This is a genomic window from Actinomycetospora sp. C-140, from assembly GCF_054796175.1.
In genome coordinates this window covers 1-115,343 of record NZ_JBTWNF010000018.1, presented here as the reverse complement: position 1 = coordinate 115,343, position 115,343 = coordinate 1, and the positions used below count along the sequence as shown (strand labels likewise).

General features: G+C 75.3%; 91 protein-coding genes (1 of these 91 running past the window's edge). 34 read left to right on the top strand and 57 right to left on the bottom strand.

Annotated features, from left to right (window positions below):
- From ACR9E3_RS25715 to ACR9E3_RS25695, 5 genes are all read right to left on the bottom strand, one after another.
- Nucleotides 1–959, bottom strand: the 5' portion of a protein-coding gene (locus tag ACR9E3_RS25715) for a transglycosylase family protein (RefSeq protein ID WP_460383546.1). Its footprint begins 652 nt before the window's first position; 959 of the gene's 1,611 nt are visible here — the first part of the coding sequence; it begins with the start codon at nt 957–959; its stop codon lies beyond the left edge, outside the window.
- Between the two features lie 289 nt (nt 960–1,248).
- Nucleotides 1,249–2,136, bottom strand: a complete 888-nt coding sequence (locus ACR9E3_RS25710; protein ID WP_460383545.1) for a TatD family hydrolase — start codon at nt 2,134–2,136, stop codon at nt 1,249–1,251.
- A complete protein-coding gene (metG, locus tag ACR9E3_RS25705; RefSeq protein ID WP_460383544.1) occupies nt 2,129–3,928 on the bottom strand; it encodes a methionine--tRNA ligase in 1,800 nt (599 codons plus the stop codon). The genes ACR9E3_RS25710 and metG overlap by 8 nt, the downstream gene beginning before the upstream one ends.
- A 41-nt stretch (nt 3,929–3,969) precedes the next feature.
- A complete protein-coding gene (upp, locus tag ACR9E3_RS25700) occupies nt 3,970–4,599 on the bottom strand; it encodes a uracil phosphoribosyltransferase (RefSeq protein WP_460383543.1) in 630 nt (209 codons plus the stop codon).
- A 50-nt stretch (nt 4,600–4,649) separates the two neighbouring features.
- On the bottom strand, nt 4,650–5,564 hold the full coding sequence (locus ACR9E3_RS25695; RefSeq protein ID WP_460383542.1) for a haloalkane dehalogenase: 915 nt from the start codon (nt 5,562–5,564) through the stop codon (nt 4,650–4,652).
- A gap of 123 nt (nt 5,565–5,687) precedes the next feature.
- Between ACR9E3_RS25695 and ACR9E3_RS25690 the strand changes: the two genes are divergently transcribed.
- The 4 genes from ACR9E3_RS25690 to ACR9E3_RS25675 all read left to right on the top strand — a co-directional run bounded on the left by ACR9E3_RS25690 (nt 5,688) and on the right by ACR9E3_RS25675 (nt 11,168).
- Complete coding sequence (locus tag ACR9E3_RS25690; protein WP_460383541.1) at nt 5,688–7,055, top strand: primosomal protein; 1,368 nt, start codon at nt 5,688–5,690, stop codon at nt 7,053–7,055.
- Nucleotides 7,056–7,206: 151 nt separating this feature from the next.
- Nucleotides 7,207–8,259: a PA containing protein gene (locus ACR9E3_RS25685; RefSeq protein ID WP_460383540.1), complete on the top strand. Its 1,053-nt coding sequence runs from the start codon at nt 7,207–7,209 to the stop codon at nt 8,257–8,259.
- A 222-nt stretch (nt 8,260–8,481) separates the two neighbouring features.
- The gene (locus ACR9E3_RS25680) at nt 8,482–9,705 is read left to right on the top strand and encodes a D-alanyl-D-alanine carboxypeptidase family protein (RefSeq protein ID WP_460383539.1); all 1,224 of its coding nucleotides are present in this window, start codon (nt 8,482–8,484) and stop codon (nt 9,703–9,705) included.
- A gap of 26 nt (nt 9,706–9,731) precedes the next feature.
- Nucleotides 9,732–11,168 carry an AMP-binding protein gene (locus ACR9E3_RS25675; RefSeq protein ID WP_460383538.1) on the top strand — a complete coding sequence of 479 codons (1,437 nt, stop codon included), beginning with the start codon at nt 9,732–9,734 and terminating at the stop codon, nt 11,166–11,168.
- On the opposite strand, the gene ACR9E3_RS25670 is transcribed toward ACR9E3_RS25675, so the two are convergent.
- Both ACR9E3_RS25670 and ACR9E3_RS25665 read right to left on the bottom strand, forming a co-directional pair.
- Nucleotides 11,165–12,676 carry a flavin-containing monooxygenase gene (locus ACR9E3_RS25670; RefSeq protein WP_460383537.1) on the bottom strand — a complete coding sequence of 504 codons (1,512 nt, stop codon included), beginning with the start codon at nt 12,674–12,676 and terminating at the stop codon, nt 11,165–11,167. The genes ACR9E3_RS25675 and ACR9E3_RS25670 overlap by 4 nt on opposite strands.
- Before the next feature lie 13 nt (nt 12,677–12,689).
- Complete coding sequence (locus ACR9E3_RS25665; RefSeq protein ID WP_460383595.1) at nt 12,690–13,580, bottom strand: alpha/beta hydrolase; 891 nt, start codon at nt 13,578–13,580, stop codon at nt 12,690–12,692.
- Nucleotides 13,581–13,861: 281 nt separating this feature from the next.
- Here ACR9E3_RS25665 and ACR9E3_RS25660 point away from each other — a divergent pair, with 281 nt between their 5' ends.
- Nucleotides 13,862–15,124, top strand: coding sequence for a PucR family transcriptional regulator (locus tag ACR9E3_RS25660; RefSeq protein WP_460383535.1), 1,263 nt, complete (start codon nt 13,862–13,864; stop codon nt 15,122–15,124).
- A 17-nt stretch (nt 15,125–15,141) separates the two neighbouring features.
- Here the strand turns inward: ACR9E3_RS25660 and yhjD are convergent, their stop codons facing one another.
- From yhjD to cofG, 5 genes are all read right to left on the bottom strand, one after another.
- Nucleotides 15,142–16,206: an inner membrane protein YhjD gene (gene yhjD, locus ACR9E3_RS25655; protein WP_460383534.1), complete on the bottom strand. Its 1,065-nt coding sequence runs from the start codon at nt 16,204–16,206 to the stop codon at nt 15,142–15,144.
- A gap of 115 nt (nt 16,207–16,321) precedes the next feature.
- Nucleotides 16,322–17,776, bottom strand: coding sequence for a flavin-containing monooxygenase (locus ACR9E3_RS25650; RefSeq protein WP_460383533.1), 1,455 nt, complete (start codon nt 17,774–17,776; stop codon nt 16,322–16,324).
- A gap of 32 nt (nt 17,777–17,808) precedes the next feature.
- On the bottom strand, nt 17,809–18,009 hold the full coding sequence (locus ACR9E3_RS25645) for a hypothetical protein (protein WP_460383532.1): 201 nt from the start codon (nt 18,007–18,009) through the stop codon (nt 17,809–17,811).
- Between the two features lie 70 nt (nt 18,010–18,079).
- Nucleotides 18,080–19,204: an FO synthase gene (locus tag ACR9E3_RS25640; protein ID WP_460383531.1), complete on the bottom strand. Its 1,125-nt coding sequence runs from the start codon at nt 19,202–19,204 to the stop codon at nt 18,080–18,082.
- A complete protein-coding gene (gene cofG / locus ACR9E3_RS25635; protein WP_460383530.1) occupies nt 19,201–20,529 on the bottom strand; it encodes a 7,8-didemethyl-8-hydroxy-5-deazariboflavin synthase CofG in 1,329 nt (442 codons plus the stop codon). Before cofG ends, ACR9E3_RS25640 begins: the two co-directional genes overlap by 4 nt.
- A 165-nt stretch (nt 20,530–20,694) precedes the next feature.
- Between cofG and ACR9E3_RS25630 the strand changes: the two genes are divergently transcribed.
- Nucleotides 20,695–21,855, top strand: a complete 1,161-nt coding sequence (locus ACR9E3_RS25630) for an MFS transporter (RefSeq protein WP_460383529.1) — start codon at nt 20,695–20,697, stop codon at nt 21,853–21,855.
- On the opposite strand, the gene ACR9E3_RS25625 is transcribed toward ACR9E3_RS25630, so the two are convergent.
- From ACR9E3_RS25625 to ACR9E3_RS25610, 4 genes are all read right to left on the bottom strand, one after another.
- The gene (locus tag ACR9E3_RS25625; protein WP_460383528.1) at nt 21,848–22,309 is read right to left on the bottom strand and encodes a hypothetical protein; all 462 of its coding nucleotides are present in this window, start codon (nt 22,307–22,309) and stop codon (nt 21,848–21,850) included. The genes ACR9E3_RS25630 and ACR9E3_RS25625 overlap by 8 nt on opposite strands.
- Nucleotides 22,310–22,526: 217 nt before the next feature.
- On the bottom strand, nt 22,527–25,241 hold the full coding sequence (locus ACR9E3_RS25620; RefSeq protein ID WP_460383527.1) for a molybdopterin-dependent oxidoreductase: 2,715 nt from the start codon (nt 25,239–25,241) through the stop codon (nt 22,527–22,529).
- On the bottom strand, nt 25,238–26,065 hold the full coding sequence (locus ACR9E3_RS25615; RefSeq protein WP_460383526.1) for an FAD binding domain-containing protein: 828 nt from the start codon (nt 26,063–26,065) through the stop codon (nt 25,238–25,240). Before ACR9E3_RS25615 ends, ACR9E3_RS25620 begins: the two co-directional genes overlap by 4 nt.
- An 8-nt stretch (nt 26,066–26,073) precedes the next feature.
- A complete protein-coding gene (locus ACR9E3_RS25610; RefSeq protein ID WP_460383525.1) occupies nt 26,074–26,544 on the bottom strand; it encodes a nucleoside deaminase in 471 nt (156 codons plus the stop codon).
- A 234-nt stretch (nt 26,545–26,778) separates the two neighbouring features.
- On the opposite strand from ACR9E3_RS25610, the gene ACR9E3_RS25605 reads away from it, so the two are divergent.
- Nucleotides 26,779–28,287, top strand: a complete 1,509-nt coding sequence (locus ACR9E3_RS25605) for a nucleobase:cation symporter-2 family protein (RefSeq protein WP_460383524.1) — start codon at nt 26,779–26,781, stop codon at nt 28,285–28,287.
- Between the two features lie 73 nt (nt 28,288–28,360).
- On the opposite strand, the gene ACR9E3_RS25600 is transcribed toward ACR9E3_RS25605, so the two are convergent.
- Both ACR9E3_RS25600 and ACR9E3_RS25595 read right to left on the bottom strand, forming a co-directional pair.
- A complete protein-coding gene (locus tag ACR9E3_RS25600; RefSeq protein WP_460383523.1) occupies nt 28,361–29,728 on the bottom strand; it encodes an 8-oxoguanine deaminase in 1,368 nt (455 codons plus the stop codon).
- Between the two features lie 63 nt (nt 29,729–29,791).
- Nucleotides 29,792–30,334, bottom strand: a complete 543-nt coding sequence (locus ACR9E3_RS25595; RefSeq protein ID WP_460383522.1) for a TetR family transcriptional regulator — start codon at nt 30,332–30,334, stop codon at nt 29,792–29,794.
- A 98-nt stretch (nt 30,335–30,432) separates the two neighbouring features.
- Between ACR9E3_RS25595 and ACR9E3_RS25590 the strand changes: the two genes are divergently transcribed.
- Nucleotides 30,433–30,921 (top strand): GNAT family N-acetyltransferase, encoded by a 489-nt coding sequence (locus ACR9E3_RS25590; protein WP_460383521.1) that lies wholly within the window; start codon nt 30,433–30,435, stop codon nt 30,919–30,921.
- Between the two features lie 52 nt (nt 30,922–30,973).
- On the opposite strand, the gene ACR9E3_RS25585 is transcribed toward ACR9E3_RS25590, so the two are convergent.
- From ACR9E3_RS25585 to allB, 3 genes are read right to left on the bottom strand one after another with little or no spacing between them, the layout of a single operon-like run.
- Nucleotides 30,974–32,152: a DUF6986 family protein gene (locus ACR9E3_RS25585; protein ID WP_460383520.1), complete on the bottom strand. Its 1,179-nt coding sequence runs from the start codon at nt 32,150–32,152 to the stop codon at nt 30,974–30,976.
- Nucleotides 32,149–33,567 (bottom strand): allantoicase, encoded by a 1,419-nt coding sequence (gene alc, locus ACR9E3_RS25580; RefSeq protein ID WP_460383519.1) that lies wholly within the window; start codon nt 33,565–33,567, stop codon nt 32,149–32,151. The genes ACR9E3_RS25585 and alc overlap by 4 nt, the downstream gene beginning before the upstream one ends.
- Complete coding sequence (gene allB, locus ACR9E3_RS25575) at nt 33,564–34,904, bottom strand: allantoinase AllB (protein WP_460383518.1); 1,341 nt, start codon at nt 34,902–34,904, stop codon at nt 33,564–33,566. The genes alc and allB overlap by 4 nt, the downstream gene beginning before the upstream one ends.
- Before the next feature lie 127 nt (nt 34,905–35,031).
- On the opposite strand from allB, the gene ACR9E3_RS25570 reads away from it, so the two are divergent.
- A complete protein-coding gene (locus ACR9E3_RS25570) occupies nt 35,032–35,463 on the top strand; it encodes a DoxX family protein (protein WP_460383517.1) in 432 nt (143 codons plus the stop codon).
- Nucleotides 35,464–35,581: 118 nt separating this feature from the next.
- Here the strand turns inward: ACR9E3_RS25570 and pucL are convergent, their stop codons facing one another.
- The 9 genes from pucL to ACR9E3_RS25525 all read right to left on the bottom strand — a co-directional run bounded on the left by pucL (nt 35,582) and on the right by ACR9E3_RS25525 (nt 44,724).
- Complete coding sequence (pucL, locus tag ACR9E3_RS25565; protein ID WP_460383516.1) at nt 35,582–36,478, bottom strand: factor-independent urate hydroxylase; 897 nt, start codon at nt 36,476–36,478, stop codon at nt 35,582–35,584.
- A gap of 7 nt (nt 36,479–36,485) precedes the next feature.
- A complete protein-coding gene (locus tag ACR9E3_RS25560; RefSeq protein ID WP_460383514.1) occupies nt 36,486–36,815 on the bottom strand; it encodes a hydroxyisourate hydrolase in 330 nt (109 codons plus the stop codon).
- 86 nt (nt 36,816–36,901) lie between these two features.
- Nucleotides 36,902–38,158: an AI-2E family transporter gene (locus ACR9E3_RS25555; RefSeq protein ID WP_460383513.1), complete on the bottom strand. Its 1,257-nt coding sequence runs from the start codon at nt 38,156–38,158 to the stop codon at nt 36,902–36,904.
- Between the two features lie 149 nt (nt 38,159–38,307).
- The gene (locus tag ACR9E3_RS25550) at nt 38,308–39,525 is read right to left on the bottom strand and encodes an NADP-dependent isocitrate dehydrogenase (protein WP_460383511.1); all 1,218 of its coding nucleotides are present in this window, start codon (nt 39,523–39,525) and stop codon (nt 38,308–38,310) included.
- Nucleotides 39,526–39,648: 123 nt separating this feature from the next.
- Entirely contained in the window at nt 39,649–40,038 is a 390-nt protein-coding gene (locus ACR9E3_RS25545) for a DUF3017 domain-containing protein (RefSeq protein ID WP_460383509.1), read from the bottom strand.
- A 289-nt stretch (nt 40,039–40,327) separates the two neighbouring features.
- Nucleotides 40,328–41,179 carry a bifunctional methylenetetrahydrofolate dehydrogenase/methenyltetrahydrofolate cyclohydrolase gene (locus tag ACR9E3_RS25540; RefSeq protein ID WP_460383508.1) on the bottom strand — a complete coding sequence of 284 codons (852 nt, stop codon included), beginning with the start codon at nt 41,177–41,179 and terminating at the stop codon, nt 40,328–40,330.
- Nucleotides 41,180–41,183: 4 nt separating this feature from the next.
- Nucleotides 41,184–42,197, bottom strand: coding sequence for a DMT family transporter (locus ACR9E3_RS25535; RefSeq protein ID WP_460383507.1), 1,014 nt, complete (start codon nt 42,195–42,197; stop codon nt 41,184–41,186).
- Between the two features lie 173 nt (nt 42,198–42,370).
- On the bottom strand, nt 42,371–44,194 hold the full coding sequence (locus ACR9E3_RS25530; protein ID WP_460383506.1) for an NAD-binding protein: 1,824 nt from the start codon (nt 44,192–44,194) through the stop codon (nt 42,371–42,373).
- Nucleotides 44,191–44,724: a hypothetical protein gene (locus ACR9E3_RS25525; RefSeq protein WP_460383505.1), complete on the bottom strand. Its 534-nt coding sequence runs from the start codon at nt 44,722–44,724 to the stop codon at nt 44,191–44,193. Before ACR9E3_RS25525 ends, ACR9E3_RS25530 begins: the two co-directional genes overlap by 4 nt.
- Nucleotides 44,725–44,931: 207 nt before the next feature.
- Here ACR9E3_RS25525 and ACR9E3_RS25520 point away from each other — a divergent pair, with 207 nt between their 5' ends.
- Nucleotides 44,932–45,597 carry a GPR1/FUN34/YaaH family transporter gene (locus tag ACR9E3_RS25520; protein ID WP_460383503.1) on the top strand — a complete coding sequence of 222 codons (666 nt, stop codon included), beginning with the start codon at nt 44,932–44,934 and terminating at the stop codon, nt 45,595–45,597.
- Between the two features lie 69 nt (nt 45,598–45,666).
- Here the strand turns inward: ACR9E3_RS25520 and ACR9E3_RS25515 are convergent, their stop codons facing one another.
- The 4 genes from ACR9E3_RS25515 to ACR9E3_RS25500 all read right to left on the bottom strand — a co-directional run bounded on the left by ACR9E3_RS25515 (nt 45,667) and on the right by ACR9E3_RS25500 (nt 53,077).
- Nucleotides 45,667–49,239, bottom strand: coding sequence for an error-prone DNA polymerase (locus ACR9E3_RS25515; protein ID WP_460383502.1), 3,573 nt, complete (start codon nt 49,237–49,239; stop codon nt 45,667–45,669).
- Between the two features lie 573 nt (nt 49,240–49,812).
- Nucleotides 49,813–51,519: a DNA polymerase Y family protein gene (locus ACR9E3_RS25510; RefSeq protein WP_460383501.1), complete on the bottom strand. Its 1,707-nt coding sequence runs from the start codon at nt 51,517–51,519 to the stop codon at nt 49,813–49,815.
- A complete protein-coding gene (locus ACR9E3_RS25505) occupies nt 51,516–52,442 on the bottom strand; it encodes a hypothetical protein (RefSeq protein WP_460383499.1) in 927 nt (308 codons plus the stop codon). The genes ACR9E3_RS25510 and ACR9E3_RS25505 overlap by 4 nt, the downstream gene beginning before the upstream one ends.
- An 80-nt stretch (nt 52,443–52,522) precedes the next feature.
- Entirely contained in the window at nt 52,523–53,077 is a 555-nt protein-coding gene (locus ACR9E3_RS25500) for a hypothetical protein (protein ID WP_460383498.1), read from the bottom strand.
- A 115-nt stretch (nt 53,078–53,192) separates the two neighbouring features.
- Between ACR9E3_RS25500 and ACR9E3_RS25495 the strand changes: the two genes are divergently transcribed.
- On the top strand, nt 53,193–53,978 hold the full coding sequence (locus ACR9E3_RS25495) for an NAD-dependent epimerase/dehydratase family protein (RefSeq protein ID WP_460383497.1): 786 nt from the start codon (nt 53,193–53,195) through the stop codon (nt 53,976–53,978).
- 60 nt (nt 53,979–54,038) lie between these two features.
- The gene (locus tag ACR9E3_RS25490) at nt 54,039–55,964 is read left to right on the top strand and encodes an acyl-CoA thioester hydrolase/BAAT C-terminal domain-containing protein (RefSeq protein ID WP_460383496.1); all 1,926 of its coding nucleotides are present in this window, start codon (nt 54,039–54,041) and stop codon (nt 55,962–55,964) included.
- 6 nt (nt 55,965–55,970) lie between these two features.
- Here ACR9E3_RS25490 and purH read toward each other — a convergent pair whose 3' ends face one another.
- From purH to sucC, 6 genes are all read right to left on the bottom strand, one after another.
- Nucleotides 55,971–57,581: a bifunctional phosphoribosylaminoimidazolecarboxamide formyltransferase/IMP cyclohydrolase gene (purH, locus tag ACR9E3_RS25485; protein WP_460383495.1), complete on the bottom strand. Its 1,611-nt coding sequence runs from the start codon at nt 57,579–57,581 to the stop codon at nt 55,971–55,973.
- Nucleotides 57,578–58,189: a phosphoribosylglycinamide formyltransferase gene (purN, locus tag ACR9E3_RS25480; protein ID WP_460383594.1), complete on the bottom strand. Its 612-nt coding sequence runs from the start codon at nt 58,187–58,189 to the stop codon at nt 57,578–57,580. The genes purH and purN overlap by 4 nt, the downstream gene beginning before the upstream one ends.
- Nucleotides 58,190–58,250: 61 nt before the next feature.
- The gene (locus ACR9E3_RS25475) at nt 58,251–59,762 is read right to left on the bottom strand and encodes a cell division protein PerM (RefSeq protein WP_460383494.1); all 1,512 of its coding nucleotides are present in this window, start codon (nt 59,760–59,762) and stop codon (nt 58,251–58,253) included.
- Between the two features lie 244 nt (nt 59,763–60,006).
- Entirely contained in the window at nt 60,007–61,671 is a 1,665-nt protein-coding gene (locus ACR9E3_RS25470; RefSeq protein ID WP_460383493.1) for a DUF5336 domain-containing protein, read from the bottom strand.
- Between the two features lie 65 nt (nt 61,672–61,736).
- Nucleotides 61,737–62,621, bottom strand: a complete 885-nt coding sequence (gene sucD, locus ACR9E3_RS25465) for a succinate--CoA ligase subunit alpha (RefSeq protein WP_460383492.1) — start codon at nt 62,619–62,621, stop codon at nt 61,737–61,739.
- 1 nt (nt 62,622) lies between these two features.
- Complete coding sequence (sucC, locus tag ACR9E3_RS25460) at nt 62,623–63,825, bottom strand: ADP-forming succinate--CoA ligase subunit beta (RefSeq protein WP_460383491.1); 1,203 nt, start codon at nt 63,823–63,825, stop codon at nt 62,623–62,625.
- A gap of 303 nt (nt 63,826–64,128) precedes the next feature.
- Between sucC and ACR9E3_RS25455 the strand changes: the two genes are divergently transcribed.
- A complete protein-coding gene (locus ACR9E3_RS25455) occupies nt 64,129–65,079 on the top strand; it encodes an esterase/lipase family protein (protein WP_460383490.1) in 951 nt (316 codons plus the stop codon).
- Between the two features lie 303 nt (nt 65,080–65,382).
- Nucleotides 65,383–66,609, top strand: a complete 1,227-nt coding sequence (locus tag ACR9E3_RS25450) for a M23 family metallopeptidase (RefSeq protein WP_460383489.1) — start codon at nt 65,383–65,385, stop codon at nt 66,607–66,609.
- A 524-nt stretch (nt 66,610–67,133) separates the two neighbouring features.
- On the opposite strand, the gene pcrA is transcribed toward ACR9E3_RS25450, so the two are convergent.
- On the bottom strand, nt 67,134–69,647 hold the full coding sequence (gene pcrA, locus ACR9E3_RS25445; RefSeq protein WP_460383488.1) for a DNA helicase PcrA: 2,514 nt from the start codon (nt 69,645–69,647) through the stop codon (nt 67,134–67,136).
- 317 nt (nt 69,648–69,964) lie between these two features.
- Between pcrA and ACR9E3_RS25440 the strand changes: the two genes are divergently transcribed.
- From ACR9E3_RS25440 to ACR9E3_RS25425, 4 genes are all read left to right on the top strand, one after another.
- Nucleotides 69,965–70,321, top strand: a complete 357-nt coding sequence (locus ACR9E3_RS25440; protein ID WP_285648626.1) for a chorismate mutase — start codon at nt 69,965–69,967, stop codon at nt 70,319–70,321.
- Between the two features lie 94 nt (nt 70,322–70,415).
- On the top strand, nt 70,416–70,733 hold the full coding sequence (locus ACR9E3_RS25435; protein ID WP_460383487.1) for a hypothetical protein: 318 nt from the start codon (nt 70,416–70,418) through the stop codon (nt 70,731–70,733).
- A gap of 249 nt (nt 70,734–70,982) precedes the next feature.
- Nucleotides 70,983–73,151 (top strand): hypothetical protein, encoded by a 2,169-nt coding sequence (locus ACR9E3_RS25430; RefSeq protein ID WP_460383486.1) that lies wholly within the window; start codon nt 70,983–70,985, stop codon nt 73,149–73,151.
- A gap of 94 nt (nt 73,152–73,245) precedes the next feature.
- On the top strand, nt 73,246–74,976 hold the full coding sequence (locus tag ACR9E3_RS25425; protein WP_460383485.1) for a serine/threonine-protein kinase: 1,731 nt from the start codon (nt 73,246–73,248) through the stop codon (nt 74,974–74,976).
- Nucleotides 74,977–75,001: 25 nt separating this feature from the next.
- On the opposite strand, the gene ACR9E3_RS25420 is transcribed toward ACR9E3_RS25425, so the two are convergent.
- Both ACR9E3_RS25420 and ACR9E3_RS25415 read right to left on the bottom strand, forming a co-directional pair.
- The gene (locus ACR9E3_RS25420; protein ID WP_460383484.1) at nt 75,002–75,679 is read right to left on the bottom strand and encodes a response regulator; all 678 of its coding nucleotides are present in this window, start codon (nt 75,677–75,679) and stop codon (nt 75,002–75,004) included.
- A complete protein-coding gene (locus ACR9E3_RS25415; RefSeq protein WP_460383593.1) occupies nt 75,676–77,031 on the bottom strand; it encodes a PspC domain-containing protein in 1,356 nt (451 codons plus the stop codon). Before ACR9E3_RS25415 ends, ACR9E3_RS25420 begins: the two co-directional genes overlap by 4 nt.
- A gap of 174 nt (nt 77,032–77,205) precedes the next feature.
- Between ACR9E3_RS25415 and ACR9E3_RS25410 the strand changes: the two genes are divergently transcribed.
- Together ACR9E3_RS25410 and ACR9E3_RS25405 are read left to right on the top strand one after the other, a co-directional pair.
- Nucleotides 77,206–78,417, top strand: coding sequence for a PspC domain-containing protein (locus ACR9E3_RS25410; protein ID WP_460383483.1), 1,212 nt, complete (start codon nt 77,206–77,208; stop codon nt 78,415–78,417).
- Nucleotides 78,410–78,688 carry a hypothetical protein gene (locus tag ACR9E3_RS25405; protein WP_460383481.1) on the top strand — a complete coding sequence of 93 codons (279 nt, stop codon included), beginning with the start codon at nt 78,410–78,412 and terminating at the stop codon, nt 78,686–78,688. The genes ACR9E3_RS25410 and ACR9E3_RS25405 overlap by 8 nt, the downstream gene beginning before the upstream one ends.
- Nucleotides 78,689–78,746: 58 nt before the next feature.
- Here the strand turns inward: ACR9E3_RS25405 and ACR9E3_RS25400 are convergent, their stop codons facing one another.
- Nucleotides 78,747–80,693 (bottom strand): primary-amine oxidase, encoded by a 1,947-nt coding sequence (locus tag ACR9E3_RS25400; RefSeq protein ID WP_460383480.1) that lies wholly within the window; start codon nt 80,691–80,693, stop codon nt 78,747–78,749.
- A 46-nt stretch (nt 80,694–80,739) separates the two neighbouring features.
- Entirely contained in the window at nt 80,740–82,167 is a 1,428-nt protein-coding gene (locus tag ACR9E3_RS25395) for an APC family permease (RefSeq protein ID WP_460383479.1), read from the bottom strand.
- Nucleotides 82,168–82,448: 281 nt separating this feature from the next.
- On the opposite strand from ACR9E3_RS25395, the gene ACR9E3_RS25390 reads away from it, so the two are divergent.
- Together ACR9E3_RS25390 and ACR9E3_RS25385 are read left to right on the top strand one after the other, a co-directional pair.
- Complete coding sequence (locus ACR9E3_RS25390) at nt 82,449–83,867, top strand: APC family permease (protein WP_460383478.1); 1,419 nt, start codon at nt 82,449–82,451, stop codon at nt 83,865–83,867.
- Nucleotides 83,864–84,595, top strand: coding sequence for an IclR family transcriptional regulator (locus tag ACR9E3_RS25385; protein ID WP_460383477.1), 732 nt, complete (start codon nt 83,864–83,866; stop codon nt 84,593–84,595). Before ACR9E3_RS25390 ends, ACR9E3_RS25385 begins: the two co-directional genes overlap by 4 nt.
- A gap of 57 nt (nt 84,596–84,652) precedes the next feature.
- Here the strand turns inward: ACR9E3_RS25385 and ACR9E3_RS25380 are convergent, their stop codons facing one another.
- Together ACR9E3_RS25380 and ACR9E3_RS25375 are read right to left on the bottom strand one after the other, a co-directional pair.
- Entirely contained in the window at nt 84,653–85,882 is a 1,230-nt protein-coding gene (locus ACR9E3_RS25380) for an FAD-dependent monooxygenase (protein ID WP_460383476.1), read from the bottom strand.
- Entirely contained in the window at nt 85,879–87,051 is a 1,173-nt protein-coding gene (locus ACR9E3_RS25375) for a helix-turn-helix domain-containing protein (RefSeq protein WP_460383475.1), read from the bottom strand. The genes ACR9E3_RS25380 and ACR9E3_RS25375 overlap by 4 nt, the downstream gene beginning before the upstream one ends.
- Nucleotides 87,052–87,148: 97 nt before the next feature.
- Between ACR9E3_RS25375 and ureA the strand changes: the two genes are divergently transcribed.
- From ureA to ACR9E3_RS25355, 4 genes are read left to right on the top strand one after another with little or no spacing between them, the layout of a single operon-like run.
- On the top strand, nt 87,149–87,739 hold the full coding sequence (gene ureA, locus ACR9E3_RS25370) for an urease subunit gamma (protein WP_460383474.1): 591 nt from the start codon (nt 87,149–87,151) through the stop codon (nt 87,737–87,739).
- A 5-nt stretch (nt 87,740–87,744) separates the two neighbouring features.
- Nucleotides 87,745–89,424 (top strand): urease subunit alpha, encoded by a 1,680-nt coding sequence (locus tag ACR9E3_RS25365; RefSeq protein WP_460383592.1) that lies wholly within the window; start codon nt 87,745–87,747, stop codon nt 89,422–89,424.
- An 11-nt stretch (nt 89,425–89,435) separates the two neighbouring features.
- The gene (locus ACR9E3_RS25360; RefSeq protein WP_460383473.1) at nt 89,436–91,109 is read left to right on the top strand and encodes an amidohydrolase; all 1,674 of its coding nucleotides are present in this window, start codon (nt 89,436–89,438) and stop codon (nt 91,107–91,109) included.
- On the top strand, nt 91,106–92,422 hold the full coding sequence (locus tag ACR9E3_RS25355; protein WP_460383472.1) for an MFS transporter: 1,317 nt from the start codon (nt 91,106–91,108) through the stop codon (nt 92,420–92,422). Before ACR9E3_RS25360 ends, ACR9E3_RS25355 begins: the two co-directional genes overlap by 4 nt.
- Nucleotides 92,423–92,495: 73 nt before the next feature.
- On the opposite strand, the gene ACR9E3_RS25350 is transcribed toward ACR9E3_RS25355, so the two are convergent.
- Together ACR9E3_RS25350 and guaA are read right to left on the bottom strand one after the other, a co-directional pair.
- Nucleotides 92,496–93,617, bottom strand: a complete 1,122-nt coding sequence (locus ACR9E3_RS25350) for an aminotransferase class I/II-fold pyridoxal phosphate-dependent enzyme (protein ID WP_460383471.1) — start codon at nt 93,615–93,617, stop codon at nt 92,496–92,498.
- A gap of 76 nt (nt 93,618–93,693) precedes the next feature.
- Nucleotides 93,694–95,265 carry a glutamine-hydrolyzing GMP synthase gene (gene guaA, locus ACR9E3_RS25345; RefSeq protein ID WP_460383470.1) on the bottom strand — a complete coding sequence of 524 codons (1,572 nt, stop codon included), beginning with the start codon at nt 95,263–95,265 and terminating at the stop codon, nt 93,694–93,696.
- A 68-nt stretch (nt 95,266–95,333) separates the two neighbouring features.
- Here guaA and ACR9E3_RS25340 point away from each other — a divergent pair, with 68 nt between their 5' ends.
- The 3 genes from ACR9E3_RS25340 to ACR9E3_RS25330 all read left to right on the top strand — a co-directional run bounded on the left by ACR9E3_RS25340 (nt 95,334) and on the right by ACR9E3_RS25330 (nt 98,016).
- Nucleotides 95,334–95,948, top strand: coding sequence for a PadR family transcriptional regulator (locus ACR9E3_RS25340; RefSeq protein WP_460383469.1), 615 nt, complete (start codon nt 95,334–95,336; stop codon nt 95,946–95,948).
- Nucleotides 95,945–97,261 (top strand): FAD-dependent oxidoreductase, encoded by a 1,317-nt coding sequence (locus ACR9E3_RS25335; RefSeq protein WP_460383468.1) that lies wholly within the window; start codon nt 95,945–95,947, stop codon nt 97,259–97,261. Before ACR9E3_RS25340 ends, ACR9E3_RS25335 begins: the two co-directional genes overlap by 4 nt.
- A gap of 116 nt (nt 97,262–97,377) precedes the next feature.
- The gene (locus ACR9E3_RS25330) at nt 97,378–98,016 is read left to right on the top strand and encodes a maleylpyruvate isomerase family mycothiol-dependent enzyme (protein ID WP_460383466.1); all 639 of its coding nucleotides are present in this window, start codon (nt 97,378–97,380) and stop codon (nt 98,014–98,016) included.
- Here ACR9E3_RS25330 and ACR9E3_RS25325 read toward each other — a convergent pair.
- Together ACR9E3_RS25325 and ACR9E3_RS25320 are read right to left on the bottom strand one after the other, a co-directional pair.
- Nucleotides 98,013–99,068 carry a maleylacetate reductase gene (locus tag ACR9E3_RS25325; RefSeq protein WP_460383465.1) on the bottom strand — a complete coding sequence of 352 codons (1,056 nt, stop codon included), beginning with the start codon at nt 99,066–99,068 and terminating at the stop codon, nt 98,013–98,015. The two genes, ACR9E3_RS25330 and ACR9E3_RS25325, sit on opposite strands and share 4 nt — an antisense overlap.
- A 29-nt stretch (nt 99,069–99,097) precedes the next feature.
- Nucleotides 99,098–100,057, bottom strand: a complete 960-nt coding sequence (locus tag ACR9E3_RS25320; protein WP_460383463.1) for an amidohydrolase family protein — start codon at nt 100,055–100,057, stop codon at nt 99,098–99,100.
- Nucleotides 100,058–100,151: 94 nt separating this feature from the next.
- Between ACR9E3_RS25320 and ACR9E3_RS25315 the strand changes: the two genes are divergently transcribed.
- The 4 genes from ACR9E3_RS25315 (at nt 100,152) to ACR9E3_RS25300 (ending at nt 105,053) form a co-directional block, all read left to right on the top strand.
- A complete protein-coding gene (locus ACR9E3_RS25315; RefSeq protein ID WP_460383462.1) occupies nt 100,152–101,705 on the top strand; it encodes a bifunctional 3-(3-hydroxy-phenyl)propionate/3-hydroxycinnamic acid hydroxylase in 1,554 nt (517 codons plus the stop codon).
- A gap of 29 nt (nt 101,706–101,734) precedes the next feature.
- Nucleotides 101,735–102,967 (top strand): MFS transporter, encoded by a 1,233-nt coding sequence (locus ACR9E3_RS25310; protein WP_460383461.1) that lies wholly within the window; start codon nt 101,735–101,737, stop codon nt 102,965–102,967.
- A gap of 48 nt (nt 102,968–103,015) precedes the next feature.
- A complete protein-coding gene (locus tag ACR9E3_RS25305) occupies nt 103,016–103,801 on the top strand; it encodes an IclR family transcriptional regulator (protein WP_460383460.1) in 786 nt (261 codons plus the stop codon).
- A gap of 85 nt (nt 103,802–103,886) precedes the next feature.
- Nucleotides 103,887–105,053 (top strand): RtcB family protein, encoded by a 1,167-nt coding sequence (locus tag ACR9E3_RS25300; RefSeq protein WP_460383459.1) that lies wholly within the window; start codon nt 103,887–103,889, stop codon nt 105,051–105,053.
- 43 nt (nt 105,054–105,096) lie between these two features.
- Here ACR9E3_RS25300 and ACR9E3_RS25295 read toward each other — a convergent pair whose 3' ends face one another.
- The 6 genes from ACR9E3_RS25295 to guaB all read right to left on the bottom strand — a co-directional run bounded on the left by ACR9E3_RS25295 (nt 105,097) and on the right by guaB (nt 114,846).
- On the bottom strand, nt 105,097–108,348 hold the full coding sequence (locus ACR9E3_RS25295; protein ID WP_460383458.1) for a bifunctional cytochrome P450/NADPH--P450 reductase: 3,252 nt from the start codon (nt 108,346–108,348) through the stop codon (nt 105,097–105,099).
- Nucleotides 108,345–109,058 (bottom strand): hypothetical protein, encoded by a 714-nt coding sequence (locus tag ACR9E3_RS25290; protein WP_460383457.1) that lies wholly within the window; start codon nt 109,056–109,058, stop codon nt 108,345–108,347. The genes ACR9E3_RS25295 and ACR9E3_RS25290 overlap by 4 nt, the downstream gene beginning before the upstream one ends.
- Nucleotides 109,055–109,228 (bottom strand): hypothetical protein, encoded by a 174-nt coding sequence (locus ACR9E3_RS25285; RefSeq protein WP_285648655.1) that lies wholly within the window; start codon nt 109,226–109,228, stop codon nt 109,055–109,057. Before ACR9E3_RS25285 ends, ACR9E3_RS25290 begins: the two co-directional genes overlap by 4 nt.
- Nucleotides 109,229–109,366: 138 nt before the next feature.
- Entirely contained in the window at nt 109,367–112,114 is a 2,748-nt protein-coding gene (locus ACR9E3_RS25280; RefSeq protein ID WP_460383456.1) for an ATP-binding protein, read from the bottom strand.
- Between the two features lie 73 nt (nt 112,115–112,187).
- Nucleotides 112,188–113,324: a GuaB3 family IMP dehydrogenase-related protein gene (locus ACR9E3_RS25275; RefSeq protein ID WP_460383454.1), complete on the bottom strand. Its 1,137-nt coding sequence runs from the start codon at nt 113,322–113,324 to the stop codon at nt 112,188–112,190.
- A 16-nt stretch (nt 113,325–113,340) separates the two neighbouring features.
- Entirely contained in the window at nt 113,341–114,846 is a 1,506-nt protein-coding gene (gene guaB / locus ACR9E3_RS25270; RefSeq protein ID WP_460383453.1) for an IMP dehydrogenase, read from the bottom strand.
- 93 nt (nt 114,847–114,939) lie between these two features.
- Between guaB and ACR9E3_RS25265 the strand changes: the two genes are divergently transcribed.
- Nucleotides 114,940–115,320, top strand: coding sequence for a DUF5319 domain-containing protein (locus ACR9E3_RS25265; RefSeq protein ID WP_460383452.1), 381 nt, complete (start codon nt 114,940–114,942; stop codon nt 115,318–115,320).
- The last annotated feature ends 23 nt before the right edge of the window (nt 115,321–115,343 follow it).

The following is a 115,343-nucleotide window of genomic DNA, read 5'->3' as shown; positions in this document are numbered from 1 at the left end:
ACCGCCTTCGGCACGCGCACGTCGAGGTTCATCCCGTTCGCCGGGATGTTGGCGCTCATCGGCGCGGAGGTGACGAGGCCGTCGGTCGGCAGACCGAGCTGCGCCAGCGCGTCGGCGACGGTGCGGGCCGTCGTCGAGATCGTCTGCGGGCGCCCGTCGACCATCAGCGCGACGTTGCGCGTGTGGTTGACGACGAGGTGGTCGCCGTCGTGGACCTCGGCGTTCGGGCCGGGCGCGAGCTGGTCGCCCGGACCGAGCTCGATGTCGCCGCTGTCCAGCGCACCGGCGACGTCCGAGGAGTAGGTGTGCACGACCTGGTCGACGCCGTCGACCGTGACCGTGACCTCCTTGTCGAGCGCCACCGCCGTGCTGCCGCCCGCGGCGACGGCCAGCAGGGCCACCGCGACGCCGCCCTTGACGGCGTTCGAGCGGCGGCGGGTGTCGCCGCCGTAGCGCTGCGGGTCGTCGAGCGCGGTCAGGCCGGCCGGGGCGGCGCCGCGCAGGTCGCCGTGGGGCTCGGCCTCGGCTTCGAGGTCCTGCTCGCCGGTGAACGACTCGAGGTCGTTCCACTCGTCGAGGTCGGACAGGTCGAGCGGGCCGCTCGTGCCGGGGTCGACCGTCGTCGCCGCGTCGGTGGCGCGCGCGACCGGGAGCGGGCCGGTGATGTCGTCGAACCAGCCCGGCTGCTCGCCGCCGCGGGTGCCGTACGCCGTGTCGTAGCCGAACTCGTGCGCCGCGTCGTAGCCGTAGTCCGGCTCGTAGTCGCTGACGAAGTCCGTCGCGTACCCGTCCTGCGCGTACCAGGCGTCGCCGTAGGTCCCGTACGAGCCGTGCGGGCCCGACGAGCCGGTCGCCTCGGCGCCGAACCAGGTGCCGTCGGTGATCGGCAGGCCTGCGGTGTCGCTGTCGCCCTCGCCGACGAGGCCGGCGCGGCCGCGGGTCGTGGTGTCCGCGCTCATCGGGCGGCCACCACGGGGGTCGGGGAGCAGGTCAATGCGAACAGGGAGCGCACGAGCACAGGAGAGTCCACATCGTTTCGTCCATCCGGGCAGGAACCGGTCCTGGGGAGACCGTCACGACGTCGTGGCGTCCTCCCTGTGCTGGGGACCTGGGGAAGTCCCCGTCACGCGGGCCTCGGGGGTGGTTCCATCCCGGCGAGTCACAGCACGGTAACGAGTTGGGTATCGGCGACATCAAGCCGACACGACCGTGTTGCGCCGAACGGCACGTCGGCCACGACGAACGCAGCTACTTTGCGCTCTCTCGGGCGACGGAGCGTGAAGGTTGAGGGTGTTCGGCGAGTCGATAGGCCCGTCGGGCGTTGTCCGCGGTCGTTCGCGCCAGCCCGTCGGCAGGCTCGTCACGGAGCTCCGCCAGATCGCGCACCGTGTGGGGGACGACGTAGGGCTCGTTCGGCCGACCGCGGTACGGGTGCGGAGTCAGGAACGGGGCGTCGGTCTCGACGAGGACGAGCTCGGCGGGCATCCACCCCGCCGCTCGCCGCAGCTCGGCGGCGTTCGCGTTGCGGAAGGTGGCCGTGCCCGAGAACGACGCGAACCAGCCCTCGTCGGCACAGCGGCGCGCCAGCTCGGGCCCGCCGGAGAAGCAGTGGAAGACCGTGGTGGGCGGCGCACCCTCGGCGGCGAGCACGTCGAGGATCGCGTCGTGGGCGTCGCGGTCGTGGATCACCAACGGCAGCCCGCTGCGCTTGGCCAGGTCGATGTGCCAGGCGAAGGCCTCCTGCTGGACGTCGAGCGGCGCGCAGTCCTCGCGGCGCGTCGTCCAGTAGTCGTCGAGCCCGGACTCACCCACGGCGACGACGCGGGGCCGCGCGGTGAGCTCCTCGAGGTCCCGGCGCGCGTCCTCGGTGAGGTCGTCCGAACGCGTCGGGTGCAGGCCCACCGCGGCGAACACCCGCGGGTCGCCGTCGGCCGCCCAGGCCGCCCAGCGGGCGGAGTCGAGGTCGTCGGCCGTGGTGACCACCGCCTCGACCCCGGCGCTGGTGGCGCGGTCGAGTACCTGCGCGAGCACCTCGGGCTCCCGCGCGCCGCACGCGTCCAGGTGCGTGTGGGCGTCCACGACCCCGGGCCCGATGGGTTCGGGCACCGGGGGCGGGGCCCGGTCCTTGCTACTCACCGGTCGCGATCGGCGCCCACGACGGACCCGTCTCGCCCAGCGACGGGTCGAGCTTGGCGAACAGCGGCGTCGGCCGGGACAGCGGCCGGCCGACCGGGATCGGCGTCGACGCCCAGCGGGCCTGCTCGGACGCGTAGTCCCCGGTGAGCACCGAGTGGCTGGTGCCGAGCTCGCCGGAGGTGCCGGCGTCCTCGCGGTGCGGCTGCTCGGCCCAGACGCCGGAGCCGCCGAGGGCCTCGTGGACCTTCTGCGCGGCGTGCGGCAGGAACGGCGTGAGCAGCGTGTTGGCGTCCTGCACCACCTGCAGCGCGGTGTGCAGGATCGTGTCCCGGCGGGCCGGGTCGTCCTTGCGCTTCCACGGCTCCTGGTGGCTCAGGTAGGCGTTCGCCTCCCCGACCACCCGCATCGCCTCGGAGATCGCCTGCTTGAACCGCGAGCGGGCCAGGTGGGCGCCGACGGTGTCGAACGCCGCCCGGGACTGCGCCAGCAGCGCCTCGTCGGCCGGGTCCGGCGCCGTCGGCTCGGGCACGGCGCCGACGTTCTTCGCGGCCATCGACACCGAGCGGTTGACGAGGTTGCCCCACTCGTTGGCCAGCTCGAAGTTCGTGCGCCGCACGAACTCGTCCCACGTGAAGTCGGTGTCCTGGTTCTCCGGCCCGGCCACGGAGATGAAGTAGCGCAGCGCGTCCGGCCCGAACTCCCGCAGGAAGTCGCCGACGTAGATCACCGTGCCGCGGCTGGTGGAGAACTTCGAGCCGCTCATCGTGAGGAACTCGGAGCTGACCACCTCGGTGGGCAGGTTGAGGTGCCCGAAGCCGCCGACCTCGCCGCCGCGGTCGCCCTCGCCGTTGTGCCCGAGCAGGATCGCCGGCCACATCACCGAGTGGAAGGTGATGTTGTCCTTGCCCATGAAGTAGAAGGACTGGGCGTCCGGGTCGCACCACCACTGCTTCCAGGCGTCCGGGTCGCCGGTGCGCTGGGCCCACTCGACCGACGCCGACAGGTAGCCGATGACGGCGTCGAACCAGACGTAGAACCGCTTCATCGGGGCGTCGCGCCAGCCGTCGAGCGGGATCCGCACGCCCCAGTCGAGGTCGCGGCTGATCGCGCGGGGCTTGAGGTCCTCGGCCAGGCGGCGGCTGAAGTTCAGGACGTTGGGCCGCCAGTGGGTGCGGGTGTCGAGCCACGAGGCGAGGGACTTGGAGAACGCCGGCAGGTCGAACAGCAGGTGCTCGGTCTCGACGAACTGCGGGGTCTCGCCGTTGATCCGCGAGCGCGGGTTGATCAGGTCCGCGGGGTCGAGCTGGTTGCCGCAGTTGTCGCACTGGTCGCCGCGCGCGCTCGGGTAGCCGCAGATCGGGCAGGTGCCCTCGATGTAGCGGTCGGGCAGCGTGCGGCCCGTCGACGGGCTGACCGCGCCGAGCGTCGTCTCGGTCGCGACGTAGCCGTTGTGCCACAGCGCACTGAACAGGTCCTGCGTGACGCGGTGGTGGTTGTCGGTGCTCGTGCGCGTGAACAGGTCGTAGGACAGGCCGAGCCCGACGAGGTCGTCCTGGATCACCCGCGAGTAGCGGTCGACGAGCTCGCGCGGCGTCGTGCCCTCCGCGTCGGCCTGCACCTGGATCGGCGTGCCGTGCTCGTCGGTGCCCGAGACCATGAGCACCCGGTTGCCGACCATCCGCTGGTAGCGGGAGAAGACGTCGGAGGGCACACCGAAGCCGGAGACGTGGCCGATGTGCCGCGGGCCGTTGGCGTACGGCCACGCCACGGCGGTCAGCACGGGGATGCTCATGTCCTCATTCTCCGCACGCCCGCCACCGGCGACGGCAGTGGCTACGGCATGGCCCCGAACTGCCGGTCACCGGCGTCGCCCAGCCCCGGCACGATGTAGCCGTCCTCGTTCAGGCGCTCGTCGAGCGCGGCGGTCCAGACGGGGACGTCCGGGTGGGTCGCCGCCAGGTGCTCGACGCCCTCGGGCGCGGCGAGCAGGCAGATCGCGGTGACGTCGTCGGCGCCGCGGGCGGCGAGCAGGTCGATCGTGTAGGCCATCGACCCGCCCGTGGCGAGCATCGGGTCGAGGACGAACACCGGCCGTCCCGCGAGGCTGCCCGGCAGCGACGCCATGTACGGCGTGGGCTGCAGGGTCGCCTCGTCGCGGGCGACGCCGACGAAGCCCATGACGGCCCCGGGCACCTGGGCGTGCGCGGCCTCGGCCATCCCGAGCCCGGCGCGCAGCACCGGCACGAGCACCGGCGGCGCCGCGAGCTCGGCGCCCGTCGTCGCCGCCACCGGCGTGCGGATGTCCCGGGGCACCGTCGCCGCGTCCCGCATCGCCTCGTAGACGACCATCGCGGTCAGCTCCCGCACGGCGGCCCGGAACGACGGCCGGTCGGTGGTCTCGTCGCGCACGGTGGTCATGCGGACGTCGACGAGCGGGTGGCGCACGACGTGGGGACCGGGCATGGCCGCGGACGCTATCGGGCCGGGCGGCGGGTGCCGCGCAGGTCGGGTGATCAGCGCGGCAGCGACTCGGTGAACGCCACGACCGCGCGCCCGAGCTCGGCGCCCGCGTCCTCCTGGAGGAAGTGCCCGGCGTCGGCGATCGTCGGGTGCACCCGCCCGGCCGCGCCCGGCACGTGGTCGCGCAGCACCGGGCCCATGGTGCCGGTGATCGGGTCGGAGTCGGAGAACGCGGTGAGGAACGGGCGGTCGTAGCGCCCGAGCGCCTCCCAGGCGGCCCGGTTGGCGCCGTTCTCGGGATCGTCGGGCCGGGTCGGCACGAGCAGGGGCATCGCCCGCGGCCCGGCCTTGAACGTCTCGTCGGGGAACGGCGCGTCGTACGCCGCCCTGTCGGCGTCGGCGAGGCCGCGGGCGCAGCCGGAGGCGACGAGCCGGCCGACGTCGAGGACCTCGGCCTTCTCGACCGCGCGCCGGAACCCCCACCAGACCTCCGGCATGTCGACGTCGCCGGTCGGCAGGCCGGTGTTGGCGGCCACGACCCCGGCCCACCGCTCCGGCTCCGCGGCGACCAGCCGCAGGCCGATCAGCCCGCCCCAGTCCTGCCCGACGAGCACCGCGTCGCGCAGACCGAGCGCGTCCACCGCCTGGCGGGTCCAGGCGACGTGGCGCGCGTAGGAGTGGTCGGCGATCCGCGCCGGCTTGTCGGAGCGGCCGAAGCCGACCAGGTCGATCGCCACCGCCCGCAGGTCGGCCGCCACGAGGGCGTCGACGACGTGCCGGTAGAGGAACGACCACGACGGCTCGCCGTGGAGCAGGAGCACGGCCGGCCCGTCCTCGGGGCCCGCGCCGTAGGTCGCGACGCGGACCGCCGGGCCGCCGTCGGGGTCCTCGACCTCGACGTAGCGCGGCGCGGACACCGCGTCCGGCAGGTCGGCGAAACGGTCGTCCGGGGTCCGCAGCAGCTCCACCCGGGCAGGGTGGCAGTCGGAGGGGATCCGGTGGAACAGGGCCCGGCGGGGTACGGGCAGGTCACGGCGCCCGTCATAAGGTGCGCCGCGCACCCCACCCCCGGTTCGCGGAGGCCGCCCGGCATGGCGCAGGACATCATCCCGATCACGCTGGCGCTCACCGCCGGCGACCTGGTCACGCTGTGGGCCCCGCGGTGGCGCCAGGACGGCGACGAGTGGGAGGCGTTCCTCGGCGACGACGAAGCGCTCTTCGCCTTCGCCGACGCCGCCGACCTCGCCGCCTGGGTGGCGGGTGCCGAGGAGTCCGGCCAGGAGCACGACCTCACCGACCACCCCGCGTGGCCGGTCGTCGTGAAGCTCTCGGTCGACGAGCTGACCCCCGAGGACGTGCAGCGCTACGACGTCGTCGGCGTCCCCGAGCTCGCGGCGGGCGATCCCGACACCTGGACCCTCGACGACCTCGCCGAGGTCGCGGCCATGTGCCGCTCGCTGGCCGACGTCTGCGACCTCGCCGTCATCCACGAGGTGCTCGACGCGACCCCCGCCTTCGCCGCGCTCACCGCCGGGCCGACGGCGTTCGCCGGGCGGGACGGGCAGGCGCTGTGGGCCGAGCTCGCCGAGGTCGTCGACGAGCGGTGGGACGAGGTGGTCGACGCGCTCGACGGCATGGTCACCACCCCGGAGGTCGACGAGGAGCTCGCGGCGCGGCTGCGCGCCACGGCCACCCCGACCACCGAGGAGTCCGGCGACCTCGACCCCGACGAGGAGGGCGAGCCCGCGGCGCCGGCGGAGAACGCCGACGGCGACCCCGAGGACGCGCAGGACGTCGCCGACGACCCCCGTGACGCCGTCGACGACGCGCCCGACGAGCTCCGCGAGGACACCCGGGGCGAGTCGCTGCGCAGCGACCTCGTCGACGCCGCCGAGGAGCCCGAGGAGGGCTTCTGGGAGGAGGTCGGCATCGACCCGATCGGCATCACCACCGCCGACGGCGACGTCATCACGCTGCGCTGCTACCTCGACGACGCCCCGGTCTTCCTCGGCTCCGGGGGGCGCATCGAGACCTTCACCTCGGCCCGCGCGCTGCGCACCTGGATCGCGGGCGAGGGGTCCGACGGCCACGACCTCGCCGACGTCGCCACCTGGGAGGAGGTCGTGTCCGCCGCGACCGGCGGCGACCTGGAGATCGAGGTGGCCCCGGAGAACCGGTACGTGCTCGCGGGGCTCGCCGACGACATCGGCGAGGGGCCCGACGTCGTCGACGCCGAGCAGCTGGAGCTCGCGGTCGAGCTGATGATCGACGCCGCGGACTGGGCCGACGAGACCCGCACCCGCGAGGCGTTGGCGCCGTCGGAGAGCCTCGGCTGGCTCGTCTCGTTCGTCGTGCGCCCCGACCCGACGCGCCTCACGCCCTCGCCGCCGTTCGACCGCGAGGCCGCCGCGTGGCGGGCTCTCGAGGACCGTTTCCTGGGGCGGCTGCGCCAGCACTGAACGCCAGGCCACGCATGGTGCCCGTGTGGTGGACCCCCGGACGCCCGGGCATCACCCGGATGGGCTGGCCCCGTGGGGGGTGTTTACGCTTCGGCGCTGCCGAGACCGGCCGTCCCCGGGGCCGGAACCGTCGCAGAGAGATGGGCGCCGCGTGATCGACAACAGCCAGACCATGTCCTTCGACCGCATGCGCAGCATGCTGGTGCGGGCGGCGGAGGTCCGGGACAGCGAGCAGCAGCAGATCTTCGACTCGCTCGACGAGATCCATGGTCGCCTGGCGGCACTCGACGGCCTCGGCGCGATGCGCAAGCGGCTCTCCGAGGTGCCCGACCGCACCGAGATGAGCGTGCTGGCCGAGCGCCTCGACGAGACCGTCGCGAAGCTCGACAGCCAGGAGTCCTCGATCTCCTCGCTCGCGCGGCTCGTCGAGGGCCTCGTCGACCGCGTCGCCGAGCGCCTGGCCACCCCGTTCGCCCAGCTCGACGGTCGCCTCGACGGCGTGTCCGGGCGCTTCGAGGGCGTGGCGGGCCGGATGGACGGTCTCGAGGACCGCATCTCCGGGCTGCACAAGCGCCTCGACGACCTCGACAACAAGCTCGACCGCCACGAGATGCGCCTCGACGGGCTCCCCTCGGCGGTCACCGGCCCGATGCGTGAGCGCGTCGACGCCGTCGACTCCTCCCTGCGTGACCGCCTCGACGACCTCGCCCGCGGCGTCTCCGAGGAGATCACCGGCACCCGCGAGGCCGCCCGCAGCGACGCCACCACCACCCGCTCCGAGACCACGGAGCAGGTCGGCGAGCTGACCTCGCGCCTCGAGGCGCTCACCGGCCGCCTCGACCAGGTCGGCAGCCGCCTCGACGGGGTCGAGACGGGCCTGAACGACCGCGTCGGCGCCCTGTCCACCTCGGTGGAGAACGGCCTCGACCGCCTCGACGGCACCCTCGTCAGCCGGCCCGACCACGAGGCCGTCGTGGCGCTGGTCCGCCAGGCCAACGAGGAGTCCGAGCGCCGCAACGCCGGGCACCTCGACGAGGCGATGGCGACCTTCGCCGAGATCATCCTCGGCCCGGGCGGCGGCAACTCCGCCCCGATGCCCGCCCCGCGCCCCACCGCCCGCCGCGGCTCGCGCAAGCCCGTCGCCCGCGACAGCCAGGTCAACGGCGCGGAACTGCCGACGGAGAGCTCCGGCGCCGAGGGCTGAGCCGCTCGCGGGTTGTCAGCGAAGTGCCGTCACGGACACTCAGCGTCCGTATCGGTACTTCGATCACCCGCTGACCGGATGGCACGCCGCTCCGGGCGGAGCGAGGGACGCCCTGGCTGCGTGCCACGCAGCGAAGGACGCCTTCGCTCCCCGGCCGGTGCACCCGAGCGGGCGGCACGGCGGTCGGCAACGGCGCGGTGCCCGGCGTCTAGTGTCGCGCCGGTGCGTTCCCGACGTCGGCTCGCGACGGTGACGGCGCTGCTCGCCCTCGTCCTCTGCGCCCTGCCCGGCGCCACGGCGGTCGCCGCGCCCGCGCTGCCGGCGGGCGCCGAGTGCCCCAACGGGACCGCGCCCGGCCCGCCGGTCGACGAGTCCGAGGCCCTGCGGCCCGGGCAGACCGAGCCCCCGGCGCTCCCGGTGCCCGACCCGCCCGTCGGCGGGCCCGCGATGGGCACCTGCGGCGACGTCGTCGGCGAGGGCACCCCGGCGGCACCGGCGGTCGGGGTCGTCTCCTACGTGCTCGCCGACCTCGACACCGGCGCCGTCATCGCGGCCCGCAACCCGCACGCCCGCCTGCGCCCGGCGTCGCTGATGAAGACGCTGACGGGGCTGCTCGCGGCGCGTCGGCTCCCGATGGACGAGACGATCACCGGGACGCAGGAGGACGCCGACCAGGAGGGCACCCGGGTCGGCATCGGGCCGGGCGGGCAGTACACGATCCGCCAGGTGTTCGACTCCATGCTCATGGCGTCGGGCAACGACGCCGCGCACGCGCTGGCGGTCCGGCTCACGGGCAGCGTGCCCGCGACGGTCGACCTCATGAACAGCACGGCGCACGACCTCGGGGCGCTCGACACCCGCGCCGCGACGCCGTCGGGGCTCGACGGGCCGGGCATGTCCACGTCGGCCTACGACCTCGCGTCGATCTTCCGCGTCGCGATGCGGGAGCAGGCGTTCGCCCAGGCGACGTCGACCACGCGCATCCCCTTCCCCGGCTACGGCGCGAACCCGCCCTTCGAGGTCGTGAACGACAACAAGCTGCTGACCAGCGGCTACCAGGGCTACATCGGCGGCAAGACCGGCTTCACCGACGACGCGCGGCACACGTTCATCGGGGCCGCCCAGCGGAACGGGCACCGGCTGGTGGCCGTCCTCATGCGCGGCGAGCAGCGCCCGACGCCGATGTACGAGCAGGCCGCCGCGCTGCTCGACTACGGGTTCGCCCTCACCGACCCCCGGCCCGCCGGCACGCTCACCGACGCGCCGGCCGGCGGCGACGACGCCCAGGTGAGCGTCACCCCGGAGCCCGGCACCGGCGACAGCAGCGACGGCGGTCCGGCGTCGTCGTCCGGCGCGACGTCCTCGTCCTGGGGCACCCCGCTGCTGATCGTGGCCATCGTCGCGGCCGCCGGCGGCCTCGTCGCGCTGCGCGCCGGGCGGCGCTGAGCCCAGGAGCAGCGCAAGATCGGGGCATGCCCGAACCCCTCGGCGAGGCGTTCACCCGGATCGCGGCCGAGCACCCCGACCGGCCCGCGGTCACCGACGACGGTGCTCGGTGGACCTTCGCCGAGCTCGAGGCGCACGCCAACCGGTGGGCGCACGAGCTCGCCGCCCTCGGTACCGGGCCCGGCGACATGGTCTCGATCGCGTTCCCGAACGTCGCCGAGCACTACGCGCTGACGATCGCGGCGTGGAAGCTCGGCGCGGTGCCGCAGCCGGTGTCGCACCGGCTCGCGCCCGCCGAGCTCGCGGCCGTCCTCGACGTCGTGCGCCCGCCGGTGGTCGCGGGGCTGGCGCCCGGCACCGACCCGGACCTCGCGCCGTCGGGGACGACCGTCCTGCCGCTCGGGCACCGGCCCGCCGGTCCGGACACCCCGCCGCCGCCCGCCCCGCCGTCACCGGCGTGGAAGGCGCCGACGTCCGGCGGCTCGACCGGGCGCCCCAAGGTCATCGTCGCCGGGGAGCCGGGCACGCTCGAGACCGTCGTCGCCCGCGCGCCCGTCTACGACATCCGCCCGGACGGGACGTTCCTGTGCACGGCGCCGCTGTTCCACAACGCGCCGTACCTGTTCTCGCTGCTCGGGCTCATGACCGGCAACCACGTCGTGCTCATGGGCCGCTTCGACGCCGGCCGGGCCGTGGCGCTCGCCCGGGAGCACGCCGCGACCTGGATCTACGCCGTGCCGACGATGATGGGACGGATGGTGCGGCTGCCCGACCTGCCGGAGCTGCCCGCCCTGCACACCCTGTTCCACATCGGCGCGCCGTGCCCGCCCGCGGTGAAGCGCGCGGTCATCGACTGGCTCGGCCCGGACCGGGTGCTCGAGGGCTACGCCGCCACCGAGGCCCAGGCCCGCACGACGATCACCGGCCGGGAGTGGCTCGACCACCCCGGCTCCGTCGGCCGTGTGACCGGCGGGGAGATCGAGGCGCGGACGCCCGACGGGACCCGGCGCTGCGACGTCGGGGAGGTGGGCGAGCTCTGGCTGCGCCCCGCCCCGGGCGTCACCACCTACCGCTACCTCGGCGCCGACGCCCGCAGCCGCCCCGGCGGCTGGGAGTCCCTCGGCGACATGGGCAGCTTCGACGCCGAGGGCTACCTCTACCTCGCCGACCGCGCCACAGACATGATCGTCGTCGGCGGCCAGAACGTGTACCCGGCCGAGGTCGAGGCGGCGATCCTCGAGCACCCGGCGATCGTCTCGGCCGTCGTCGTCCCCGCTCCCGACGACGATCTCGGCTCGGTGCCCCACGCCGTGGTCCAGGTCGACGGCGACGTCACCGACGCGGACCTGGACGCCCACGTCGCCGCGCGGCTGTCCTCGGCCAAGCGGCCACGGGCGTGGCGGCGCTCGGCCGAGGCGCTGCGCGACGACGCGGGCAAGGTCCGGCGGTCGGCGTACCGCTAGCTGTACTTCAGGGTCCCGTCGTCCAGGTCGGCGGCGGGCAGGGTGTGCCGCTCCTCGGCGTACTCGTGCATGTGCGTCCACGGCACGCGGTCACCCTGCTTGAACATCTTGTGCTGGCTGCGCATGACGTAGCCGGAGTTGAAGTTCTCCGGGTCCGACCACGGCCGGATCTCCATGTCCGCGTCCTCGGCGCGCAGGGTCGGGGTGACCTGGTGCGCCCCGCGGGTCTCCATCGTCGTGAACAGGCGGCAGATCAGGTCGCTGACGAGGTCGGCCCGCAGCGTCCAGCTGTGCCGGAAGTAGCCGAAGACGTAGGCCATGTTCGGGATGCCCGAGATCATGATCCCGCGCCAGGTCACCTGCTGGGAGACGTCGACGGGCTCGCCGTCCACGGTGAACGGGATGTCGCCGAGGGCGCTGAGGTTGAACCCGGTGGCCGAGACGACGATGTCGGCCTCGAGCTCCTGGCCCGACGAGGTCCGGATGCCGGTCTCGGTGAAGGTGTCGATGGTGTCGGTGACCACCGACGCCCGACCCTCCTTGATGGCGGTGAAGATGTCGCCGTCGGGCACGACCGCGATGCGCTGCTGCCACGGGCGGTAGCCCGGGTTGAAGTCCTTCTCGACGTCGTAACCCTCGGGCAGGTACGGCCGCATCTCGTCGAGGAGCCAGGTCCGCGCCTCGTCCGGGGTCTCCTGGCACATCCGGGTCAGCTCGTTGAACTGCTCGATGTAGGCGCGGCGGAGGATCTCGTGGGTCCAGTCCTCGGGGATGTCGAGGGCGCGCAGCTGGACCGCGAGCTCGTGGGTCTTCGGCACCGCCGCCACGAACGTCGGCGTGCGCTGCAGCATCGTCACGTGCGCGGCGGTCTCGGCCATCGCCGGGACGACCGTCGCCGCCGTCGCCCCGCTGCCGATGACGACGACCCGCTTGCCCGTCCAGTCGAGGTCCTCGGGCCACGTCTGCGGGTGTGCGATCACGCCGCGGAAGTCCTCCGTCCCCGGCCACTCGGGGCGGTAGGGGTCCTGGTGGTTGTAGTAGCCCTGGCACATCCACAGGAAGCCGCAGGTCATCCGGACGTCCTCGCCGGTGTCGCCGCGGTGCACGTCGACGGTCCACTGCTGCTCGTCCGACGACCAGCTCGCGGCCGTCACCTCGTGCCGGTAGCGGATCGCCGCCTTGAGGTCGTCCTCCTCGATGACCTCGTCGAGGTAGTTCGTGATCTCCCCGGACGTGGCGATCGACGGGCCGCGCCAGGGCTTGTGGGCGTAGCCGTAGGTGAACAGGTCGGAGTCCGAGCGGGCGCCCGGGAAGCGGTGGGTCCACCACGTCCCGCCGCGGCCCTCCATCTTCTCGAGGATGGCGAAGCTCTTGTCGGGGAAGCGGTCGCGCAGGTGGTGACCGGCGTCGATGCCGGAGACGCCGGCGCCGATGACGAGGACGTCGACGTGCTCGACGTCGCCGCTCCCGCCGGCTCTCGTCGTGGGGCTGCTCTCGGTGATCGTCACGGTTCCTCCTCCGTCACGCGGACACGGTCGGGCTCAGGGCGGGGCGCATCGCCGCGACGGCGTCGTCGACGACCCGGGCGCCCGACGGCGTGGCGCCGAGCGTCCAGAGGAAGCCGTGGATCATGCCGTCGTAGCGCTCGGCGGTGACGCTGTTGCCCGCCTCGCGCAGGCGGCGGGCGTAGGCCTCGCCCTCGTCGCGCAGCGGGTCGAACTCGGCGGAGGCGACGAACGCCGGGGGCAGCCCGGAGAGGTCCGGGGCCCGCAGCGGGAAGGCGTACGGGTCGTCGGCCGGGTCGGTCGCGCCCAGGTAGTGCGCCCAGAACCACTGCATGGTGGCGCGCCCGAGCAGGTAGCCCTCGCCGTTCTCGGTGATCGACGGGCTGGTCCAGTCGAAGTCGACGACCGGGTAGATCAGCAGCTGGAACGCGATCGCCGGGCCCCCGCGGTCGCGGGCGGCGAGGCTGACGGCGGCGGCGAGGTGGCCCCCGGCCGAGTCGCCGCCGACCGCGAGGCGGGAGGCGTCGACCCCGAGCTCCTCGGCGTGCTCGGCGACCCAGACGGTGGCGGCGTAGCAGTCGTCGAAGGCCGCGGGCTGGACGTGCTCCGGCGCGAGGCGGTAGTCGACCGACACGACGGTGACGCCGGCCGCGTTCGCGATCTGGCGGCACGGCCGGTCCACGGTCTCGATGTCGCCGATGACCCAGCCGCCGCCGTGGAAGTAGAGCAGCACGCCGTGGGGCAGGTCGCCGGCGGGCGTGTAGATCCGCACCGGGATGTCGCCGGCCGGCCCCGGGATCGCGCGGTCCTTGACGTCCGCGACGTCCTCGACCGGGGGCTGCAGGTCGACGAACGCCGCGCACGCCTGGCGGGCCTGCGGCACGGTCATGCACTCGATCGGCGGCATGCCCGCCTCGACGAGCCCGTCGAGGAGGGTCTTGGCCTCGGGGTGGAGGGGCACGGTGGCTCCTGTCGGTCGGCGACATGTATCCATCGCAGCGTGACCCTGGCCACACCGGTCGCGCTTGTGCGACGGGGACGAACGACCCCCGCCGACTTGTGCGGGCCTCTGCCGTGTGGACCTCCGGGCGCCGCCGGTCGGTCGCGGACGCTGGTCGCGGTCCGTCCTGACGGTTACCGTCGGACAACGGCCGTCGAGGGCCGCGGGCGCTCGGGTGGTGGTCGAGGGTGGTGGTCGTCCAGCCCTCCCCCTTGCCGACCGGCCCCCCGGACGTCGTCGCCGAGGTCGCGGACGCGCTGACGCCGCGGCGCTCCGAGGTGAGCGCCTCGATCACCGACGTGCTCGCCACCCGCATCGACGAGCTCCGCGGCGACCCGGCGCTGCGCGACCTGCTCGCCGCGAGCGTCGAGGGCAACGTCGAGACGATCTTGCACGTCCTGCGCCACGGCCTCGCCCCGCGGGACGTGGAGCCGCCCCCGGCGGCGATCGAGTACGCCCGCCGCCTCGCGCAGCGCGACGTGCCCGTGAACGCCCTCGTGCGCGCCTACCGCGTCGGCCAGTCGCACCTCATGGAGTGGGCGTTCGCCGAGGCCACCCGCCGCCCGGGCGACGCGGCCGTCGCGGCGTCCCAGAAGATCGTCCTGGTCGTCATGGACTACGTCGACCACGTCACCCAGCACGTCATCGCCGCGTACGAGGACGAGCGCGACCGCTGGCGGCAGGGCCGCCACGCGCTGCGGCTGGCGCGGGTGCGCGACGTCCTCGCCGGGCGCACGCCCACCGACCCCGACGAGCGCCTGGCCGTCGAGTCCACGCTCGCCTACCGGTTCGCGCCGGTGCACCTGGCGCTGGTCGTGTGGGTCGACGACCCCACCGAGCCCGGGATCCCGGCGCTCGAGCGGGTGGCGCTGGACCTCGGCGCCGCCCTGGACGCCGTCGGCCGCCCCCTGGTCGTGCCCTGGGACGCAGGCAGCGCCTGGGTCTGGGTGACGCGGCGCGGCGACGACGACCCGTCCGGCGAGACGCTGACACGGGCCGTGACCCGCCACGGCGCGGGATGGCACGTCGCGGTCGGCTCGCCCGCCGGCGGACTCGACGGGTTCCGGACGAGCCACGACCAGGCCCGGCGGGCCCGGGAGGTCGCCCTCGCGTCGGGGGCCGGCGCACCGCCGGTGATCCTCTTCGACGAGGTGGGCGCGGTGGCGCTGCTCTGCGCCGACCGCGACGGCGCGCGGGCCTGGGTGCGCCGCGTGCTGGGGCCGCTCGCCGAGCAGGACCCCGCCGTGGCGCGCCTGCGCGAGACGCTGCGGGTGTTCCTCGCCACCGGCGGCAGCCTCGCCACCACGGCGCGGCGGCTGCAGGTGCACCGCAACACCGTGAAGTACCGGGTGGGGCGCGCCGACGAGGTGCGCGGGCGACCCGTCGGCGGCACCGACACCGACCGCCTCGACGTCGAGCTCGCCCTCCTGGCCTGCGCCTGGCTGGGCTGACCGGCCGATGTGAGCGGTCAGCTCTCCTTGCTGCGCCGCCGCCCCATCCCGAGGCCCAGCACGCCCAGGATCGCGCCCGCGCCGAGCAGCCCGGCGGCGGCGCGCGGACCGGGGGTACGCCCGACCGTCACCGCGGGCCGCACGATCACCGGCGCCGGCTCGGGGAGCTCCTCGCGCTCGTTCTCCTTCAGCGTCGCCGCCCAGGCGGTGACGAACAGGATGAAGCGCGAGACGAAGTTGGCGAACACCAGCAGACCGATGATCGGCCCGAACGCCGCCCCGGCGGGCGAGCTGGTGACGCTGCCGATGTAGACGGTCATGATCTGCTGGAGGATCACGAACCCGACCGCGGCGAGCAGTGCCGCCCGAGCCGCCGAGCGCAACGTCACCGGCTCCCGGGGCAGGCGGGCGATCACCCAGAGGAAGACCAGCCAGTTCGCGGCGATCGTGATGACGATGCCGGCGACGACGAACAGGACGTGCGCCCAGCCCGCGTCGCCGAGCCCGAGGAAGTCGAGGATGGTGTTCGACAGGCCGGTGGCGACGGCGGTGACGGCGAACGACAGGCCGAAGGCCAGTCCGAGCCCGACCATCGCGATGAGGTCGCTGCCGTACTTCCTGACGATCGACGGGGGCTCGCCGCGCTGGTCCCACTGCTCGGAGAGCGCCTCGCGCAGGTTGCCCATCCATCCGAGCCCGGAGAACAGGGCACCGAGCAGACCGATGATCCCGACCGCGTTGCGCTGCGCGATCGCCTGGTCGATGACGGAGTTGAGCAGGTCGCCCAGCCCGGGAGGGACGGCGGCCGTGATGCTGTTCTGGATCTCGGTGAGCAGCGCCTGGTTGTTCGCCAGCACGAACGCGGCCGCGGCGAACGCGACCATCATCAGCGGGACGAGCGCGAGGATCGAGAAGAAGGTGATCGCGGCGGCGTAGTGGTCGCCGTGCTTCTCGGTGTAGCGGGTCGCCGCCCGCACGACGTGGTCGAGCCACGGGTACTTGGCCCGGAGCTTCTCGAGCTGCGTCGGCTCGTCCTGCCCGGACGTGGTGTCCGTGCCGTTCGTGCTGGCGGCGCTGGTCATGCGGCGTCGTCCTCTCGCGGTCCCCGACGTCCCGCGGGTCGGTGCGACCCGCGCGTGGGACCTAGCTACCCCGCGTGGCCCGGCATCACGCGCCGTTCACGCGCGCTGTCAACCGTCAGGCGGCGCCGTAGGGACCCGGGTCGAACGTCCCGTTGCGCGCCCGGAACGAGCGCGCCGTGCCGGGCCACAGCAGCGTGAGCCGGCCGCTCGCCTCGTCGACGTACCAGCTGTCGCACCCGCCGCGCAGCCACACCGTGTCCGCGCTCATCGCGTCGATCTCGCGGGTGTAGGCGTCCTCGGCCTCGGCGGTGACCTCCAGCGGGGTCCCGGGCCGGTCGGCGAGGTGGTCGAGGGCGCCGAGGACGTGGTCGATCTGCGTCTCGATCATGTAGACGGCCGAGTTGTGCCCGAGGCTCGCGTTCGGGCCGTTGACCACGAACATGTTGGGGAAGCCGTGCACCGCGGTCGAGGCGTGCGCGGTCATCCCGTCGGCCCAGCGCTCGGCGAGCAGGCCCAGGCGGCCCTCGATGCGCTGGGCGAACGGCAACCGCGTGGTCCAGAAGCCGGTCGCGAGCACGAGCGCGTCGAGCGGGTGGTGGGCGCCGGACGCCGCGATCGCCGTCGACTTCTCGACGCGCGCCAGCGCGCTCGGCTCGAGGGTCACGTCGTCGCGCCCGAGCGCCGGATAGAGGTCGTCGGAGATGACGATGCGCTTGCAGCCGATCTCGTAGTCCGGGCGCAGTCGGGCACGCAGGTCGGCGTCGGGCACCTGGGCGGCGAGGTGGCCCAGCGCCCGCTCGCGCAGCCGGTCGATGTCGGGACGGACGCGCCGGCGCGCGGCGATCGCCTGCTCGGCCTCGTCGAACAGCTCCTCGCGCAGCGCCCGCTCGGCGGTGGGGTCGAGGGCGAAGGCGCGGCGCTCGTGGTCGGAGTACGCGCGGTCGCCGCGCGGCACCACCCACGGCGGGGTGCGCTGGAAGACGACGAGGTGGCTCGCGGTGCCGGCGAGGGCGGGCGCGATCTGCGCGGCCGAGGCCCCGGTGCCGACCACCCCCACGCGCCGTCCCGCGAGCTCGGCGGCGCCGTCCCAGCGCGCGGAGTGGAAGACCGGACCCTCGAAGTCGGACAGCCCCGGGATCTCGGGGATGCGGGGCTCGGACAGGCGCCCCGCGGCCACGACCAGGACCTTCGCCCGGTAGGTGCCCGCCGACGTCGCGACCCGCCACCGCGTGCCGTCCCACCGGGCGTGCTGCATCTCGGTGCCCAGGCGCAGGTGGGGGTCGAGGCCCTCGTCGCGGGCGCACTCGCGCAGGTACTCGTGGATCTCCGGTCCGGGTGCGAACACCCGCGACCAGTCGGGCTTGGGGCGGAACGAGTACGAGTAGAGGTGCGACGGGACGTCGCAGGCCACGCCGGGGTAGCGGTTGTCGCGCCACGTGCCGCCGACGCCGTGCGCGCGCTCGAGGAGCACGAACGACTCGCGGCGCCGCCGGGCCAGGCGCACGCCGAGACCGATCCCGGCGAACCCGGCGCCGACCACCGCGACGTCGACGTCGACGTGATCAGGCACGACCCGAACCTACGCCCGGGACGTCGGGGCTGTCAGAGCACGGCGATCACGCCGAGCGCGAGGATGACCGCCAGGAGCGCCAGCGCGAACCACAGCCGCGCCCGCCCGGCCTCGCCGTCGATCTGCGCCCCGACGTCCGAGCGTCGCCCGTCCTGGGGTGACCCGACACCGTGGTGCGTCCCGCTCGCGGCGTCGTAGTACGACTCGCCGCCTGCTCCGCTGCCCCCGACCATGCCCTCGACGGTACGGGTGGTGCGCTACGCGCACGTGAGCACTTTCGCGTGCTCTGGCACTCCGAAGTGCTCACATGCCGGAGGCACCGCGCAGGACCGCCATCCGGTCGGGGGGCGGATCGCCGTAGAGGGTCGTGCGCTGGCGGGGCGTGCGGCCGAGGTCGGCGGCGAGCGACTCGACCTCGCCGAGCGTGAGCTGACGGCCTGCCTCGGCGCCGGCGGCCGGGTCGATCGCCCCGTCGAGCAGCAGCCCGCCCGCGTCGTCGGCGCCCCCGCGCAGGACGGCGGTGGTCAGCGCGGGCCCGAGCTTGGGCCACGCCGCCTGGACGTGGTCGATGCGCCCGTGGAGCATCAGCCGCGCGACGGCGTGCAGCGCCCGCGTCTCCCGCGCGTCGGGCACCGTCCCGGTGCGAGCAATGCGGCTTTCCTGGCGTCCCGCGCCAGGATCGCCACATGCTCGGTCCGCGACACGCCGCAGCTCGGGCGGCAGCGCCTCGGGCATCAGCGGCATGGCGATGAACTCGGTGAACCCGCCGGTGCGGTCCTGGATCGCCGCGAGCGCGCGCAGGTGCGCGACCTGCTCGGCCGGCGTCTCGACGTGCCCGTAGACCATCGTCGCCGTCGAGCGCAGGCCCACCTCGTGGGCGGTGGCGACGAGCTCGGTCCAGCGGGCGGCGGGGATGTCGGTGCCGCCGCTGAGCAGGGCGCGGACGCCGTCGTCGAGGATGCGCGCAGCCGTGCCCGGCACCGATCCGAGCCCGGCGTCCCGGGCGGCGACGAGGAACGCGCGCGGGCTCATCCGCAGGCGCGCCGCGGCGTCGGCGACCTCGGCGGGACGGAACGCGTGCAGGTGTAGCGGCACGCGCCCGGTGATCAGCGCCACGAGGTCGAGCGGGGCACGGTCGTCGACGTCGGGCGGGAGCGGGCCCTGCACGCAGATCTCGGTGGCGCCGAGGGCCCAGGCCTCGTCGACGAGCTTCTCGGCGTGGTCGGGGTCGCGGACGACGGCGGTGTCGAGGTTGCGGTTGGCGACGAAGGTCAGCTGGTCGCCGACGACCTCGCGGCGCACCTCGTCGGCGAGCTCGGCGAGGGCCTCGAGCTCGTCGCCGTCGGCGGCGAGCAGCGCGACGTAGTCGTCGTCCGACAGTGCGGCGGGCTCCGCCTCGGCGCGGGCGAGCGGCGTGCGCGCGCTCACCGCGCCGCGGCCGGCTGCCGCGGGCGGGCCAGCCCGCGCTCGTCGGCCAGGGCGATGACCGGGTCGACGAGGTCGGGGTGCAGCCACCGGTTCGGGTCGCGGACGTAGCGCGGGTAGATCGTCAGCCGCGGGGTCAGCGCGAACCCGGCCGCCGCGGTGACGTCCCGCAGGGCGTCCAGCCCGGGCCACGGGCGCTCGGGGTTGACGTGGTCGGGGGTCACCGGCGAGACGCCGCCCCAGTCGTCGATCCCGGCGCGCAGCAGGAGGGCCTGGTCGTCGGCGGCGGACTGGCTGTCGTCGAGGTCGCCGGCGAGGTTCGGCGGCGCCTGGACGCTGACACCGCGTGGCATGATCAGCCGCGCGACGGCCACGGCGGCGACGAACGCGTCGAACTCGGCGTCGGGCTCGCCGCGCATCGCGGTGTCGGGCTTCGCGCGGAAGTTCTGGACGATGACCTCCTGCAGGTGCCCGCCATGCCGCGCCGACTCCGCGAGCACGAGCAGCGACTGCGCCCGCTCGGCCCGGTGCTCGCCGATGCCGACGAGGATCCCGGAGGTGAACGGCACCCGCGCGCTCCCGGCGTCGTCGACGACCCGGCGACGCAGGGCGGGCTCCTTGTCCGGCGACCCGAAGTGCGCGCCGCCCGGGCGCGACCACAGCCGCGTGGCCGTCGTCTCGAGCATCATGCCCATCGACGGCGAGACCGCCCGCAGGCGCTGGAGCTCGACGAGGTCCATGACGCCGGGGTTGAGGTGCGGGAGCAGGCCGGTCTCGTGGAGGACGGCCTCGGCCGAGTCGTGCACGTGGTCGAGCGTGGTGGCCAGGCCGCGCGCGCCGAGCCAGTCGCGGGCCGCGGACCAGCGCTCCTCGGGGCGGTCGCCGAGGGTGAAGAGCACCTCGGTGCACCCCTGCTCGGCGCCGGCCCGCGCGATGTCGAGGACCTCGTCGCGCTCGAGGTAGGCGGCCGGCAGGCGGCCCGGCACCGTCGCGAACGTGCAGTAGTGGCAGCGGTCGCGGCACAGGCGCGTGAGCGGGACGAAGACCTTGGGGCTGTAGGTGACGACACCGGTGCGCCCCTCGGCGGCGAGGTGCTCGTCGCGACGTTGCGCGGCCAGCGCGAGGAGCGCGTCGAGGTCGTCGCCGCGCGCGGCGAGCAGGGTCGTGGCGTCGGCGAGGACGTCGGGATCCCGCGGGTCCCCGGCCAGGTCGGACGCGCGAGCCAGGGCCGCGCGCACCTCCGCCCGCGTCGGCTCCACCGGCTCCGGGAGCTCGGCCGGCGCCGGCGGCGGGACCGCGGGATCGGGGAGATCGGCGGGAACGACCACGCGCCCGAACCTACGCGCCGCCCGGGCCCGCCGCCCGTGTCGTCGCCGGCAGCCCGTCCCGGGGTCGGCCGGGGTGTCAGCCGTGCGTCCACGCTGACACTCACCGTCAGGAAAGCACCCACGATCACGGAGCGGGCCGGACGCACCTGGTCCAGGGTGAGCGGCGTGGAGGCCCGGAGCCGCGCCCTCGCCGCGCTGTGCGTCACCGAGATCGTGAGCTGGGGCGTCCTCTACTACGCGTTCCCGGTCCTGGTGACGTCGATCAGCGCCGACACCGGCTGGTCGGTCGGCGTCGCGACGGGGGCGTTCTCGGTCGGCGCGCTCGTCTCGGCCGGCGCCGGGATCGCCGTCGGCCGGCTCATCGACCGTCGCGGACCGCGGCTCGTGATGACCACCGGCTCGGTCGTCGGCGTCCTCGGGATCGTGGCGGTCGCCGCGGCGCCCACGCTGCCGCTGTTCTACGCGGCGTGGGCGCTGGCCGGGATCGGCCAGTCCGCGACGCTCTACCCGCCGGCGTTCGCCGCGCTGACCGGTTGGTACGGCGATCGGCGCGTCCGTGCGCTGACGACGCTGACGCTCGTCGCCGGGTTCGCGAGCACGGTGTTCGCGCCCCTGACCGCCGCCCTCGTCGGCCCTCTGGGCTGGCGCGGGACGTTCGCGGTCCTCGCCGTCGTGCTCGCGCTCGTCACGGTGCCGCTGCACGCCCTCGCGCTCACCCCGCCGTGGCGCCCTGCCGAGAACGTCGACCGCGAGTCGGCCGACCGGGAGCACGCGTCCGGGGTGCTGCGCAGTCCCCGGTTCGTGGTGGTCGCGGCCGTGATGACGCTCAGCGCGTTCGCGCTCTACGGCGCGACCATCAACCTGGTGCCGCTGCTCGAGGGCCGCGGGCTCGACCTCCGCCTCGCCGCCCTGGCGCTCGGGCTCACCGGGGCCGGGCAGGTGCTCGGGCGCCTGACGTTCGTCCCGTTGGTGCGGCGGTCGACGCCGCGGACCCGCCTGGTGGCGGTCCTGGTGCTCGGGGCCGCCGGCGTCATCGCGCTGGCCCTGGTCCCCGGCCCGGCGCCGTTGCTCATCGCGCTCGCGGTCGTCGCGGGCGCCGGGCGCGGACTGCACACGCTCCTCCAGGCGTCGACGGTCTCCGACCGCTGGGGCACCCGCGCGTTCGGGCGGATCAACGGCGTCTTCTCCGCCCCGGTGACCCTCGCCGTGGCCCTCGCACCGGCCGGCGGCGTCGCCGTGGCAGCGGTGCTCGGCGGCTTCCCGGCCGCTTTCCTCGTGCTGGGGCTGGCGACGCTCGTCGCGGCCGGCGTCGGGCTCGTCAGCTGATCTGCAGGAACGACATCGGACGCCCGTCCCGAGCCCGGTCGCCGGTGCCGGACGTGACGACGAGGGTGACGTCGACGGGTCCGACCGGGCGGCCGCGCCCGCTGTAGACGAGGCATGTCGTGCTCGGCGCCGCCTCGGACACCCCGCTCCGGCACCGGGCGGTCGGCATCTCGACCGGCCCGTACCCGAACCCCCCGCCCGCCGCGTCGGCCCGGCGCAGGGACCGGCAGATCGGGTCGGTGCCGCTCGCGCACGTCATCGTCAGCTGCGTGGCGACCTCGCGGTCGAGCTCCGCCGCGGTGTAGGCCCGGACCACGCCGCCGCCGGAGGGGCCGTGGCTGCCCAGCACGACCGCGACGATCACCACGAACACCGCCACGAGCGGCAGCCCGACCAGGAGGACCACGAAACGTCGCATCCAGGGCGGGCCGGTCTCGGCACGAACGGTCGTCACGGGCGACAGTGTCACGTTCCGTCACCGTTGTCGGGAAGATGCTCACTCCGACGGCCTAGAACGCGAGCGGGTGGATTTCCTGACGTTGAGTGTCAGCGTGGCCGCCACGCTGACACGCCCCGGCGTGTCGGCGCCCCGAGAATGTGGCGATCCTGGCAATCCAACACAGCACGCCGATAGGGCCAGGAAAGCCGCATCGCTCGAACGACCCCGGGCCTCAGCCGCCCTCGCCGATCTCCGGTGCGCCGAACGCCGCCCAGAGGCGGTCGCGGGTCATGGGGAGGCGGTAGGGGCGGACGCCGGTGGCGTCGCGGATCGCGTTCGCCAGCGCCGGGGCGACGGGGTTGTAGGGCGACTCGCTCATCGACTTCGCCCCGAACGGGCCGTGCGGGTCCGACGTGTCCGCGAAGAACACCTCGGTGCGCGGCACGTCGGCGTACTGCGGCAGGTGGTAGTCGCGCAGGACGCGGGTGACGACGCGGCCGGCGTCGTCGAGCCGGATCTCCTCGTGGAGCGCCGTGCCGATCGCCTGCGCGACGCCGCCCTCGACCTGCGCGCGGCACTGCTGCGGGTTGACGACGACGCCGGCGTCGGCCACCTGCACCGAGCGCAGGATGCGCACCTCGCCCGAGTGGACGTCCACCGCGACGCGCACCGCGTGCACGTTGAACGCGACCGACCGCGGGGTGCCGTCGTGCCGACCCACCGAGGGCTCCCCGCCGACCAGGGCGGCGAGCTCCGTCAGGCCCACGGACGACCCCGACGCCGCCACCCCCTCGGCCCCGAGCGTGCACGCCTCGACGTCCACGCCGAGCCGCGCGGCCGCCGCCCCCAGCAGCCGCGAGGCGAGACCGGCCGCCGCCCGCGCCACCGCCGTCCCGGCGACGACGGTGCCCGTCGACCCGAACGCCCCGGTGTCGACGCCGACCGCGTCGGTGTCGCCGGCGACGGCCCGCACCTGGTCCAGGCGGCACCCCAGGGTCGTCGCCGCGATCTGGGCGTGGGTGGTCGCGCTGCCGTTGCCGAACTCCGCGGTGCCCGTGCGCAGCCGGTAGGTCCCGTCGGGCGCGAGCGCCGCCGAGGCCTCGGCGTGGTGCCCGCGCGGCGGGATCGTCGCGATCATGCTCGCGGCCGCCCCCGTCCCCACCCGCCAGTGCTCCCCCGGCGGCGGCGCGTCACCGTCACGTGCGACCGCGGCCTCCGCGAGGTCGAGGCACTCGATCAGCCCGTCGGACCCGAACTCCAGGTCGTCGGGGTGCTCGCCGGGATCGTGCGACGCGACGAACGGCTCGCCCGGACGCACGACGCACCGGCGGCGCAGCTCGAACGGGTCCAGTCCCAGCGCGCGGGCGAGGTCGTCGAGCGCCGACTCGATCGCGAACTGGACCTGGCCCAGCCCGTACCCGCGGAACGCCCCGGACGGCGGGGTCGTGGTGTAGACGGCCTCGGCGTCCACGCGCTTGTTCGCGCACCGGTAGAGCGCCATCGACTCGTGGCAGCCGTGGAACATCACGCCCGGCGAGTGGTTGCCGTAGGCCCCGGCGTCGGACAGGACGTCGATCGCCAACGCCGTCAACGAGCCGTCGGCGCGGCCGGCCGCGGTGACCGCAACCCGCATCGGGTGCCGCATCGGGGTCGCCGTCAGCGACTCGGTCCGGGTGAGCTCCCACTGCACCGGTCGCCCGGTCCGCAGGACGGCGAGGCCGACGAGGTCCTCGGTGAGCATCTCCTGCTTCGAGCCGAACCCGCCGCCGACCCGGCCGGTGCTCACCCGCACCCGCTCGCGCGGCAGGTCCAGCAGCCGGGCCAGCTCGTCGCGCACCAGGAACGGCACCTGGCTCGACGTGCGCACGACGAGCCGCCCGGACGCGTCGAGCTCACCGCGGCACCCGTGCGTCTCGAGCGACGTGGGGGCCACGCGCCCGGTGTGCCAGGTGCCGGAGACGACGGCCCCGCCGGCCGCCCGCGCCTCCGCCACGCCCGCGGCGACGTCACCGACGCCGTCGTGCAGCGCGGCGACGACGTTGTGGGAGGGATCCGCGATCCGGCTCTCCGGCGCCTTGTCGCCGTGGATCGCCGCCGAGGTCCGGGCGGTCTCGGCGTCCAGCACCGGGGTGAGGACCTCGTAGCGCACCTCCAGCGCGCGCGCGCCCTGCTCGGCCGCCGCGAGGGTCTCCCCGACGACGGCGGCGACCCGCTGGCCGTGGAAGCGGACGACGGTGTCGAGCATCCGGGTGTCGTCAGGGTCGTCGAGCCGGTCGTCATGGCGCGCGGTCGAGTACAGGACGTCCGGCACGTCGGCGGCGGTCAGCACGGCGACGACGCCGGGGACGGCGCGGGCCGCCGCGGTGTCGATCTCCAGTACCCGGGCGTGCGCGTGCGGGCTGCGCAGCACCGCGAGGTGCGCGAGGTCCGGCGGCGCCGGGACGTCGAACGTGTACCGCGCCGAGCCCGTCACGACCTCCCGGGTCGCCGGCGCCCGCACCGACTCGCCGATCCGGCCGTCGGGCTTCGTGGTGGTCGCGGCGTCGAGGGCGCTGTCGATCGCGCGGTAGCCCGTGCAGCGGCAGAGGTTGCCCTGCAGGCCCCGCCGCCGGTCGGTGCCCGGCGGAAGCGTCGCGGCCGTGACGATCATGCCCGGCGTGCAGAAGCCGCACTGGAAACCGGCGGCCTCGGCGAAGGCGCGCGCCACCGGGTGCGGCCCCTCGGGGGTGCCCAGACCCGCGACGGTCGTGACCGCGGCGTCGGCGGCGCGCGCGGCCGGGTAGAGGCACGAGTGCACCGGGGTGCCGTCGACGAGCACCGAGCACGCGCCGCAGTCGCCGGCGTCGCAGCCCTTCTTGACCTCGACGTGCCCGGTCTCGCGCAGCAGCGTGCGCAGGCACTGCCCGGGGCGCGCGACGGCGTCGACCGGCTCGCCGTTGACCTTCACGCGAGCTCCTCGACGATCTCCCGCGCGAGGCGGCGGGTCATCGCGCGCCGCCAGGCCGGGGTGCCGTGCGGGTCGTCGTACCAGGGCCCGTCCGCCTCGAGCCCGAGCACGGCGGCGTCGAGCTCGGCGACGCCCGGGAACGCGGGGAACCGCAGCACCGCGGGCCGGGCACGGGCGGCGGTGACGGCGAGGGTGACCGCGCCCCCGCCGTCGACACCGTCGTCGACCCGCCCGCCGAGCAGCACCGCCGAGCGCCCGAGCGGTGCGAGGGAGGCCTTGCGCAGGGCGGTGCGCGCCCGCAGCGCGGACGACGGCAGCTCCACCGCCCGCAGCACGTCCCCGGGCCCGAGCAGGGTCTGCTGCGCCCCGACGACGAGGTCGGCGACGGGCAGCCGCGTCTCCCCGCCCGCGGCCGGCCAGACGACGGCGGTCGCGTCGAGGGTCACCGCGAGCGTGGTCATCGGGCCGGCGGGCAGGGCGAGGGCGATGTTGCCGCCGACGGTGGCCACGTTCCACACCTTGTGCGAGCCGACCAGCGCCTCGGCGCACCCCTGCACGAGCGGGTGCGGGACCTGCTCCACCAGCTGCGCGATCGTGGCCGTCGCGGCGACCGTGACCCGCTCGGGCGTCGTGGTCACCGCCGGCCAGGACAGCGTCGTGAGGTCGACCAGCGTGCGCAGGTGGGGCTGGGGCACGGAGAAGAGCCACGTCCCGCCGGCGAGCAGGGCGCCGGCGGGCGACGCGTCCGGCATCGCGGCGACGCGGGCCCGCAGCGCCGCGTCGTCGGCGGGGCGCTCGAGGGCCTCGACGGTGAGGAGGTCCATGTCGTGACTCAGTAGGCCACGCGGTCGGACTTCGCCAGCCAGGCCTCGAAAGGGTGGGCCCGCGTCGGCAGGTCGAGGGTCTCGACGGGTGTCGCCCACGTGGCGCGGTCGCGGTCGAACAGCTCGTAGAACTCACGGTCGTCGAACCCGCCGCGCGCCGCGTCGTGGCGGTCGGCGGCGTAGACGACGCGGTCGACACGTGCCCACAGCGCGGCGGACACGCACAGCGGGCACGGCTCGCACGACGCGTAGAGCGTGGCGCCGGCGAGCGAGAAGTCGCCGCGGACCCGGCACGCGTCGCGGATCGCGACGACCTCCGCGTGCGCGGTCGGGTCGAGGTCGCGGGTGACGCGGTTCTGCCCGCGAGCGAGCACGACCCCGTCGGCGACGACGACCGCGCCGAACGGCCCGCCGCCCTCGGCGACGTTCGTCGACGCGAGGTCGATCGCGTGGGACAGCCAGGTGGCGTCGTCGCTCATGGGCACGCCTCTCGTCCGTGATCGGGAGCGGTGACGGCCGGCGTGCGCTGGCGACCGGTACCGAACGTAGCCGCCCGTGGCCCCGCCGCGCGCCCGGTTCGTCGCGTTCCTGCGCGTGTGCCCGCCCCCGTCAAGCAGGCGGCACCACACGGTTGCGTGGGCGTCACGCCGTCGGGTCACGGTCGGGAGCGATCGACCGCGATCGACTCCGCCTCCGTGACCGGGATGGTGACCGTGAGCACGACCGAAGCGCCGTCCGAGAAGACCGTCCACCCCGTCGACGAGGTGCTGCCCCTGCCGCGCCTGCTCGTCCTGGGCCTGCAGCACCTGTTCATCATGTACGCGGGCGCCATCGCGGTACCGCTGATCGTCGGCCCGGCGGTCGGGCTCGACGAGGCCGACATCGCGATCCTCGTCAGCGCCGACCTGCTCGTCTGCGGGATCGCCTCGATCATCCAGTCGGTCGGGATCAGCAAGATTCTCGGCGTGCGGCTGCCGGTGGTCGCCGGCGCGACGTTCACCGTGCTCAACCCGATGATCATCATCGCCAACGCGTACGGCGGGCGGGACGGGCTGCCCTACGTCTACGGCGCGATGATCATCTCGGGGATCTTCGCGCTGATCATCGCCAAGCCCTTCTCGATGATCATCCGGTTCTTCCCGCCGCTGGTGACGGGCACCGTCATCGCGATGATCGGGCTGTCGCTGATCGGCGCGAACATCGGCCTCATCGCGGGCGACAAGACGTCGACGTTCACCGCCGAGATCCCGGTGCTGAACGCGCAGGGACAGCCGTTCCTGGACGCAGACGGCGAGGTCGCGATGATGACCAACCCGGACTCCGGGCAGATCTCGCACATCGTGCTAGCCGCGGTGGTCGTGCTGCTCATCGTCGTGATCGCGCGCTTCTTCCGCGGCTTCATCGGGCAGACCTCGGTGCTGCTCGCGATCGTCATCGGCACGATCGTCGCGATCCCGATGGGCCTCGTGGACTTCTCCGACGTCGCCACCAGCGGCTGGTTCGGCATCGCCGCCCCGTTCCACTTCGGACCCCCGAAGTTCGCGGCCGCGGCGATCATCTCGATGTGCATCGTCATGCTGGTGACCTACGTCGAGTCGACCGCCGACATGCTCGCGGTCGGCGAGATGGTCGGGCGTGACCTCAGCCCGAACGACCTCGCCCGCGGTCTCGCCGTCGACGGGCTCTCGGCGTTCCTCGCCGGGTTCATGAACTCGTTCCCCGACACCGCCTACGCCGAGAACGTCGGGCTGATCTCGATGACGAACGTGCGCAGCCGGTGGGTGGTGACGGTCTGCGGCATCGGGCTGGTGATCCTCGGCCTCGTGCCGAAGGTCGGCGCGGTCGTCGCCGCCCTGCCCGGGCCGGTGGTCGGCGGCGCGGCGACGGTGATGTTCGCGATGGTGACCGCGGTCGGCATCCAGACGCTGCACAAGGTGCGCTTCGGCGGCCCGGACAACCACAACCTGCTGATCATCGCCGTGTCGTTCTCGATCGGCCTGATCCCGACCATCCAGCCGGACTTCTACCAGCACTTCCCTCCGGACTTCCAGGTCATCTTCGGCTCGAGCATCACCTCGACGGTCATCGTCGTCTTCCTGCTGAACCTGCTGTTCAACCACTGGCTCCCGCACCTGCCGCGCCGCCAGGGGGCGCTGGAGACGGCCGTCGAGCACGGCGCGGTGACCGGCGCCGGGACGGGCGACCGCTCCGACCCCGACTGAGGTGCAGGGAGGTGTCAGCCTGGCGTCCACGCTGATGCTCAACGTCAGGAAATCCGCCAGCTCGCACGGGCGCTCAGCGGCTCTGGAGGCGGGTCGCCGCGACGTGGTGCCGGCTGACGATCTCCTCGGTGTCGGCGTGCACGAGCGCACCGTCGCGGACCACCGCCCGCCCGGCCACGACCGTGTGCCGGGCGGCCGTGGGCCCGCAGCGCAGCCAGGCGCTGACGGGGTCGGCGAGCGCGCCGGAGAACGCGATCCCGGTCTGCGGCCAGACCGCGAGGTCAGCGGCGGCGCCGGGGACGAGCGCGCCGATCTCCCCGTCGCGACCGAGGCAGCGGGCACCGTCGCGGGTGGCCATCGTCAGCACCTGGCGCGCCGACATCCCCGTCGGCCCACCCCGCACCCGGCCCAGCATCATCGCGTGGCGCGCCTCGATCCACAGCGAGCCCGCGTCGTTGGACGAGGATCCGTCGACGCCGAGACCGACCGGGCTGCCGGCCGCGCGGAAGTCGGTCACCGGGCAGATCCGCGCGTTCCCGAGCACGGAGTTCGAGGACGGGCAGTGCGCGACGCCGACCCCCGCGGCGCCGAGCCGGGCGATCTCGCCGTCGTCGGGGAAGAGGCAGTGCGCGACCCACGACCGGCCGGTCAGCCAGCCGACCTCCTCGAACTGGTCGATCGGGCGGCGCCCGAAGGTCTCGAGGCAGTAGGTGTCCTCGTCGGCGTCCTCGGCGAGGTGGGTGTGCAGGCGGACGTCGAGGCGCTCGGCGAGCTCGGCGGTCGCCGTCATCAGCTCCGGGGTGACGCTGAACGGCGAGCACGGTGCCAGCGCGACGCGGACCATCGCCTGCGGCGACGGGTCGTGGAACGCGACGACGAGGCGTTCGGAGTCGGCGAGCACCTCGTCGTCGTCCTGCACCACCGAGTCCGGCGGCAGGCCGCCGTCCTTCACCGAGCGGGTCATCGAGCCGCGCGTCGGGTGGAAGCGCAGCCCGACCTCCCCCGCGGCCCGGATCTCCGCCGCCCACAGGTCCCCGGCGCCGCGCGGGGCGACGTAGAGGTGGTCGGTGGACGTCGTGCACCCCGAGAGCGCGAGCTCGGCCAGCCCGACCCGCGCGGCGAGGTACGCGGCCTCCTCGTCCAGCCCGGCCCACACCGGGTAGAGCCCGGTGAGCCACTCGAAGAGCGTCCCGTCGGTGACCAGGCACCGGGTGAGGTTCTGGTAGAGGTGGTGGTGGGTGTTGACCAGGCCCGGCGTCACGAGGCAGCCGGAGGCGTCGAGGACGTCGGCCGCCGCCGGCACCGGCCCGGTGCCGACCTCGGTGACCACGCCGCCGCGCACGGCCACCCAGCCCCCGGCGAGCTCGGTGCCCGCGTCGTCGCACGTCGCCACGAGCGTCGCGCCCCGGACGAGCAGGTCGACGGGCTGCGCATCGGTCATGATCGGACGCTAAGGAGCCTGGCGGGCGCCGAGAAGCCCTCGCCGCCAGTCGTCACCGCGACGTCACATGGTGTCGAGGTGCGCGGCGACGGCGGCGTCGAGACGGGGCTTGTCGCCGGTCGCGAGGAGGTCGAGGAGCGCCCCGCGCAGCACGGCGAGGAGCAGGGCACGCTCGGCAGGGCGGTCGAGCGTCTGGTGCTCGGCGAGCAGGGCGTCCCAGTCGGCGACGGTCTGCGCCGCGAACCCCGCCCAGGGCCCGTGGTCGGCGTCCCCGACGGAGCGCGTGTACGCCTCGAGCCACAGCCGCAGCAGCGCGCGGTGCTCCTCGGCGGCGAGCCAGGCCCACACCCGCGCTCCGACCGTCGGGAGGTCCGCCGCGCCACCGAGCGCGTCGAGCACGGCGAGCTGGTCGTCCCGACTGCGAGCGAGCAGCGCGCGCACGAGCCCGTCCTTGCTGCCGAACAGGTAGAGCAGGACCCGCGGGCTCGAGCCGATCGCCTCGGCCAGCGGGCGCAGGCTCATGCCGGCCCACCCGTGCTCGAGGACCCAGCCGTACGCCGCGTCGAGCAGCTCCTGCTGCCGCGCGGAACCGGTCTGCTGGGTCACCGTGTTGTCAGCCTGGCGTCCACGCTGACGTCAGGCGTCAGGAAATCCACCCGCTCAGTGTGCTTCACTGAAACAGTCGTTTCAGTGAGGAGGTCGGCATGGGTGAGGTCACGATCCGCGAGCTGGGCGCGCCGGGCGATCTCGGCTGGGTGCTCATGGCGCACGGCGAGCGCTACGCCGCCGAGTACGGGTGGGCCATCGACGCGGTGACGGCGCCGATCGTGGCGGCCTACGCGACGCAGGCCCGCCCCGGTCGAGACGCGGGGTGGATCGCGGAGCTCGACGGCGTGCGCGTCGGCAGCGTGCTGTGCGTCGAGCGCGACGACGCGACGGCCCAGCTGCGTCTCCTGCTCGTCGACCCCGAGGCTCGCGGCCACGGCGTCGGGCGGCGTCTCGTGACGACGTGCGTCGACTTCGCCCGCGACGCCGGCTACCGGCGCATGGTGCTGTGGACCAACGAGCCGCTCGCCGCGGCCCGCCGGCTCTATCTCGAGGCCGGGTTCACGCTGACCGGCGAGGAGAGCCACGCCGACTTCGGCGTGGAGACGCTCGGGCAGTCGTACGAGCTCGCCCTGACTCCGTCGTGATCGAAGTACCGATACGGACGCTGAGCGTCAGTGACGGCACTTCGCTGACACATCACGCCAGCCCCGACACCTCGTCGGCGTCCAGGGCGCCGCAGGCGAGGCCGCGGCGCAGGAAGGCCACGAGGGCCCGTTCGGTCGCCGGTTCGTCGAGGACGCCCGAGGCGGCGCCCTCGCGGTAGGCGCGCAGGCGTTCCACGGCGCGGGGGGCGCTGGCGCGGTGCACGGCGTGGACGACGGCCAGGCGGATCGGGACGTTGCCGGGGTGCATGTCCCAGCCCTGACCGATGCCGAGCTCCAGCGCGCGGCGCACGATGCGCGCCTGGGCCCGCCACGCCGCCAGGACCTCGGACGCGGACCCCACCGGCAGCAGCGCGCTCGACCCGTCGCACACCGGCACGCCGAGCGCGGCGCCCGCCACCTGCAGGACCGCCTTGGCGTGCTCGGCCGCGGGGTGGTCGGCGCGCTGCTGGTCCGGCGCGACGCCCAGGGCCGCCGAGTAGTCGTAGGTGCCGTAGTGCAGGCCCGCGCAGCGCCCGCCCGCGGCGTCGATCAGGGACGTCACCCCGGAGAGCAGCGCCCGGGGCGTCTCCACCTGGATCTCCACGGGGATCGGGCCGAGACCACGAGAGGCCTCCACCGACGCGCAGAAAGCCACGAACGCGGCCACCTGCTCGGGCGCCGACACCTTCGGCAGCGTCACCCGCAGCCGGGCCGGGTCGCCGCCCGCGCCGAGGAAGGCGTCGAGGAACAGCGCCCAGGACCGCAGGCCGCGCCGCCGGGTCGCCGCCTCCATCGACTTCACGCGCGGCCCGGCCCGCCACGGTGCGCGCTCGCCGGCGAGCACCGCCGCCACCGCCGCGCCGGCGCGGGCGGCGTCCGCGTCCTCGACGTCGTCGCCGCGGTGGCCGTAGCCGTCCTCGAGGTCGGCGCGCAGGTCGGCGACGGGGCAGGACCCGAGGACGCGGCGCACCCGCGGGAGCACCGCCGGCAGGTCCTCGCCCACGTCGCCCACCAGCCCCGACCAGGTGTCCAGAGCGTCCAGCGCCGAGGACCCCCATTGCTGCGCCGTCGCCGCGGACACCCGGTCGGCGGGCACGTAGCAGACGTGGACCGGCTCCGGACCCCGCGCGGCCGCGGCGGCGCGGCGGGCCTCGTCGGAGGCCAGGACCGCGTCGACGCCGCCCAACGCCGCGTCGGCGTCCGCGACCAGACGGTCGAGGGGAGCGCTCACGGCACCCACAGGTCCCGCAGCCGCAGTTCGGTGATCTCCGCGAGCTGGTGGCGCACGACCTCGGCCTCGGTGGCCGCGTCGTGCTCGAGGCGCTCGTGCAGCAGCGCCAGCATGTCCGCGCCGCTGCGTCCCGACGCCCGTACGAGGTAGACGTGGCCGAAGCGCTCCTCGTAGGCGCGGTTGCCGGCGGCCAGGGCCTCCCGGTCCCGCTCCAGCACCCCGGCCTGCTCGGGTTCGCCACGCTCGCCGATCCGCGCGTGCACCGCGAGCGCCGCGCGCAGGTCGTCGTCGTCGAGCGTGGCGACGCCCGCGACGGCCGCGGCGACCAGCGCGTCGACGTCGTCGAAGGGACGCTTCGCCACCAGGTCGGCGGCCCACCGGGGCGCGGCGCAGCAGCCGCGCAGGACCGCCTCGGCCACCGGGCCGGGCAGCACGTCGAACCGTCGCGTCCCGGCCGCGGCCACCGCGTCGGCCGTCGGCCGCCCGAACAGCCGTAGCCGCGCGAACCCGCCGTCGGGACGGACCTCGACGCGGACACGGTCGACGAGCAGCCCGGTGTCCAGGCCCTCGGGCGCGCCGAACCAGTGCTCGGTGTCGGGCTGCAGCGGCGTGGCGGGCAGCAGCTCGGCGCCGTCCGGGCCGACCAGCCGCACGCTGCCCGGCGCGTTGCCGACGAAGTGGGTGGTGTCGACGACGACCTGGTGCACCCGCCCCGCCGCGCCGAGCCGGACGTCGACCCAGTCGAGGCCGTCGTCGCGGCGGCGGCGGGTCTCCCACCCCTCGCCCATGTGCGCCGCCGAGCCGGGGAGCAGCAGGTTCTCCGGCGGCGAGTAGTGGCGGTCGGACGCGTCGAGCACCCGGCCGCCGTTCGCGAGCGCGGCGAGGTCGACACCCAGCGAACGCCACCGCCGCACGTCCGGCAGCACCTCGCCGAGCACCCGCAGCCGCGCGACGCCGCCGTCGGGGTGGATGACGAGCCGGACGTGGGTGGCGGCGCGGGGTCCGTCGGCCTCCCAGCGGTGCTCGCTGCTCCCGGACAGCGGCCCTGCGCACAACGGCGTCCACGGACCCGCGGCCGCCTCGTCGGGCGACGGGTGGCCCTCGATCCACGCCGTCTCGACACGGCCCGACACCGGGTGGTTGCCGTCGAAGAACGCGGTGTCGACGACGACGGCGTGCACGAGCCCCGGCACGCCGAGCCGCACGACGGCCCAGTCGTCGCCGTCGGGACCGCGGTCGTCGCGGCGCCGGCGCGTCTCCCACCCGTCGTAGATCTGGCCCTTGTGCCCGAAGGTGTGCGCGGCGTGGGTGGGTGCCGCGGTGCGGACGAGGTTCTCCTTCTCGGCGAAGGTCTCGTCACTGGCGGCCACCACCCCGCCGCCGACGGCACGGACCGCGAGGTCGACGAGGCTCACGCACGCTCCCTGGTGGTCGGGGTCAGCAGGTGTCCGGCGCCCGGCGCGGCGCCGCGCAGCCACGCGCGACGGACCTCCCCGCGCACCTCCCGGCCGCCGTAGGGGCTGACGGGGTGGCGGTGGTGCAGCCGGGCCGGGTCGACGACGGCGGTGGCGTCGGGGGCGAAGGCGACGAGGTCGGCGTCGCGGCCGACGGCGAGCGCGCCCTTGGTCGTCAGGCCGGCCAGGGCCGCGGGCGCGGCGGACATCCAGGACACGACGTCGACGAGTCCGAGCCCGCGGGCGGCGGCGCCGGTCCACACGAGCCGCAGCCCCAGCTCCAGCGACGACACCCCGCCCCAGGCGTCGTCGAACCCGCCGGCCTTCAGCTCGGGCGGGCAGGGCGAGTGGTCGGACACGACGAGCCCGAGCGCGCCGTCGGCCAGCGCCGCCCACAACGCCTCGCGGTTGGCCTCGTCGCGGACCGGCGGGCAGCACTTCCCGGCGGTGCTCGCGAGGGCCTCGGCCGTGAGGGACAGGTAGTGCGGGCAGGTCTCGCCGGTGAGGTCCGAGTCGGCGACGACCCGCGCCGCCTCGGCCGCGGACACGTGCAGGACGTGGATGCGCGCGCCGGTGGACGCCGCGAGGTCGGCGAGCCGGCGGACCGCGGCGACCTCGGCATCGGGCGGGCGGGACGCGAGGAACCCGGCGTAGTCCGCCGACGCGGTCGGGGAGGCCGCGAGGACGCCGTCGTCCTCGGCGTGCACGACGAGCGGCACGTCCAGCTCGGCGCAGGTGCGCGCGGCGAGCGCGAGGTCGTCGGCACCCACGGGCGGGAACTCCGGCACACCGGAGTCGGTGAGGAAGCACTTGAACCCGGCGACGCCGTCGTCGACCAGCTCCGCCATCGCGTCCGGGTCCACGCGGCCGGCCGGATCCGGCTCCCCGTCGCGCAGCGGGACCGCGCCGCCCCAGAAGGCGACGTCGACGGCGACGCGACGCGCCGCGGCCGCGCGCTTGGCCGCGAGGGCCGCGCGCGTCACCGTCGGCGGGACGCTGTTCAGCGGCATGTCGACGAGCGCGGTGACGCCGCCGGCAGCGGCGGCCGCCGTCGCCGTCGCGAAACCCTCCCAGTGCGTCCGACCGGGCTCGTCGACGTGCACGTGGCAGTCGACGAGGCCGGGCAGCAGCACCTCGTCGGCGGCGAGATCGACGACCCGCGCCGCGTCCGGCGCGTCCTCGGGGTCGACGACCGCGACGATCCGGCCGTCGCGGACCGCCACGGCCGCGGGCGCGACCCCGGTCGGCAGTACCGCGCGGCGGGCCCGGACCACCAGGTCGGCGAGATCGACATCCATCGGCGCCGACCCTAGAGCAGCGGCGGGGTCCCGCCGGGGCGGTCTCTCCCAGCCATCCCTTGACAGCATCATCTAGTCCTGTTCTAGTAGCAAACCAACAGGTTGAGCACCGCCCGAGGAGACCGAGATGACCACCGCGACCCTGACCTCCACCCCGTCGATCAGCCGTCCCCGCGCGGCACGCGTCGCCCTCGCCGCCCTGCAGGTCGTGCTCGCCGCGACCTACGTGATGGCCGCGAGCGGCAAGGTCACGCTCGACCCCACCGTCGTCGCCGGTTTCGCGATGATGGGGATCGGTCCGGCGGGCATCGTCGCGATCGGCGTGCTCGAGCTCGCCGCCGTGGTCGGGCTGCTGATCCCGCGCCTGGCCGGGCTCGCCGCCACCGGGTGCGTGGCGCTGATGGTCGGCGCCACGATCACCACGGTCGCCACGATGGGCGTCGCGATGGCCGTCTTCCCCGCCGCCGTCCTCGTGCTCGTCGCCGTCGTCGCCTACGTGCGCCGCCACGAGACCGCTCAGCTCGTCCGCCACCCGCGCCGGACGCTGCTGCGCCGCTGACACCGCACGCCCGCGCCCGGCCGACGAGCACCGTCGGCCGGGCGCTTCGTGATCGTGGTGGATTTCCTCATGTTGAGCGTCAGCGTGGACGCCAGGCTGACAACACCTCGCGAGCCTCTCAGCAGAAGCCGGCGATCCCCGCCCAGGCGGCGTCGTCGGCGGGGACGTCGTCGCGGGTCACCTGGGCCTCGATCAGCCCGTAGGGCCGGTCGGCGGCGTACCAGACCTCGTTGGGGTTCTCGAGGCCCCAGGCGGACAGGTCGACGAGGAAGTGGTGCTTGTTCGGCATCGAGAACCGGATCTCGGCGATCTCCGGGTGCGCCTCGAGCACGCCCTGGCCCATCGCGTACAGCGTCTGCTGCATCGAGTAGCTGTGGGTGCCGGCGAAGAAGTCGAGCATCGTCTGGCGGACCGCCGCGAACGACGCGTCCCAGTCGACGTCGACGCCGACGTACCGCCAGCGCGCGGACACCGCGGTGGCGAGGATGCGGTCGGTGGTCTCGACCAGCGAGGTGTACTCGACGTCGGGGAAGCCCCAGAACTCGCTGCCGGTGCTCTTGAGCACGACGAGGTCGGTCAGCCCCGAGATCACGGTCTCCGCCCCGCCCCGCGCGGTGACCACGACGGTGCGGGTCTCGGTGCCCGAGCGCACGAAGGCGTGGTCGTGCGCGCCGCCGTCGGACGTCTCGATCCGCCCCCACGAGTACTCCTCGATCTCCTGGCGCGCGCCGGTGACCTGGTCGTACTTGTCGACGAAGTTCCGCGCCATCCGCAGCGCGAACTCCTCGATCGCCCCGACGCCGCCGGTGCGGGCGAGCGCGTAGACGGTGTTCTTCTGGGTGTCGGTCGCGATCACGGCGTCGTTGGCGCCGGTGGTGTGCGTCGCGGTGAAGTCGCCGAAGAGCTGGCTGGTGACGTTGAGGTCCTTGATGACGTGCCGCGGTGTCGAGCGGTCCACGTGGACCAGACGCACCTCGGCCTTCCCGTACTGGTTGGTGCCCAGGACGATGCCCACTCCGCGATCAGCTCCCCAGGTAGGTCGTGTGGGAGAAGGGTCCGGCGAGCACGGGCAGGTGGTAGTGCGCCCGCCCGCCGTCCAGCCGGACGTGCACGGTGATCCGCGGGTGGAACACCGTGCCGTGGGTCCGGGTGACGTACTCCTCGACGTCGAGGGTCAGCGTCACGTCCCCGGGCCCGAACGCCTCGTCGTTGAGCGCGCCGATGCGGCCGTCGTCGTCGGTGGTGCCGGAGCCCACCACGGCCCCGTCGTCGGTCCGCAGCACCGCCGGGATCCCGGCCGCCGGGCGGCCGGTGGCGATGTCCAGCACGTGGGTCGACAGGCGCTCGATCACGAGCGCACCTCCTGATGACGGTCGCGGGCAATCAGTAGAGGCGACCGATGTTGCCGCGCGGTGACGGGAGGGTTCCTCCCGGGTCGTCACCCGCCCGCCGCGGCCCCGGGGGTGGACGCCGAGGTGCCGGAGGCGCCGGAGGTGCCCGTCCCGTCCGCGGTGTCCGTGTCGCCGTCGTCCTCCGCGGTCTCGTCGTCCTGCATCGTGGCCACGGCGTCCTCGCTGGGTTCGTCCTGCGCGCCGGTCCGCAGGTCGATCTGCTCCCCGAAGTAGCGCAGGATCTCGGCGATCACGGCCGCCACGGGCACCGCGAGGAACGCGCCGGCGATGCCGGCCAGGCTCGTGCCGGCCGTCACCGCGAGGATGACGATCGCCGAGTTGAGCCCGAGGCCCCGGCCCTGGACCAGCGGCTGGAGCAGGTTCCCCTCCACCTGCTGCACCACGAGGATGAGGATCAGCACGCCGATCGCGGTGCCGACGCCCTTCACCACGAGCGCGATGAGCACCGACAGGGCGCCGGCGACGAGCGCGCCGACGATCGGGATGAACGCGCCGAAGAACGTCAGCACGGCGAGCGGCAGCGCCAGCGGCACCCCGAAGACCACCAGGCCGACGCCGATGAACACGGCGTCGACGAAACCGATGAGCGCCTGGCTGCGGATGAAGCCGCCGAGACGCAGCCAGCTGCGGGCCCCGACCTCAGCGAGGTGGTCGCCCGACGTGGGACCTGCGAAGCGGTGCAGCCAGGGCAGGAACTTCGGGCCGTCCTTGACGAACAGGAACGCGAGCACCAGCGCGAGCACACCGTTGACGACGCTGTTGGCGACCGTGGTCAGCCCGGTGAGCACGCCGGTCGCGATCTGCCCGGCGCTCTCCTGGATGCGCTGGGTCGCGGCCTGGATGTACTGGCCGATCTGGCTCGCGCCGAGGTTGAACGGCGGCCCCTGCAGCCAGCCCTGCACCTGCTGGACGCCGCCCACGGCGCCCTGCGCGATCAGCGGTGCCTGGCCCGCCACGGACGGGGCGATCAGCGCGACGATCCCGCCGAGGGCCGCCAGGCCCAGCAGGAGGACGAGTGCGGTCGCCAGCACGCCGGGCACCCGCCGGTTGCGCAGCCACGTCACCGGCGGCTCGACCACCGTCGCGATCACCAGGCCGAGGAACACCGGGAACACGACGTCCCAGAGGGCGACGACGAGGAACCCGACGACCGTCACCGCCGCGGCGACGAGCAGGAAGCGCAGGCTCCAGCGCGCCGTCCACGCGAGGCCCTCGCCGATGAGGTGCCCGCGCGACGGCGTCAGGCCGCGAGCGATGTCGCGCGACGCCGGGGCCTCGTCCATGGTCGCGAGTCTGTCAGCGATCGGGGTCCTCCGGCGGGATGCGGCGTGTGATCGCGTCGGGGTGCCCGCCGGCCCGCGGGTGTACGCCGCGCCCGCACGACGCAGGGCCCCGCCCGAGCGGATCGGACGGGGCCCTGCGCTGGGTGGTGCTAGCTCGCGACGGCCTTCGCGAGGCCCTCGTCGATGGCGTCCAGGAAGTCCTGGGTGTTGAGGTACGGCGCGTCCTTGCCGATCAGCAGCGCCAGGTCCTTGGTCATCTTGCCGTCCTCGACGGTCTTGACGCAGACGTCCTCGAGCTTCTGCGCGAAGTCGACCAGGGCGTCGTTGCCGTCGAGGCGCCCGCGCTGGGCGAGACCGCGGCTCCAGGCGAAGATCGACGCGATCGGGTTGGTCGACGTCTCCTTGCCCTGCTGGTGCTGGCGGAAGTGCCGGGTGACCGTGCCGTGGGCCGCCTCGGCCTCGACGGTGCCGTCGGGCGTCATGAGCACCGACGTCATGAGGCCGAGCGAGCCGAAGCCCTGGGCGACGACGTCGGACTCGACGTCACCGTCGTAGTTCTTGCACGCCCAGACGTAGCCGCCCTCCCACTTGAGCGCCGCGGCGACCATGTCGTCGATGAGGCGGTGCTCGTAGGTCAGGCCGGCCTTCTCGAAGTCGGCCTTGAACTCCGACTCGAAGATCTCCTCGAAGGTGTCGCGGAACATGCCGTCGTACGCCTTGAGGATGGTGTTCTTGGTCGACATGTAGACCGGGTAGTTCCGGTCCAGCCCGTAGCGCAGCGAGGCGCGGGCGAAGTCGACGATCGAGTTCTTGAAGTTGTACATGCCCAGCGCGACGCCCCCCTCCTCGGGGAACTTCGCGACCTGGAACTCCATCGGCTCGCCCTCGCCGTCGGGCGTGTAGCTGATGGTGACGGTGCCGGGCCCGGGGACCTTGAAGTCCTGCGCCAGGTACTGGTCGCCGTGGGCGTGACGTCCGACGACGATCGGCTTGGTCCAGTGCGGGACGTAGCGCGGGATGTTCGAGCAGACGATCGGCTCGCGGAAGATCGTGCCGCCGAGGATGTTGCGGATCGTCCCGTTGGGCGAGCGGTACATCCGCTTGAGCCCGAACTCCTCGACCCGCGCCTCGTCCGGCGTGATCGTCGCGCACTTCACGCCCACGCCGTGGCGCTTGATGGCGTTCGCGGCGTCGACGGTGACCTGGTCGTCGGTCTCGTCGCGCTTCTCGATGCCCAGGTCGTAGTACTCGAGGTCGATGTCGAGGTACGGGTGGATCAGCTTGTCCTTGATGAACTGCCAGATGATCCGCGTCATCTCGTCACCGTCGAGCTCGACGACGGTGCCCTCTACCTTGATCTTCGCCACGACTCGGGAGACCTCCTCATGCGGCGCGTCCGTCGGCGCCTGCTGACCTGCTCGCACGCTATCAACGGCCCCGCGGCGACGACGCCCGAGGAACCGCCCTGGTGCCGGGCGTCACCGATGGGGTCACCGGTAGGCGAGCGGTCCCCCGGTGATGGTCAGGGAGACGGCCACGACCACGAGCCCGAACAGGACGTAGGTGACGATGTCGACGCGCCGGCTGCGCACCGCGAGCAGACCGGCCGCGGTGCGGGTCAGGCTCGCGCGCAGCGCCCCCGCCATCAGGAGCGCGACGCCCAGCTCGGTGGTCCCCTCGCGCCAGTGCTGCATCCCGATCCGCGTGAACCCGATGGCGACGACGACCATCACCGCGAGGAACGGCACGTGCGCGCGCACCTTGCGCCGCCACTCGGCGCGCTTCTCCTCCGGCGTCCGCGCCGGGCGGGCATGGCGCCCGTGCCCCGCCGGCAGCATCTCGGTGGGGCTCTCGTCGGGCGGGGGCGGCGGCGCGGGCACCGGACGCAGCGGCGGGGGCGCGGAAGGCGCGGGGGGACGTGGCGCTGCCTGGCTCAGCAGCGGAGCCGCCTGGCCCCCGCGACCCGCGGCCTGGTCCGGCACCGGAGCCGCCTGACCCGCCCGTCCCGCGGCCTGGTCCGGCACCGGGGCAGCGCGACCGGCCTGACCCGCGGCCTGGTCCGGCACCTGGCCCGGGACCTGCCCCTGCCCCGGGACCGCTCGGGGTCCCGGTGGCGGTTCCGGCGGGCCCGGCGGTGTCGACCGGGGGGTCACGCTGGTCATCCGAGGGTCATCCGGCACTGCGCTCCGCGCGCTCGACGACATTGGTGAGCAGCATCCCGCGCGTCATCGGCCCGACCCCACCCGGGACGGGGGCGAGGTACGAGGCGACCTCGGCGACCTCGGGCGCGACGTCACCGACCAGGCCGTGCTCCCCGCGGGTGATGCCGACGTCGAGCACGGCGGCGCCGGGCTTGACCATGTCGGGCGTGACCAGCCCGGGCACGCCCGCCGCGGCGACGATCACGTCGGCGGCGCGCAGCTCGGCGGCGACGTCCTTGGTGCCCGTGTGGCACAGGGTGACCGTGGCGTTGACCGAGCGGAGGGTCAGCAGCAGGCCCAGCGGCCGGCCCACCGTCACGCCGCGGCCCAGGACGGTGACCTTCGCGCCGTTCAGCGGCACGTCGTAGCGGCGCAGCAGCTCGACCACCCCGCGCGGGGTGCACGGCAGCGGGCCGGGCTCCTGGAGCACGAGCCGCCCGAGGTTGGTGGGGTGCAGGCCGTCGGCGTCCTTGTCCGGGTCGATGCGTTCGAGCACCGCGCCGGAGTCGAGCCCCTTCGGCAGCGGGAGCTGGACGATGTACCCGGTGCACGCCGGGTCGGCGTTGAGCTCGTCGATCGCGGCCTCGACGTCGGCCTGGGTGGCGTCGGCGGGCAGGTCGCGGCGGATGGAGTCGATCCCGACCTTGGCGCAGTCGTTGTGCTTCGCCTTCACGTAGGAGTGCGACCCGGGGTCGTCGCCGACGAGCACCGTCCCCAGCCCCGGGGTGCGGCCCGCCGCCGTGAGCTTGTCCACCCGCACCCGCAGGTCCTCGAGGATCGCGGCGAGGGTGGCCTTCCCGTCCAGCTTGGTCGCGGTCACGACCTCATGATGGCAGGTCGGGCCGTGGGTCCCCTGTCACCCGACGCCGCAGCGGCCACGGCGCCGACGCGATGCCCGCCGCGACGAGCGTGAGCACGGCCCCGAGCACCGTGGTGAGCCCGGGCGTCCCGGCCGCGGAGGGCAGGACGAGGTCGAGCACGAGCGCGCAGACGATCTGGCCCGCGACAGCACCCAGCGAGAGCAGCAGCACGCCGATCTGGCCGACGACCCACGCGCCGAGCCCGATGAAGATCGCGCCGAAGGGCCCGCCGAGGTAGAGGTACCAGGCGCTCGGCGGCGGGTTCGGCGGCCCGACCAGGAGCACCGCGACGATCCCGGCCACGACGAGCGCGACGAGCCCCACCACGAAGTTGACCATCGCGGCCGGGAGCACCGAGGCGACGACGGAGTCGTGCCCGTCGGCGTCGGACCCGCCCGCGGCGGCGGCGACCCGCCCGTTGAGCGCCTGCTGCGTGGCGACGGCGACACCGGCGGCGAGCGGGAGCAGCGCCAGCGCCACCGGGGCGTCGGTGCTCACCGACGGCGCCACCGACAGCACGACCGCCCCGAGCATGAGCGCGGCGCCGACGAGGCGGGGCGGTGTCGTCGCCTGCGGCCCGGCGGGCCCGAGCCCGGCGCGGTCGACGACGAGACCGCCACTGGACTGGCCCGCGACGACGGCGATGGTGAAGAGCGCAGTGCCGAGGAGGTGGGCGGTCAACCCCTGCCCGGCGACCAACAGGGCGCCGCCCAGCCCGCCGAGCAGCTGCCAGGGCCGCAGCGTCCCCCGGCGCCGCGCCGCCCCGACCCGCCGCAACCCCCGCCGGCCCGCCGGCACGAGGGCGAGGAGCACGAGCAGCAGCGTCAGCCCGAGACCGAACGAGATGACCGCGGCGACCACGCCGTTCCCGAGCTCGGTGCCGAGCTCCGCGTTGACCCGGGCCTGCCCGACGATGAACGCGCCGGTGACGAACGCGCCGGCCAGGCCGAGGGCGGTGCGCGAGCGGGGTGGGGCCACGGTCCGGGGAACCTAACGCGCGCCCCGCCCGCGCGCCGTCCGGTCCGCAGCGCCCTCCGCCCCGCAGCGCCCTCCGCCCCGCAGCGAACGGTTATTTCGTGCGCATAGAAGCAGCGAACGCCACGTTCGCTGCAACGCCCGGATGCCTGGACGCCCGGCACCGACCGGGCGACTCAGCGGCCGGTGTGGCGGCGCAGGACGTCGAGCAGCTCGGAGTACGGCCCCACGAGGAACGCCTCGTCGCCGGCGGCGAGCCGGGTGTCGCGGCGGGGCGGGTGCTCGAGCACGGCCGAGCCGGCGCGGTGCAGTGCGACGACGCGGGTGCGGGCGGCGAGCTCGTGCAGCACGAGGCCGTCGAGGCCGCTGCCGGGCGCGACGGTCAGGCGTCCGAGCAGGAACGCCCGCCCGTGCACCGGGAACGTGCCGAGGACCGCCAGACCGAGGGCGCCGCCGACGAACCACGGGGCGGCGAGCTCCGCGACCGAACGGACGAAGCGGAAGTCGAAGCGGTCGGCGGCGGTGCGCGCGAGCTCGCGGTCGAGGATCCGCAGCACCACCGGCACCGCGCTCCAGCGCTCGCCGAGCGTCTCCCGCACCGCGAGCCCGGTCTCGACGTTGGCCATGTCGTCGCTGGTCACCACGGCGACCGCGGCGGCGTGCGGCACCCGGGCGGCGCGCAGGATGCCGGCGTCGGTCGCGTCGCCGAAGACCACGGGCGCCCCGGCCGCGCGGGCCCGGTCGAGGAAGCGGTTGCTCGCGTCGCGCTCGACGACCACCACTTCGCGGTCGCGCTCGCGCAACGCCTCCAGCACGGCGACCCCGACGGCCCCGAGCCCGATGAGCACGACGTGGCCGCGCGCCCCCGACGCCCGGCGGCGCCCGGCGGTCTCGGCGAGGCGCCTGCTGATGAGCATGTCGGTGAAGAAGGCGATGGGGATCGCCGTGGCGACGACGCCGGCGAGCATGAGGAACACCGCCCACAGCCGCAGCCAGAGCGCCTGCTCGGCGAAGCTGTAGTCGCCGAAGCCGACCGTGGCCACCGACTCGACGGTGAAGTAGAGCGCGTCGACCGGTGACATGCCCGGGTCGTCGTAGCCCAGGCTGAGCACCACGGTCGACACCACGATCAGCCCGAGCAGCGCGACGAGTGCCCAGCCGAGCCCTCGGTCGGCCTCGCGGACGAGCTGGACGAGGGCGGCCGCGCCCCGGCGCAGGCGGCCGTGACCCGCCCGTCGCGCCTCCGGATCCCAGCCGCCGCCGCGGCGCGTCACGCGGCGCTCCGGCGCGGGCCCGTCCGTCGCGATGCCCGCGGCGGCCAGCTCCGCGGGCGTGCCCAGCAGCGCGACCCGGTCGCCGGGCGCGACGGCGCGGTCGCGGCTCGGGCAGACGGCGGTGGCGGTGTCGTCGTGCTCGGCCTCCCGGGGCGTCACCGCGAGCGGCACGAGGTCCCCGTACAAGGTGCGGAGCGTCCCGGCCCGGGGCGCGGTCGTCGACGCGGAGAGGAACCGGTGCCCGCCGACGTCGAGCTCGTGCACCGGGCTCTGCAGGCACGCCTCGACCACCGTCGGCGTGGCCAGGGCGGCGACGTCGAGCACCGTGTCCGGGCCGGGCCCGCCCGCCACCGCACGGCCGACCGCCGCCGTGGCGAGCGCGGTCACGACGCGGACGTCGTCGCGCCGCTCGCGCACCACGAGCGCCAGGCGCAGCGCCCGGAGGTCGTCGGGCTCGGCGCAGACGACCGCCGACGCGGTGTCCAGCCCGGCGGCCTCGAGCGCGCCGGCCTCGGTGGCGTCGCGCTCGACCACCGTCGCGCCGAGAGCGCTCGCGGCCCGGTGGGTGCGGGCCGGGGCGGTGTCGTCGACGACCACCACCTCCTGGCCGGCGGCGACGAGCTGCTCGACCACCCGCAGCCCGAGCCCCTCGAGCCCGCACACCACGACGTGCGCGCGACGCGTCGCGTCCGTGGCGGTGCCGGGACGGGCCTCCGGGGCGCTCACCGCGGAGGGCGCCCGAGCCGTGCCGTCGCGGTGTTCGCCGCGACCACGCCGCCGGCGTAGATCGCGTGCTGCGCGACGCTGGTCGTGAGCAGGTCGCGCCGCCAGCGCCACGGCGGCGGGGTGTCGCCGAGCACCGGGAAGAGCCCGAGCGCCATCGCCTGGCACCCGGCGAGGAACAGCAGCCCGGCCGCGGGCTCGCCGCGCACCCTCTGCAGGGCGACGTGCCCGACCCCGACCACCGAGCCGTAGCCCCAGTGCACGAGCCAGAAGAGCGTCGTGCGTCCGCGCTCGGAACGCGGCGCCCACCCGATGACGCGGCGCAGCAGGGTCGACGCGGCGATGACGACGTGCTCGCTGTCGTCGTAGTCGAGGATCGCGGTGACGTCGGTGGTCGCGATGCCGTGCCGCCGGGCGTAGCGCCGGCGCCGGACGTGCGCCGCGAGGCTCATCGCCCCGGTGCCGACGGCGCCCCCGACCACGCCGCGGCCGGCCGCATACACCAGATCCCGGCTCCCCCGCCCCGCCCTCATGGACCGCAGCATGCCCTGAACCGGTTCACGGTGCGGACGGATGGGTGACGAACCCGCCCGACCCCCTCCGACTGGCCCGGTGCGCACGGGGCGTGTCTCACCTCACACTCGTCGTACACGCGGGGTACCCGTGGTGCTGCCACCTGGCCGAACGGTGGTGCGCAACGGGTCCCTACGCCACCGCGGACGTTTCACGAAGGAGTGGGAATGACCACGATCGACGAGCAGTCCGGCGCAGCCCATGCGGCACCCGACACCAGTGCCGACGAGGCAGCCGCAGCAGCAGCGGCCGCCAATCCGGCGCTGGTCGGCGTCCCGACGTTCGTCATCGGGTCCGTGGCACTCGGTCTGTACCTCATCGGGTTCACGGGCTCGTCGGACAACGCCGCCATCGGCATGGTGCCGATCCTGTTCGCCTCGAACGGCATCGGCCAGCTGATCGCCTGCATCTGGGCCGCACGCCTCGGCCAGGGTCCTGTCGCCGCCATCTTCGGCATCTTCGGCGCCTTCTGGATCAGCTTCCCGCTCCTCGTGCTCGGTCTCGGCCACAACTGGTTCGGGGACGCGACCGTCGAGGGGGCGGCCACTGCGGCGCAGGAGACCTTCCTGCTCACGTGGCTGATCGGCATCGTGGTGCTCACGCTGGCGTCGCTGCGCCTGCCGTCGATCTTCACGCTGCTGTTCGTGCTGGTCGACGCCGCCCTGCTGCTCGTGCTGCTGGGCACGGCGAGCGGCTCGACCGGCCTGCTCGCGATCGGCGGCATCGTCGTGTTCGCCTTCGCGCTCGTGGGCGTCTACCTGTTCGTCGACGCCATGGGCCAGGCGGCGGGCGGCAAGGCGATGCCGATGGGCAAGCCGATCATCGGCGGCTGATCCACCTCCGGCAGGGAGCGAGGGGCGTCCCCGCTGCGTCGCACCGCAGCGGGGGCGCCCTTCGTGCCGTCACCGGAAGTCCCGGGAGCTCGACGGCACCCGGAGCTCGAGGCGCTCGACGCGGTCGGCGACGAGGTTGACCACGCTCGGGGCGTCGTGGGCCCGCTCGACACGGCCACGGATGACGAGCGCGGCGCTGGTGCGCGCCACCACCCGGTGCCGGGCCCAGAGCCCCTCCGAGCAGACGACGTTGAGCATGCCGGTCTCGTCCTCGAGGTTGAGGAACGTCGTGCCGCCGGCGGTCGCGGGCCGCTGGCGGTGGGTGACCACCCCGCCGACCTCGATCCGCTCGCCCTCGGGCACGCGGGCGACCCCGGCCACCGAGTACGCCCCGCGCTCGTCGAGGGCCGCGCGCAGGTGGGTCACCGGATGGCTGTCGGGGGTCAGACCGGTGGCCCAGACGTCGGCGACGGTGAGCTCGACCGCGCTCATGCCCGGCAGGGCCGGGGCCTCGAGACCGACGGCGGTGTCGGGCAGGCGCTCGTGCCGCACGCCGTCGCGCACCACGCCGACCCCGGCCGCCGCCGCACCGGCCGCCCACAGCGCCTCGCGGCGGTCGAGCCCGAAGCAGCGCAACGCCCCGGCCGTCGCGAGCGCCTCGACCTGCGCGGTGGTCAGCGCGGCGCGGCGGGCGAGGTCGGCGACGTCGCGGTAGGGACCGCCGGCGTCGCCGTCCTGCGTCCCCTCCCGGCAGGCCACGATCCGGGCGGCCACCTCGTCGCCCAGTCCCCGCACCCCGGCGAGGCCGAGCCGGACGGCGACCCCGCCGGTGCTCTCGGGATGCGGCTCGAGCCCCGGGGTGTCGGCGGCGACCGCGACGTCGGGCCCCAGCACCACCACCCCGTGGCGGCGGGCGTCCGCGGTGAGCGACTGGGGCGAGTAGAAGCCCATCGGCTGGGCCCGCAGCAGCGCCGCGCAGAAGGCGGCCGGGTAGTAGAGCTTGTACCAGGCGCTGACGTAGACCAGCGACGCGAAGCTGATCGAGTGGCTCTCCGGGAAGCCGAAGTTGGCGAACGCCTTGGTCTTGCTGAAGATCGTGTCCGCGAGGTCGCCGGTGATCCCGTTGGCCGCCATCCCCTCGTAGAAGCGCTCGCGCATCCGCTCGATCCGCTCGCTGGAGCGCTTGGCCGACAGCGCCCGGCGCAGCTCGTCGGCCTCGGCGGCGGAGAAGCCGGCGACGTCGACCGCGAGCTGCATGAGCTGCTCCTGGAACAGCGGCACCCCCAGGGTCTTCGCCAGCGCCGGCTCGCAGAGCGGGTGGTCGTAGACGACGCGCTCCAGCTCGTTGCGCCGGCGGATGTAGGGGTGCACCGACCCGCCCTGGATCGGCCCGGGGCGGATGAGGGCGACCTCGACGACCAGGTCGTAGAACTTGCGGGGCCGCAGCCGCGGCAGCGTCGCCATCTGCGCCCGGGACTCGACCTGGAACACGCCCACCGAGTCGCCCTCGGCGAGCATGGCGAACACCGCGGGGTCGGTGGCCTGCAGCTCGTGCAGCTTCACGCGGACGTCGTGGTGCGCGGCCACGAGGTCGGCCGCGTAGTGCAGCACCGAGAGCATGCCCAGCCCCAGCAGGTCGATCTTGACCAGCCCGACCGCGGCCGCGTCGTCCTTGTCCCACTGGATGACGCTGCGCCCCGGCATCCGCCCCCACTCCACGGGCACCACCTGGTCGACCGGGCGGTCGCAGATGACCATGCCGCCGGAGTGGATGCCCAGGTGGCGGGGGAAGCCCGCGATCTGCTCGGCGAGCGATGCCACCGCGGCGGGCATCTCCGGCACCTGCCCCGCGAGCTCGGCGCCTGGACCCCACCGGTCGATCTGCTTGCTCCAGGCGTCCTGCTGGCCCTGCGAGAACCCGAGCGCGCGGGCCGCGTCGCGCACCGCCGAGCGCGGCCGGTAGGTGATGACGTTGGCGACCTGGGCGGCGCGGTCGCGTCCGTAGCGGGCGTAGACGTACTGGATGGCCTCCTCGCGGCGGTCGGACTCGATGTCGAGGTCGATGTCGGGATAGCCGTCGCGCTCCGGGGAGAGGAAGCGCTCGAACAGCAGGCCCATCTCCACCGCGTCGACGTGGGTGATGCCCAGCGCGAAGCAGACCGCCGAGTTGGCCGCCGACCCGCGGCCCTGGCAGTAGATGTCGTGGTCGGTGCAGTACTGCACGATGTCGGCGACGATGAGGAAGTAGCCCGGGAAGCCCTGCCGCTCGATGACGTCCAGCTCGTGGTCGATCACCTCGAACGCCCGCGGCGAGCGCAGCCGGTCGCCGTAGCGCACCCCCGCCCCCATCCAGGTCAGCCGGCGCAGCCAGCTCGCCTCGGTCTCGCCCTCGGGCACCGCGAACGGCGGCAGCTCGGGCGCGAGCAGCTCGAGGGAGAACGCGCACTCGCGCCCCAGGGTCGCGGCGTGGGCGACGGCCTGCGGGTGACGGGTGAAGCGCGCGGCCATCTCCGCCCCCGACCGCAGGTGCGCCGGGCCCGGCGGCAGCCAGCCCTCGGCGTCGTCGAGGCTGCGCCGCGCCCGCACCGCCGCCAGCGCGGCCGCGAGCCGGGCGCGGTCGGGCGTCGCGTAGTGCGCCCCCGTGGTCGCCACCGTGCGCAGGCCCCGCCCGCGGTCGGCGCGCGCGGCCAGCTCGGCCAGCGCGGCGTTGCGCTCGGTGTCGTCGGGCACGCCCTGGTCGGTGAGCTCGACCGCGACGTTCTCCGCCCCGAACAGCGCGACCAGCCGCTCGATCTCGCGGGCCGCCGCGTCGGCACCGCCGGCGGCGAGCGCCCGGCGGACCGATCCCTTGCGGCATCCCGTGAGCACCTGGACGTGCCCGCCGAGCGTCGACGCGACCCGCTCCGGGTCGTACACCGGGCGCCCCTTCTCCCCGTGGGTGTGCATCTGGCCCTCGGTGATCGCCCGTGAGATCGCCCGGTAGCCGTCGGGGTCGCGGGCCAGGACCAGCAGGTGGTCGCCCTCGGGGTCGGGCACACCGTTCTGCGGCGCGGACAGCCCCAGCGAGAGCTCGGCGCCGTAGACCGTCGGGACCCCCAGCTCCTGCGCCGCCTCGGCGAAGCGCACCACCCCGTACATGCCGTCGTGGTCGGTCAGCGCGATGGCCTCGAGCCCCAGCCGCGCCGCCTCCTCGACCAGCTCCTCCGGGTGCGACGCGCCGTCGAGGAAGCTGAAGTTGGAGTGCGTGTGCAGCTCGGCGTAGGGGACGGCCGCGCTCCGCGTGCTCGTCCCGCGCGGCGGCCGGTACGGCGTGCGTTGCCGGCTCCACGCCGGGCTGTCGCCCCCGTCGCCGGGGAAGTGCTCCTCGCGCGGCGCCCGGATCCGGCCCGGGCCGTCGACACGGTCGCCGTCGTCGAACGCCAGAGGGTCGCGGACGAAGTCGTCGGGGACGTCCGACTCCGGGGGCCAGGGACCGACGTGGCCCTCGTGCGGCTCGCTCTCCCGGCCCGCGCGCCCCCCACGACCCTGGATCGCGTCGCGCGTCCCGTTGCCCCGCCCCTGCAGACTGGGCCCGTCGGACGGGCGCCCCGAGAGCAGGCGCTCCATCTCCGACCAGCTCACCGGCGGGTTGCCCCAGCCCATCCGCGCCTCCATCGATCGAACACGTGTTCGACACGATAGACGACGGGTCCGACAGCGGGCACGCCGTCGGGACCGGCGGCCCGCGGCCCTCGGGACCGGCGGAGCGGGTCGCTCGGCGCGCCGCGTGGCCGCCCCCCGAGTCCCGCGACCGGCGCGGTGCCCAGGATCGGACGGCACCTCCGGCATGCCGGTGCCGCGCGCCGCCCAAGGGGCCGCGCTGCCACTCGTGATCCGCCCGGGTGCTCCTCTCACCCGATGACATCGGGTGAGAGGAGCACCTGGAGCGATCTTGCCGGCGCCAGCGCGCCGCCCGAGGGCACGCCGCGGCCGACGATCCCCGGGAGCGATCTTGCCGGCGCCAGCGCGCCGCCCGAGGGCACGCCGCGGCCGACGATCCCCGGGAGCGATCTCGCCGGTGCCAGGGCGCCGGATCGCGATCAGGGCGTCGTACGTGACGGGTCGCGATCGCGCGCACCCGGTGCTCGTGATCTCCGAGCGGCCCGGGCCTCGTCGGACACACACGCGATCGCGGGCAAGTGGATCGACGCCCAGCGCGACCGCGACGTCGACCGATCAGTCGTAGATCCCCTCCACCGCCCAGGCGCCGTCGCGGTGGACCAGCAGCAGGGCCCGGCCGACCGCGTCGGCGCCGGAGGCGACCGGGTCGGGGGCGAGGTCGGCGGCCGGGTCGGCCTCGGGGACGCGGCCGGCGGCGATCTCGTCGGCGTCGGTGCTGCACACCACCTGGATGCGCACGCCACCGCCGGCCACGGCGCGGGGGTCCCACCAGCGGCCCGGATCGGGCCAGGGACCGCCCCAGGCGCGGACCGGGGCGGTGGGCGCGGCCGGGTCGGTGCCGAGCGCCACGTGGGCGGGCGACGCCGACAGCTGCCCGCGGGACGCCCGGCGCACCGGGGCGCCGCCGGCGTCGAGCACCCGGGCGGGCAGGGGCTCGGGCGGCACCCGCGCCGGCGAGGGCGCGGGGAGCGTGCCGGGCCAGGGCGCCTCCGGGTCGACCGCGGGCACCCGCTCGTCGCCCCACGGCACCAGCCGGATCCGCTCCCCCGGACCGCGCCCGCCGCCGGGCACCCCCGTGAGCACCTCCTCGGGCCCGAGCAGCCCCTGCACGCGCACCAGCGCCCGCCCCGCCCGCTCGTCGGCCACCCCGACCTCGCCCCACAGCCCGAGCTGCAGCCGCCCCGCCTCGACGACCTCCTCGGGCACCAGCCGCAGCACGGTGAGCCCCCCGTCGCCGCTGCTGTCACCGCGGCGGCGCGAGAGCCAGCCCTCGAGCTGCCAGCGCACGCGGTCGGCGGTGCCGTTCGGGGTCAGCGGCTCGGCGCAGCGCCACACCCGGGCGAGCTCGTCGCCGGCCGTCGTGCGGGCCTGCACCCCCAGCCGCGTGCACGCCAGCCCCGCGCGGCCCAGGGCCTCGTGCAGCCGCTCGGACAGCGACCGGGCGGCGAAGGCGGCGGCGTCGACACGGTCGACCGGGGGATCGAGCGGCAGCTCGACGGTGAGCTCGTCGGGGATGCGGCGCCGCGAGGGCGGGCGCTCGTCGAGCCCGCGGGCCAGCCGGTGGGCCCGGACGGCGGCCGCGTCGAAGCGCGAGGCCACGTCGGTGGCCGACAGGTCGGCGAAGGCGCCCAGCGTGGTGAGCCCGAGCCGGCGCAGCAGGCCGATGAGCTCCGCGCGCGTGGCGCTCGCGTCGTCGTCCGCGCCGGCGGTGTCGGGCTCGACGCCCGGCTCGAGCTCCAGCTCGGTGACCGGCAGGGGCGCGAGGAACCCCGGACTCTCCCCGGGCGGCACGAGCAGCGACCGGCGCGCGGCGAGCCCGGCGGCGAACAGCCCGTCGGCGATGCCCACCTGGCACTCGGTGCGGGTGCGTCCCGCGACGTGGTCGACCAGGCGCTCGGCGATGACCTCCTCGCCCCCGAAGTAGCGGGCGGGCCCCCGCGCCGACAGCGCCACCAGCCCCGGACGGACCACCTCCACCCCGGGCGTGAGCTCCTCGACCGCCGCCGCGACCGGCTCGAAGCACCGGGCGTCGCGCTCGGGATCGCGGGCCAGCACCGCGAGGTCCGGACAGCGCGCCTGGGCCTCGCGCCGGCGCAGCCCCCGGCGCACGCCCTGCGCCCGCGCCGTCGCCGAGCACGCCACCACCCGGTGCGACGCCAGCACCGCCGCCGGGCGCGCGGGCGGCAGCCCCGCCTCGGCCGCGCCGGCCACCACCGGCCAGTCAGGACACCACAGCGCCAGGACCCGCGCCGGCGCGCTCACCCCGCCACCCCGATGTGCCGCGGCGCCTCCCGGAACCCCGGCTCCGCCACCGGCTCTCCCCCCGGCTCCGCCACCGGCTCTCCCACCGGCCGGGGCGGACCCGTCAGCGGCGCCCCCACCGGCAGCTCCCCGTCCGGCACGCACGTCCCGGCCGGCCCCGGCAGCAGCAGCGGCACGTCCCGCTCGCCGGGGCGGCCGCGGGCGGCGCACCGCGCACGGACCCGCCGCGAGCGCAGGCGGCCCGCGCCGTCACCCCCGAGCCCGGCCCACGCGCTGCCCTCGGCCCGCAGCTCGACCTCGGCCCCCGGCCACGTGCCCGGCGCCCCGACCGGCACCAGCACCGCACCCCGCTGACGGACCCGGGCCCCGAGCCGCTGCCGGTCGCCCGCCCCCCAGCGGACGCCGGGCAGCGTGGTGTCGAGCACGACCACGTCCACCCCGTCGACCAGCGACGCCACCACCGCCGCCGGGCGGGGGCCGGGACGGGGCACCAGCGCCGTGCGGGACAGGTCGAGCCCCGCCTCGGCCGCGGCCTGGATCCCCAGGTCGGCGAACCCCACCAGCGCGCACCACGACCCGCCCCCCGACGCCTCGGCCAGCAGCGCGAGCAGCAGCGACGTCGACCCGCACACCGCCACCGTCGACCCGCGCCGCAGCCCCCCGTCGGGCAGGAGATCCACCAGCGGGGCGGCGACGGGCAGGACCCGGGCGGCCTCGGGATCAGCGCGGGGATCAGCGCGGGGCTCCTCCGGGACCGGCTCGGCGGGCGCCACGACCGGCTCCCCCGCGGGGACGGACGCCGGAGCCGCCGCGCCACGCCCCGCGCGCCGGGCCGGTAGCTCCGAGGCCCGCACCACCCCGAGATCGGCCCACCGCCGCAGCGGGGAACCCTGCCCGTCGAGCACCGACGACGCACCACCCATAGCGCCCTCCTCGAACACGTGTTCGAACACCGAGAACGCTAACCCACACCCCCGACAGCCGCCGATCCCGCGGGCGGAGGTCACCCCGACCGGGCCGATCCGTGTCGCCGGGGGACCCGGCCCAGCTCCTCCTCCAGTTCGCGGTCGAGGTCGTCGACCGTCGGCGGCGGCCCGTCGGGCAGGGGGTAGCGACGAGAGACGAAGCACTCGCAGGGAACGAGACGGCGGGTGCGCTCCCCGTCCGGCTGTCGGCGCCCGTCGAACCCGATGTTGCCGTAGCAGTACAGGACCTTGAGCAGGTCGTGGAGCGGCTCGTCGCCAGGGCCCCAGCCACCCGACAGATCCCGGTGGTGGAGCCACAGCCAGAGGGTCTCCGGGATCTCCTCGAACGGGTACTCGCAACCGGCGATCGCACACCAGTTCCCGATGCGGCGGCCGTAGAACGCGAAGAAGCCGGCCCGGTCCCACCCGTCCCGCTCCCCCTCACGGTCCTGAGCGGCGTGGATCAGCGCCGCGATGTCCGGATCCGCCGGCCTCCCGAACGCCGTGCTCCACGCGACGAAAGCATCGATCGCCTCGCGGTGCGTCTCCCGCGCGGGCGCCACCGCCGCCGACAGCGGTACTCGTGGTTGCATGTCCGTGCCCCTCGTCGGGCGCCTCGTACGGCGCCGTTCCTCGACTTGGACGGAGCCCGGAGCCGAACGGTTCCTCCACCTCGCCGTCCGGCCGCGGGACGGCCAGGGTGACCCCATGACCGAGCGCGTCCTCGTCACCGGTGCCGCGGGCCGGATCGGCGGCTACCTGCGCACCCGCCTCGCCCGCCCCGGCCGCACCCTGCGCCTGCTCGACGTGGTCACGCCCCCGGACGGCCCCGACGTGGAGGTCGTCACGGCGTCGGTCACCGACCTCAACGCGCTCGTCGCGGCCTGCGCGGACGTGACCGCCGTCGTCCACCTCGGCGGCCAGAGCGGCGAGGCGGACTGGCAGACCATCCTCGAGACGAACATCCACGGCACGTACACGGTGTTCGAGGCCGCCCGCCGCGCCGGCGTCGGCCGCGTCGTGTTCGCGAGCAGCAACCACGCCGTCGGCTTCCACCCCGCCACCGACCCGGTCGGCGACGACCTGCCACCGCGCCCGGACACCTACTACGGCGTCAGCAAGGTGACCGGCGAGGCCCTCGGCAGCCTGTACCACGACCGCTACGGCCTCGACGTCGTCTGCCTGCGCATCGGGACGTGCCACGACCGCCCCACCGACGCCCGGGCCCTCACCACGTGGCTGTCCCCCGACGACTGCGCACGCTTGGTCGAGGCGTCGCTGACCTGCCCGTCCCCGGGCTTCCGCGTCGTCTGGGGCGTCTCGGCGAACACCCGCAGGCGGTGGGCCCTGACCGGCGCCCACGAGATCGGCTACCGCCCCCGCGACGACGCCGAGGCCTACGCCGCCGAGGTCGCCGACCGCACGAGCCCCAGGACCGACGGCTGGGTCGGCGGCGGCTTCTGCGGACCGTCCTTCGACGCACCTTCGGGCTGATCACGGACAGATCCACGACAGATCCCCGCGGGAGGGCCCGCCACCGGCCAGGATGCCCCGATGGGCTACGTCCTCGGCTTCCTCCCGTGGATCGTCTACTGGGTCCTCGTCGGGAACGCCCCGTTCCGGGTCGCGATCCTCGTCGCGGCCGCGGTCGCGCTGCTCTCGCTGGTCATCGGGCGGATCCGCCGCGAACCCCCGAAGACGCTCGACGTCGGCAGCCTCGCGGTGTTCGTCGTGCTCGCGGTCGTCGCCTTCGTCGTGCCCGACGCGGTCCTGGAGCGCTGGATCCAGCCGCTGGGCAACGCCGGGCTCCTGCTCATCGTGCTGGCCGGCCTCGCGGTGCGGCGCCCGTTCGTCCTCGACTACGCCACGGCGTCGGTCGACGCCGTCACCGCCCGCACCGACGGCTTCCGGACGATCACGACCGCGATGACCTGGCTGTGGGCGGGCCTGTTCGCCGGCATGACACTGCTGTCGGCGATCCCGCCGGTCGTCGACGGCGACGCCACCCTGCTCGACGCCGACGACACCCTCTCCATCCTCTGCTACTGGGTCGCCCCGTTCGCCCTCATGGGGATCGGCGGCGTGATCTCGGGCGCGTTCCCGCCGTGGTTCGCCGCCCGCTCCGCCCAGGTCGACCGGCGCAGCGCCGACGACCCCGCCGCCGTCGCGCAGCCCGCCCCGGACCCCGACGAGGCCGCCGGGCTGGCGATCGACGCCCCGGCGGACTCCCGTCACGACGAGCCCTTCGGTGTCGTGGTGCGCGGCGCGCAGCAGGAGGTGGAGCTCACCGCGCGGGGCACCGACCTCTCCGGTCGCGCCTGGCGCGCCACGGCCACGTTCGCGGCGACCGACGTCCTCGACGTCGCGATCGCCGACCCCACCGCCGGCGACTGGGACGCCGCGGACCCCGACGCCCCGCTCTGGGCGATGCGCTTCACCGCCGCCGGCACCACACCGGACCTGTTCGTCGCGCCCGCCGAGCCGTGGCGGGTGACGGTGACGGCGCGGGCCGGGACCCGCTCGGCCCGCCGCACCGTGACCCGGCGCGCGGCGGCGGCCGGGGTGGCGCTGACGTCGGTCGACGTCGGCGGGATGCGCGGCACCCTGGCGGTCCCGCCCGGCGGCGGGACGGGCCTGCCGGCCGTCGCGTGCTTCGGCGGCTCCGAGGGCGGCTCGGACTCGCAGGTCGCCCACGCCGCCCTCCTCGCCTCCCGCGGCTTCGTCGCCCTCGCCGCACCCTGGGTCGACGAGGCGGTCGCGGCGAAGGCCATCGCGGAGGTGCCGCTCGAGCGCTTCGCGACCGCTCTCGGCGTCCTCACCCACCACGAGGCGGTCGACCCCGCGCGGCTCGCCGCCATGGCCGTGTCGCGGGGCTCGGAGGGGCTGCTGGCCGCGGTCGCCGCGGGGCTGGGCCCGCGCCTCGCCGCCCTCGTGCTCGTCAGCCCCAGCGCCGTCACCTGGCAGGCGGTCGGCGGCGACGGCGAGGTGCCCGACACGGCGTCCTGGACCCACGCGGGCGCGCCGGTGCCGTGGCAGCCGCTGCCCACCGGGGTGCTCATGCGTCAGCTGATCCGCAACGACTGGTCGGTGCACCGCGACGTCGCCGCGCACCGGCCCTCGCTGCTGCGGCTGCGGCCCGCCTACGAGGCCGGTCTCGCGCGCGGCGGCGACGCCGCGGTCGTCCCGTCCGAGCACGTCGCGTGCCCGATCCTGTGCGTCTCGGGTGCCGACGACCAGCTGTGGCCCTCCGGTCCCATGGCCGACGTGCTGCTCGCCCGTCGCGGCCGCCCCGACGACCAGCACCTGCGCTACCCGGAGGCCGGCCACCTCCTGCGCCTCGGCGTGCTGCCCACCGACGCCCCGTGGCACGGCGGCATCGCCTTCGGCGGGACGCGCGCCGGGCAGGCCGCGGCCCAGCGGGACCTGACCGACCGGGTCCCCGCGTTCCTGGCCCGGCTCACGGCGGCGGCCCCCGCCTGAGCACCGCTAGTGCGCGAAGTGACGCGTCCCGGTGAGGTACATCGTGACGCCGGCCCGCTGCGCCGCCTCGACCGTCTGCTCGTCGCGCACCGACCCGCCGGGCTGCACGACGGCGGCGACACCGGCCTCGGCGAGGACCTCGAACCCGTCCGGGAACGGGAAGAAGGCGTCGGAGGCGGCCACGGAGCCCGCGACGCGGTCGCCGGCCCTGCTGACCGCGAGCCGGGCGGCGTCGACGCGGTTGACCTGCCCCATGCCGACGCCGACCGTCGCCCCGTCGTGGGCGAGCAGGATCGCGTTCGACTTCACCGCGCGGCAGGCGCGCCAGGCGAAGGCGAGGTCGGCGAGCACGGCCTCGGAGGCCGGCTCGCCGCAGGCCAGGGTCCACGACGCCGGGTCGTCGCCGGGGGCGTCGACGGCATCGCGCTGCTGGAGCAGCAGGCCCCCGGAGATCGGACGCTGCTCGGCCGGCGACGGCGCCCAGGTGGCGGTCAGCACGCGGATGTTCTTCTTGCGGGACAGGACGTCCACGGCGCCGTCGGCGTAGGACGGCGCCACGATCACCTCGGTGAAGATCTCGGAGACGGTCTCCGCCATCGCCACGCTGACCTCGGCGTTCGCGGCGATGACCCCGCCGAACGCGCTGGTCGGGTCGCAGGCGTGGGCCTTGCGGTGGACCGCGGCGACGTCGTCGCCGCCGGTCGCCACCGCGATCCCGCACGGGTTGGCGTGCTTGATGACGGCCACGCAGACGCGGTCGTGGTCGTGCGCGGCGCGCCAGGCGGCGTCGGTGTCGACGTAGTTGTTGTACGACATCTCCTTGCCGTGCAGCTGGGTCGCGCCGGCGATGCCGCTGGTGACCTCCGGGTCGCCGTAGAGCGCGGCGGCCTGGTGCGGGTTCTCGCCGTAGCGCAGCACCGCGCGGCGCCGGGCCGTGGTGCCGACCCAGCCCGGGAACGGCGACCCCGGCTCGGCGTCGGGGGCGAGCACGTTGCCCATCCACGACGCGACGGCCACGTCGTACGACGCCGTGTGCCGGAACGCCTCGGCGGCCAGGCCGCGCCGGTCGGCCAGCGTGACCCCGCCCTGCTGGGCCTGCTCGAGCACCCACGCGTACCGGGTCGGGTCGGTCACGACGGCGACGGACTCGTGGTTCTTGGCCGCCGCGCGGATCATCGCCGGGCCGCCGATGTCGATCTGCTCGACGCAGTCGTCGGGCGCGGCCCCCGACGCGACGGTCTGGGTGAACGGGTAGAGGTTCACCACGAGCAGGTCGAACGGCGCGATGTCCAGCGACTCGAGCGCCTCGGCGTGCGTGGGCAGGCGCATGTCGGCGAGCAGCCCGGCGTGCACGCGCGGGTGCAGCGTCTTGACCCGCCCGTCGAGGCACTCCGGGAACCCGGTGACCTCCTCGACCCGTGTCACGGGGACCCCGGCGTCCTGGATCCGCGCGGCGGTCGAGCCGGTGGAGACGACCTCGACGCCCGCCGCGTGCAGCCCGGTCGCGAGGTCGAGCAGGCCCGCCTTGTCGAACACGCTGACCAGTGCGCGGCGGACGGGGCGCCGGCCCTCGGCCCCGGTGGCGGTCGTGGCCTCGGTGGCAGTCCCAGAGGTCATGGCATCCTCACTCCTCGTCCGGTGACGGTGGCGCCGTGGCGGGCCAGCGCGGCCACGGTCGCGACGAGCATCCGGCGTTCCACCACCTTGATGCGCTCGTGCAGCGTGTCCTCGGTGTCGTCGGGCTCGACGGCGACGGCCTCCTGCGCCAGCACCGGCCCGGTGTCCACCCCGGCGTCGACCAGGTGCACCGTCGCCCCGGTGACCTTCACCCCGTAGGCGACGGTGTCGCGCACCGGGTGCGCCCCGGGGAACGCGGGGAGCAGGGCGGGGTGGGTGTTGATCGTGCGGCCGCCGTAGCGCGCCAGGAACGCCGCGCCGAGCAGGCGGGCGAACCCCGCCGACACCACGAGGTCGGGCTCCGCCGCGTCGACGGCGTCGGCCAGCGCGACGTCCCAGGCGGACCGGTCGGCGTGGTCGGTGGGCCGCACGACCACCGTCGGGACGCCCGCGGCCGCCGCGCGGTCCAGCGCGCCCACCCCGGCGCGGTCGGACACGACGGTGACGATCCGCGCCGGGAAGTCCTCGCCGGCGTCCAGCAGCGCCTGCAACAGGCTCCCCGAGCCGGAGGCCAGGACGGCGACGCGGGCGGGCACGGGCAGGGTCAGCCGGTGCTGCTCGGTGGTGGTCAGCGCTGCTCCCGAACCGGTCGTGGACGACCCCTCCAGGCTAGCCGCGCCCGTCACCACCTGGGCGGACGCCCTCGTCCGGGGAGTCGACCACCACATCGTCGGGCCCGGTGGCGGCGTCGGTGGCGTCGTCGGTGGCGTCGTCGGAGCCCTCCGGGGCGTCCTCGCCGAGCTCCGCGTCCTCCGCGTCCTCCCCGTCCTCCGTCTCGGCGTCGGCGGCGGGCTCCTGCGCGGCGCGCGACTCCTCGGCGACCGCACCGGCCCGCGGCGCCGGGGCCGCGCGCCCGGTCGAGGAGCGGCGCGCCGGCTGGGCGCCGGAGGTGCCGAGGGGCACCGCGAGCAGGGCGACGACCAGGCCGGGCACCACGATCCACCCGAGGACGGCGACCGTGACGAGCCCGGCCGACAGCGACACCGGGTCGAACGGGCCGGCCCCGAGCCGGCCACCCGACAGCGTCGCCGCGAGGCCGACGAGCAGGGCCGCGGCGGCGGCGGCGGTGACGGTCGCGCGCACGCGGGACGCGGCGTCCGGTGCGGTCGGGGCGAGGCGCCAGCCGACGATGCTGCCGACGGCGAGCGGGACGGCGAACGCCAGCCCGGCCCACGTCGGCGGCGTGCTCTGCGGCAGCAGAGCGGCGAGCGGGATCGGCGGCAGGAGCCCCGAGGTGATCGTCGCCGGCGTCGCCGACGCCAGCCCGATCGACACCCCGGGGCCGACGAGCCAGGCGGCGGCCGCGACGACGGCGTTCGGCAGGTAGGCGAGGGTCAGCAGGGCCAGTCCCGCGCCGCTGCCCGCCTCGGGCGCGACGTCGGCGAAGACGTCCCGGACCGACGCGGCGTCGGCCACGAAGCCCGCGAGCAGCAGGCCCGTCCCGGCCGTCAGCAGCGCGACGGCGCCGAGCAGGCCGCCGCGCAGCCCCGCGCGCGCCCAGCCGGGCACGCGTGCGGGCAGGAGGCGCAGACCGCACGGCCGAGCGACACCGGCCAGCGCGGCGAGGCCGGCGAGGATCCCGCAGGTGACGCCCGCGAGCCCGGGAGACGCGTCGACGACGGTCTCGGGGGTGAGCAGCGCGGCCGCGAGGACGCCGATCACGGCGTGGGCGGCGGCCGCGGTCGCCACGACGGGCACCAGGACGCCGTGCCCGGGCCGCGGGCCCGTCCGGGTGACGGCGCCGCGGGCCACGGTCGCGATCAGCGTCGCCAGCAGCGCGGCGGGCGCCAGGGGCAGCACCCCGAGGGGCACGCCGGTCACCTGCAGGGGCACGAGGTGGGCGACCAGCCAGAGCGGGATCCCGACCGCCAGCGCCTGACCGAGACCGGGCTCACCGCCGGGCGTCGTCCCGGACGCGAGCGCGGCGATCACGCCGGCGAGCACCACGGCGACGCCGTAGCAGATCGCCGGCGGCAGGAGCGCCACCCGCGCGAGGACCGGCAGCCAGCCCGGGGTGGTGGCCTGCGGGGTCCGCGTCGTGCCGGAGGGGTCCACGTCGCCGCGACCGTCGACGGCGGCGCGCCGGCCCCGCCGCGGGGCGTCGCTCGTCGGCACGGTCACGGCCCGACCCTGTCAAACCCCAGGCGCCGGACCGGGCCGCCACGCCGCGCGCGGACCGGCGGTGGGAGCACGTCACGCGGCACCGGGCGGCCGTCCGGTGCAGCGTCGGCCGCCGGTCGCGAGCCCTCGCCCGGAACGAACGACGCGCTCGCTGCTTCGGAAGCAGCGAAAGCGCCGTTCGTTCGTCCGGGGACGGCCGCGCAGCACGCCGCGGCAGGACACGGCTCGGGGCGAGCAGGTCAGCTCAGCGCGGCGAGCCCCATTCGCCGCGGCGATCGTCGGAGCCCGACGCGCCGGGCTGCTGGGGACGCCCGGGGTCCTCACCGGACTCGTGGGCGCCGCGCTGCTCGCGGTCGGTGGTCGGCGGCGGGGCGACGGGCCCGTTGGACGGGTTCGACGGCGCGCCCCACCCGGAGCCGGGGATGCCGTAGCCGGGCGTCGAGGGGCCGCCCGACGAGCCGCTCTGCGGTGACCCGGACGGGGGCGTGCTCGTGCCCCCGGGGCCGGCGGAGGTGCCGTGCACCGAGGTGGCGCCCTCACCCGAGCCGAAGGTGCCGAAGCCGCCGAACCCGGACGAGCCCGCGTTCGGGGTGGTGGTGCCGGGATCGGACGGGGCCGGCCCGGCCTCGTCACGCTCGGAGCTGCCGGGCGCGGCGGAGTCCGACGGGGTGCCCGAGCCCGCGGCGGTGGCACCGGGCACGACCTGGGTGGTCGCGGCCGAGCCCGAGTCGGCGCCGATCCCGGACGGGGTTCCGGAGCCGGACGACGGGCCGTACCCGCCGAACGGGCCGGAGGGCGGCCCCGAGGTCTGGCCGCCGGGACCACCGGGACCACCGGGTCCGCCGGGTCCGCGCGCCGCGGCGAACTGACCGGACGCGGGGCCGGTCGGCGACCCCGGCGCGCCGTAGGCCGGCTGGCCGGCCAGGGTCGGCGCGGGGCCGGACGGCGGCCCGCTCGGAGCGCCGCCCCACGGCCCGCCCGGGGCACCGGGCGCGCCGGGCGGCGGGGCGCCCTGACCCGGCGGCACGGCCCCGGGCGACCCGAAGCCCGACCTCGCGGGCCGGGCGGCCGGCGCCGCGATGACGCCGGCCGCGAAGAGCGCGGCCACGACCGCGGCGGCCGCGGCCAGCACCGCGAGCACCACCTGCACGATGAGCAGCGCGTCGGCGTAGGCCAGCAGCGGCAGCATCGCCAGCGCCCCGGTGACCCCGACGACCGCGCCCGGGACCAGCGTCTGCGGGGCCTTCGGCAGCAGCGAGGCCGCGGTGAGCAGCCCGCCGGCGAGCACGAGCGGCAGGTAGAACAGCGAGCCGAAGGCCGCGCTGAGGTCCGACGCGACACCCGAGGGGTCGGCTGACCCGAAGAACGTCAGGACGTACGCCAGCAGCGCCAGGACACCGGCGGCGAGCGCGACACCGCGCTCGGCGGCCGAGGCACCGGCGGAGCGCGGCCCTCCGGCAGGCGCACCGGCCGGGGCGCCGCCCTGCTCGGGCGTCGTGGTGATCGTCGTGGTCGCGGCGGGGAAGCCGCCGGTGTTCGGGGAGGACGGCCCGGTCTGGCCGGTCGGGGCCTGGCCGGACGCGGGGCCCCAGCCCTGCTGGCCCGATCCCTGCTGGGCCGGCTGACCCCAGCCCTGGCCCTGGGTCTGGGAGCCGTAGCCGCCGCCCTGACCGCCCTGACCGCCCTGACCGCCCTGACCGGGCGCGCCGTAGGGCTGCTGCCCCTGGCCGGCGCCGGCCCAGGAGGACCCGCCGTAGGGCGAGCCGCCGTACGGCGAGCCCTGCCCCGGGGAGCCCGGGGAGCCCTGGGAGCCCTGGCCCGGCTGGCCCCAGCCGCCGGCGCCGGACGCCTGGCCCGGCCACTGGCCGGACGGGCCGCCCGGGGGCGGGCCCTGGGTCGGTGAGCTCATGAGTGGGTCCTCCCGGGGACGGCGGCGTCGGCGGTCGGGCGGTCAGCGACGGGTCGGTCCCGGCGTCAGCCGCTGACCAGGGAACGCGCGAGGTCGGCGGTCTCGGTCGGCGTCTTGCCGACCTTCACCCCGGCGGCCTCGAGCGCCTCCTTCTTGGCCTGCGCGGTCCCCGCGGAGCCGGAGACGATGGCGCCGGCGTGGCCCATCGTCTTGCCCTCGGGGGCCGTGAAACCAGCAACGTAACCCACGACGGGCTTCGTGACGTTGGCCTTGACGTAGTCGGCGGCCCGCTCCTCGGCGTCACCGCCGATCTCACCGATCATCACGATGGCCTCGGTCTCCGGGTCGGCCTCGAACGCCGCGAGGGCGTCGATGTGCGTCGTCCCGATGATCGGGTCGCCGCCGATGCCGATGCCGGTGGAGAAGCCGATGTCCCGCAGCTCGTACATCATTTGGTACGTCAGCGTGCCGGACTTCGACACCAGGCCCATCTTCCCGGGGCCCGAGATGTTCGCCGGGATGATCCCCGCCAGCGACTTGCCGGGCGAGATGATCCCGGGGCAGTTCGGGCCGATGATCCGGGTGCGGTTGCCGTTGGCGGTGGCGTGCGCCCAGAACCACGCGGAGTCGTGTACCGGGATGCCCTCGGTGATCACGACGGCCAGCCCGATGCCGGCGTCGATGGCCTCGACGGCCGCGTCCTTGGCGAACTTCGGGGGCACGAAGAGCACCGAGACGTCCGCCCCGGTCTCCTTCATGGCCTCCTCGACGCCGCCGAACACCGGCACCGAGGTGCCGTCGACGTCGACGCTCGTACCGGCCTTGCGGGCGTTGACGCCGCCCACGAGCTGCGTGCCCGCGGCCAGCATCTTGCGGCCGTGCTTCATGCCCTCCGAGCCGGTGAGGCCCTGGACGATGACCTTGCTGTTCTCGTTGAGGAAGATCGACATCTCACGCACCAGCCTTCGTGGAATTGCCGGCTCCGCCGGAGGCTGCGGCAAGCTCGGCGGCCTTCGCGGCCGCGTCGTCCATCGTGCCCACCACGGTGACCAGCGGGTGGTTCGCCTCGGCGAGGATGCGGCGCCCCTCGTCGACGTTGTTGCCGTCCAGGCGGACGACGAGCGGCTTGGTCGCGTCGTCACCCAGGATCTTCAGGGCCTCCACGATGCCGTTGGCGACCGCGTCGCAGGCCGTGATGCCGCCGAAGACGTTGACGAAGACGCTGCGCACGTCGCCGTCGCCGAGGATGACGTCCAGGCCGGCGGCCATGACCTCGGCCGAGGCGCCGCCGCCGATGTCCAGGAAGTTGGCCGGCTTCATGCCGCCGTGCTGCTCACCGGCGTAGGCGACGACGTCGAGCGTCGACATGACCAGGCCCGCGCCGTTGCCGATGATGCCGACCTGGCCACCCTCGAGCTTGACGTAGTTGAGGTCGGCCTCCTTGGCCTTGGCCTCCAGCGGGTTCTGGCTCTTCTCGTCGACCAGCTGCGCGTGCGCCTCGTGGCGGAACTCGGCGTTCTCGTCGAGGGTGACCTTGCCGTCGAGGGCGATGACCTGGTCCTGCGGGTCGCGCACCAGCGGGTTGACCTCGACCAGCGTCGCGTCCTCGCCGACGAAGGTGTCCCAGAGCTCCACGATCACCTGGGCGGCCCGGTCGGCCACCTCGGCGGGGAGCTTGCCCTGCTTGACGATCTCGTCGGCCTTCGCGCGGTCGACGCCGGCGATGGGGTCGATCGGCACGCGGGCCAGCGCCTCGGGGCGCTCGACGGCGAGCTCCTCGATCTCCATGCCGCCCTCGGCCGAGCACATGGCCAGGAAGGTGCGGTTGGACCGGTCGAGGAGGAAGGAGAAGTAGTACTCCTCCGCGATGTCACTGGCCGAGGTCACCAACACGCGGTGGACGACGTGGCCCTTGATGTCGAGCCCGAGGATGGCCTCGGCCTTCTCCTTGGCCTCGGCCGGCGTCTCCGCCAGCTTGACGCCGCCGGCCTTGCCGCGGCCGCCCGTCTTCACCTGCGCCTTCACGACGACCGGGCCACCGATCTCCTGCGCGACCCGCTCCGCCTCCGCGGCGGTGTCGACGGTGCGACCGGGCAGCACCGGCACCCCGTGGGCGGCGAAGAGATCCTTCGCCTGGTACTCGTACAGGTCCACTCGTGAACTCTCCTCACCAACTCCCCGGCCGACTCGCCCGGTGACGGGCGCGGGCCGGGCGAGGTCGCGCGGCGCCCCTCCTCCTACGGCGAGCGCCCACGTCCCGACGGATGCGCGGCGACCCTATCCACGCCCGGCGGCCCCGGTGGCCGCCGTGGGGGCGACGCCGGACACAGAAGGCCGGGTCGTGCGCCTCTGGATCGTTCACGAGGACGCCCGACCGGGCCCTGGACAGCCCGATCTTGATCGGTCTGGTGGACGGATCGTCGGACATCCGAGTGAACAGGGCCTAACGTCCCCGCCATGGACGTGACGGGCGTCATGTCACCGGCAGTGGCGCCGGACGACGACGGCGGGACGGCGGAGAAGCCGATCGCCGCGATCGCGGGCGCCCTGTGGCGGGGCCTCGGGTACGCGGCGCGCACCGTCGGCGTGCCGGCCGGCGTCCGCGGACTGGCCGTCGAGGTCGCGTACACCGCCGTGCACCTGTCGCTCTACCCCTGGGGCCTGGTCGACGAGGTACTGAACCCGTCCGGGACCTTCACCCACCACCGCACCGCGGACCTCTCGCCCTCGCAGCGCAGCCTGGTCGTCTCCGACATGGACGCGTCGACGACGCCGGTCCTGCTCGTGCACGGCATCGTGGACAACCGCTCGATCTTCACGGTGCTCGCGCGCGCCCTGCGCAAGCGCGGGTTCGGCGTCGTGCACGCGGTGAACTTCAGCGTCCTGACCGCGTTCACCGGCGACATCCGGCTGGCCGCGCAGGAGCTCGGCCACCACGTCGAGCGCCTGTGCGCGAGCACCGGCGCCGACCGGGTGCACATCGTCGGGCACTCGCTGGGCGGCCTCATGGCGCGCTACTACGTCCAGCGGCTCGGCGGCGACGCCCGCGTCGACACCCTCGTCACGCTCGGCACGCCGCACCGCGGCTCCCTCATCGCGCACTGCCTGCCGCCGACGCGCGTGCCCCAGCAGCTGCAGCCGGACTCGGACCTGCTGCGGGAGCTCGACGAGCCGGCACCGGAGTGCTGCACCCGCTTCCTCGCCGTCTGGAGCCGCCAGGACCAGCTGATCATCCCGCAGTCCGCGGCACGGCTGCAGCACCCGGACCTGCAGGTCACCGAGATCGAGCTCGAGCACGTCGGGCACCTGTCGATGACCATCGACCCCGAGGTCGTCCACCTCGTGAGCCGGCTACTGGCCCGGCGCCCCATCCGCGGCAGCGAACGGCGGCGGGAGCTCGCGGGCTGACACCGCGGTGAGCCGTCCCGTCAGGGCCGGCCGGGGGATCTCCTGTCACCCGATCCGGTGGTCGAGCTCCGCTACCCACGTCTCCGCCCGGCGCCGACCGCTCGGCGCGCACGCCCGCACGCACGGCGTAGCGACCGGCTCGAGGGACTCGAGTCGTTTGCCCGGCCCGTGACCTTCTGGCTACCTTTCGGCCGTCCTCATCACGGCCAGGTCACGAACGGCATACGGAACGACCCCGACGTTCCGCAAGGGCTCCCCACCCTCACCGCCGCCGGACCGGCCCCGACAGCGGGAAGGATGGTCTTGGCGAACAGCTCCCCACGCCCGCCGTCCGCGCCCCTCTTCGGTCCCTTCGGTCTCACGCCCGCGCTCGCGGGTGGCCCGTCGGGCCCGCGGTTCCCGGATCTCTCCGGCTTCACCGAGGGCCTCCCCGGCCTCGGTGCCCGCGGCGGGCGCCGCGGAGGCGATGCCGCCGGCCTGGTCACCGGCCCCGATCGCGCCCCGGGTCCCCTGCCCGCGCGCCCCGTCGGTGTCCGCCCGGGCCCTCCGCCGGCACCGGCGCCGTCCGGTCCCGCCCGGCCGCCGCGGCGTGGCCCGCAGACCGGGCCCCGGACCGGCCCGCACGCCGTCCCGCAGCACCACGACACCCTGCGCGAGCTGCCCCGCGAGCACCGCCGGCCCGCGCCGCAGCGCCGCCCGTCCGGCCCGGACCCGGACACCGGTCGTGGCCGGCGCCCCGCGCCGCCCACCGAGCGCGGCGGCTCCCCGCTGCGCGGGCGCCTCGCGGTGGCGGCGGTCGCCGCCGGCGCGCTGGCGACCGCCGGGCACAGCCTCGCCGGGTTCGACGCCCTCGGCGACGCGCCCACCACCGCCGAGCTCGCCCTGGCCGCCGACCGCGGCGCCGACACCGGTTCCGACACGGGCTCGGGCACGGGCTCGGGCTCCTCGGCCACGGGGCTCGACGCGGCGACCTCGGGCGTCCTGCCCGTGACCGCTCCCGCCGCCGGCAGCTCGTCGACGTCGCGCTCCGACGCCGGCTCGTCCGCCGAAAGCGGCCAGGTCTCCTCGCTGAGCAAGGCCAGCGAGCGTGCCGCCGCGGCCGCGCAGGCCGCCGCCGAGGCCGCCCGCCCCGACTTCGTCAAGCCAGCCGAGGGCCGCTTCACCTCCGGGTTCGGCGCCCGCTGGGGCTCGTCGCACCGCGGCGTCGACATCGCGGGCCCGATCGGCACCCCGATCGTCTCCGTCGGCGACGGCACCGTCATCGAGTCCGGACCGGCCAGCGGCTTCGGCCAGTGGGTCCGCGTGCAGCTCGACGACGGCACGATCAACGTCTACGGCCACGTCAACCGCTCCTACGTCCGCGAGGGCCAGCAGGTCCGGGCGGGCGAGGAGATCGCCGAGATCGGCAACCGCGGCCAGTCCACCGGCCCGCACCTGCACTTCGAGGTGTGGACCGAGGGCGGCCAGAAGATCAACCCGCTGCCGTGGCTCGCGGAACGCGGCATCTCGCTGGGATCACCGAGGGACTAGTCCGCTCCCCGCAGGACGGCCAGGGCCCCGGAGCGCGCGCTCCGGGGCCCTCGTCGCATCCGGGGGCCGGCGTCGGAGAACGAACGGCGCTCTCGCTGCTTCCGGGCAGCGAACGCGCCGGTCGTGTCGCGGGGACGTGCGCGTTCGGACCTCCCGGTGCGGGCGTTCGGCGGCGGGCCGCGGGCTCGAGCCGCTCGGCGCGGAGATCACGAGCACGTCATCCACCTCGAGGCGCCCCCGCACGTGCACCGCGCGCTCCTGATCACGGCACCGGGGCGCGCCTGGCCCGGCGCGGGACCTCGCGCAGCCGCGACTCGCGCCCACCACCCCGCGAGCGGCACCGTGCGCAGGACCACCGATCTCGCCGACCCGCCGAACGTGCCCCTCGCACCCCGCGCCCCCGCCCGCGCACCCACGAGCGGCACCGTGCGCAGCATCCGACCGCCCACCGGGCTGCCGAACGTGCCGCTCGCCCACCGCGGCGCACAGTCGCCCGGAACCGGGCGCACGTGAGCCCGGAAGCGCTACAGCTTCGTGAGCGGCACGCCGCCGATGAGCATGAGGCGCACGGTGCCCGCGGAGCCGAAGTCGATGGTGGCCGTGGCGCGAGAGCCGACGCCGTCGACCGAGGTGACGGTGCCCAGGCCGTACTTGTCGTGGCTGACGCGGTCGCCGACGTCCAGCGAGATCGTCGGCGCCTCCTTCCAGTCCGGCCGCATGGGCGACGGGCGGGAGGCGCGCCCGGAGAGGTCGGTGCCCGGGCTCGCCCAGCGCCCGGAGCCGAAGCGGGTGCGCCCGACCGGCGAGGACCGCTCGGCGGTGGGCTCCTCGCGGCGCCACTCCCACACGTCGCCGGGGACCTCGTCGAGGAACCGCGACGGCGGGTTGGCCTGGGGCTGCCCGTACGCCGAGCGCATCACCGCCCGCGAGAGGTAGAGCCGCTGCTGCGCCCGGGTGATGCCGACGTAGGCGAGCCGGCGTTCCTCGGAGAGCTCGGCGGGGTCGGCGAGGGCCCGCGAGTGCGGGAACACACCGTCCTCCCACCCGGTGGCGAACACGACCGGGAACTCGAGGCCCTTGGCGGTGTGCAGCGTCATGAGGGTGACGACGCCGTCGCCGCCGTCGGGGATCGAGTCGGCGTCGGCCACCAGCGACACGCGCTCGAGGAACGCCTCGAGCGAGCCGGGCACGGTCTGCCCGTCGGTGCCCGGCGCGGGGGTGTCGTCGTCACCCTCCTCGAGGCCCTCGGCGTTGCGGGCGTCCTGCACGAACTCGCGCGCGACGCTGACGAGCTCCTGGAGGTTCTCCAGGCGCGACTGCTCCTGCGGGTCCTCCGAGCCCTCGAGCTCGGCGCGGTAGCCCGAGCGGTCGAGGATCGCCTCGAGCACCTCGTCGACCGTGACGCCGTCGGCCACCAGCGACGCGAGTCCGTCCATCATCTCGACGAAGTCGGCGATGTTGCGCTGCGAGCGCGTCGCCAGCCCGTGCACCTCGCCGGCGGCGGCCCGGCGCAGCGCGGCGGCGAACGTGATGCGCTCACGGTCGGCGGCGTCGGCGACGACGGACTCCGCGCGGTCGCCGATGCCGCGCTTGGGCACGTTGAGGATGCGCCGCAGTGAGACGGTGTCCTCGGGGTTCGAGAGCACCTTGAGGTAGGCCATGGCGTCGCGGACCTCGCGGCGCTCGTAGAAGCGCACGCCGCCGACGATCTTGTACGGCAGCCCGAGGCGGATGAACACGTCCTCGAAGACCCGCGACTGGCCGTTGGTGCGGTAGAAGACGGCGACCTCGCCGAAGCGGACCTCGCCCGCGTCGACCAGCCGGTCGATCTCGGCGGCGACGAACGCGGCCTCGTCGTGCTCGTTGTCCGCGACGTAGCCGACCACCAGCTCGCCGTCGCCCGCGTCGGTCCACAGCCGCTTGTCGCGACGGTCCGGGTTGCGGCTGATGACGGCGTTGGCGGCGGTGAGGATCCGCTGGGTGGAGCGGTAGTTCTGCTCGAGCAGGATCGTGCGCGCCTCGGGGTAGTCGCGCTCGAACTCGACGATGTTGCGGATCGTCGCGCCGCGGAAGGCGTAGATCGACTGGTCGGCGTCGCCGACGACGCACAGCTCCGCGGGCTTCACCGCACCGTCGTCGCTGCCCGCCGCCAGGGCGCGGACCAGCATGTACTGGGCGTGGTTGGTGTCCTGGTACTCGTCGACCAGGATGTGCCGGAACCGGCGCCGGTAGTACTCCGCGACGTCGGGGAAGCGGGTGAGCAGGTCGACCGTGCGGCCGATGAGGTCGTCGAAGTCCAGCGAGTTGGACTGCTGCAGCCGCTGCTGATAGATCGTGTAGACCTCGGCGGTGCGCTTCTCCGCCTCGGTGGTGGCGGCGTCGGCGGCCTCGATCGGCGAGACGAGCTCGTTCTTCCACGCCGAGATGCGCCCGAGCAGCCCGCGCGGCGAGTACTTCTTCGCGTCGAGGTCGAGCCCCCGGGCCACCGACGCGACGAGGCGCCGGGAATCGTCGGCGTCGTAGATCGAGAACGTCGAGCTGAGCTCGAGGTGGCGGTACTCCCGGCGCAGGATGCGCACGCACATGGAGTGGAACGTCGACACCCACATCGCGTTGGCCCGGCGCCCGACCAGCGCGGCGACGCGCTCGCGCATCTCGGCGGCCGCCTTGTTGGTGAACGTGATGGCCATGACCTGGCCCGGGGACACGCCCTGGTGGCGCATCTGCCAGGCGATCCGGTGGGTGAGCACCCGCGTCTTGCCCGAACCGGCACCGGCCACGATCAGCAGCGGCGACCCGGTGTGCATGACCGCCTCGCGCTGCGGCGGGTTCATGCCCTCGAGCAAGGGGTCGTCGGCCGGGTCCGGCTTGTCGGATCCGCGGCGCACGGCACCACCCGCGGCGGCGTCGCCCCCACCCGCGGCGGCCGTGGCGAGCCGGCGGGAGAGCGCGGACGCGGCCGAGCGCACCGGCGCGCCCGACCCTGCGTCCGGCCCGGGGTCGGACGCGGCGGGACGGGTGGCGGGACCGGTGCTCATCGCCGACCCACGCTACCGGGGCCCTCCGACAGCGCCCGACGGAACGGCCGGACACGCACCCGGAGGCCTCCGGCGGGACGCACCCGGGCGAGCGGTTGGCGGCACGGAACCGCGATGGCATGATGACCGGCGTGCACGCGCAGACCGTTCGATTTTTCTACGGGTACCGGACCCCGGTGCCCGTGGACATCTGACGCGCCTGCCGCGCCCGACCCACGCCGCCCCGGAGTCCACGGACCCCGGGGCGTTCTCGTGTCCGGGGTCCCGTGGGCCGCCGACCCACCGCACCACCCCGACACACCCTGGAGGCCGATCCCGTGAGTGCCGCGACCAGCGACTCCCCCGACACCACCACCCCGGACGGGGACGCCGAGCCCGCGTCGGGCGCGGCGCTCGCCCCGGCGAGCGCCGACGAGATCCCCTCGCTGCGCGAGGAGATCGACGCGATCGACGCGGAGCTCCTTCGCCTGGTGAAGCGCCGCTCCGAGATCTCCCAGCGCATCGGGCTCACCCGCATGGCGGCCGGCGGGCCGCGGATCGTCTACAACCGCGAGATGCAGGTGCTCGCGCGCTTCCGTGACCTCGGCGCCGAGGGCCGCGAGCTCGGCATGTTGCTGCTGCGCCTCGGGCGTGGCCGCCTGGGCGGCCGCGGCTCGGCGGGCCCGAACGGGTAGCACCGCGGCGGTGCCCGGACCCTGAGCCGACACCCTGGCCATTCCCGGGGTGCGGCGAGCGCCCACCACACGCCGGTGGTGGCACGCTGGTGTCATGGGAACGGTCATCGACCTGATCGCCACGATCGTCACCGTGCTGGGCCTGCTGGCCGCGGTGGGCTACGGCGGCTACCTCTTCATGATCTCGTCGGTGGCCTCCAAGCGCCCGGGCGCGAGCCACCTCGCGACCGACGCCCGCAAGCGCCTCCCGGCCGCGGGGGGTCTGGCACTCGGCGCCCTGGTCGCACTACTCCTGACGGGTGGCGGTGTCCCCCTCGACGTCATCGGGCTGCTCGTCGGCGGTGGCGTGGGACTAGCGGCGGTCAACCAGCTCCAGGGCGCCCGCAAGCGGCTCGCCGCCCCGCCGCAGTAGCCGAGCGGCAGATCTCCCGCGCCTGGCGGTGCATGACGGGCCGCTGGCCCGATTGCGCATCGTCAGCGTCCGGTCGGCCCTCGTCATCCACCCGCTGGGCGCCGGGACCCGAACGGTGGCCTGCACACCCCGGACGGCCTCTCCCCGTGCGGGTGACGCCCGAGTAGCCATATCCCTACGCAAAGTGGGCACTGTGTTCTCGAACCGGTGACGCTGGCTGGGACGGGCTTCGGACGAGGAGTGGGGGACATGGGCGACGGCCAGGGACGACACGTGTGGTTCGACGAGCCGGCAGAAGCCACCGGCTCACTGATCGCCCCGCCGACCGTTCCCCCACCCGCCGCGCCCGGGGACGGCGAGCCGCAGCCCGCGGCCGACGTCCCGGCGGACCTCCTCCCGGAGCCGCGACGGCCCGTCGACGACCTGCCGCCGGTGCCGCAGCAGGACGCCTCCCGCCACACCGACGGCATCCCCGTCGCCGACATCCTCACGCGGCTGACCGGCCCGCAGCCGGTGGTCGGGGTGGCGACCGACGACACCTCCGGCGACGAGTCCGGGGCCACCGAGGAGTCCGAGGTCGCGGACGCCCTCGCGTTCGCCGAGGCCCTCGAGGCCGCGGAGGCCCGCGAGGAGAGCGAACGGCACGACCGGGCCGCCATCGCCGCCGCCGTCAGCGCCCGCCGGGCCGTCGACGCCGCCGCCGTCGAGCACGACGGCCGCGGCGCGCCCGCCGTCCACAGCGACGACCCCCGCGCCGTGCCCGCGCTGCGGCCGGTGCCCACGCCCGGGCGGTCCGCCCGCCGGCGCACCAATGTGTTCGGGCAGGGCCGCGGCCGGGCGCTCGGCGCGAGCACGAGCGTGCTCCTCGTCGCGGGGGCCGTGGCGAGCGTGGTCGGTGCCCCGCTGCCCGGCGGTCCCGTCGACCAGCTGCCCTGGCCGCAGGGGCCGAACGAGGCCCCGCCCCAGGCCGGCGGTGTGCCCGGCGCGCCGGGCGTGCCCGGGGCGCCCGGCGCCCTCGGTGCCGACGGCCTCGCCGCCGGCGGGGGCGTGAACCTCGTGGCCGACGTCCGCGACCTCGGACTCGGGCTCGGCGGCGCCGGCGGCACGGCCACCGGCGGCGCCCTCGCTGGCCTGCGCGGTCCTGGCTCCCCGGCGGGCGCGACGTCCGGCGGCGCCGTCACGACCCCGGGTGGCGGCGCCCCGGGCGGCGCGTCCGGGGGCGGCGGCATCGTCGGCGGCGGCATCATCGGCGGCGGCGGCGGCACCGGCGGCGGTGGCGGCGGCGCTCCGGCCGGTGGCGGCACCGTCGGTGGCGTGATCGGCGGCGTCGGCGGCGTGGTCGGGGGCGCGGTCGGTGGGGTCGGCGGCACCGTCGGCGGAGCCGGCACCGCTGTCGGGGGCCTCGTGACCGGCGTCGGCGCGACGGTCGGCGACACCGTCGGCACCGTCGGGACCGGCGTCGGCGGCACCGTGGGCACGGTCGGCACCTCGCTCGGCGGCACGGTCGGCGCGGTCGGCACGACCGCCGGCGGCACGGTCGGCGCGGTCGGCACGACCGCCGGCGACACGGTGAGCGGCCTGGGCGGCACCGTCGGCACCACCGTCGGCGGGCTCGGTACGACGGTCGGTGGCACCGTGAGCGGCGTGACCGGCGGTGTCGGCGGCGCGGTCGGTGGCCCCGTGGGCGGCCTCGTCGGCGGCCTCGGGAACACGGTGGACACCACCGTCAGCGGCGTGACCGGCGGACTCGGCACCACGGTCGGCGGGCTCACCGGCACCGTCGGCACCACGGTCGGCGGGGTCGGCACCGCCACCGGAGACACCGTCGGGGGCCTCACCACCGCGGTCGGCGACACCGTCGGCGGGGTCAGCACCGCCGCCGGCGACACCGTGACGGGCGTCAGCGCCGCGGCGGGCACCACGGTCGGCGAGGTCGGCACCACCGCGGGCGGTGCCGTGAGCGGCCTGAGCTCCACCGCGGGGAACACCGTCACCGGCCTCACCGGGAGCGTGGGCGGGGTCGTCGACGGGCAGACCAGCGGCTCCGCGAGCGGGTCCACCGACGACACCGCCGGCGGGAGCGACACCTCCGACGGCGCGACCGCCGACGCGTCCGCGGACTCGAGCGACGACCAGTCCGGCGACCAGTCCGGCAACCAGTCCAGCGGCGAGTCCGACGGCTCCTCCGACGACGACACGTCCGGTGGCTCCTCCGACGAGGCGACCGATCAGGTCAGCTCGACCGTCGCGTCGACGAGCGACGCGGTCGAGGACAGCACCGACACCGTGGACGACGCCGGCGAGGCGGTCGGCGACACGACCGACCAGGTCAGCTCGGTCGCGGACGGCGCGGGCGACGCCGTGGAGAGCACCACGGACGGCGTCGGCGACACCGTCGGCGGGCTGCTGGGCGGGTGACGGGAGCGTCGCGGGCGGCCCGGCGGGCGCGTGGTCGTCACCCGGTCGGGACCTCTACTGTGACCCCCGTGGACACGTGGACGCGGAGCAGCCGGTGAGCTCTCCGCGCGTGGTCGCCGGGCGGTACCGCCTCGAGGAGCGCATCGGCTCGGGGGCCATGGGCGTCGTCTGGCGCGGCACGGACGAGCGGCTGGGACGGGTCGTCGCGGTCAAGCAGGTCTTCCTCCACGCCGGCCTCGACGACCGCGAGGCCGAGGAGGTCCGCCAGCGCACCCTGCGCGAGGGCCGCATCGCCGCGCGTCTCCAGCACCCGCACGCCATCTCCGTGTTCGACGCCTCCATCGAGGGCGACGAGCCGTGGCTGGTCATGGAGTACCTGCCGTCGCGCAGCCTCGCGAACGTCCTCGGTGAGCAGGGCACGCTCGAACCCCGCACGGTGGCGCGGATCGGGCGCCAGGTCGCCGACGCCCTCGACGCCGCGCACCAGGCGGGCATCGTGCACCGCGACGTCAAGCCCGGGAACGTGCTCCTCGGCGCCGACGGCACCGTCAAGATCACCGACTTCGGGATCTCCCGCGCCAGCGGCGACCTGACGCTGACCCGCACGGGGATGCTCGCCGGCACCCCCGCTTACCTCGCCCCCGAGGTCGCCCGCGGCGACGACTCGACCTCGGCGTCCGACGTCTTCTCGCTGGGCGCGACGCTCTACGCCGCCGTCGAGGGCATCCCGCCGTTCGGGGCCGACGACAACGCGCTGGCCCTGCTGCACGCGGTCGCGGCCGGCAAGGTCGTCCCGCCGTCCCAGGCCGGGCCGCTCACCGCGCTGCTCATGCGGCTGCTGCGCGACGACCCCGCCGAGCGCCCGACCGCCATCCAGGCCCGCCAGGAGCTCGGGCGCATCGCCCACGCCGGGGGCCGCGCCGAGGAGCCGCTGGCCGATCTCGTGCCGCTCGGGGGTCCGGCGTCGTCGGGGGGTGCGCCCCCGGTCCCCGAGGCGCGCTCCTCGTCGGACCCGTGGACGCCCGGAGCGGTCGGCGGCGGCGCCGCCGGCAACGGGGGCGCGTCGGGTCCGGCGCCGGCCGGGCCCCCGACCCGGCAGGGGATGCCGCCGCCCGACCCGGCGCCGGCACGTCGCCGCCCGCGCCGTCGCCCGACGGTCGCCGTCGTGGTCGTCGTCCTGCTCATCGCGCTGGCCGCCGGCGGGGTCGTCGGCGTCAGCCTGCTGGCGTCGTCGACGTCGGACTCGACGGGCGCGACCGTCGGCGCCGCCCCGAGCGGAGAGCCCGCCGACCCCCGGGCCGCGATGGTGTCGGCCGTCCGCGACTACTACGGGATCGTCACCCGCGACCAGGCCGCCGGCTGGGCCCGTCTCGGCCCGAACCTGCAGGGCCGCAACAACAGCTTCGCGAACTACCAGTCGTTCTGGTCGACGATCTCGTCGGTGACGGTCGTCGACGCCACCGCGGTCGACGCGGACACCGTGCGCGCCACGCTCGACTTCTTCCCCGAGGGCCGCGAGCGCACCCGCGAGGTGCACGAGCTCGGCATGGTCCGCGGCGCGGACGGGAGCTGGCTCATCGACGCCGACGAGAGCGTCGACGCCTCCAGCCCGCGTGCCGCGGCGACCGGCCTGAGCCTCGACACCCCGGTCGCGGAGGCGCAGACGACGGAGACCCCGACGTCGTCGGCCTCGCCCTCGCCCGCGCACGGGGAGGACCACACCGCCGGTGACGACCACTCGGGCGGGGGTGGCCACGGCGACGACGACCACGGCGGTCACCGCGACGGCGGGTCCGGCTCGGACGACAGCGGCGACGACGGCTGACGAGAGCTGAGAAACGGCCGGCGGGTCAGACCAGCCGGCGGTCGGTGGCCCAGCGCGACAGCTCGTGGCGGTTCGACGACTGCGTCTTGCGCAGCACGCTCGACACGTGGGTCTCGACCGTCTTGACCGAGATGACGAGCTCGGCCGCGATCTCCTTGTACGACCACCCCCGCGCGAGCAGGCGCAGGACGTCGCGCTCCCGGCGGGTGAGCTGGTCCAGCTCGGGGTCGACGACGCCGGCGGCGCCGGGCCGGTCGGCGAACGCGTCGAGCACGAACCCGGCCAGGCGCGGGGAGAACACGGCGTCGCCGGCGCGCACGCGCACGACGGCGTCGGCGAGCTCGCGACCCGAGATCGTCTTCGTGACGTAGCCGCGGGCCCCGGCCCGGATCACGGAGATGACGTCCTCCGCGGCGTCGGACACCGAGAGGGCGAGGAACACGACGTCCGGGTGGTCGGGGCGGGTCCGCGCGAGGACCGCCGCGCCCCCGCCGTCGGGCATGTGGACGTCGAGCAGGACCACGTCGGGTGTGCGGTGCCCGATGACGGCCACCGCCTCGTCGACGGAGCCCGCTTCGCCCACCACGCTCACGCTGCGGCGCGCGAGCGACTCGAGCTCGGCGCGGACCCCGCGCCGGAAGAGCGCGTGGTCGTCGACGACCACCACGGTGACCGGCTCCTCCGGGGTGACGGGCTCGCTCATCGGGCCTCCTCCTCGCTGGCTGCGGTGGCGGGGGTGGTCGCCCCGCGGCGGCGGGGCAGCACGAGGCCGACCTCGGTGCCCTCCCCCGCCGTCGAGCGCAGGCGCACCCGGCCGCCGTGGCGGGTCATGCGGTCGCGGACGGAGCCCGCGAGGCCGCGCCGGTCGTCAGCCACGGCGTCCGGGTCGAACCCGCAGCCGCGGTCGCGCACGTAGACCTCGACGGTGTCGGTCTCCACCTCGGCGTAGACGTCGATCTCGTCGACCCCCGCGTGCTTCGCGGCGTTGACCATCGCCTCGCGGGCCGCGGCCACGAGCGCCGTGGTGTCCGGGTCGAGCGCGGTGTCGCCGACGACCACGGGCGCGACACGGATCCCGTAGTCGTCCTCGACCTCGCCCGCGGTCGACGCCAGCGCGGCGGCGAGGGTCGCGTCGCCCGGGCCGGCAGGGTGCCCGGCGTCGCCACCGGGCGGTCCGTAGAGCCACGCGCGCAGCTCGCGCTCCTGGCTGCGCGCGAGGCGCCGCACGTCGCGGCCCGCGCCGTCCTCGCCGGCCTGCTTCTGGATCAGCGCCAGGGTCTGGAGCACGGAGTCGTGGAGGTGGGCGGCGATGTCGGCGCGCTCCTGCTCCCGGATGCGCTCGCGGCGCTCGACGCCGAGCTCGCGCACCAGGTGCATCCACCAGGGCACGGTCAGCACCGCGACGCCGGCGAGCGTCGCCAGCGCCGCGAGCAGGCCGAACTGCACCTGCGAGAGGTCGACGTTGCCGAGCAGGAACGCCGCGATGCCCAGCGCGACGAGGATCGCCCCGGCGAGCAGCCGCAGCAGGCCCAGCCGGCGCCCCGCGAGCCAGCGCGACCGCCACCCCGTGTCGCCCGCGGGCCGCGCGGACCCGGTGTCGGCCTCGCGCCATACGAGGGCGACCCCGACCAGCACCACGCCGAGCGGTCCGACGACCCAGCCGGACAGCTGCCCGCCCAGCCCGGAGAGCACGACGGCGAGGAGCACCCCGAGCGTCGCCAGCCCGAGGCCCTGACGGCGCTCGCGCGGCGGCACCCGGCGCTCGACCCCGCGCGGCTCGATCGGACAGAAGAGCCACAGCCCGGCGTAGACCGCGAAGCCCGCCCCCGCCGCGGCGACGAGCAGCACGAACACGAGGCGCACGCGCAGGATGTCGACACCGAGGTGGTCGGCGACCCCGCCGGTGACGCCGGCGATCACGGAACCCTGCCGGCGCCGGCGGATACGGCGCACCACGACCGGCGGGGGCCCCGCGGCGGGGTTCTCCGAGGTCGCCGGCGCCTCCGGGGTCTCCGCCCCGGGCGCCGCGCGCGTCACCTCGTCCACCGCGTCCACCTCGCTCACACGGCCATCGTCACACGTCACCCACCCCCGCGGGCCCGGAGCGACCCGGGTGGTCCTCGGGGTCGTCCCGGGGTCGGGACCGGGGTGGCTCCCGGAGGTCCGGGGCCTCGCCGTCGCGGAGTGTTCGTGGCACCGAAAGCATGCAGGCCGAGGAGGATGAGGACGATGAGCAGTCCGGGGCAGGGGTCGCGGGCGCCGGCGGGGGCCGACGTGGGCGCGACCCTGCGGGAGATGTGGGCGACGCGCCCCGCCCGCCTGAAGGAGGACCGCAAGATCGCCGGCGTGGCCGCGGCGATCGCGAGGCGCTACGCGATCGACCCGACGCTCGTGCGCGTCGCGTTCGTCGTGTCGCTGTTCTACGGGGTCGGGCTGCTGGTGTACGTCGCCGGCATCCTCGTGCTCCCGCGGGTCGACGAGCGCGGGCGGCGTGAGACGCCGGTGTGGGCGATCGTGCTCGGCAGCCTGCTGGGGATCGCGGCGGTCGCGTCGGCGTTCTCCGGCGACCTCGGCACGGTGATCGGGGTCGTGGCGACGGTCGGGCTGCTCTACGCCCTGCACCGCAGCCGCGGGCACCTGCGCGACCCGCAGCGGCCCCTCGCGCCTGCCGACGGGACGAGCGAGACACCCGGCGGCGACGACACGCGCAAGCCCCCGTCGTGGGACCCGCTGGGCGCCGCACCCTTCGCCTGGGACCTGCCCGAGCCCGCGGAGCCCCCGGCCCCGAAGCCGCCGCGCTCCCGGCTCGCCCCGGCGACCCTGGGCGTCGCGCTGCTCGCGGCCGGCGCCGTCGTGGGGCTCGGCCTGCTCGGCCTGCTCCCGCTCGGCGCGACGCCGGCGATCGCGACCGCGCTCGCCGTGGTCGGCGCGGGCCTCGTGGTCGGCGCGTTCCTGCACAAGGGCCGCAGCCTCGTCGTCGCGGCGGTGCCCCTGGCGCTGGTGCTGGTGGCGGCCGCGAACGGCGGGCCCGACGACCGCGGCGTGCCGCCGTGGATGAACGGGTGGAGCGACGACGCCCGCCCGGGCACCGTGCAGACCCTCGGGGACGCGCAGTGGCGGCCCGCGGCGAACCAGGTCGCCCCGGCCTACGAGACCGCCTACGGCGACGCCCGTCTCGACCTGCGGGACGTCCCCGCCGGCGTGCCGCCGGTGCGCACCCAGGTGCAGAGCGGCGCCGGCGACGTCAGCGTCGTCGTGCCCGCGACCGCGGACGTCACGGTGACGTGCACGTCCGGTGGCGGCGACGTCGACTGCCTGGGCCGCGGCGAGAGCGCCGGTGACACCACGGTGGTCGACCTCGGACCCGACGGACCGGGTGGCCCGGTGATCAACCTGCAGGCCCTCAGCGGCGGCGGAGACGTGGAGGTGCGCCGTGGATGAGCGCTCACCCGAACAGCCCTACACGATCCATCAGGACGTCGACACCGTCGGCGCGGTGGACACCGACGACGTCGAGGGCCGCGCGAAGACCCCGGCCCGTCGCGGGCCGGACCCGCTCGGTCTCGTCGCCGGCCTGGCCGCGATCGTCGTCGCGGTCCTGGCCCTGACCAGCACGCTCGCGGCCGTCGACCCGCGCTGGGTCCTCGCCCTCGGTGCGGTCGGGGTGGGGCTCGTGGTCGTCGTCGCGACGGTGCGCCGCCGCCGGGACTGACCGCACGCGCGAGGGGCCGGTACCGCTCGTCCGAGCGGTACCGGCCCCTCGGCCGTTCCTACGAGTGGCAGTGCCCGTTCGACGACGGCGGGACGTCGAGCGTGGGGTTGCGGTCGAAGAACCCGACGGGCATCAGCCGGAAGCCGGCGTAGTCGACGGGCATGATCGGCCAGTCCTCCGGGCGGGGCACGTGCGTCAGCCCGAAGGTGTGCCACAGCACGACGTCGGCGCCCCGGCCGCCCTCGTCGAGGGAGCGGTCGGCGGCGGTCCACGCCGGCAGGCCGGCACCGCCGGGGTGCTGGTTGACGTAGTCGCCCGCCGGGTAGCGCTCGTCGGCGTCGTAGGCGGTGACCCAGAGGTGCCGGGTCGCGAAGGCCGCGCGACCGGCCACGACCGACTGCGGGTCGGACAGCAGCGTCGGCCGCCCCTCGGACTGCAGGCCGTACGCGACGGGCCTGCCGTGCCGGTTGGTCGAGTCCGGGTTGACGACCTGCCAGCTCCGCCCGGTCCCGGGGCTCGCCGTGCGGCCGCCCTCGGACTCGCGGGTCAGACGCGTGCGGGACTCCGCGAACGCGTTGCCCCACGGGTTGCCCTCCCCCGTCGGCACGGGGACGGCCTCGACCTCCTCGACGGCGTTGCGGGTGCCGTCGACGGTCATGTCGAGGCGCGCGGAGAACAGGTGCTGGTGGAACGGCAGGCCGAGCCCCGGTGCCACCTCGGTGGCGTACGGGTGCTCGCCCTCGGGCATGCCGGAGGTGAACGGGATGCCGGTCAGCTTCGCCTCGCACCCGATCGTGCCGTCGAGGTAGAGGTACCAGTAGAAGCCGTAGTCGTAGTTGCCGATGGTGGTGAAGAACGACACCACCATGCGGCGCTGGCGACGCGTCTCCTGGGCCTGCGTGAAGATGTCGGTGTGCTTCCAGAGCACGCCGTAGTCCTCCTCGTGCAGGCAGATCGCGTTGCTGATCGTCCGCGGTGAGCCGTCGTCGTCGGCCACCACGACGTCCATGTACGTGATCTCGCCGAGGCAGTCGCAGCCGAGCTCGAGCGAGTTGGCGTACCGGGCGAACATGTACTCGCCGGCGTCGAAGTAGTTCTGCCAGAACCGCACCGGCGACGGGTCGCCGTAGGGCACGACCATCTCGGCGATCGACGCCCGGTAGACCACCGGGCGGCCGTGGATGCCGATCTGGTGGAGGGTCAGTCCCTCGCGCTCGTTGAACCCGACCCGCAGGTCCCAGCCCTCCCAACGCAGCCGGTTGCCCTCGAGGGAGAAGCTGACGCCCTCGGGCTGCGTGATCTCGATGGGCTTCAGGGTCGTGCGCTGCGGCCCGACCTGCTCGGGGTCGTCGAAGTTGCCGGGCTCCTCGGGCACGGGGATGTCGGCGTGGTCGATCACCCGCGTCACCTCGCGGCGGGTGAGGTCGACGTAGGCGACGACGCCGTCGACCGGGTGGGCCCAGGGCGAGTCCTTCTCGTGGTCCTGGCGGAAGCCGAGCACGCGCGCCATGCGGTGCCCGACCTCCTCCGGGTAGTACGCGCCGGCCGACAGCGGCACGGCCCGGACCGTGGCCGGGTCGATGCCGCGACGGCGCAGCGCGTCGCACCACTCGCTCGACGCCAGGACGATCTCCTCCATGATCTCGAACTCGGCGTCGATGATCGGGAGCTGACCGCTGGTGGCCGGGTCGAGCTCGACGGCCGCGTCGACCTCGCCGCGGGTCGCCGAGACGAGGACGTCGCGGGAGGGGCCGCCGCTCATGTCGAGCAGCAGGACGCGGAATCGCCGGTCGACGGGGTCGCCGTCGGTGTGCGCGAGCACGTCGGACTTCGCGGGCTCCTCGAGCCCGGCGAAGCAGAAGCGCACCGCGTCGCCGAGCAGCCCGGCGGCCGCGAGCACCTCCCGGACGGCGGCGAACTCGTCGGCGGTGGCGAGGTCGAGCGGGTGGGTCCCAGATCCAGGCGTAGGGCCGGTCGCGGTGGCACGCGGGGCGGTGGCGGTCACGGGGTGATCACTCCTCCTCGAAGGGGATGTTCGGGACGATTCCGGCTCACGCCAGGTCGGGCAAGGGGCGCCGGCGCACCACGCCCATGACGACGCCGACGAGCGTGACGACGACGAGCACGCCGCAGATCGCGTACGCGAGGCCCGCCGAGCCGCCGAGCAGCGTCGTGAAGTTGCCGAGGGTGAGCACGAGGCAGACCAGCAGGCCGACGAGGCCGAGGGCTGGGGCGATCCGGGTGTTCCAGACCCGCCGGTCGACCCGGTTGCGGGCGAAGAACACGAGGACGGCCAGGCAGGTCAGCACCATGAGGCCGAGCACGCCGACGGTCGCCGTGCCGCCCATCCACGCGAAGACCTGGGCGACGGGGTCGAGGCCCGCGACCGCGAAGATCGCGATGAGGACGAACGACAGCGCGGTCTGCGACAGCGACGCGACGTGCGGCGACCCGTGCCGCTCGTGGGTCCGCGCGCACGCCGCCGGGAACGCGCGGTGCCCGCCGAGGGCGAACCAGTACCGCGCCGCGACGTTGTGGAACGCGAGGATCGCGGCGAACAGGCTGGTGACGAGCAGGACCGTGACGATGTGCAGGCCGACCGGGCCGAGCCAGTTCTCGAAGGTCCGCAGGAGGAACGTCGCCGGGTCCGCGGCGGACTGCTCGACCGCGGCCTGGTCGCCCCACGCCGACACGACGGCCCAGCTCGAGACCGCGTAGAAGACGCCGATGACGGCGAGCGCGACGTAGGTGGCCCGCGGGATCGTGCGCTCCGGGTCGCGGGCCTCGTCCCGGAACACCGCGGTCGACTCGAAGCCGATGAAGCTCGCGACCGCGAACATGATCGCGATGCCGACGGCGCCCGAGCCGATCTGCGCGGGATCGAGGGCGGCGGTCGACAGGCCCTGGGCGCCACCGCCGGCGACGACCACGACGTCGAGCACGACGACGATGGCGATCTCGGCGATGAGCAGCACGCCGAGCACGCGGCTGGAGAGCTCGATGTGGCGGTAGCCGAGGACGGCGACGATCGCCATGACGACGAAGGTCCACACGAACCACGGCAGGCTCGGCCCGCCGAAGCTGGTGACGAGCTCGTCGATCGCCGCCCCGATGTAGCCGTAGACCGCGGCCTGCACCGCGGTGTACGTGGCGAGGGCGAGGAACGCCGTGCCGAGCCCGAGGGGACGTCCGAGGCCCGCGCGCACGTAGGTGAAGAACGCGCCGGCGTCGGGGACGTGCGGGCTCATCGCGCAGAACCCGACGGCGAACAGCAGGAGCACCACCGCGCAGAGCACGAACGTCGCGGGGAAGGCCGCGCCGTTCCCGGCGCCGACCCCGAGCGGGATGGTGCCGGCGATGACGGTCAGGGGCGCCGCGGCGGCGACGACCATGAAGACGATCGCACCGACACCGAGCCTGCCCGAGAGGCGCGACGGCGTCGCGGGCACGGAAGCGGTGGGTTCTGGGGGCGCGGCCATGGCGACTCCTGAGAGGGACGGGAGAGAAACGGCGGGAGGGGGCCAGGGAAATGTCGCGGGTCACGTTTGCGGAACCGTTCCGGCGGGGTCAACCCCTCGTTGAGCTGGGTGGACCAGGATGAGATCCGGTCTCCCGCGAACAGTCCGAATGCCGCGCGACATTCTCCGAACGGAGAACGGGACCGTGCTCCGGGTGGCCGAACGAGAATCCGCGGCGACCGATTCTCATTCGGTGCCGTGACGTCTTCGCTCCGGGCTGTCCGCGCTCTACGGTGACCGTCGTGACGAGGATTCCCGGGCTGCGCTCGCGGTCGCCGGTGGCCGGGCTGCGGCGCCGCGCGCTGCGCCCGCTCGGGGTGTTCGCGCAGTCGGTCGCCACCACCGCGCCGGCCGGTGCCATGGCCTCGGTGCCGCTGCTCGTCATCGCCGTCGCCGGCCCCGGCGCGCCGGTGTCGTTCGCGGTGGCGGCGGTCGTCGTCGGCCTCGTGGCGATCTGCATCGCCGTCTTCGCCCGCCGCATGGCCGCGGCCGGCGGTCTCTACAGCTTCACCGCCCAGGGCCTCGGGTCCGGCGGCGCCTACGCCTGCGCGGTGTCGATGGTCGTCAGCTACGGGATGCTCGTGGCGGCCGCGTTCACCGGGGTGTCGTGGTACGGCAGCTCCCTGCTCTCCCGGCTCTGGCCCGCCGCGGGCTCCCCCGTCGTCGCGGCCGCGCTCGCCGTGGTGCTCGCCGCCGTCGTCGCCGTGTGCGCGGTGCGGGGCATCCGGCTCGCCGGGCGGGTCATGCTCGTGATCGAGTCGGTGTCGATCGTCGTGATCCTCGCCGTGCTCGTCACGCTGGCGATCACGACGGCGCCCGCGCCCGTGGCCGCGGCGCCGGCCGTGCCGGGCGGGGCCCTCGGGATCGCGCTCGGCGTGCTGCCCGCGCTGGCGGCGTTCATCGGCTTCGACAGCGCCACCGCGCTGGGCGTCGAGGCCCGCCGGCCGTTCGCGTCGGTGCCCCGCGCGGTCACCGCCACCGCCGCCGTGACCGCCGTGCTCTACCTCGTCGCGACGCTGGTGCAGCTCGCCGCCCCCGGCGCCGCGGTCGGGGCGACGAGCCCGTCCTCGGGGCAGGCGGGCGGGCTGAGCTGGGCGGCCGTGCTCATGGACCTCGGCATCGTCGCGTCGTTCGGCGCCTGCGCGCTCGCCGCGCTGAACACGCTGGTCCGCGTGCTGTTCTCCCTCGCCCGCGACGGCGTCGCCCCGGCCGTCCTCGGGCGGACCCACCGCCGCTACCTGACCCCGGCGGTCGCGATCGCGGTCGCCGTCCCCGTGCTCGCCGTCGTGGCGATCGCGGGTGGGCTCGCCGGGGTCGCGCCCGCGGCGGTCTTCAGCGGACTGCTGTCGGTGGGCACGCTCGCGTTCCTCGTGACCTACGTGCTCGTCTGCCTCGCCGCGCCGCGATTCCTCGCGCGGATCGGCGAGCTGACCCGCGGCGTCGTGGTGGCGGCAGTGCTCGCCGTCGCCGCCCTCGTCGCCACCCTCGTCGTGGTCCTGCTCAACGCGGGCGCCGCCATGCTGCTCACCCTCGCCGGCCTCGTCGTGGTGGCCGCCGCGGGGTGGTTCGTGCTGCGCCGGCGTCGGCGCGGGGCGTTGCAGGCCATGGGCGTCTACGACGAGACCACCACCGCCGACGTCCTCACCGCGGGCTCGGAGTGACGTCTCCGATCAGCGGGCGCCAGCCGCAGGCCGTCCGCAGCGCGCTGCGCATCCTCGAGGCGGTCGCGGCGGCCGGGGTCGGGATCACCGCGAAGGAGATCTCCACGTCGCTGCGCATCCCGCCGGCGACCACCTACCGGCTGCTGAACCTGCTGGTCGCCGAGGAGTACCTCGTCCGCCTGCCCGACCTGGGCGGCTTCGCCCTCGGCCGCCGCAGCGCGAACCTCGCCCCGGCGCCGCTGACGACGCCGACCGCGGCGCGTGCGGTGATGCACCGGCTGCGCGAGCGCGTGCGCTGGGGCGCGCACCTCGTGGCCTTCGAGCGGCACCGCCTGCGGTTCCTCGACGCCGACCCCGACCACCCGCCCTCCGACGCCGACGAGATCTCCCGCCACCTGCACGCCACCGGGCTCGGGCGGCTGCTGCTCGCCGACCACGACGACCTGCCCGACGGACCGCTGACGCGCCTGACCCCGCGCACCGTCGTCGACCGCGACGAGCTCAAGGAGGCCCTCGCCGAGGTCCGCCGCACCGACCTCGCCCGCCAGTGCGGCGAGCTCCACGCCGCCCTCGGCTGCCTCGCCGTCCCGGTCCGCGCGCCCGGCGACGGCCGCCTCGTCGCGGGCCTCGCCCTCACCGGCCCCGCCGACCGCGTCGCCGCCCCGAACACCGAACTGATCGACCTGCTCCGCGACCACGCGACCGAACTGGGCCCCCTGCTGGCGTGACGGGCCGGTGCCTGACGGCATGTGAGCACTTCGGAGTGCTCCAGCACTCCGAACTGCTCACATGCGCGGAGCGCACCCGGCGATCACCGGCACCGGCGCCGGGACGTCGACGCGGTTGCGCCGCCCCGCCAGCCGCGGGAAGCCCGGGATGCGGGCGAGCGAGCGCAGCACCGGGGGCGGGCCGGGGTCGCCGCTGTCGATGCGCGCCGCCGCCGCGCGTTCGGTCCGCACCTGGGCCTGCTGCTCGCGCTCGACCGCGGGCCGGCGCGCGACCTCGAGGCCCGCGGCCGCGTCGTCGAGCTGCGCCGGGTCGGGCGGGGTGCGCCGCAGCGGGCCGATCAGGCGGTTGGCGAGGTCGGCGGCGTCGGCGATCGCGAGGTTGATCCCGTTGCCGCCGACGGGCGAGACGACGTGCGCGGCGTCCCCGAGCAGCACCAGACCGGGCGAGGTCCAGCGCTCCACCGTCGTGATCCGCACCGGCAGCAACGTCAGGTCGGCGACGTCGCCGAGGTCGTCGAGCCGGCCCGCCAGCCACGGCAGCACCCCCACCGCCGCGTCGCGCAGCGCGCCCACGCCCCGGCCGCGGACGTCTGCCAGCGATCCCGCGCGGATCGTCCACCCGAGCTGCCAGTCGTCGCCCTGGTCGAGCAGGGCGACGCTGCCGGTCGGCGTGCCGAACAGGTCGAGCCCGGAGTACGACGGGTCGTCGGCGCGGCGCGGGAAGGCGTGCCAGAGGATGTCGAGGCTCGCCCCCAGCTCGGTGGCCGCGATCCCCGACGCCGCCCGGACCTTGGAGTTCCGCCCGTCGGCGCCGACGACCAGCGCGGCGTCCAGCTCGCGGCGCTCGGCGTCGACCGTGTACTCGACGCCGCACACCCGCCCCGCGGCGTCGTGGCGCAACGCCGAGAACCGCGCGCCCATGAGCACCGTCGCCCCGTGCGCCCGCGCCCGGTCGGCGAGCCACGGCAGGAACTCCGCCTGCGGGATCAGCGCGTAGAACGGGAACCGCCGGCTCGCGCCGCGGTAGTCGACGAGGGTCCAGGTGCGCGACGCGGTGTGCCAGCGGAACGCGTCGGAGCGCGTGTGCGGCACCTCGTCGAGCAACGGCCGCGCGAGGCCGAGCGTGTCGAGGTACTCGAGGACCCCCGGCGCGAGCGTGTCGCCGCGGAACCGCCGCGCGAAGTCGTGCCGCGACTCCAGCAGCGTCACGCGCGCCCCGCCGCGCGCGAGCAGGTAGGTCAGCAGGACCCCGCCGGGTCCGCCCCCGACGACCACGACATCGTTCACTTCTCCATCGTATCTCTCGATGGTGGAGATATCTCGCGGCCCGCGAGGGCGAGGAGCAGCGCGGCGGCGTCGGCCGGGGCGGTGACGTCGCGCCCGGTCAGCGCGGCGACGCGCCGCAGGCGGTTCAGCACCGTGTTGCGGTGGCAGAACAGCGCCGCGGCGGTGTCCGCGACCGACCCGTCCTCGGCGAAGCGGCGCACCGTCGCGACCAGGCGCTCGCGCTCCGGCGGCGCCACCGCGTCCAGCCCGCCGAGCTCCGCGGCCACGAGGTCGGCCCCGACGTCGCCGAGACGCGCCGCGGCGAGCGGGAGCCACACCGAGGCCAGGGTCCGCGGCACGGCGGGACCGCCGACGGCGACGTCCGCGATCTCGCCGGCCAGCCGGGCGCGACGCGGCACGTCGGCGAGCCCGCGGGCCGTCGGCGCCACCCCGCACCGCACCCCGTCCAGCGCCGCCCGCACCGGGGCGCCCTCGGGCCCGTCCCACCGCGCGAGCAGCACGCTGTGGCGGCCGGTCGGGTGCACGTGGACCGGCCGGCCGTCGGCGCCCAGCCGGTCCGCGGCGCGCCGCAGCACGGCGGCGTCGGGGCCGGTCGCCGCCGCGACGAGGACGTCGTCGTCGGGATCCATCGCGAGCGCGATCGCGGCCCGGGTCACGTCCTCGGGGCCTGGACGGTCGGCGGCGAGGAGCGCCGCGACCAGCGCCGTGCGCTCGTCCGCGCGCTCGCGGGCCAGCACCGCCTCCTCCTCCTGGTAGCCGCGCCGGACGCGGGTCGTGTAGTCCTCGACGACGGACCAGACGGTCTGCACGCCGTCGACGAGCAGCGCCGCCTCGTCCGCCGTGGCCCGCGCCCGCAGCGCCTCCCACAGCACCCCGAAGTCCTGACGGACCGCGGTGAGCAGGTCGTCGAGCGGGACACCGCGCCGCGCCCGGTCGCGGCCGATCGCCGGCCCGATGTCGCGCAGCCGCGCGGGCGCCGGCCGGCCCGCGAGCTCGGCGAGGAGGTGGGCGAACGTCGCGTCGGCGTCGGCCTCGAGCCGGTCGTCCGGCACCAGCCCCCGCGCGTAGGCCGGCACCGCGCGGACCCGCGCGGTGAACGCCGTCCGCAGCGCGTCGGCGTCGTCGCGCACACGCTCGACGAGATCGCGCCAGCCCTCGTCGTTGTGCATCCGCCCAACCTAGAGCGCTCAGGACGCGGCGGACACGCCTTCCGGGCAGCTCCTCCGACCAGGCATCCTCGGGCACTCGCCACCAGTGGAGGCCGCCGTGCACCTCACCCCGCGGGAGCAGGAGAGGGTGCTGCTGCACAGCGCGGCCGAGCTCGCCCGCCGCCGCCTGGCCCGCGGCGCCCGGCTCGGGGCCCCGGAGGCGATCGCGCTGGTCTGCGACGAGATCTGCGAGCTCGCGTGGGACGGCCACGACCTCGACGACGTGGTGCACCGTGCCCGGGAGGTCGTCGCGCCCGACCGGCTGGTCGACGGCGTCGCCGCCGCCGTGCCGTCGGTGCAGGTCGAGGCGCTCTTCCCGCACGGCACCACACTCGTCCACGTCGATCGCCCGTTCGGCCCGCCGGCCCCCGACGGGCCGGGAGCCGTCCGCCCCGCCGCCGGGGCGATCGACCTCGCCCCGGGCCGCGCCCGCAGCGAGGTCGTCCTGCGCAACGACGGCGACCAGGCGGTCTGGGTGAGCTCGCACGTGCCGCTCGACCGGCTCAACCGCAGCCTGCGCGTGGAGGTCGCCGACGGCACCGATCCCGCGCGCCTGCGCCTCGACGTCGCCGCCGGGACCGCCCTGCGGATCGAGGTCGGCGCGACGCGGGACGTCACCGCCGTCCGTCTCGGAGGTGCGTCCGCGTGACGACGATGCCCCGCGCCGAGTACGCCCGCCTCTACGGCCCGACGACCGGCGACCGCCTCCGCCTCGGCGACACCGACCTGTGGGTGGAGGTCGAGGCCGACGACACCGAGCCCGGCGAGGAGATGCTCGGCGGCTGCGGCAAGACCGCCCGGCAGGGCGCGCTGGTCGCCGACCGGGCGCCCCGCGACAGCGCCCTCGACCTCGTCGTGCTCGGCGTCCTGCTGATCGACCCGGTCCTCGGGGTCCGCAAGACGTCGGTCGGGGTCGCCGACGGGCGCGTCGTCGGCGTCGGCCGCGCCGGCAACCCGGACGTCCAGGACGGCGTCGAGCTCGTCGTCGACGCCCACACGGCGATGATCCCCGGCGAGGGCCTGATCGCGACGCCCGGCGCCGTCGACTCCCACGTCCACCTCTCCAACGCCGACCTCGCGCCCGCGGCCCTCTCGGCCGGGGTGACGACGATCGTCGGGATGGGCATCGGCGGGGTCTGGGACGTCGGCGCCAACCCCGCACCCAACCTCCACACGCTGATGGCGTCGTGGACCGGCGCCCCGGTGAACGCGGCGTTCCTCGCCCGCGGCTCGTCGGGGTCGGCGGACCTCCTGGAGCGCGCGGTGCTCGCCGGGGCCGGCGGTTTCAAGGTCCACGAGGACTGGGGCGCCGGGCCCGACGCCGTCGACACCTGCCTGGGCGTCGCCGAGCAGGCCGATCTCCCCGTCGCCCTGCACACCGACACCCTCAACGAGTCGGGCTACCTCGACGACACCCTCGACGCGGTCGGCGGCCGGACCGTGCACGCGTACCACGTCGAGGGTGGCGGCGGGCATCCCGACCTGCTGCGCATCGTCGGCTCCCCGTCGGTCCTGACGTCCTCGACGACACCGACGCTCCCGCTGACGCCCGCGACGGTCCGGGAGCTGGGCCCGATGACGATGACCGTGCACCGCGCGCACCCCGACCTCCCCAGCGACCGCGACATCGCCGCGAGCCGCATCCGCGAGCACGCGATCGCCGCGGAGAACCGGCTGCACGACGAGGGCGCCATCGCGATCGTCAACTCCGACGCCCTCGGCATGGGCCGCATCGGGGAGACCGTGCGTCGCACCTGGCAGCTCGCCCACGTCCAGGCCCACCTCGCCGGCGAGACCGGCCCGGACGTCGCCAACAACGCCCGCGTGCTGCGCTACCTCGCCAAGCTCACGCACAACCCGGCGGTCGCGCACGGGCTGGCCGGCCACGTGGGCACGGTCGCGGCCGGGCGGATCGCGGACCTCGTGCTGTGGTCGCCCGCCTGGTTCGGCGCGGCGCCCGAGCTCGTGATCAAGTCGGGCTTCGTCGCCTGGGGCGCGGCGGGCTCCGGGTCGGGGTCGACGCGGCTCGGCCAGCCCCGGCGGTTGCGCGGCTTCCACGGGGCCCGCGGGGGCGCGCCCGCCCGCTTGTCGCACCAGTTCGTCGCCGCCGCGTGCCTCGACGACCCGGCCGCCCGCGCCGCGCTGCCCGTCGGGCCGCGCTACACGCCGGTCGCGGGCAGCCGGGGTCTCGGCGCCGCCGACATGGTGCACAACACCGCGACCCCGCGCGTGGAGATCCCCGGCGAGCCGGCCCCGGTGCGGATCGACGGCCGCGAGGTCCCGCTGCACCGCGCCGTCGACCTGCCGCTGACCCGGCTGCACCACCTGGGCTGAGGATGAGCACCGTGGAGATCGATCTTCTGCTGCGCGACGCCGACGTCCTGACCCTCGACGACGCCCACCCGCGGGGACGCGCCGTGGCCGTGCACCACGGTCGCGTCCTGGCCGTCCTCGACGACGGGGAGCTCCCCGCCGGCGTGCGTGCCCGGCGGGTGGTCGGGGCCGGGGGCGCCACGGTGGTCCCCGGGTTCGACGACGCCCACCAGCACGCCGCGTGGTTCGGGCAGTCGCTCGCGGAGATCCCGTTGGCGGGCCTGCCCGACCTCGACGCCCTCTACGACGCCGTCGCGGAGCGGGCCGCCGGGCTCGGACCGGACGCGTTCGTCGTCGGCAGCGGCTACGACGACGTCGCCCTCGGCGGCTCGCCGGACCGGCGTGCGCTCGACCGCGCGGGCGGCGGGCGGCCGGTGTGGCTCAAGCACCGTTCCGCGCACGTGTGCGCGGTGTCGACCGAGGTCCTGCGGCGCGCCGGCGTCCTGGACGGCTCCGCGGCGATCCCGGCCGGCGGCGTCGTGGTCCGCGACCCTGCCGATGATCCCGACGGCGACCCGACGGGCGTCCTGCTCGAGGCCGCGCAGGCCCTCGCCGGCGACCTCCTGCGTCCCTACTCCGTCGAGGACCTGGCCGACGCGATCGCGAGCGCCACCGCGGTCTTCGCCGCCCAGGGGCTCACCCACGTCACGGAGGCCGGCATCGGCGGCGGGTGGATCGGGCGCTCCCCCCGGGAGCTCGCGGCCTACCAGCTCGCCCGCGAGCGCGGCGACCTCGCCGTGCGCGTCGACCTCATGCCCGAGACCTCCGTCCTGCACGACGTCCCCGGCGGGCCGGGCCGCGGCCTCGACCTGGGCCTGCGCCCGGGCCTCGGCGACCTGGACCTGCGCATCGGGCCCATGAAGATCTTCTTCGACGGGGCGCTCAGCTCGCGCACCGCGGCGATGCACGAGCCGTTCGCGGACCGGGAGCACGCGGGCTACCTCGGCGACGACCCGGAGGTCCTGCACGCCGCCGTCGTCGAGGCCGTCGCCGGGGGATGGACGGTCGCCGCGCACGCCATCGGCGACCGCGCCGTCGACGCCGCCCTGGACGCGTTCGAGGACGCGGCCGCCCGCCCGTGGCCGGGGGTGCGCCCGCCACGACACCGCCTCGAGCACGCCGGTGTCGTCGGCGACGCCGCGCTCGCCCGCCTCGCCGCCCTCGGCGTCACGCCGATCCCGCAGGCCCGGTTCCTGTACGAGATCGGGGACTCGATGGCGGCGGCCGTCGGCGACGAGCGCGCCGACCTGCTCTACCGCCACGCGTCCTTCCTGCGCGCCGGGCTGCGGGTGCCCGCGAGCTCGGACCGGCCCTGCGTCGGCGACGGACATCCGCTGCGGGGCATCCGGTCGATGGTGCAGCGCCGCACGTCCTCGGGACGCACGCTCGGCCCCGACGAGGCCGTCGACGCGGAGACCGCGCTGCGCGCCTCCACCGTCGACGCCGCCTGGATCGCCGGCGACGAGGACGTCCGCGGGCGCCTGGCGCCCGGCTTCGCCGCCGACCTCGTCGTCCTCGGCGACGACGTCACCCGTGTCGAGCACGACCGCATCGGCGACATCGAGGTCGTCGCCACCCTCCGGGCCGGACGCGCCACCCACGGCGCGGACGTCCTGGGCCTGCCGCCCGACGGAGAACCCTCATGAGCAACCCCACCCCCACCGCCGCCGACGCCCGCCGCGTCGCCGTCGGCGCGTTCGTCGGCACCGCCCTCGAGTGGTACGACTTCTTCCTCTACGGCACCGCCGCGTCGCTGGTGTTCAACCGCCTGTTCTTCGCGACCGACGACGCCGTCGTCGCCACGGCCGCCGCGTTCGCGTCGTTCGCGGTCGGTTTCGTCGCCCGCCCCCTCGGCGGGATCGTCTTCGGCCACCTCGGCGACCGGATCGGGCGCCGGGCCTGCCTCCTGATCACCGTCGTGATGATCGGCGCGGTCACCGGGGTCATCGGCGTGCTGCCCGGGTTCGCCGACATCGGCGTCGCGGCGCCGATCCTGCTGACGCTGCTGCGGCTCCTGCAGGGCGTCGCCGTCGGCGGCGAGTGGGGCGGCGCGATCACCCTCGCCGTCGAGCACGCGCCGCCCGAGCAGCGCGGGCGCTACGCCGCCATGCCCCAGATCGGGTCGCCGGTGGGCACGCTGCTGTCGTCCGGCGCGTTCCTGCTGGTCGCGCTGCTGCCGCCCGACGACTTCGACGCCTGGGGCTGGCGGATCCCGTTCCTGATCGCGTTCCCGCTGCTCGGTGTCGCCCTGTGGCTGCGCCGGCGCGTCGAGGAGTCGCCGCTGTTCGACCGCCTGCTCGCCGAGGACGCCCGCGCCTCCGCGCCGGTGCGCGAGGTCGTCGTGCGGGCCTGGCCTGCGCTGCTCGTCGGGGCCGGGTCGGCGCTGCTCGGAGTCGGCGGGTTCTACCTCGCCACGACGTTCGTCATCAGCTACGCGACCGGCGACCTCGACCTGCCGCGCCCGCTGGTGCTCGGCGCGACGCTCGTCGCGGCCGTCGTGGAGATCGGCGTGCTGGTGCTGGGCGGACGCCTGGCGGAACGCTTCGGCTCGGCGCGCGTGACCGTCGCCGGCGGGGTCGCGTCCGCGCTCGTCGCGCTGCCGATGTTCTGGCTGCTCGACACGCGCAACGCCGTCGCGGTCGTCGTCGGGGTGACGGTCGGGGTCGCGATGCTCTCGATCCCCTACGCGGTCTCCGGCGACCTGCTCGCGCGGCTGTTCCCGGCGCGCCTGCGCTACAGCGGCATCGCGCTCGCGGCCAACATCGCCGGGATCGCGTCGGGCTTCGTGCCCCTCGCGGCCACCGCCGTGCTCGCGGCCGCCGGCGGCAGCTCCTGGGCGCCGGGGCTGCTGCTGGTCGGGCTCGCGCTCGTGACCGTCGTCAGCGGCCTCGCGGCGCCGCGGCTCTACGTGTCCGACGCGGAGATGACCGTCGAGGGCGTCGCGGCACCGCGGGTCTGACCCTCGACCTGGGTGATCGAAGTACCGATACGGACGCTGAGCGTCTGCGACGGCACTTCGCTGACAAACCCCGCTACAGCTTGCGGAGGCGCAGGAGGGCGTCGGCGAGGATCTCGTCGCGTTTGCAGCAGGCGAAGCGGACCTGGGTCTCGACGCCGACGGGCGAGGCGTGGAAGACCTGGTTCGGCACCGCGGCGACGCGGACGCGTTCGGGCAGGGTGCGGCAGAACTCGAGCGAGTCGGTGACGCCCAGGGGCGCGACGTCGGCGGTGACGAAGTAGGTCGCCTTCGATCCGAACACCTCGAGGCCGAGCTCGCGCAGGCCGTCGGTGAGCAGGTCGCGCTTGCGGGCGAGGTCGTCGCCGAGGTGCGCGAGGCGGTCGTCGGGCAGGTCGAGGCCGGTGGCGATGCCGTGCTGCAGCGGGGTGCCGGCGGCGAACGAGAACCACTGCTTGACGCCGAGGACCTTCTCGACCAGGTCCGCGGGGCCCGTCGCCCAGCCGATCTTCCAGCCGGTCACCGAGAACGTCTTGCCGCCCGAGCCGACGGTGATCGTGCGCTCGAACATGCCCGGCAGGGTCGCGATGGGGATGTGGGTGTTGTCGTCGAAGACGAGGTGCTCGTAGACCTCGTCGGCCAGCACGACCAGGTCGTTCTCGATCGCCACGTCCGCGATCGACTGCAGCTCCGCCCGCGAGAGCACCGCCCCCGTCGGGTTGTGCGGCGTGTTCAGCACGATCATCCGCGTCCGCTCGGTCACCGCCGCGCGGAGCGCCGCCTCGTCCACCGCGTAGTCGGGCGCGTGGATGCGCACGGGCACGAGCGTCGCGCCGAGCAGCGTCGCCGTCGCCCCGTACAGGTCGTAGAACGGTTCGAGCGCGATCACCTCGTCGCCGGAGCGCAGCAGCGCCGTCATCGCCGACGACAGCGCCTCCGACGCCCCCGAGCACACGACGACCCCGCCGTCCGCGGCGACGTCGAGGCCGTACCAGCGGCGCTGGTGATCCGCGATCGCGCGGCGCAGCGACGGGATGCCCACCGCCGGCGGGTACTGGTTCCAGCCCTTGTGCATGGCGGCGACGGCGGCGTCGACGACCTCGAGCGGCCCCGGGGTGTCCGGGAAGCCCTGACCGAGGTTGATCGCGTCGTTCTCGGCCGCCAGCCGGGACATCTCGCTGAAGATCGTCTCGGCCATCAGGAGGTGACCTCCGGTCTCGTGAGCACTTTCGCGGCCCATAGCACCAGAAAGTGCTCACCTGCGCGCAGCGCACCTACTCCCACTCGATCGTCCCCGGCGGCTTGCTGGTCACGTCGAGGACGACGCGGTTGATCTCGGCGCACTCGTTGGTGATCCGCGTCGAGATGCGTTCGAGCACGTCGTAGGGCAGGCGCGTCCAGTCGGCGGTCATCGCATCCTCGCTGGAGACCGGCCGCAGCACCACCGGGTGGCCGTAGGTGCGGCCGTCGCCCTGCACCCCCACCGAGCGGACGTCGGCGAGCAGCACCACGGGGCACTGCCAGATCGTCTGGTCCAGCCCGGCGAACGTCAGCTCCTCGCGCGCGATCGCGTCGGCCCGGCGCAGCGTGGCCAGCCGTGACGCGTCGACCGACCCGATGATCCGGATCGCGAGCCCGGGGCCCGGGAACGGCTGGCGGCGCACGATCGTCTCGGGCAGCCCGAGCTCCGCGCCGACCTTGCGGACCTCGTCCTTGAACAGCGCGCGCAGCGGCTCGACCAGCGAGAACTGCAGGTCGTCGGGCAGGCCGCCGACGTTGTGGTGCGACTTGATCGTCGCCGCGCCCGACCCGCCGCCGGACTCGACGACGTCGGGGTAGAGCGTGCCCTGGACGAGGAGGTCCGCGCCCTTGCCCTCGCTGACCGACCGGGCCGCGCCCTCGAACGCGCGGATGAACTCGCGTCCGATGATCTTGCGCTTCTCCTCCGGGTCGACGACGCCGTCGAGCTCGCGCAGGAACGTCTCCTCGGCGTCGACGGTGACGAGGTCGACGCCGGTCGCGGCGACGAAGTCGCGCTCGACCTGGGCCCGCTCGCCCTCGCGCAGCAGCCCATGGTCGACGAAGACACAGGTCAGGCGGTCGCCGATCGCGCGCTGGACGAGGGCCGCGGCGACGGCGGAGTCGACGCCGCCGGAGAGCCCGCAGATCGCGCGCCCCTCGGGCCCGACCTGCGCCCGGACCGCGGCGACCGTCTCGTCGATGATGTTGGCGGTGTTCCAGTCGGCGTCGACCCCGGCGACGTCGCGCAGGAAGCGGCGCAGCACCTCCTGGCCGTGCGGCGAGTGCCCGACCTCGGGGTGGTACTGCACGCCGGCGAACCGGCGGCCGACGTCCTCGAACGCGGCCACCGGGGCGCCCGGCGTGGACGCGGTGACCGTGAAGCCCTCGGGCGCCTTCGTGACGCCGTCGCCGTGGCTCATCCACACGGGGTGGGCGTCGGGCAGCTCGGTGTGCAGACGCCCCGGCTCGCCCGCGACCGCGAGCTCGGTGCGCCCGTACTCGCGATCGCCGGTGTGCGCGACCGTGCCGCCCAGCGCGCCGGCCATGAGCTGGAAGCCGTAGCAGATGCCGAACACCGGCACCCCGGCGTCGAACAGCGCCGGGTCGACGCTCGGCGCGCCGTCCTCGTACACGCTCGCCGGTCCGCCCGAGAGCACGATCGCGGCCGGGTCGCGGGCGAGCATCTCGTCGACCGGCATCGCGTGCGGCACGACCTCGGAGTACACCTGCGCCTCCCGCACCCGGCGGGCGATGAGCTGCGCGTACTGGGCGCCGTAGTCGACGACGAGGACGGGGCGCTCCCCACTGGCGGTCACGCGCTCCATTCTCCAGAACGCGATTGTTGCGGCATCCTTGCCGTCTTAGTGTCGACGACACTAGTCTCTGCGACACCATGACTCAGCGCTCCGGCCTCGCCCTCGCCGTCCTCGCCCTCGCCGCGGAGGAGCCCATGCACCCGTACCGGATGCAGCAGCTCCTGCGGGAACGCGGCAAGGACCAGGTCGTCAACGTCGGCCAGCGCTCGCAGCTGTACAAGACGATCGACCGCCTGGTGCGCGACGGGCTGCTGGCCGCCCAGGGCACCGAACGCGCGTCTGCGCGCCCGGAGCGCACCGTCTACGCCGCCACCGACGCGGGCCGCGAGCTCGCCGTCACGTGGACCCTCGACATGCTCACCGCGCCCCGCCACGAGTTCGCGGAGTTCACCGCGGCGCTCTCGTACCTCCCGCTGCTCGACCCCGAGGTCGCCGCCGACGCGCTCGCGCTGCGCCTGTCGGACCGCCGCGGCGAGCTCGAGCGACAGCGTCGCGAGCGCGACCACGTGGCCGGCGTGCTGCCCCGGGTCGTGCTGCTCGACAACGAGTACGCCATCGCCCACCTCGAGGCCGACGTCAGCTGCCTGGCCGGCCTCCTCGACGACCTGCGTTCCGGCGCCCTGACCTGGGACCGCGACGAGCTGCTGGACATCGCCCGGCGGATGGACGCCGGCGGGGAGGACACATCATGAAGGTGATCATCATCGGCGCCGGGACGGGCGGGATGTGCCTCGCGCACGGGCTGCGGCGCGCGGGCATCGAGGTCGCGGTCCACGAGCGCGACCGCACACGCACCAGCGGGCTGCACGGCTACCGCGTCGGCATCTCGCCCAACGGCGCCCGCGCGCTCAAGGCCTGCCTCGACCCGGAGCTCTTCGCGACGTTCGTGGCCACCACCGCGGCGCCGTACACGACGCTCGCGATGCTCACCGAGCGGTACCGGCCGCTGATCAGCATCGACTTCGCCGACCTCCCGCACACCTCGGGCGCTCCCGAGGACAGCGAGCACAACGTCAGCCGGATGACGCTGCGCCAGGTGCTGTTCACGGGCATGGAGGACGTCATCACGTTCGACCGCCGGTTCACGCACTACACCCAGCACGCCGACGGGAAGGTCACGGCGCATTTCGAGGACGGCAGCGAGGACACCGGCGACCTGCTCGTCGGCGCCGACGGCGCGAGCTCGCGGGTGCGCCGCCAGTACCTGCCGCACGCGACGCACACCGAGACCGGGCTCGTCGCCCTCGGCGGCAAGACGCTGCTCACCGAACGCTCCGAGCAGCTGGTGCCCGACCAGGTCCGCCACGGCTTCGGCATGTACTTCGACCGCCGCGGCCAGTTCGGGATCACGCACATGGTCCGGATGCCCTGGGGCAGCCATAGCGACGAGGAGCTCATCGCCCGCTACCCGGGCCTGCGCTTCGACAACACCACCGACTACGTCTCCTGGGCCATCACGACGTCGCGGTCGATCGCGCCCCCCGACCTCCTCGAGCGCACCGGCGCCGACGCCCTCGCCCTGGCCGGCGAGCTCAGCGAGGGCTGGGACCCGCGCTGGCTCGACCTGATCGCGACCGCCGACCCCGGATCGACGGTGGCCCTGGGCATCCGCACCGCCGATCCGGTGCCGGCGTGGACGCCGAGCACGGTGACGATGGTCGGCGACGCGATCCACACCATGACCCCGGGTCGCGGCGCGGGCGCCAACACCGCGCTGCGCGACGCCCGCGAACTGCGCGACCGCCTCGTCCGGGTCCGCGACGGGGAGATGGCCCTCCTCGACGGCATCGGCGAGTACGAGGACCTCATGCGCCGGTACTCCTCGCTCGCGGTGCGCGAGTCGCTGGAGTTCATGAACGACAACGGGACCGCCCGGCGCCCGGTCATCGGGCCGCTGTCGGTGATGGCGCAGCGCACCGGCATGCGCGTGATCGACCGCATCCCGCCGGCCAAGCGACGCATGGCCCGCGGCATGCAGAAGGTCCGTGACTCCGAGCTGGTCTGACCTACGTGAGCGAACTCTGGGCCTATAGGCCCAAAGTTCGCTCACATATCAGCCGATGAGTTCCGGCGCGCCCGGCCGTCACACCCGGAACCCCCGCCCCGCGAGGAAGGACCCCCATGACCGTGACGACCGACGCCGCCGATCTCTGGGCCGCCGCCCACACCGAGCGCACCGCCCTCGCCGACGACCTCGCCGGGCTCACCGCCGCGCAGTGGGCGACCCCCTCGCTCTGCGACCGCTGGACCGTCGAGGAGACCGTCGCCCACCTCACCGCGGCCGCGAGCATCGGGCGGTGGCGCTGGATGCGCAGCGTTCTGGGCGCCCGGTTCGACTTCGATCTCCACAACGCCCGGCGGCTCGCCGAGCACCGCGGGGCCACGCCCGCAGAGACCCTCGCGCGGTTCCGGGCGATCGCCGACAGCACGACGTCGACGTGGGGCCCGACCGCGGCGTGGCTCGGCGAGGTGGTGGTCCACGGTGCCGACGTCCGGCGTCCGCTCGGGATCGCGAACGGCCCGTCACCCGAGGTCACGACACCGGTGCTGACGTTCTTCGCGAGCCGCGACTTCACCGTCGCCGGGAAGACGGTGAGCACCGACCTGCGCCTGCGCGCCACCGACGGCCCGTTCACCGCCGGCGACGGCCCCGAGGTCAGCGGCCCGACGCTCGCGCTGGTGATGGCCCTGGCCGGAAGACAGGCCTACCTCGACGACCTCGAAGGTCCGGGGGTGGCGACCCTGCGCGAGCGCCTCTAGAACGCCGCGGAGAGCAACGCGGTGAGGCTCTCCCGCGTCACCGGCACCGGGTTCGCGTAGGGCGCGGCGAGCACCTGCTCCACGACGTCGGGCAGGCCGTCGGCGGGCATCCCGATCGCGGCCAGGGACGTCGGCGCCCCGAGGTCGCGGGCCCGGGTGGCCAGGGCCTTCGTGACGGTGTCGGCGTCGGCACCCACGCCGAGCGCCCGGCCCAGCGCCGCCACCGCGGCCGGCGCCCCGGGCGCGTTGTGGGCGACGACGTGCGGCAGCACGACGGCGTGGGTCTCGGCGTGCGGCAGGCCGTACGAGCCCCCGAGGACGTGGCAGAGCTTGTGGTGCAGCGACATCGTCGTCGCCCCGAGCACCGCGCCGCAGAGCCACGCGCCCTGCAGCGCCCCGGACCGCGCATCGAGGTCGTCGGGACGGTCGACGACCGTCGGCAGCGCGGCCAGCAGCGACCGCGCCCCCTCCTCGGCCATCACCGCGGTGATCGGCGTGCCGTCCGGGGCCCACAGCGCCTCGACCGCGTGGGCGACGGCGTTGAGCCCGCTCGTCACCGACAGCCCGACCGGCAGCGTGAGCGTGAGCTCGGGGTCGTAGACGACGCTGCGCGGCAGCACGGCGCGGTCGCGCCCGGTGCGTTTGACGCCGTCCTCGGTGAGCCCCCAGATCGGGGTCATCTCCGAGCCGGCGTACGTCGTCGGCACCGCGACGACCGGCAGCCCGTGGCGCAGCGCGACGGCCTTGCCCAGCCCGACCGACGACCCGCCGCCCACCGCGACGGCACCGTCGGCGTCGAGCTCGCGGGCCCGGTCGGCCGCCGCGGCGGCGATCTCGGCCGGCACGTGCTGGCGGGCCTCGGCGAACACCCCCGCGGCGCGGTCCCCGAGCCCGTCCACCGCCCGTTGCAGCGTCGCGCCCTGCTCCGGCGTGCCCAGCACCAGCACCCGCCGCAGCCCGAGCCGCGCCACCTCCTCGCCCAGCTCGGCGAGGCGCCCGGGGCCGAAGACCACGCGCATCGGCAGGGCGTCGTGGACGAAGGAGGTGCTCACGGCACCCAAGCTACGTCGGCCACGGCGCGTCAGAGCCGCAGCAGCCGTTCGGCGTTCCCGTGGGCGATCTTCGCGCGGTCGGCCTCGCTGATGGGCGCCGTGCGCAGGAACTCCGTGGCGACGTCCATCTCCTCGAAGGGGTAGTCGGTGCCGAACAGGATGTGGTCGGCGCCCAGCGCGAGCAGCGAGCACAGCAGCGGCGCGGCGGAGCAGACGCCGCTGGTCGTGATGTAGAGGTTGTGGCGCAGGTACTCCGACGGTCGCCCGCGGGCGAGCTCGATGCCGTGGTGGGCGTGGAAGTCCCACCGGGAGTCCAGGCGCCACAGGGTGAACGGCAGCGCCTCGCCCATGTGCCCGAGCAGCAGCGTCGCCTCCGGGAAGTCGTCGAACACCCCGGAGAAGATCAGGCGCAGTGCGTGCGACGCGGTGTCGGTGCCCCAGCTCCACATCGGGCCGATGAGCTCCGGGTGCCCGGACAGCACGTGGGCGGCGTCGACGCCGTTCGCCGGGTGCAGGTAGAGCGGCACGTCGAGACCCTGGGCGTACTCCCAGACCACCCGCAGCTCGGGGTCGTCGAGGTAGCGCCCGAGGGTGTGCGCGTTGACCAGCGCGCCGCGCAGCCCGAGCTGGGTGACCGAGCGCTCCAGCTCCTTCGCCGCGGCCTGCGGGTCCTGCAGCGGCAGCGCGGCGAACCCGGCGAAGCGCGTCGGGTGCGCCTCGATCGTCGACGCGAGCAGGTCGTTGACCGCCGCCGCGCGGGAGACGGCGAGCGCGGCGTCCGGCTCGGCCTGCAGGCCCGGCGAGTTCAGCGAGAGGACCTGCACGTCGAGACCCGCCGCGTCCATCCGCTCGAGCCGCGCCCCGGTGAGGTCGAGCAGCCGGCGCGACATCTCCTCCCAGACGTGCGGCTCCGCGATCGTCGCGGTACCCGCGCCGTACGCGGCGAGCTCCGCGGTCACGAAGTGCTCTTCCAGCCCGATCGTCCGCATCCTGCCCTCGCTCCTGTTTTCACCATCGCGCATTGACTTCCCCAATGATGAAACCTAGCGTTCGGCGGTGTCAAACCTCACAGAAGGAGGCCCCGTGGAGGACACCGTCGACGTGGCCGTCGTGGGCTACGGGCCGGTCGGGATGGCGACGGCCGCGCTGCTCGGCGCCGCCGGCCACCGCGTCGTCGTGCTGGAGCGCTACGCCGGGCTGTACAACCTGCCGCGCGCGGCGATCTTCGACGACGAGACGATGCGGACGTTCGCGCGGATCGGCATCGCGGCGGAGCTGCTCCCGACGATCCACGTGCAGCGCAACTACGAGTGGCGGAACGCGGCGGGCGAGCTGCTCCTCGAGCACGACTTCGCCGAGACCGGCCGCAGCGGCTGGGCCGAGTGGTACATGATGTTCCAGCCGCAGCTCGAGGAGGCGCTCGACCGCCGGGTCCGCGACGCGGGCGTCGACGTCCGCCTCGCCAGCCCCGTGACGGCGCTGACCGACCACGGCGACCACGTCGAGCTGGAGGTCGACCGCGACCACACCGTCCGCGCCCGCTGGGTGATCGCCTGCGACGGCGGCAACAGCTTCGTGCGCAAGGCGCTCGGCCGGACGATGGACGACTACGGGTTCTCCGAGCCCTGGATGGTCTGCGACTTCCGCTTCCGCGACCCGTCCGCCCCGCCCGCGGTGCCGACGGCACGCCAGGTCGGCGACCCGGCCGGCCCCACCTCGATCATCTCGCTCGGACCGCGCCACCACCGGTTCAGCTACATGCTCGACTCGGCCGGGGACTTCGCGGTCGAGCGCGACCCGGAGAAGGTCTGGGCACGGACACGGCGCTGGCTCTCGCCCGACGATGCCGAGCTCATCCGCGTCGCCACCTACACGTTCCGCTCGCTGGTCACCGACCGCTGGCGCGTCGGGCGCGTCCTGCTCGCCGGCGACGCCGCGCACCAGATGCCGCCGTTCCTCGGGCAGGGCATGTGCTCGGGCGTCCGCGACGCCCAGAACATCGCGTTCAAGCTCGACGCCGTCCTGCGCGGCCGGCGCGGCGACGAGGTGCTCGACACGTACCAGCAGGAGCGCGAGCCCCACGTCCGCGCCGTGATCGAGAAGGGCATCGAGCTCGGCCGCCAGCAGACGGTGCGCGACCCCGAGCGCGCCGCCGAGCGCGACCGCGTCCTGCTCGCGCGCCGGGCCGCTGACCAGCACCCCGAGAAGATCGCGTTCCCCGGCCTGGTGGACGGCCTGCTCTCGACGGCGTCGGGCCCGGGGCGCGGCGAGCTCGTCGCCCAGGGCGTCGTCGACGACGGCACGACGCGCGACCGGCTCGACCAGGTCGTGGGCGCCGGCGGGCACCTGCTGCTCGACGCCCGCCGGGTCGTCCTCGACGCGGGGGTCGCCGACGCCCTCGCCGAGGTCGGCGTCCGTGTCGTCCCGCTGCACGGGTCCGGCGTCGCCGCCCCCGACCACGTCGTCGACGCCGAGCACACCCACCTCGCGTGGCTCGCCGCGCACGACGCCGTCGCCGTCGCCGTCCGGCCCGACTTCTACGTCTTCGGCACCGCGCCCGACGCGGCCACCACCGACGCCCTCGCCCGGGAGCTGGCCGCCGCCCTCGGCGCGCCCGCCCCGGCGCTCATCCGCTGACCCTCCCGCCAGAGCCGCCAGGAGTGCCGATGTCCGCCCCACCCACCGAACGCCTCATCCTCGTCCTCTCGGCGGGCTTCGCCGCGCTCGAGGGCTACGACCTCGCGTGCTACGGCGTGACCGTCCCGTCCTTGCTGAAGGACGGGGCGATCGGCGCCGACACGACCGCGGCCGGCACGGTCGGCTCCCTCGTCGCCATCGGCATGCTGGTCGGTGCCGCGGTCTGCGGGGCGACGATCCGGCGGGCGGGGAGCCGGCGCCTGCTGCTCGGCGGGGCCGCCCTGTTCTCGCTGGGCATGCTCGTCTGCGCGCTCGCCCCGACCTTCGCCCTCTTCGGGGCGGCCCGTCTCGCCGTGGGCATCGGGCTCGGCATCGTCCTGCCGACCGTGACCGCCTACGTCGCCGACCTGTCCGCGCCGGGGCGCCGCGCCCGCAACGTCGGGCTGATGATGTCCGGCTACGCGGGCGGGGCGCTGCTCGCGCCGCTGCTCGGGGCCGCGCTGCTGAGCGACGCGAGCTGGCGCTGGATCTACGTCATCGGCGCCGCGCCGGCCCTGCTGCTGCTCCCGCTCGCCTTCCGGATGCTGCCGGAGAGCCCGGTGCACGAGGAGGCCGACGGCCCCCGCCGCGGCGACCTCCTGGGTCTGCGCCCGCTGCTCGCCCGCGGCCGGTGGGGCACGACGCTGCTGTTCTGGGCGATGTCGTTCTGCGGCCTGCTGCTCGTCTTCGGCATCAGCACGTGGCTCCCGACGATCATGCAGAAGGCCGGCTACTCGCTCGGGTCCTCGCTGCTGCAGACGGCGGCGATGTGGGTCGGCGCGGGCGTCGGCATGGTGCTCGGCGGCCGGATCGCCGACCGGGTCGGCATCAAGCCCGTCGTCGCCGTCGCGTTCCTCGCCGGCGCCGCGAGCCTGCTCGTGATGAGCGCCCGTCCCGCGCTGGGCTTCCTGTTCCTGCTGATGTTCGTCAGCGGCCTGGGCTTCATCGGGTCGCAGGCGCTGGTCAACGCGTTCATCGTCGGCCACCACCCGCCGGAGCTGCGCGGCCGCGCGATCGGCTGGGCCCTCTCGGTCGGGCGCCTCGGCGCGATCACGGGCCCGCTCGTGGGGGCCGCGATCCTGTCCTCCGGTCTCGGGGTGGCGTGGAACTTCTACCTGTTCGCCGTCCCCGGCGTCCTCGGCGCGCTGCTCGCCGCCGCGGTGCCGGCGGTCCGCGCCCGGGCGGCGGAGGGCGACCCCGACACGGCCCGGGTCAGCGCCTGAGGACCGCGGCCGACGTCCGCGGCGGTGGCCGTGACTAGGGTCGGCGCCATGGCCGGCGAGGACGACCCCGAACCGGCGGCGGGCGCCTCCCGCCAGGGCATCCAGTCGGTCGAGATCGCGATGACCGTGCTCACCGCCCTCGAGAGCGGCGGCGGCCCGATGAGCCTCACCCAGATCGCGCAGGCGAGCGACATGGGCCCGAGCAAGGCCCACCGCTACCTCGTCAGCCTGGGGCGGGCCGGTCTCGTCGCGCAGTCGCGCAGCTCCGGGCTCTACGACATGGGGCCGGCGCTGCGCCGGCTCGGCGCCGAGTCGCTGCGGCGCATGGACGAGGTCGGGCTGGTCTCGCAGTACATCCCGGGGCTGCGCGACCGGACGGGTCACGCCGTGAACCTCGCCGTCTGGGGCGACCACGGCCCGGTCATCGTGCGGTGGGACTACGGCGCCTACGCCCTGCCGATCACGGTGCGGGTCGGGGCGACGATGCCGCTGCTGACGTCGTCGGTCGGCCGCGTCTACCTCGCCCACCTGCCCCGCTCGCTCACCGAGCCGGTGCTGCTCGCGCAGCAGGCCGACACCGGCGAGCACACCGCCGCCGAGGTCGACCGCATCGTCGAGGAGGTGCGCCGGCGGGGCCACGCGCTGACCTCGGGCGGCGTCATCCCGGGCATCGCCTCGGTCGCGGCCCCGGTGCTCACCACCGGCGACTCGCTGCCGCTGGTCGTCGCGCTGGCGCTGCCCGAGCGGGCGGCCACCGACGCGGTGCTGCGTGACGTCACCGCCGCGCTGGTGGAGGCGACCGCGGCCATGTCCGCCGAGCTCGGCGCCGCGTAAATCCGGGGCGCCGCGCCCGGCGGCCTGGCTACCGTCTCGACCCGGGCCGACGGCACCCGAGCCGCGGAGGGGAGACGACCGGACCATGGAGAAGATCAGCGACCGCCTGCTCAACTGGGCGTCGATCCTCGACGCCGGCACGCGCGAGCAGGCCGAGCGCACGGCGAGGATGCCGTTCATCCGCCCGCACCTGGCACTGATGCCCGACGCGCACCTGGGCCGCGGCGCGACCGTGGGCTCCGTCATCCCGACGCTGCGGGCGATCATGCCGGCGGCGGTGGGCGTCGACATCGGGTGCGGGATGGCGGCGGTGAGGACGCAGTTCGACGTCGGACAGCTCCACCAGAAGGGCTCGCTCGCCCCGCTGCGGGAGGCCATCGAGCGCGCGGTCCCGCTGGGCGCCGGGCACCACAACCGCAAGGTCGTGGCCACCTCGGTGCCACGGGTCGAGGAGCTCACGGCCATGGCCGAGGAGGCCGGGTTCGACCCGTCGCGGGACAAGAAGGGGTGGGAGGCGCAGCTCGGCACGCTGGGCAGCGGCAACCACTTCATCGAGGTCACCGTCGACGAGCAGGACCGGGTGTGGCTGTTCCTGCACTCCGGCTCCCGGGGCGTGGGCAACAGGATCGCGCAGCGGCACACGGCCGTGGCCCGCGAGGCCTGCGCCGCCGTCGAGCTGCCCGACCGGGATCTCGCGTACCTCACCGAGGACACCGAGGAGTTCTGGACCTACATCCGCGAGCTGCGGTGGGCGCAGCACTACGCGCTGCTCAACCGTGACGAGATGATGGACCGGGTGGTCCGGCAGACGGCGGAGTTCGTCGGCACCGACGTGGTGGAGCAGGAGCGGGTGAACTGCCACCACAACTACACCGCGCAGGAGACCCACTTCGGCGAGCAGGTGTGGGTGTCGCGCAAGGGAGCCATCGACGCGTCGACGGGGCGCGCCGGCCTGATCCCGGGGTCGATGGGCACCGCGTCGTACGTGGTGACCGGCAAGGGCGACGCGATGTCGCTGACCAGCGCACCGCACGGCGCGGGGCGGGCGTACTCGCGGACGAAGGCCCGCGCGACCTTCACCCACGACCAGCTGCGGGCGGCCATGGTCGGGATCGAGTACCGGGACACCGACGCGTTCCTCGACGAGATCCCCGCCGCGTACAAGGACGTCGACGTGGTCATGGCCGACGCGGCCGACCTCGTCGAGGTCCGGCACACGCTGCGGCAGATCGTGAACGTCAAGGGCACGTAGGCCCTCTGAGCGCGCCCGGCGGGACGGCGGTGGTGCCCCGCGCCTACACCACCGCCGCGTCGCCCCAGATGTCCTCGAGGTACCGGCCCGAGGACCGCAGGCCGGCGAGCCAGGCCTCGCCGTCGGCCTCGCCCGCGCCGGTCTTCGCCCGGAACACCGCGACGAGCGCGGCCCGCACGCCCGGCGCCATGGTGGAGGCGTTGCCGCACACGTAGACCACGGCGTCGTGCTGCATCGCGGCCCACACGTCGTCGGCGGCGGCCTCGAGGGCGTGCTGGACGTACCGGTGCGGATAGCCCGCCACCCGCGAGTACGCCGGGTACAGCGTCGCGACGCCCGCCTTCTCGAACGCCGCGAGCTCGTCGGCGTAGAGCAGGTCGTCCTCCGGGTCGCGGCAGCCGAGGAACAGCAGCGACCGCGCGATCGGCACGCCCTTGGCGCGCAGCGACTCCCGCTCCTGCAGGAACCCGCGGAACGGCGCCATCCCGGTCCCCGCCCCCACCATGATCATCGGGACGTGCGGGTTCTCCGGCGGCCGGAACGCGATGCTGGGGCTGCGCACGAACGTGAACACGGTGCCGCCCTCGGGGACGTCGTCGAGGTGGCCCGAGCACACGCCGCGGTAGGTGGTCCCGTCGCCGGCCCGCGCCGGGCCCTCCAGCACGCCGACCGTCAGCGCGACGTCCGACGACGCCTGGGGCGACGACGAGATCGAATAGAAGCGCGGGCGCAGCGGCGGCAGGAGGTCCAGGAAGTCGGCGAACGCCAGCTCGCAGTCCGGGTGCGCCTCGAGCAGCTCGAGCAGCGTGCGCCGCGGCTTGGCGATCTGCTCGCGGTACGCCGCCTTGGCGTCGTCGTCGGTGCCGGCGAGCGCGGCGAGCCCGTCGCGCTCCGTCCCGGCCGGCATCGCCGCCGCCATCGCCGCGAGCCCGGCGCGGCTCGCTACGTCCTGCAGCTCGACACAGCCCGCGAGGATCGCGAGCAGCGGGTACGGCTCGCCGACGGGCAGATGGGTGGGCGCGCTCCCGCTCGCCGTCAGCGTCACGAACTGCCCGCCGTCGAGACGGAAGCGCGCGATGGTCCGGTTGACCAGGCCGATCGGGTTGCGGGGCAGGACGCCGAGGTGGTCGCCGGTGCCGTAGGTGGCGCCGGCCGGCATCGCGATCTCGAGGTGCCGCACCGACCGCCCGCCCGGCGTCCCCGCGCGGGCGGTGAGCTCGCGGTTGATCCGCACCGTGGCCGCCTGACCCCGGTAGGACTGCAGCACGGGGCTCGCGGTGCGGCGCTGCTCGAGCACCACCGAGAGGCGCGGCCCGCCCGCGGCCGTGGCCGTCGACGCCGCGTCGAGCCCGAGCGCGGCCCCGAGGGCGTCCCACAGCCCGCCGTACCAGTCCTCGAACTGCGCATCGAAGTCACCGCGGGCGTCGCCCTCGCCGCGCGGGTACACGCGCGCCCCGCCCTTGGCCTCGAGTCCGGCGTCGACGCGGGTCGGGACGGCCTGGTAGGTCGCTGCCCAGTCGCGGTTGCCGCACCCGAAGACCGTGAACCGCACCCCGGTCGCGGAAGCGGCGTCGGAGTCCAGCCAGGCGCAGAACTTCGCGGCGTTGTCCGGCGGCTCGCCGTTGTACGACGACGTCACGACGACGACGGCGCCCTCGGTCGGCAGCTCGCCGACGGCCTCGTCGAGCGCCGCGGTCCGGGCGGTGTAGCCGCGGTCGGTCGCCTCGCGGGCGATGCGGGTGGCGAGGTCCTCGGCGGCGCCGAGGTTGGAGCCGAACAGCACGAGCAGCGGCGTGCCGTGCCGGTCCGAGGGCGCGACGGCCAGCGTCGCCGGGCGCGGCTCGGCCGCGGTCACGGCCGCCGGGCGCGGTGCCGAGCCCCAGGTCCGTCCCTCCCGGGGCCGGACGGTGATCGTCAGCCCCTGCGGCTTGATGGTCAGCGACTCCTTGATCTTCAGCTGGTAGTCCGCGTGGTCGACCAGCTCGAAGCGCTGCAGCAGCATCCCGAGCACGAGCGTCGCCTCCTGCAGCGCGAACTGCCGCCCGATGCAGGCCCGCTGCCCCGAGCCGAACGGCCGGTAGGCGTTGGGGGGCAGCGCGTCGACGCGCTCGGGGGCCATGTGGTCGGGGTTGAACTCGCGCGCGTCCGGGCCCCAGACCTCGGTGAGCCGGTGCAGCATCGGCGTGAGCGCGATGACCGACGTGCCCGGGTCGAACGGGCCGTACCCGCCGACGGTCTCGCCGGGCTGCCGCGCCTGGCGGGTGAACGCGGGCGCGGTCGGCCAGAGCCGCAGGGTCTCGTCGAGGATCTGGCGGATGTAGCCGAGCCGGCCGATCTGCGCGACGGTGGGCGCCGCGTCCGGGTCGGTGCCGAGGACGCGGTCGACCTCCTCCTGGGCGCGGGCGACGACGTCGGGGTTCTTGAGCAGGTAGTACACGGCGAAGGACAGCAGCCCGCTCGTCGTCTCGTGCCCGGCGATGAGGAAGGTCCCGCACTGCGCCACGATGTTGTGGTCGGGCAGCGTGTTCCCCTGCTTGTCGGTGCCGACGAGCATGTGTCCGAGCAGGTCGCTGCCCGGCTCCCCGGACGCCCGCCGTTCCTGGACGATCTTCTCGATCGTGTCGTCCATGAACTTGCCGTTGGCCACGAAGCGCTTCTGCGCGCCCCGCCGCAGCTTGATCTGCGCCGGGAACATCCGCTGGCGCTTGTTGCTCTCGGCGAGGGTCGCCATCATCGCCTCGACGAACGGGTGCTGGGAGTCGCGGTAGAACGAGTTGAACCGGTACCCGAACCCGCAGAGCGCGATGGTGTCGAGCGTCAGCCGGGTCATGTCCGCCGCGACGTCGATCGGCTCGTCGGGGTTGAGCCGGTCCCACTTGAGCATCAGCTGCTGGGCGATGTCGACCATCGGGTCGAGGTAGCCCTTCATCGCCCAGGTGGAGAAGCTGGGCAGCAGGATGTCGTGCGCGGACTTCCACAGCGGGTCGGCGGTGTCCGCGGTGAACAGCCCGGCGCTCTGGTGGGTCTTGCGGATCTCGCGCTGGCCGGACCCGACGAGCTTGTCGAAGCGGGCGTCGTCGCACAGGTCCTGGACCATCTCCAGCCCGGAGACGACGTACGACGCGCCGCTCGGTGTGTGGATCGCGAAGATCGGGCCGTACTGCTCCGCCAGCTCCATCACGCTCTGGATCAGCCGCGTCGTGTCGATGTCGCGGGCGTTGCCGATGATCGGCAGCGGCTTCGGCCCGGGGATGTCGGCGAGCGAGTGCGCGGGCGCGGCGGGGGTGGTGGTCATGGCTCGCTCCTCGGGGCCGGGACGGGGGTGGGTTCAGGGGTCGCCGCCGGCTCCGCGGACACGCGTCGCTGGTGGCGGTCGAGGCGCAGCAGCACGACGGCGACGAGCAGCACCCAGGCCGGCAGGACGAGCAGGCTCGCGGGGTGGTCGGTCGCGGTCAGCAGCAGCCAGGCCGCGAGGAGGTAGGAGACGATCGCGGCCCCGCGCGGCATGACGCCCGCGGCGCGCAGCATCCCCGTCGTGGTCAGCGCGAACATGCCCGCGCCGCGGACCGAGAACAGGAAGACGAGGCCGTAGCCGAGCGCGGACAGCCCCCGCGCGATGTCCGGGTCGAGGGGCGCGCCGCCGCCGATCGTCGTCAGCAGGACCGGCGTCGCGACGGCCGCCGTCCCGGCGAACAGGAGGGTGACGAACAGGACCGCCGACAGCAGGTTCAGCCCGTGGGCGATGGCCGACGGGTCCGACTCGAGGGCGTCGAGGACCGAGCGCAGCGCGACCGCGAACCAGAGGAAGGCGATCCCCGCCAGGGGCACGAGATAGATCGCGACGGCCGTGACCACCGTGTCGCCCGCGCCGCCGTAGAAGGAGCCGTAGTCGGTGTCCGACGCGCCGAGGTGCGGGACGTTGTTCACGGTCAGCATCGCCGCCACGAAGAGGGCGGCGAACACGACGCCCATGATCGCGGCGAACCGCGGGCTCGCCGGCGTCACGACGACCACCGGTCGGTGCCGGCGGGGCCGGGCCGCTCGGGCTGCAGGTCCTCGAGGATCCGCAGCAGGTCGAGCGTGCCCGAGAAGGCCTGTTCGCGGCCGGTCTCGGTGATCACGGTGCCCTCCAGACGCCCGTCGGCCGTGCGGAGGAGATCGACCGTCAGGTGCATGGGGGCCTCCTCCTCGACGTCGTCGAGGGTGCGCCGACCGGGTGATCGCCCACCCCGGCCGGACGTTCCAGTCGGCCTTCCAGTGGTGCGCCTCCGGCGCATGTGAGCACTTCGGAGTGCCCCAGCACTCCGAAGTGCTCACATGCGCCGCAGCCGCACCTGGAGCTCGCGGCGGGAGGCGACGCCGAGCTTCGCGTAGACGTTGCTCAGGTGGTAGGCGACGGTGCGCGGGGTGATGAAGAGGTCGCGCCCCACCTCGCGGTTGGTCAGGCCGCGGGTGACGAGGGCGACGACGGCCTCCTCGTGCGGGGTGAGGCCGAGCGCCTCCTGCGCGCCCGCGGGGGTGAGCCCGGCGCCGTGCAGCAGCGCGTCGCAGCGGGCGCGCCACGGCGCCGCGCCGAGGCGGGCGAGCGTGTCCCGCGCGCCGCGCAGGAGGTCGACGCCGGCCCGGCGCTCGCCGGCCGCGAGCAGCCCGCGGCCGGTCTCGGCCTCCAGCCGGGCGAGGGCGTGCGGCGCGACGACGCCGTCGGGCACCGGGGCGGAGCCCCCGAGCCGCGCGTGCAGCCGGGCGGCGTCGACGGCGTGCCGGCCCGTCGCCCGCGTCCCCAGCTCGGCGAGGGCGGCGCTCGCCTCCTCGACCCGCCCCAGCGTGATCAGCGCATCGATCTCCAGCGTGCGCGGCGCGAGCATCCCGAGGCCGTCGGTGAGCGCGCGTGACGCCCGCGTCGGCACGAGCGCGCGCAGGACGGCGTCGGGGTCGTCGGTGACCTCGGCGAGCACGGCCGCGGCGATCGCCGTGCACACCTCGATCCCCCACCACCGGGGGCCCATCTCGGCGGCGGCCGCGAGGTGGGCGCGCGCGTCGTCGGTCCGGCCCCGCACCGCGAAGGCCTCGGCGGCGAAGGCGTGCGCCAGGGCCCCGGCCAGCGTCGTCCCGCCGTCGCGGGCGAGGGTGACCGCCAGCTCGAAGCCCTCGACGACTCCGTCCGGTGCGCCGACACGGTCCTGCACCGCCGGCCGGTAGGCCAGCGCCAGCGCCAGGCCGCGGACCGGCTCGCCCGCCCGCCCGCGACGCACCGCCTCGTCGAGGTCCACGGCCGCGGCCGCGTCGTCGCCGGCCAGCGTGGCGAGCACCCCGCGCACCACCAGCACGTCCGCCGGCGTCGGGTGGCCGTCCGCCGCCGCCCGGTCCGCGACGCCGTCGAGGATGCCCCGGGCCGCACCGCCCTGCCCGCCCGCCGCCAGCCCGAGCACCATCGCCAGGCCGCCGGGCAGGCGGACGTCGTCGCCGCGCGCGTGGTGCGCCAGCGCGACCCCCGCCGTCGCCACCGCCCGCTGCGCGTCACCGGCCAGCAGGTGCAGCAGGGCGAGGTGCGCCGCCGCGCCCGCCCGCGCCCGGTCGCCCGGGCGCCCGTCGCCCGGCCCCTCGGGGTCGGTGGCCACGGCGGCCTCGAGCCGTTCGCGCGCGAGGGCGAAGCGCCCGGCGAAGAGCGCGAGCTGACCGAGCACCGCGGTCCGCCAGGGCCCGGGCCGGCACGCCTCGACCGCCTCCTCCAGCGCGACGGCCCGCGCGACCTCCCCGTCCGCGAGCAGCCGTGACGCGGCGGCCAGCACCCGGCGCTCGCGGTCGTCGGGGTCGGTGGACAGGTCCGCGGCGGCCCGCAGGAGGTCCGCCGCCTCGGTGCCGGCGAGCCCGGCGCCCGGCTCCGCGACCAGCGCCTCGAGCTCGGCGGCCAGCCCGGGGTCGGGTCCCGCGGCCGCGGCGACGCGGTGGTCGAGGGCCGCGCGCCCCGCCAGCAGTCCGGCGGCGGCGGCGTGCAGGGCCCGGCGCCGCGCCGGGGGCAGGTCACCGCGCACCGCGGCGCGCACGAGCGGGTGCACGAACCCGATGCGGGCCGGCGGCCCGCCCGGCCGCTCGGTGAGCAGGCCCAGCTCGACGGCCTCGTCGAGGGCGGGCGCCGGGTCGTCGAGCCCGGCGACCGCGGCGGCGAGGGTCAGCGGCGCGCTCTCGCCGAGCACGGACGTCGCGACCACCAGCGCCTCCGTCGCCGGCGTGGCCCGCGCCAGACGCACGAGCACGACCGACGGGAGGCTGCGCGGTGCCGGCAGCACGTCGGTGGTGCCGGCGAGGACCTCGGCGGGCAGCTCCTCGAGCAGGGTGCGGGCGTGCAGGGGGTGCCCGAGCGTGTGCCGCCACAGCCGCTCGGCGGCCCCGGTGGACCCCAGCGGACGCCCGATCGCCGCCGCCAGCTCCGAGAGCTCGGCCGGGTCCAAGCCCTCGAGCCGGATCCGGTGCACCCCCCGGCCCGGGGCGGGCAGCCGCTCCCACCAGGCGTCGGCGGGTGCGTCGTCGGGATCGGCCCCGGGGACGCGGACACCGGCGAGGACGAGGACGCGGTCGTGACGCAACCGCCGCAGCGCGAACACGAGCGCCCGCACCGACGCCGCGTCGGCCCACTGCAGGTCGTCGAGCACCACCAGCACGGGGTCGTCCCCCGGCACCGCGCCCAGCGCGCCCAGCAGGTCCGCCCCCACGGCGAGGGGGTCGGCCCGCGGGTCGCGGTCGGGGCGCAGCAGCGGGAACCGGTCCGCGAGCCCGGGCGGCAGCTCCGCGGTGAGCTGGTCGAGCAGCCCGTGCACCAGGGTCGTCTCGGCCGCGTCACCGGTGGCCGACAGCGTCACCGCCGTCCGGCGTCCGGCCACGGCGTGCGCGAGGAACGCGGTCTTGCCCGTCCCGGCCTCGCCCTCCACCCACACGACCCCCGGCCGTCCCGCGCGGGCCTCCTCCCAGGCGGCCTCGACGACCTCGAGCGACGCACGCCGACCGACGAAGACGGACCTCGTCAGGACGCGCCGGGGCCCCAGCAGCTCCGGGCGCGTCGTCATGATTCAGACGACAACGCACCCTTCGCCTCCTGTCCAGGAACACTTCCGAGTGGCATCACCCGGTTGCCGAGCGTCAGCGGCGCACGGAGAGCCCGACGCGTTGGAACTCCTTGAGGTCGGAGTAGCCCGTCTTCGCCATGGCGCGGCGCAGGGCGCCGAAGAGGTTCATCGTCCCCGCACCGGAGCGGGCCGGACCGGTGAGCACCGTTGCGAGATCGGGGGCGACGGTCGGCACGCGGGTGATGCCGCTGCGCGGCAGGTTGGGGTGCGCGGCGGCCGGCGTCCAGTACCAGCCCGCGCCCGGCGCCTCCTCCGCGGCGGCGAGCTGCTCGCCGAGCATCACGGCGTCGGCCCCGCAGGCGATGGCCTTGGCGATGTCGCCCGAGGTGCTCATGGCGCCGTCGGCGATGACGTGCACGTAGCGCCCGCCGGTCTCGTCGAGGTAGTCGCGGCGGGCGGCCGCGGCGTCGACCAGCGCGGTGGCCATCGGGACCCCGATGCCGAGCACCGCGTCGGTGGACGTCGCCGCCGCCTGCCCGTACCCGACGACGACGCCGGCCGCGCCGGTGCGCATGAGGTGCATCGCGGTGCGGTAGTCGCCGACGCCGCCCGCGACGACGGGGATGTCGAGCGCCTCGATGAAGTCCTCGAGGTCCAGCGGGCCCTCGGCCTCCCCTTCCTCCCCCGAGACGTGCTCGGCCGAGATGATCGTGCCCTGCACGACGAGGACCTCGACGCCCGCGGCGACCAGCGTCGGCGTGAGCTCGCGGGCGTGCTGCGGGCTCACGCGCGCCGCGACGGTGGCGCCCGCGGAGCGGATGCGCTCGAGCGCCTCGGTGAGCAGCGCGGGCTGGACCGGGGCGGCGTGCAGGCGCTGCAGCTCGGCGACGGCCTCGGCCGGGTCGGTGGCCGCGCGGGTGACGACCTCGGCCAGCGCCTTCTCCGCCTCCGCGTGCCGCGCCCAGAGCCCCTCGGCGTTGAGCACGCCCAGCCCGCCCAGCTCGCCGACCCGCGCCGCGGTGGCCGGGCTGACGACCGCGTCGGTGGGGTGGGTCAGCAGCGGGAGCTCGAACCGGTAGGCGTCGAGCTGCCACGCGGTGGACACCGCCGACGACGACCGCGTCCGCCGCGAGGGGACGATGTCGAGGTCGTCGAAGACGTAGCTGCGCTGGGCGCTGCGGCCCCGCCCGATCTCGACCTGCTCGCGCACGGCGGAGCTCCCTGAACTAACGCGCCCCGTAGTTCGGGGCCTCGGCGGTCATCGTGACGTGGTGCGGGTGCGACTCGGCGAGCCCGGCCGCGGTGATGCGGACGAGGTGCGCGCGCTGCAGCTCCGCGATGGTCCGCGCGCCCGTGTAGCCCATCGCCGCCCGCAGACCGCCGACGAGCTGGTGGGCCACCTGGGCGAGGGGCCCCCGGAAGGGTACGCGGCCCTCGACGCCCTCGGGCACCAGCTTGTCGTCGGAGAGGACGTCGTCCTGGAAGTAGCGGTCCTTGGAGTACGAGCCCTGCTGCCCGCGGCTGCGCATCGCGCCCAGCGAGCCCATGCCGCGGTAGGTCTTGAACTGCTTGCCGTCGAGCAGCACCAGGTCGCCCGGGGTCTCGGCGGTGCCCGCGAGCAGCGAGCCCAGCATCACGGTGCCCGCGCCCGTCGCCAGCGCCTTCGCGATGTCGCCCGAGGACTGCAGTCCCCCGTCGCCGATCACCGGCACCCCGGCGGGCGAGGCCGCGGCCGCGGCCTCGTGGATGGCGGTGATCTGCGGGACGCCGACCCCCGCGATGACCCGCGTGGTGCAGATCGAGCCCGGCCCGACGCCCACCTTCACCGCGTCGGCGCCCGCGTCGACCAGCGCCTGCGCACCCGCCCGGGTGGCCACGTTGCCGCCGACGACCTCGACCCGCTCGCCCAGCTCGTTCTTGAGCTTGGCCACCATCGCCGTGACCGCCCGCGAGTGCCCGTGCGCGGTGTCGACGACGAGGACGTCCACGCCGGCGTCGACCAGCGCCATGGCCCGCGACCACGCGTCGTCGCCGACGCCCACCGCGGCGCCGCAGAGCAGCCGCCCGTCGGGGTCCTTCGTGGCGAGGGGGTACTGCTCGGTCTTGACGAAGTCCTTGACGGTGATGAGCCCGCGCAGGATCCCGGCGCCGTCGACCAGCGGCAGCTTCTCGATCTTGCGGCGGCGCAGCAGGCCCAGCGCGGCCTCGGCGGTGACGCCGACCTGCGCGGTGACGAGGTCCTCGGCGGTCATCACCTCGCGCACGCGACGCGAGTGGTCCACCTCGAAGCGCATGTCCCGGTTGGTGATGATGCCGACCAGGCGCCCGGCCTCGTCGACGACGGGCAGACCCGAGATGCGGAACTTGGCGCAGAGCGCGTCGACGTCGGCGAGCGTGTCGTCCGGCGAGCACGTCACGGGGTCGGTGACCATGCCGGCCTCGGAACGCTTGACGACCTCGACCTGCGCGGCCTGCGCCTCGGCCGGGAGGTTGCGGTGCAGCACGCCCATCCCGCCCTGGCGGGCCATCGCGATCGCCATGCGCGACTCGGTGACCGTGTCCATCGCCGAGCTCACCAGGGGCACCCGCAGCGTCACCCGACGGGTGAGTCGGGCCGACGTGTCCGCCTCGGAGGGCACGACGTCCGACTCGCCCGGCAGGAGCATGACGTCGTCGAAGGTGAGTCCGAGCAACGCGAACTTCTCGGGCAGACCGGGCTCCGTCAGCACCATGACACCGATCGTAGTCCGCCCGTCGGAGCAGTCCCCCGGGCGCGCGGACCGCCGCTGGGTGACGCGCGCCGCCACGCGGGTAAATTGCTGGTCGTGGCCTACGAAGCGTTGCCGCCCGATCCGTTCGCGGGGGATCCCGCGGACCCTGCCCGCGCGCTCTCGGGACAGGACGCCGACGCCCCGGACGACGCTCCCCTCGACGACGCCGAGCGCGACGAGGTGGTGGCCGACCTCGGCGACCTCGCGGTGTTCGAGGCCCTCCTCGCCCCGCGCGGCATCCGCGGCGTGGTCGTCGACTGCGAGGACTGCTCCGAGCAGCACTACCACGACTGGGACCTACTGCGGGCGAGCCTGCAGCAGCTGCTCGACGAGGGGCACATGCGCCCGCACGAGCCCCCGTTCGACCCCGACCCCGCCGCCTACGTCACGTGGGAGTACTGCCGCGGGTTCGCGGACGCGACGCTGGCCGAGTAGGCCGCACGGAGCGCAGCGGAGCT

What these genes read in the sequence shown, in the direction of transcription:
- metG (WP_460383544.1), bottom strand. Translation starts at nt 3,928, where the DNA reads ATGAGCATCCCCGTGCTGACCGCCGTGGCGTGGCCGTACGCCAACGGC.
- upp (WP_460383543.1), bottom strand. Translation starts at nt 4,599, where the DNA reads ATGCCCGGTCCCCACGTCGTGCGCCACCCGCTCGTCGACGTCCGCATG.
- ACR9E3_RS25690 (WP_460383541.1), top strand. Translation starts at nt 5,688, where the DNA reads ATGGCGCAGGACATCATCCCGATCACGCTGGCGCTCACCGCCGGCGAC.
- ACR9E3_RS25675 (WP_460383538.1), top strand. Translation starts at nt 9,732, where the DNA reads ATGCCCGAACCCCTCGGCGAGGCGTTCACCCGGATCGCGGCCGAGCAC.
- ACR9E3_RS25665 (WP_460383595.1), bottom strand. Translation starts at nt 13,580, where the DNA reads ATGCCGCCGATCGAGTGCATGACCGTGCCGCAGGCCCGCCAGGCGTGC.
- yhjD (WP_460383534.1), bottom strand. Translation starts at nt 16,206, where the DNA reads ATGACCAGCGCCGCCAGCACGAACGGCACGGACACCACGTCCGGGCAG.
- ACR9E3_RS25645 (WP_460383532.1), bottom strand. Translation starts at nt 18,009, where the DNA reads ATGGTCGGGGGCAGCGGAGCAGGCGGCGAGTCGTACTACGACGCCGCG.
- ACR9E3_RS25615 (WP_460383526.1), bottom strand. Translation starts at nt 26,065, where the DNA reads ATGGACCTCCTCACCGTCGAGGCCCTCGAGCGCCCCGCCGACGACGCG.
- ACR9E3_RS25610 (WP_460383525.1), bottom strand. Translation starts at nt 26,544, where the DNA reads ATGAGCGACGACGCCACCTGGCTGTCCCACGCGATCGACCTCGCGTCG.
- ACR9E3_RS25600 (WP_460383523.1), bottom strand. Translation starts at nt 29,728, where the DNA reads ATGACCGATGCGCAGCCCGTCGACCTGCTCGTCCGGGGCGCGACGCTC.
- ACR9E3_RS25590 (WP_460383521.1), top strand. Translation starts at nt 30,433, where the DNA reads ATGGGTGAGGTCACGATCCGCGAGCTGGGCGCGCCGGGCGATCTCGGC.
- allB (WP_460383518.1), bottom strand. Translation starts at nt 34,904, where the DNA reads ATGGATGTCGATCTCGCCGACCTGGTGGTCCGGGCCCGCCGCGCGGTA.
- ACR9E3_RS25570 (WP_460383517.1), top strand. Translation starts at nt 35,032, where the DNA reads ATGACCACCGCGACCCTGACCTCCACCCCGTCGATCAGCCGTCCCCGC.
- ACR9E3_RS25555 (WP_460383513.1), bottom strand. Translation starts at nt 38,158, where the DNA reads ATGGACGAGGCCCCGGCGTCGCGCGACATCGCTCGCGGCCTGACGCCG.
- ACR9E3_RS25525 (WP_460383505.1), bottom strand. Translation starts at nt 44,724, where the DNA reads ATGAGGGCGGGGCGGGGGAGCCGGGATCTGGTGTATGCGGCCGGCCGC.
- ACR9E3_RS25520 (WP_460383503.1), top strand. Translation starts at nt 44,932, where the DNA reads ATGACCACGATCGACGAGCAGTCCGGCGCAGCCCATGCGGCACCCGAC.
- ACR9E3_RS25515 (WP_460383502.1), bottom strand. Translation starts at nt 49,239, where the DNA reads ATGGGCTGGGGCAACCCGCCGGTGAGCTGGTCGGAGATGGAGCGCCTG.
- ACR9E3_RS25505 (WP_460383499.1), bottom strand. Translation starts at nt 52,442, where the DNA reads ATGGGTGGTGCGTCGTCGGTGCTCGACGGGCAGGGTTCCCCGCTGCGG.
- ACR9E3_RS25500 (WP_460383498.1), bottom strand. Translation starts at nt 53,077, where the DNA reads ATGCAACCACGAGTACCGCTGTCGGCGGCGGTGGCGCCCGCGCGGGAG.
- ACR9E3_RS25495 (WP_460383497.1), top strand. Translation starts at nt 53,193, where the DNA reads ATGACCGAGCGCGTCCTCGTCACCGGTGCCGCGGGCCGGATCGGCGGC.
- ACR9E3_RS25490 (WP_460383496.1), top strand. Translation starts at nt 54,039, where the DNA reads ATGGGCTACGTCCTCGGCTTCCTCCCGTGGATCGTCTACTGGGTCCTC.
- purH (WP_460383495.1), bottom strand. Translation starts at nt 57,581, where the DNA reads ATGACCTCTGGGACTGCCACCGAGGCCACGACCGCCACCGGGGCCGAG.
- ACR9E3_RS25470 (WP_460383493.1), bottom strand. Translation starts at nt 61,671, where the DNA reads ATGAGCTCACCGACCCAGGGCCCGCCCCCGGGCGGCCCGTCCGGCCAG.
- sucD (WP_460383492.1), bottom strand. Translation starts at nt 62,621, where the DNA reads ATGTCGATCTTCCTCAACGAGAACAGCAAGGTCATCGTCCAGGGCCTC.
- ACR9E3_RS25455 (WP_460383490.1), top strand. Translation starts at nt 64,129, where the DNA reads ATGGACGTGACGGGCGTCATGTCACCGGCAGTGGCGCCGGACGACGAC.
- pcrA (WP_460383488.1), bottom strand. Translation starts at nt 69,647, where the DNA reads ATGAGCACCGGTCCCGCCACCCGTCCCGCCGCGTCCGACCCCGGGCCG.
- ACR9E3_RS25435 (WP_460383487.1), top strand. Translation starts at nt 70,416, where the DNA reads ATGGGAACGGTCATCGACCTGATCGCCACGATCGTCACCGTGCTGGGC.
- ACR9E3_RS25430 (WP_460383486.1), top strand. Translation starts at nt 70,983, where the DNA reads ATGGGCGACGGCCAGGGACGACACGTGTGGTTCGACGAGCCGGCAGAA.
- ACR9E3_RS25420 (WP_460383484.1), bottom strand. Translation starts at nt 75,679, where the DNA reads ATGAGCGAGCCCGTCACCCCGGAGGAGCCGGTCACCGTGGTGGTCGTC.
- ACR9E3_RS25410 (WP_460383483.1), top strand. Translation starts at nt 77,206, where the DNA reads ATGAGCAGTCCGGGGCAGGGGTCGCGGGCGCCGGCGGGGGCCGACGTG.
- ACR9E3_RS25395 (WP_460383479.1), bottom strand. Translation starts at nt 82,167, where the DNA reads ATGGCCGCGCCCCCAGAACCCACCGCTTCCGTGCCCGCGACGCCGTCG.
- ACR9E3_RS25375 (WP_460383475.1), bottom strand. Translation starts at nt 87,051, where the DNA reads ATGCACAACGACGAGGGCTGGCGCGATCTCGTCGAGCGTGTGCGCGAC.
- ACR9E3_RS25365 (WP_460383592.1), top strand. Translation starts at nt 87,745, where the DNA reads ATGCCCCGCGCCGAGTACGCCCGCCTCTACGGCCCGACGACCGGCGAC.
- ACR9E3_RS25355 (WP_460383472.1), top strand. Translation starts at nt 91,106, where the DNA reads ATGAGCAACCCCACCCCCACCGCCGCCGACGCCCGCCGCGTCGCCGTC.
- ACR9E3_RS25350 (WP_460383471.1), bottom strand. Translation starts at nt 93,617, where the DNA reads ATGGCCGAGACGATCTTCAGCGAGATGTCCCGGCTGGCGGCCGAGAAC.
- guaA (WP_460383470.1), bottom strand. Translation starts at nt 95,265, where the DNA reads ATGGAGCGCGTGACCGCCAGTGGGGAGCGCCCCGTCCTCGTCGTCGAC.
- ACR9E3_RS25340 (WP_460383469.1), top strand. Translation starts at nt 95,334, where the DNA reads ATGACTCAGCGCTCCGGCCTCGCCCTCGCCGTCCTCGCCCTCGCCGCG.
- ACR9E3_RS25335 (WP_460383468.1), top strand. Translation starts at nt 95,945, where the DNA reads ATGAAGGTGATCATCATCGGCGCCGGGACGGGCGGGATGTGCCTCGCG.
- ACR9E3_RS25330 (WP_460383466.1), top strand. Translation starts at nt 97,378, where the DNA reads ATGACCGTGACGACCGACGCCGCCGATCTCTGGGCCGCCGCCCACACC.
- ACR9E3_RS25320 (WP_460383463.1), bottom strand. Translation starts at nt 100,057, where the DNA reads ATGCGGACGATCGGGCTGGAAGAGCACTTCGTGACCGCGGAGCTCGCC.
- ACR9E3_RS25310 (WP_460383461.1), top strand. Translation starts at nt 101,735, where the DNA reads ATGTCCGCCCCACCCACCGAACGCCTCATCCTCGTCCTCTCGGCGGGC.
- ACR9E3_RS25305 (WP_460383460.1), top strand. Translation starts at nt 103,016, where the DNA reads ATGGCCGGCGAGGACGACCCCGAACCGGCGGCGGGCGCCTCCCGCCAG.
- ACR9E3_RS25300 (WP_460383459.1), top strand. Translation starts at nt 103,887, where the DNA reads ATGGAGAAGATCAGCGACCGCCTGCTCAACTGGGCGTCGATCCTCGAC.
- ACR9E3_RS25295 (WP_460383458.1), bottom strand. Translation starts at nt 108,348, where the DNA reads ATGACCACCACCCCCGCCGCGCCCGCGCACTCGCTCGCCGACATCCCC.
- ACR9E3_RS25285 (WP_285648655.1), bottom strand. Translation starts at nt 109,228, where the DNA reads ATGCACCTGACGGTCGATCTCCTCCGCACGGCCGACGGGCGTCTGGAG.
- ACR9E3_RS25280 (WP_460383456.1), bottom strand. Translation starts at nt 112,114, where the DNA reads ATGACGACGCGCCCGGAGCTGCTGGGGCCCCGGCGCGTCCTGACGAGG.
- guaB (WP_460383453.1), bottom strand. Translation starts at nt 114,846, where the DNA reads ATGGTGCTGACGGAGCCCGGTCTGCCCGAGAAGTTCGCGTTGCTCGGA.